Below are 111,532 nucleotides of genomic sequence, written 5' to 3'. Positions count from 1 at the left end.
GCGCAGGACGCGGTCCAGGAACTCGAGCCGGCGCGGCATGTGGTGCTCGCCGCCGCCCTCGTGGCCGTTGAAGGGGTAGACGACGATCTCGCGGTTGTCCCCGCCCCAGGCGTTGTATGCCGCGTAGACCGTCGACGGCGGGCACACCGTGTCGCGCAGCGCGACCGAGAACAGCGTCGGCACCTCCGCGAGGGGAGCGAGGTTCGCCCCGTCGATGTACGACAGCGTGTGCGCGACCTCGTCGATCCGGTCGCGATACCGCGCGAGGTAGGCGACGATCTCGCCGTACGGCTCGCTGTCGGTGATCGCCAGCGCACGCTCGATGTTGCTGAGGAACGGCACGTCCACGATCGCGCCGAGCAGGCCGTCGGCGAGGGCCGCGGTGGCGATCGCGATGCCGCCGCCCTGGCTCGCGCCGCTGATCGCGATGCGCTCAGGGTCGACGGCCGGCAGCGTCCGAGCCGCCTCGACGAGCAGGACCGCGTCGGTGAACACGCGCCGGTAGTAGAAGCTGCGGGGGTCGCGGATGCCGCGCGTCAGGACGCCGGGCATCCCGGCGTCGCCGGTCTCGGCGGCGGGATCGGGCGTGTCGTTGGGGACGCGCCACCCCTGGGCGCGGGCGTCCATCACGATGTGCGCATAGCCCGCCTCGGCGAGGGTGTGGTTCTGCCAGGCGAGGCCACGGCCGCCGGAGTAGCCGTGGAACTCGATCACGGTGGGCAGCGGGCCCGTGGCATCCGCGGGCGCGTGCAGCCACGCGCGGATGCGGTGCCCGCCGAAGCCGCTGAACTCCAGGTCCCACGTGTTCACGAGCCGCAGGCCGGTGTCCACCCGCTCCGTCCTCGCCGGGGAGGAGAGGGCGCGAGCCTCGTTGAGGGTCTCGGTCCAGAACGGGACCAGGTCGTCGGGGCGACGCACGGCGGGCCGGTAGGTCTCGAGGTCGGCGAGCGGCAGATCGAAGAGCGGCATCGGGCTTCTTTCTCGGATGGGAGCGGGCGACGTCGTCGCGACACCCGAGTATGCCAGCAGGCGGGCGCGGCCCCCGCGGCCGTTCCGGCCGACGACGATCGAGGCTGGTCCCGGCGCCGCTTTCCGTCGTAGCATGGGACCATGGGACGGAAAACGCTTTCCCGCGTGACGGATCTGATCGACGGCGATCACCCGGCGCGGTCGATCCTGCGCGTGATCGCGCGACGACGCGGGCGGCTCTCGATCGCCGTGCTCGCCTTCACGCTGAAGGAGATCCCGCTGTGGTTCCTTCCCGTCATCACGGCGGCGATCATCGACATCGTCGCGGCGGACGGCCCGGTCGACGATGTCGTGTGGTGGTTCGCCGTCGCCGCCGGACTGCTGCTGCAGAACTATCCCAACCACATCCTGTACACGCGGAACTTCATGACCGTCGTCCGTGACACCGGTGCCGATCTGCGCAACGCACTCGCCGCACGGCTGCAGAGCCTGTCCATCGGGTACCACTCGCGGATGAGCTCCTCCGTCGTGCAGACGAAGGTCGTGCGCGACGTCGAGAACATCGAGCTCATGCTGCAGCAGGTCACCCACCCGCTGCTGTCGGCCACGATGGTCATGGTCGGCGCGATCTCGATGACGGCCATCGCCGTGCCGCAGTTCCTGCCGGTCTACGCACTCGCGGTCCCCATCGCCATCGGCATCCGCTACGGCATGCGCAAGCGGTCGCGCGAACGCAACGAGCTGTTCCGCCGCGAGGTCGAGGTGCTCTCGGCGCGGGTCGGCGAGATGGCGTCGCTCATGCCCGTCACCCGCGCCCACGGCCTCGAGGAGACCGCGGTCACCCGCGTGGCGGGCGGTGCGGACGGCGTGCGTCGAGCGGGCCTGCACCTGGACATGCTCAACGGCCACGTCGCCTCGGTGTCGTGGGTCGCGATGCAGCTGCTCGGCGTGGGATGCCTCGTCCTGGCGGCCGTCTTCTCGCTCACCGGCATCCTGCCGATCTCGCCGGGCGAGGTCGTGCTGCTGTCCACCTACTTCACCCTCCTCACCCAGGGGCTGACCCAGCTCCTGATGCTGATCCCCGTCGGAGCGCGGGGCCTGGAATCCGTCCGCTCGATCGCCGAGGTCCTGCAGGAGCCGGACCTCGAGCAGAACGAGGGCAAGGCGCCGGTGGACGCCGTCGACGGCACGCTCTCGCTCGAGGCCGCCTCGCACCGCTACGCCGGTTCCGATGAGGACGCGCTGCACCGCATCGACCTCCACATCCCGGCCGGATCGACCTACGCGTTCGTAGGATCGTCGGGATCGGGCAAGTCGACGCTCCTCAACCTGGTGCTGGGTTTCCTCCGCCCGAGCGAGGGCCGCATCCTCCTCGACGGGAAGGACATGCAGCGGCTCGACCTGCGCACCGTGCGACGATTCGTCTCCGTCGTGCCGCAGGAGTCCGTGCTGTTCGAGGGCACGATCCGCGACAACGTCGCCTACGGCCTGCGCGGCGTCGAGGACGCCCGCATCGAGGCGGCGCTCCGCGACGCCAATGCGTGGGAGTTCGTCGCGGCTCAGCCGGACGGCTGGAACACGGTGGTCGGCGAACGCGGCGCCCGCCTGTCCGGCGGTCAGCGCCAGCGGCTCGCGATCGCGCGCGCGCTCGTCCGCGACCCCCGCATCCTGCTCCTCGACGAGGCGACGAGCGCCCTGGACCCCGAGTCCGAAGAGCTCGTGAAGGACGCCCTGAACCGGCTCATGAAGGGACGGACCACGCTCGTCGTCGCGCACCGGCTCTCGACCGTGCGCCAGGCCGACACCATCGTCGTCCTCGAGCGGGGGCAGATCGTCGAGCGCGGGTCGCACGACGAGCTCGTCGCGCTCGGCGGCCGATACGCACAGCTCCATCTCACGCAGGCGGGGCTCGCATGAGCGGCCCGCAGGAAGGCACTCCCATGACCCGCACGCTTCGCTGCGCACTCGTCGGAACGGGCGGCGTCGCGCAGCTGCACGCCCGCGCGGTGGCCGCCCACCCGCACGCCGACCTCGTCGCCGTCACCGACTCCGCCCGCGACAAGGCGGAGGCCTTCGCGGCGCAGTGGGGCGCGGATGCCGTCTACGACGACCTCGACGCGCTGCTCGCGGCCGAGCATCCGGACGTGGTCCTCATCTGCACGCCCCCGGGAGCGCACCCGGCGCAGGCGATCGCGAGCGTCGCCGCCGGCGCGCACGTCGTCGTCGAGAAGCCGCCGGCACCCTCGCTCGCCGAACTCGACGACATGCGGGCCGCCGCAGCCGCGGCCGACCGCCGGCTCGCCGTCGTGTTCCAGCAGCGCACCGGGACGGCTGCCGCGCACGTCCGGGAGCTCCTCCGCTCCGGCGCGCTCGGCCGTCCCCTGGTCGCCTCGTGCCAGACGCTCTGGTTCCGCGGCGAGGACTACTTCGCCGTCGACTGGCGAGGCAAGTGGGAGACCGAGGGCGGCGGGACGACCCTCGGCCACGGCATCCACCAGCTCGACCTGCTCGCCTACCTGCTCGGCGACTGGGCGAGCGTGCAGGGGCGGCTCTGGCGCCTCGATCGGGAGACGGAGACCGAGGATGCGTCGACGGCGACGGTCGTCTTCTCGAACGGCGTCGTCGCTCAGGTGCTGACGAGCGCCGTGTCGCCGCGCGAGACCAGCTCCATCCGGATCGACACCCAGAAGGCGACCATCACCGTCGACCACCTGTACGGGCACGGCCACGACAACTGGTCGATCACCCCCGCGCCCGGCCATGAAGCCGAAGCGGAGGCGTGGCGGTTCCCCGACGAGGAGGAGCGCAGCGACCACGCGCCCCTCCTGCGGGACGTCTTCGACGCGCTGCTGGCCGGCGCGCCGCTGCCCGCCACCGCCGACGCGCCGGCGCGCTCCTTCGAGCTCGTCACCGCCATCTACGCCTCGGCGGCAGCCGACGGCGCCGTCGTCACCCCCGAGATCCTCGCCGCGCATCCCACCCACCGGGCGGGTCTGCGGAGCCCGGTGAGCGACATGCGGACGAGCGGGGCGTGAGCGCCGCCGAGCTCTACCGCGACCCGGTCTACGACGGGGCGACCGACCCGACGGTGGTCATCGCCGCCGGCGGCTGGTGGATGTTCTACACGCAGCGCCGCGCGACCCATCCCGATCCCGGGCCCGGAGTGGCGTGGGTGCACGGCAGTCGCATCGGCGTCGCACGCTCCGCGGACGGCGTCGTCTGGACGTACGCGGGCACGCTCGAGCCCGATGCGGCGGGCGACCTGGTGCTGGCGCCGGGAGGACCGGCATCCGTCGTCGACCGCACGCACTGGGCGCCCGAGGTCGTCTTCGACGGGTCGCGCTGGCGCATGTACCTCACCGAGATCGACGGTGTGCCCGACCGGTGGCCGGGGCACGCGCGCACCATCGTCGAGTACCGCTCCGACGACCTCTCCGCGTGGCGGCGGGTCGGCGCGCTGGCGCTCGACAGCGACCGCGTCATCGACGCGGCGGTCGCCCGCACACCCGACGGCCGGTGGCGGCTCTGGTACAAGGACGAGGCGGCCGACTCGGTCACGAAGGTCGCCGTCTCGTCGGACCTGGCCGCGTGGGAGCCCGGCGGCACCGCCGTCGGGGGCCGCCCGCACGAGGGCCCGTACGCCTTCGAGCGGGGCGGCTGGTGGTGGCTGATCGTCGACGAGTGGCGCGGCATGGCGGTGTACCGGTCGACGGATGCCGTCGACTGGCGCCGCCAGGGCGGGCCCGACGAGGTCATCCTCGGCGCGGGCGAGGTGCCCGGTCCCGGCTTCGGCCACCACGGCGCCGCCGTCGTGGACGGCGACGACCTGTGGTTCTACTTCTTCGGGCATCCGGCCGCCGCGTACGTCCCCGGTGTGGACGCCGAATCGGCGGCCGAGCGACGCTGCGCGATCTACCGCGCGCGGCTCGAGGTCCGTGCGGACCGACTGGTGACGCGGGAACGCTGAGCGGAGCGGACGGTAACATTTCTGTTACCGGTCCCAGTAGCTGCGCGGCGAACCCTGAGGGGTCGGTGAAAACGTGTTGCGAATCGTTTCAACACGTAGTACCGTGACGGGCAAGCGCTTTCCCATCTGCATCAGGCGCCCACAGCAACGGACCATGTCGTCCGCGACACACTCGGAACGCGGACGTTCAAGAGAGGACAAGGATGTTCATCAAGAAGCGGGTCATCGCCGCCGTCGCACTTGCGACAGGGTCGGCCATCGCGCTGGCCGGCTGCGCCGGCAGCCCTGAGCCGGCCGCCTCGTTCGATCCTGAGGAAGAGGTCACCCTCGACCTGGCCTTCTGGGGCAACGACGTCCGTGCCGACCTCTACAACAAGGCCATCGAGGCCTTCAACGAGGAATACCCCAACATCACGGTCAACTCCAGCTTCCTGGCCTTCCCGGAGTTCTGGGAGAAGCGCCAGACCGAGGCGGCGGGCAAGAACCTGCCCGACGTCATGCAGTTCGACTACTCGTACCTCCGTCAGTACTCCGAGAACGGGCTGCTGCTCGACCTCGACCCGTACCTGGGCGGCATCATCGAGACCGACCCGCTGCCCCAGAACATCCTGGACATCGGCGTCGTGAACGACACGACATACGGCATCGCGACCTCGACCAACGCCTGGGGCCTGTTCACGAACCCTGCGCTCCTCGAGGAAGCCGGCGTCGAGGACTTCGCCGGCGGATCGTGGGCGGACTACACCGACTGGATGGCGGAGGTGACCGAGGCGTCCGGCGGCGAGTTCTACGGCGGCAGCGACTACACCGGACGCATCCAGAACCTCGAGCTGCAGCTGCGCGCCGAAGGCGGCGAGCTGTTCACCGAGGAGGGCGAGCCCGGCTTCGACGAGGCGCGCCTGAAGGCCTTCTGGGAAGAGGGCCAGGCGATCCGCGACGGCATCGGCGTGCCGCAGCAGACGGTCGAAGAGGTTCTGCCGCTCGGCCCGTTCGACACCGCCAACACCGCGAGCGAGCTCACCTGGGACAACTTCGGTGCCGGCTACCTCGGCAACCTCGGCGAGTCGTACAGCGAGCTGAGCCTGCTCGCCCCGCCGGTGACCGAGGAAGGCGCGAAGGACCTGTACCTCAAGCCCTCCATGCTGCACTCGATCGCGTCGAACACCGACGCGCCCGAGGCGGCGGCGACCCTCGTCAACTTCCTCGTCAACTCGCCCCAGTCGGGCGAGATCTTCGGCACCAACCGCGGCCTGCCCGCCTCGGAGACCGCCCTCGCGGCGGCCGAGCTCGACCCGCTCAGCGAGCAGGTCAAGGCGCACGAAGAGGCCATCGCCGACCGCCTGGGCGACGCCCCGCCGGTCCCGATCGTCGGCTACGGCACGCTGGAGGAGAAGTTCCGCCAGCTGGGTGGCGAGCTGAACTTCGGCCGCATGAGCGTCGATGACGCCGTCTCGCAGTTCTTCACCGAGATGGACGTCGTCCTCAACAACTGATGACATGGCGGGGTCCGGACCGTTCCGGGCCCCGTCGTCGTCCTCCTCCTTCCCTCACACCCCCAGGAGCACCCCGTGAGCACTACCGCGACGAGAGTCGTCGTCACCGGAGGTCAGCGACGCCGTTCGCTGGTCCGGAACCGGCGCCCCGAGAAGCCGCTCGACCGGCCGGGACAGCGCTCGCGCATGCGTCGTGAGACCCTCGCCGGCTACGGCTTCCTCGTGCCCTGGCTCGTCGGCTTCCTGGGCCTCACCATCGTGCCGATGGCGTACTCGCTCTACCTCTCGTTCACGCGGTACAACATCTTCCAGCCGCCGTCCTGGACCGGGTTCGACAATTACGTGCGGCTGTTCACCGACGACCCGCAGTTCATCCAGTCGGCGCAGATCACCCTGGTGTACGTCCTCGTCGGCACCCCGATCACCCTGGCGGCCGCGCTCCTGGTCGCGATGCTGCTCAACTTCCGCGACAAGGGGTCGGGCTTCTTCCGGTCGGCCTTCTACGCGCCCTCCCTCATCGGCGGCTCGGTGTCGGTCGCGATCGTGTGGCGCGCGATGTTCGCGGGCGACGGACCGGTCGACAACTCGCTCAGCTTCTTCGGACTCGACCTCGGCGGCTGGATCGGCAACCCCGACCTCGTCCTCCCCGCCATGATCGTGCTGTCGATCTGGCAGTTCGGCGCGACGATGGTCATCTTCCTGGCAGGCCTCAAGCAGATCCCGAAGGAGCTGTACGAGGCCGCCGAGATGGACGGCGCCGGGTCGTGGCACCGCTTCCGCGCGGTGACGCTGCCGATGCTCTCTCCGGTCATCTTCTTCAACCTGCTGCTCGGGCTGATCGGCGCGTTCCAGGTCTTCGCCTCGGCGTACATCATCTCCAACGGCTCCGGCGGCCCCGCCGGGATGACCAACTTCATCACGCTCTACCTCTACAAGCGCGGTTTCGCCGACGGTCAGATGGGGTACGCATCCGCCATTGCGTGGGTGCTCCTGGTGGTCGTCGCCATCATCGCCGCCATCCTCTTCCGCACCCAGCGCTCCTGGGTGCACTACGCGGGAGACAACCGATGACCACGTCCACGGCCGGCTTCAGCTCGCCCAACGCCACCGACCTCACGTTCGCCGCACAGCAGGCGACGCCGCAGCCGCCCCGCAGGCGGAAGGTCAGCCGCAAGACGTGGCAGACCGTCATCTGGCTGGTCGCCCTCATCGCGCTGACCGCGCTGGTGCTGTACCCGCTCGTGTGGCTGCTGTTCTCCACGTTCAAGCCCAACGGCGAGTTCGGTCAGAACGCAGGGCTCATCCCGAACGCCCCGACGCTCGACAACTACACCAAAGTGCTCGAGGGCATCGCGGGTGTGCCGCTGTGGAAGTTCTTCGGGAACTCGCTGATCCTCGCCGTCGCCGCGGTCGTGGGCACTGTGATGTCGAGCGCCCTCGCGGCATACGCGTTCTCGCGGATCCAGTTCAAGGGCCTCGGCATCCTGTTCGCCGCGATGATCGGCACGCTGCTGCTGCCGTTCCACGTCGTGATCATCCCGCAGTACATCATGTTCAACAACTTCGGGCTGGTGGACACCTTCTGGCCGCTGATCCTGCCGAAGTTCCTGGCGACCGAGGCGTTCTTCGTCTTCCTGCTGGTGCAGTTCATGCGCCAGATGCCGCGTGACATGGACGAGGCGGCCCGCATCGACGGCGCGGGACACATCCGGATCTTCTGGGCGATCATCCTCCCGCTGATCAAGCCGGCCCTCATCACCTGCGCGATCTTCTCGTTCATCTGGTCGTGGAACGACTTCCTCGGGCCGCTGCTGTACCTGACCAGCCCCGAGAACTACCCGCTGCCGATCGCGCTGCGCCTGTACAACGACCAGTCCTCCACGAGCGACTACGGCGCGACGGTGACGGCATCCTTCCTCGCACTGCTTCCGGTGCTGCTCTTCTTCCTGGTGTTCCAGCGGTTCCTCGTCGACGGCGTCGCCACCCAGGGACTCAAGGGCTGACCATGGGCACCTCCCGCGGCTCCGACCGGCGCGCGCACCGCGCCGCCGCTCGGGCGGACCGCACCGGCAGCGGTCCCACCCTCGAGGAGCGCCCCGCGGTCCGGTTCCCCGGCGCCGGTGCGAAGTTCGCCCTGCTCGGCGAGGTCCTGCTCGTCGGGCTGCTGATCACGCTCGTCGGGGTGGTCGTGGTCACCCTGCCGGTGGCGCTCGCCGCGGGCATCCGCCACCTGCGCCGCTTCGTCGCGGCGGAGGACTCCCGGCTCGCGCTGTTCTGGGCCGACGTCCGCGCGGGCCTCGCCCCGGGTGCCGTCGTCGGGCTCGCGGCCACGGCGATCGCCCTCGTCCTGCTCCTCGACATCGATCTGGCCCGCTCCGGCTTCCTGCCGGGCGGGGCCGTCGTCGAGGTCGTCGGCTGGGCCGGGCTCGCCGCTCTGGGCGTCGCGCTGCTGACCGCCGCAGGGCTCTGGACACCGGCACGCGGCTGGCGTGCCGCGATCAAGGCCACGCCGGCCGCCGTCGCCGGAGACATCCGCGGATCGCTGTTCCTCCTCGCGGCCGCCGGCCTCGTCGTGCTGCTGACCTGGGTGCTCGCTCCGCTGTTCATCGCGGCGGTGGGATGCGCCGCCCTGGCCGTCGTCGCCGTCCCCGAGCGCCGCGCGTCCCGCTGAGCATCCTGCGTCACCCGAACCCGGGCTTCTGACGCCCGGGCTGTCATCGGTAACGTGGCGCGCACCGTCCGCTGTCGTCACCAGGAAGGATCCCCGTGACCGTTCACGGCTCGCTCGACCCCCGTTCCGCCTTCACCGACCTCGATCGCCGCCTGTTCGGCGGCTTCGTCGAGCACCTGGGTCGGCACATCTACGACGGGATCTTCGAGCCCGGTCATCCGACCGCGGGTGCCGACGGCTTCCGTCGCGACGTGATCGACCTGGTCGCCGAGCTCGGCGTGAGCACGATCCGGTACCCGGGCGGCAACTTCGTCTCGGGGTACCGCTGGGAGGACGGCATCGGGCCGCGGGCGGAACGCCCCCGGCGCCTCGACCTCGCCTGGCAGTCGACGGAGACGAACGAGATCGGGCTGCACGAGTTCGCCGACTGGCTGAGACTCGTCGGCAGTGATCTGATGCTCGCCGTCAACCTCGGCACGCGCGGGACGCAGGAGGCGATCGACCTGCTCGAGTACGCCAACGCGGACGCCGACACCCAGTGGACCCGGCAGCGCGTCGCGAACGGCAGGGCCGAGCCGTTCGGCGTCACGATGTGGTGCCTCGGCAATGAGATGGACGGCCCCTGGCAGATCGGCCACCGGAACGCCGACGACTACGGCAAGCTCGCCTCCCGCACCGCGAAGGCCATGCGGATGCTGGACCCGGACATCGAACTCGTCGTGTGCGGGTCGTCGGGCAGCGGGATGCCGACCTTCGGCTCGTGGGAGCGGACGGTCCTCGAGCACACGTTCGACGACGTCGATTTCATCTCGTGCCACTCCTACTATCAGGAGCACGGCGGCGATGCGCAGGAGTTCCTCGCCTCGGGCGTCGACATGGCGCGGTTCATCGAATCCGTCACCTCGATCGCGGACGCGGTCGCGGCGACGAAGAAGAGCGACAAGCGCATCATGATCTCCTTCGACGAGTGGAACGTCTGGTACCTCCACAACGAGGAGGGCGGCCAGAACGACAAGCCCGCCGAATCCGGCTGGCCGGTCGCGCCCCGTCTGCTCGAGGACCAGTACTCGGCGCTGGATGCCGTCGTCTTCGGCGATCTGATGATCACCCTCCTGCAGCACGCCGACCGCGTGCGCTCGGCATCCCTCGCTCAGCTGGTCAACGTCATCGCGCCGATCATGACCGAGCCGGGCGGTCCGGCCTGGCGGCAGACGACCTTCTTCCCGTTCGCGATCACGTCGCGTCTGGCCGGAGAGCGCGTCCTGCGGGTCCCGATCGACGCCGGCACGATTCCGAGCACCCGCTTCGGCTCGGTCCCCGCCGTCAATGCCGTCGCGACCGCGGATGCGGAGGGCATGAGCCTGTTCGTCGTGAACCGCTCCGTGTCGGACGCGGCGTCGGTCCGCATCGACGTCTCGGCGTTCGTCCGCGAACACGGCCGCGACCCTCGCATCGCCGAATCGCACCTGCTGCACGAGGACGACATCTACGCCGCGAACACGCTGGCCGAGCCGGAGCGCGTCGGCGTGCGTCCGCTGTCGGATGCCGTCGTGTCCGGCGGCGTCCTCGAGCTGCCGCTGGCCGCCGTCAGCTGGGCCGCCGTCCGCCTGGTCTGACCCCGCGGCCCGCGCGTTCCGGGATCACTTGCAGAAAGCGCCTTCCGGTGGCATCCTGGGTGCAACGGAAAGCGCTTACCGCATCTCGGTCCGCGCCTGAGAGACCAAAGGACTCCCTGTGTCAGAGACGACCCTCGCCCCCGCCCCCGCCGCGGCTGCTCCGACTCCCGCCGTGCGCGAGATCGGCATCATCATGAACGGCGTGTCCGGCCGGATGGGATACCGGCAGCACCTCGTGCGCTCGATCCTCGCCATCCGCGAGCAGGGCGGCATCGAGCTGCCCGACGGATCCCGCATCACCGTCAAGCCGCTTCTCGTCGGCCGCAGCGAGGCCAAGCTCGCCGAGCTCGCCGCCAAGCACGGCATCGAGGACTACACGACGGATCTGGATGCCGCTCTGGCCGATCCGCGCTGGGAGATCTACGCCGACTTCCTCGTCACGAAGGCGCGGGCGACGGCGCTTCGCAAGGCCATCGCCGCGGGCAAGACCATCTACACCGAGAAGCCCACGGCCGAGTCGGTGGAAGAGGCCCTCGAGCTCGCGAAGCTCGCCGCCGAGGCGGGTGTCAAGACGGGCGTCGTGCACGACAAGCTCTACCTCCCCGGCCTGCAGAAGCTGAAGCGCCTCATCGACTCCGGCTTCTTCGGCCGCATCCTCTCGGTGCGCGGCGAGTTCGGGTACTGGGTCTTCGAGGGCGACTGGCAGCCGGCCCAGCGCCCCAGCTGGAACTACCGCGCCGAGGACGGCGGCGGCATCATCGTCGACATGTTCCCCCACTGGAACTACGTGCTGGAGAACCTGTTCGGCGAGGTCAAGTCGGTTTATGCGAAGGCCGCCATCCACATCGCCGATCGCTGGGACGAGAAGGGCGAGCACTACACCGCGACCGCCGAGGACGCCGCTTACGGCGTGTTCGAGCTCGAGGGCGACATCGTCGCGCAGATCAACTCGTCGTGGACGGTCCGTGTGAACCGCGACGAGCTCGTCGAGTTCCATGTCGACGGCACGCACGGCTCCGCCGTGGTCGGACTGTTCGGCGCGAAGATCCAGCCGCGCAACGCGACGCCGAAGCCCGTCTGGAACCCCGACCTCGAGGACACGCACGACTACGACGCCGACTGGCAGTCCGTGCCCACCAACGACGTCTTCCTCAACGGCTTCCGCCAGCAGTGGGAGGAGTTCCTCGTCTCGTACGTCCAGGACACCCGCTACGAGTTCGACCTGCTGGCCGGCGCCCGCGGCGTGATGCTCGCCGAGGCCGGCCTGCAGTCGAGCCGCGAGGGACGCAAGGTCGAGCTGCCCGCGCTGACGCTGGACTGATCGATGGCGCACCTCACCCTCCTCGCCGGCGACGGCACGTCCCGACGCGCGGACCTCGTCGACACGTCCGGCTTCGAGCGCCCCACCGCGCCCCTCCGCAGTCGCATCGCGTATGCGGCCGCGCACGTCGTGCCGCACACCCATGCCGACAACACGCCGGGGCAGCCCGCGGACATCGACTGGGATGCCACGCTCGCGTTCCGCCGCAACGTGTACTCCTGGGGCCTCGGCGTCGCCGACGCCATGGACACCGCGCAGCGGAACATGGGACTCGACGCCGCGGCGACCCGCGAGCTCATCACGCGGTCGGCGCAGGTCGCCCGCGAGGAGGGCGGCTCGGTCGTCGTCGGCGTGAACACGGATCACATCGCCGACGAGCGCATCTCGATCGACCAGGTCATCGATGCGTACCTCGAGCAGCTGCACTTCACCGAAGAGCAGGGCGCCGGCCCCGTGCTGATGGCGTCCCGGCACCTGGCGCGCGCGGCGGAGTCCGCCGAGGACTACCGCCGCGTCTACCGCGCGGTCCTCTCGCAGGCGACCACGCCCGTCGTGCTGCACTGGCTGGGCACCGCGTTCGACCCGCAGCTGCAGGGCTACTTCGGTGCCGACGACTGGCAGACCGCCTCGGCGGTGCTGCGGGAGATCATCGAGGACAACGTCGACAGGGTCGCGGGCGTCAAGATGAGCCTGCTGGACGCCGCGTCCGAGGTGTCGGTGCGCGAGCGTCTGCCCGAGGGCGTGCGCATGTTCACCGGGGACGACTTCAACTACGTGGGCCTCATCGGCGGAGCCGACGTCCCGGACGCCCCGCAGCCGCCGCGGGACCCGTCGGCGGCGCAGCAGCACTCCGACGCCCTGCTCGGCGCTTTCGCGGCGCTGACGCCGGTGGCATCCGCCGCCATCCAGGCGCTGGACGCCGGTGACGCGGCGCGCTACCTCGACATCCTGGCGCCGACCGAGGAGCTCTCGCGTCAGGTGTTCGCCGCCCCCACCTTCTATTACAAGACGGGTGTCGCCTTCCTCGCCTGGCTCAACGGGCACCAGCCCGCCTTCCAGATGGTCGGCGGCCTGCACTCGGCGCGGAGCCTTCCGCACCTCTCCCGCATCGTCGAGCTCGCGAACGACGCGAAGGCGTTCGAGCGCCCCGAGCTCGCCGCCGAGCGATGGCACGCGATGCTCCGCCTGAACGGACTGGACGCATGACCTCTTCACTCGCCGCCGTCGACGCCCGGCTGTCGATCAACCAGGGCACGCTGAAGCACGCCGACCTCGCCACCGCCCTGCAGGTGACGGCGGATGCCGGCATCCGCTCCATCGGCCTGTGGCGGGAGCCGGTGCAGGAGGTCGGGCTCGCCACCGCCGCGAGCATGCTCGCGGATTCGGGTCTGCGCTTCTCCACGCACTGCCGGTCGGGGTTCTTCACGATGCCCGAGGGCCCGGCCCGCCGCGCGTCGATCGCCGACAACCTGCGCGCCATCGACGAGGCGGCCACGCTCGCCGCGGCGGGGGCGCCCGGCTCGTCGGCGGTCCTCGTGCTCGTCGCGGGCGGGCTGCCCGAGGGGTCTCGCGACCTGGTGGGCGCGCGCGAGCTCGTGCGCGACGCGATCGGGGAGCTGGCTCCGGATGCCGCCGCCGCGGGCGTCACGCTGGCTCTCGAGCCGCTCCACCCCATGTACGCGACCGACCGCTGCGTCGTGTCGACGCTCGGCCAGGCGCTCGACATCGCGGCCGATTTCGACCCGTCGGTCGTCGGCGTGACGGTCGACACGTTCCACGTCTTCTGGGACCCCGACGTGTACGACTCGATCGAGCGGGCGGGCCGCGAGGCGCGCATCGCGACGTACCAGGTGTGCGACTGGAAGACCCCGCTCCCGGCGGATGTGCTGCTCGGCCGCCACTACCCGGGCGACGGCGTCATCGACCTGGCGCGCCTCACCCGGGCCGTCGTCGACACCGGATACACCGGCGACGTCGAGGTCGAGATCTTCAATGCAGACATCTGGAGCGCGGCGCCGGCAGAGGTCGCACGTCGGACGGCGGAGACCTTCGCGGCATCCGTCTCGCCGCACCTCTGAGCCCTCCCGGGAACGCCGACGACCTCGCCATAGACTTCCGACCATGACCGACCCCACGCCGATCCGCCGCACCGTCACGCTCGGCGCCGTCACTCTCGACGATGTCGCGCGCGAAGCGGGGGTCTCGCTGGCGACGGCGTCGCGCGCGCTGAACGGCTCGACCCGCAAGGTCGCGGACTCCTACCGCGAGCGGGTGGAGGCCGCGGCCGCGCGTCTCGGATACACGGCGAACCTGTCCGCGCAGGCCACCGCGCGCGGCACCTCCGCGATCATCGCCCTGCTGGTCGCCGACATCGCCGACCCGTACTTCGGTCTCATTGCCGCCGGCGTGGCCCGCGGTGCTGACGAGGCGGGCCTCGTCGTCACCGTCGCGATCACCGAGCGCGATCCCGCCCGGGAGGTCCGGCTGGTGCGGGCGCTGCGCGGTCAGCGGCCCCGAGGGCTGATCCTCGCCGCCTCCCGCAACACCGCGGGGGAGGACGCCGGACTCGCCCGCGAGCTCGAGCAGCTGTCGGCGACGGGCGGCCGTGTCGTCGCGCTCGGCGCCGGCGTGACGGGCGCTCGGTCGCTCATCCTCGACAACCGTGCCGGTGCCGAGGCTCTCGCGACGGCCCTCGTCGAGCGGGGCTACCGCCGGGCGGTCGTGCTCGCGGCCGCCGAGGGCACGATCACGAGCGACGCCCGTCTCGACGGGTTCGCGAACGGATTCGTGACCGCGGGCGGCGACGAACCGCGGGTGTACCGCGGCCGCTTCACCCGCGAGTCGGGCCACGAGATGATGACGCGGGCGCTCGCGGACGGCATCGAACCGGGCACGGTCGTCTTCGGCATCAGCGATGTCGTCGCGATCGGCGCGATGTCGGCGCTCCGATCCGCCGGCCGCGCGCCCGGCGAGGACATCGCCCTCGCGGGCTTCGACGACATCCCCACCGGGCGTGATGTGACGCCCGCGCTCACGACCGTCCGAGTGCCGCTGGAAGAGGTCGGCTACCAGGCGTTCCGTGCGGCGATCGATCCGGAGTGGACGCCGAACGACGACACGCTGCGGCTCGAGGTGCTGGTGCGGGCCAGCACCCCCGCGCTCACGTCGGCGGAGCCGTCACCGGCCGTCGCCGCGCCGCACGCATGACGGTCGTCATCGCCCTGGACAGCTTCAAGGGGTCGATCCCGGCCGCCTCGGCCGCGACGGAGATCGCAGCCGGCTGGCGCTCCGCCGACCCCGGCGCCCAGGTCGTCCTCCGCCCCATGGCCGACGGCGGGGAGGGGACCCTCGATGCCTTCGCGGCGGCCGTCCCCGGCGCCGAGCGGATGCCGGTGCGGGTGCGAGGCCCGCGAGGGGCCGAGGTGCCGGCTTCCTGGCTCCGCCTGCCGGGCGGGACCGCCGTCGTGGAGCTCGCGTCGACCAGCGGCATCGAGCTGCTGGGCGATGCCCGGCTGCCCTGGGATGCCGACACCACCGGCTTCGGCGAGGCGATCGCCGCCGCCCTCGACGCGGGTGCCACGCGCCTCGTCCTCGGGATCGGCTCGTCGGCCTCGTCGGACGGCGGAACCGGGATGCTGCGTGCGCTCGGAGCCAGGTTCCACGACGCCGACGGCCTTGACGTCCCCCGTGGCGCGCGGGGGCTGGCCGCCATCGCAGCGGCCGACTTCTCCCGGCTCCGGGCGCTGCCGCCCGGAGGCGTCATCGTCCTCAGCGACGTGACGAACCCGCTCACCGGTCCGCGCGGCGCGGCCGCCGTCTTCGGGCCGCAGAAGGGCCTCGCCCCCGCCGACATCCCGGCGGTGGATGCCGCGCTCGTCCGGTTCGCCGCAGTCGTCGGCGCCGGTGCGCAGGCGGCGGCGCGCGGTGTCGTCGGGGGGCGAGGGGACGCCGCCGCACCGCTCGACCCGACGATGCCCGGAGCGGGCGCCGCCGGGGGCACCGGCTTCGCCCTGGCGGCGTGGGGCGCACGACTCGTCCCGGGAGCCGGCGAGGTCGCCGATCTCATCGGGCTGCGGGACGCGATCGCGGCGGCATCCGTCGTCGTGACCGGCGAAGGATCGTTCGACGGGCAGTCGGCGGCCGGCAAGGTCCCCTCGTTCGTGCAGGTGCTCGCCGCCGAGCAGGGCGTTCCGACCGTCCTCGTGGCAGGCCGGATCACGCCGGATGCCGACGTCTCGTCGTTCGCGACCGCGGTCTCGCTGACCGACCTCGCCGGCAGCGCCACCGCCTCGCTGGCCGCGCCCGGCCGATGGCTGCGCGAGGCGGGCCGCCTGCTCGCGGACGGCCGCTCATCCTGAGCAGAACTCCTGGCCGCGGTCTATATCAGGGGCATCGCGAGACGTGCAACCCCTCGTCATCGCACCCCCGTCCGACCGTACCCTCGGGTGAGGCAGCCAGCCCGCACTGACGTCCGCGTCGGTGACGACCCGGAGCGTTCGATCCGTCGATCTCTCCCCGAGCAGCTCGGACCGCGGCGGGAGATTCCCCCCATCCGATCCGGGCATGACACCGAACAACACCTGCACCACAGCACCCGGATGCAGAATCGCGGCATCCGCCGCCCAACGGAGGGACACATCCCATGCGCAATTCACCCAACCGCCTCGTCGCCACGATCTTCGGCGCGGTCTACATCCTCGTCGGCCTGCTCGGCTTCACCGCGACCGCGGGTGTCGACTTCGTCGCCACCGACGGCGGCCTGCTCCTCGGCATCTTCGAGGTCAACCCGCTGCACAACATCGCCCACCTCCTGATCGGTGCGGCGCTGCTCATCGGCGGTCTCTCCAACGTCCGCGCGGCGAAGGCCGTGAACCTCATCGTCGGTGCCGCCTACCTGCTGCTCGGCATCGTCGGCTTCTTCATCGCGGACACCGGCGCGAACGTCCTCGCGCTGAACACGGCTGACCACTTCCTGCACCTCGCCAGCGCGCTGATCCTCCTGGGTGTCGCGCTCGCCGCAGACAAGAACGTCGCGCCGCGCGAAGCCGTCTGATGCCGCTTTCCGCACTGACCCGCTCGTGGCCCACGCTCGCCGCGTGGGGCGCGGGGCTCCTGGAGATGGGCCTCGGTGCGGGGGCACTCACGCAAGGATCGAGTGCCGCCGCGCGCGGCACCGGGATCCTGCTGGTTACCGCGGGAGCCGCGGCACTCCTCTGGGGTGTCGTGGCTCTCGCGAAGGCCCGCGTCGTCGCGCCGCGCAGCGGCGCCCTGTCCGCGATCGCCGGCCTCGTCGGAGCCACCGCGGCTCTTATCGTCGACCCGGGTCGGATCAGCGCCCTCGCGGTCGCGGTGATCGTGCTGCTGTCGCTCGTGTACGGCGTCGCGGCGGCTGCCGTCCTGCGCCGCGCGGCGCGTGGCGGCAGCGCTCCGGCGGCGGCCCCGTCCGACGCCACGGACCAGACGCCCGCCCGCACCGTGCCACGGACCAGCATGCTCGGTCTGGTGGCCGGCTGCGTGGTCGTCGCGGGCCTCGTCACGCCGGCACTCGGGTCGACCGCGGTGGGCAGCGATGCGCCCGACCACTCCGAGCACCGGCTGATCCTGCCCGGCCACGGGCACTGACCCGAGGCGCGCGCCCGACGGCGCTGGCGTGACCGACGCCGCGGCACCGTCCCCGGCATCGGCTGCGAGGCCGTGCACCGGCGTCGGTAGCCGGAAGCCTCCGCACCGGGCGCACGCGAACGCCGCGCGGGCCGACCGGATGCCGGTCGCTCCGCGCGGCGTTCGCGTCGCTGACTACAGCCCCCGGGCGAGGCGGTAGTAGGCCTGGTTCCAGCGCAGCTCCTTCGTGAAGCCGCGGACCGTCGTGTCGTCGTCGATGACGAGCAGCTCGGTGCCCGCGATGTCGGCGAAGTCGCGGAACACGTCGATGCCGACCGCCGTCGTCATCACAGTGTGGTGCGCGGCACCCGCCGCGAGCCAGCACGCCGCCGACGTCGCGAAGTCGGGAGCCGGCTCCCACACGGCGCGGCCGACCGGCAGCTTCGGCAGGTCGGGCGCGTCGACGTTCTGCACCACGTTCGCGACGAGGCGGAACCGGTCGCGCATGTCGCTCATCGCGACGACGAGGGCCGGGCCGGCGTCCGCGGTGAACACCAGGCGCACCGGGTCGGACTTCCCACCGATCCCCAGCTCGTGCACTTCGAGGCGCGGCTTCGCGGTCGTGAGCGACGGCGACACCTCGAGCATGTGCGCGCCGAGGATCCGCTCCTGGCCGGGAACGAGGTCGTACGTGTAGTCCTCCATGAGGCTCGCCCCGCCGGGCAGGCCCGCACCCATGACGTTCGCGACGCGCACGAGGATCGCCGTCTTCCAGTCGCCCTCCGCGCCGAAGCCGTAGCCCTCCGCCATCAGGCGCTGCACGGCCAGGCCGGGGAGCTGCGTGAGAGCGCCGAGGTCCTCGAACGACGTCGTGAAGGCGCCGAACCCGCCGGCTTCGAGGAACGAGCGCAGACCGACCTCGATGGCGGCGCCGTCGCGGAGCGACTGGTGCCGTTCGGCGCCGGGGAGGAGCTCCTCGGCCACGTCGTAGGACACGATGTACTCGGCGACGAGGGCATCGACCTGCTCGTCGGTGGCCTGGGCCACGGCATCCGCCAGCTCGTTCACGCCCCACGTGTTGACCTGAACCCCGAACTGGAGCTCCGCCTCGGTCTTGTCGCCCTCGGTGACGGCGACGTAGCGCATGTTGTCGCCGAAGCGGGCGAGCTTGAGGGTGCGGGCGGCCTGCCAGCCGGCCGCGGCCCGCTGCCAGTCCTCGATCTGGCGGAGGACGGCGGGGTTCGACACGTGGCCGACGACCGTCTTGCGCGCGACGCCCAGTCGGGTCTGGATGTACCCGAACTCCCGGTCGCCGTGGGCGGCCTGGTTGAGGTTCATGAAGTCGAAGTCGATGTCGGCCCACGGCAGCTCGACGTTCGCCTGGGTGTGCAGGTGGAGCAGCGGCTTGCGCAGTGCGTCGAGGCCCGAGATCCACATCTTGGCGGGGCTGAAGGTGTGCATCCACGCCATGACGCCGATGACCGAGTCGTCGGCGTTCGCCTCGAGGGCGAGGCGGCGGATCGAGTCCGCGTCCTTCAGGACGGGCTTCCACTCGACCCGCACCGGCAGGCCGGTGAGTCCTGCGACGACGACCTGGGACTGCTCGGCCACCTGGCGGAGCGTCTCCTCGCCGTACAGGTTCTGGCTGCCGGTGACGAACCAGACGGTGTACTGCTCGAGAGAGGTGGAGAGGGTCATGCGGTTCCTTCGATCGATGAGCGGATGCCGCCGGTCCGCAGCGCCGTCACGGCGGCGGCTTCGACGGCGAGGCCGGCGCGGTAGTGGCTGAGGTAGCGGGCGAACCCGGCGACGTCGGCCGGGTCGGGCGCGACGGTGACGGATGCGGCGCCCGCGAAGACGCGGTCGCGGAGATAGTCGGCGAGGCCGGCACGGTCGGCGGATGCCGCCTGTGCGGCGGCGGCGTAGGCGGCGAGCACCGCCATGCCCCACGCGCCGCCCTCGCCGGCGGTGTCGCCGACCGTCACGGGCGCGTCGAGCGCTCCGGCGAGCAGGCGCTGCGCGACGCCCGCGGTGCGGAAGATGCCGCCGTGGGCGAAGAGCTCGTCGAGCGCCACCCCCTCGTCGGCGAGCGTCTGCATGCCCATCGCGAGCGTCGCGAAGACGCCATGCACGTGGGCGCGCATCGTGTTCGCGAGCGTGAAGTCGGCATCCGGCGTGCGCACGAACAGCGGCCGGCCCTCGTCGAGGCCGGCGATCGGCTCCCCGGAGAGATGGTTGTAGGCGAGCAGGCCACCGGCATCGGGAGCGCCCGACAGGGCGGCGCCGAGCAGCGTCTCGAAGACGGCATCCGTCGGCATCGGCGTGCCGGCCGCCGCCGCGAACGCGCCGAAGAGCGACGCCCACGCCGCGAGCTCGCTCGCGCCGTTGTTGCAGTGGACCATCGCGACCGGGTCGCCGGCGGGCGTCGTGACCAGGTCGATCTCGGTGTGCACGCGCGCGAGCGGCTGCTCGAGCACGACCATCGCGAAGATGCTCGTGCCGGCGCTGACGTTGCCGGTCCGCGGTGCGACGGCGTTAGTGGCGACCATGCCGGTGCCGGCATCGCCCTCGGGGGGCGCGGCGACCGCACCGGGCCGGAGCGCGCCGGTCGGGTCGAGGAGGGCGGCGCCGTCCGCGGTGAGGCGGCCGGCATCCGCCCCCGCGGGGAGCACCGCCGGCAGCAGGTCGGTCACGCTGCGCCCGCCCAGGACGGAGGCGGCGCAGGCGTCGTACGCGGCGACCCGGTCGCGGTCGTAGTCGCCGTGCGCGTCGATCGGGAACATGCCCGACGCGTCGCCGACGCCGAGGACGAAGCGGCCGGTGAGGCGGTGGTGGACCCACCCGGCGAGGGTGTTGATGCTCGAGAGCCGGCCGACGTGCGGCTCGTCGTCGAGGATCGCCTGGTGCAGGTGGGCGATCGACCAGCGCAGCGGGATGTTCACGCCGAGGAGGTCGGTGAGCTCGGCTGCCGCCGGTCCGGTCGACGTGTTGCGCCAGGTCCGGAACGGGACGAGCAGCCCGCCGCTCTCGTCGAACGCGAGATAGCCGTGCATCATCGCGGAGACGCCGACCGCGGCGAGGCCCGTGAGCGCGACGCCGTGGCGACGGTGGACGTCGGCGGCGAGGTCGGCGTAGGCGGCCTGCAGGCCCGACCACACGGCATCCGCCGCGTAGGTCCACACGCCGTCGACGAGCTCGTTCTGCCACTCCGAGCTCCCCACGGCGAGCACGCGGCTCGGATCGGCCGCGTCGACGACGCAGGCCTTGATCCGGGTGGAGCCGAGCTCGATGCCGAGGGCGCCGCCGCCGGCGGCGAGGACGGATGCCGCGTCGCGTGCCTCGGGGCGTTCCGCGGCGGCTGCCGTGTGCGCTCCGGCGCTCATCGGCGGTCGTCCGAGCTCTGGCCGTACACGTTCTGATAGCGGTTGTAGAGCGCGTCGATCCTGTCCTGCGGGATCGGGATGAGTTCGCCGCCCTGCCGGGCGAGGTGGACGGTGCGCGCGGCGTCCTCGCACATCACGGCGGCCTTCACGGCGTCCTTCGCGCTGACGCCGATCGTGAACGGTCCGTGGTTCTGCATCAGGACGGCGCGGGAGCGGTGGCCGCGCAGGGTCTCGACGATGCCGCGACCGATCGAGTCGTCGCCGATGATCGCGAACGGGCCGATCGGGATCGGGCCGCCGAACTCGTCGGCCATCCCGGTGATGACGCACGGGATCTCCTCTCCGCGCGCCGCCCAGGCGACGGCGTACGGGGAGTGGGTGTGCACGACGCCGCCGACGTCCGGCATGTTCCGGTAGACGTACGCGTGCGCCGCGGTGTCGCTCGAGGGCGACCGGTCGCTGCCGGGAGTGCCCGGGACGACCGTCCCGTCCAGGTCGCACAGGATCATGTTCTCGGGGGCGAGGTCGTCGTACGAGACGCCGGAGGGCTTGATCACGAACAGGTCGGCGCCGGGCACCCGCCCCGAGACGTTGCCGCCGGTCCAGACGACGAGGCCGTAGCGGACGAGTTCGGCGTGCAGGGCGGCCACGTCGGTGCGGACGGCGTCGATCGCCTGCTGCAGCGCGGGGGTGATCGCCTCGTTGGGATCGGTCATGGCGTAGATGTTACCGATAACATCGACGAGCCGCCACCCCGAGCCGCCCACCCCGATCCCGACGCGGACGGCGCGTGGCGGACCCTCGCCGCCGCCGCGTCCGCACGGCGGATGGCCCCGAGCCGTCTCGTCGGTCAGGGGAGCGGAGCGGTGGAGGCGCGGGCGACGAGGGCCGGCTCGGCGGGCGCCGCCGGCTCGGGCAGTCCGAGCACCGCGGCCACGACGCGGCGGGCCTCGCCGTCGATGTCGACGTGGACGGTGGTCAGGGCCGGCGCGTAGAACGCGGCGTCGGCGTTGTCGTCGAAGCCGGTGACGCTCACGTCCGCCGGCACGCGGACGCCCGCCCGAGCCAGCCCCGCGATGAGCCCGAGGGCCATCTGGTCGTTCGCGACCGCGACGGCGGTGGGGCCGCCCTCGGCACGGACGGCCGCGGCGACCTCGACGGCGAGCGCCGCCGCGGTGGCCGCGCTCCAGTCGCCGCGCCAGACCAGGTCGGCGGACAGCCCGGCATCCGTCAGCGCCGCCTCGGCGCCCTCGTCCCGGGCCGTCGCCTCGAGCCAGTCGGCGGGGCCGGCCAGCCGTGCGATGCGACGGTGCCCGAGGCTCCGGAGATGGGCGATCGCGAGGGCCGCCGCGTCCCGCTGGCGGTCGGCCCCGGTCCCGGTGTGCAGCGCGGTCAGCGGAGTCGTGCCGACCGCTGCGCGCAGGGCCGGGAGCGTCACGGTGTGCGGCGCGACCACGATCAGCGCGTCGACGCCCTGGGCGAGCAGCCGCGACGCCGCCTCGGTGACCGAATCGGGATCGGCGGCGTCGGCGTAGGCCGTCGCGATCCAGCGGTCGGCGGCACGGGCGGCGGCATCCAGCGCCGCGATCCCCGCCGACGGACCGTACAGCGTGGCATCCGATGCGATGACGCCCACGGTGCGGGTCGTCGAGGTCCCGAGGGCGCGGGCGGCGTTGTTGACGCGATAGCCGAGCTCGGCCATCGCCGCCTCGACCCGGGCCCGCGTCTCCGGCCGCAGCTGCGGGCTGTCGTTGATCACGCGCGACACGGTCTGCGTCGACACCCCGGCGCGAGCGGCCACGTCGCGCACGCTGGCGCGCGTCGTCCCCGTCCGTCCCATGGCGCTCACCCTAGTGCGCCGCCGGGCGGTGCCCGAGCCGAGGGGCCCCGCGGCCGGTCGCGCTCCGCCGCGTCGCGCCGGACCGGCGCGCCGACCGCCGCGCCGCCGTGACCGGCGCAGCGCGGACGGCCGGATGGGCCACCGCGGCACCGGTACCACGCCGCAGCCGACGCGCGGCGCCCGGCCGCACCGCGACTACCGTGGGGAGTCCGCCGATCGCGCCGTGCGATCGCGACCGAGCCCGAGGGGACCGATGGGACTGCTGCAGCGCCTCGCGGTCGGACGTCTCCACGCCCGACTGCCCGAAGGCGTGCGCATCGCGATCGCGGTCGCGGCCCTCGTCCTCGGCGTCGTCATCGTCATCCGGCCGACGACCGCGCTCGCCGTGCTCGCCTGGCTCATCGGCGGCGGCATGGTGCTCACCGGCGTCCTCGAGCTCACCGGCCGCGCTGACGACGAGACAGAGCGCCCGCGCTGGCGCACGGTCACCGGGGTCGCCTGGCTGCTCGGCGGCATCGCCGTCCTCCTCACCCCGGGCCTGACGGTGCGCGTCCTCGCGACTCTGGTCGGCATCCTCCTCCTGGCGGGCGGCGTCCTCGGCCTGGTCGCCGTCTTCCGCCGCGGTCGCACCGTCGACGCGCGGATCGCGGATGCCGCGTTCGGCATCTCCGGCGTCATCTTCGGTGCGCTCGCCCTGTTCTGGCCCGACATCACCCTGCTCGTCGTCGCGGTCGTGTTCGGGGCGCGCCTCATCATGAGCGGCGTGACCGACCTGTGGACGCGGCTGCGCCGACGTGGCGATGACCGCGCGGCCGCACGCGAGGGCACCGACGGGCGCCCGCGACGCCGGTGGGGGCGGACGGTCATGGCCGTGGCATCCGTCGCCCTCGCCGTGACGACCGCGCTCGTCACCGTGCCGCTGCGCGAAGGCTCCACGGTCGTCGACGACTTCTACGCGGCGCCCCGCGACATGCCGGACGAGCCCGGCCGCCTCGTGCGCGCCGAGCCGTTCACGAACGGCATCCCCACGACGGCGAACGCATGGCGGATCCTCTACACGACCACGGGCATCGACGGCGACGTCCGCGTCGCGAGCGGGATCGTCGCCGTCCCCAAGGAGGGCGACGGGCAGTGGCCGGTCATCGACTGGAACCACGGCACGACCGGGTACGCCGAGCACTGCGCGCCGTCGCTGCAGCCGCGCGGCATGTGGTCGGGAGCCATGTACATTCTCCCGACGCTGATCTCCGAAGGGTGGGCGGTCGTCGCGACCGACTACATCGGGCTCGGCACCGAGGGTCCGCACCCGTACCTCATCGGACCGCCCAGCGCGCACGCGTCGCTCGACGCGGTGCGTGCCGCGCGCGAGCTGACGGATGCCGACGTCGGTGCGCGCACGGTCGTGTGGGGGCACTCCCAGGGCGGCGGCGCGGCCCTGTGGACCGGCGGGATCGCGCGGGACTACGCGCCGGACGTCTGGGTGCAGGGCGTCGCCGCCCTCGCGCCGGCGAGCGACCCGGCGACCCTCGTGCGCGAGATCACCGGCGTCACCGGCGGGGCGATCTTCGCCTCGTATGCGTTCGCCTCGTTCTCGGAGATCTACGACGACATCGGCTACGGGGACTACGTCCGGCCGGGAGCCGAAACGATCCTGCGGCAGATGTCGGAGCGGTGCCTGTCCGACCCGGCGATCATCGTGTCGGTCGCGGCGACGCTCGGCATGAGCGGTGATCCGCGCCTGTTCACCGGCTCGCCGGCGGCCGGCGATCTGGGCCGCCACCTGCGCGAGAACACCGCACCGCTCCGTCAGACCGCTCCGCTGCTGCTCGCACAGGGCGGTGCCGACAGCATCATCTCGGTCGGCGCCCAGTCCGACTTCGTCGACCGGATGTGCGCGGCCGGCCAGGACGTCGACTTCCGCATCTACGACGGCTACGAGCACGCCGCGGTCGTCGAGCGGCCCTCACCGCTCCTGACCGAGCTCGTCGAGTGGACCCGTGACCGGTTCGCCGGCGTCCCGGTCGCCGAAGGCTGCGAGACGACGCGGCAGTGACCGGACGGATGCCGCGGGTGCAGCGGCACGGTGCGGCGGCGACCGATGCCACCGCGGGAGCCTCGGCATCCGTCGCATGGCCGGGCCGACGCCACGGTCAGCCGCATATCCTGGGACGCATGACCGAGAACACTTCCCCCTCCGGTATCGAGATCGCCGAGCTGAGCGACGACGTCCGTCCTCAGGACGACCTGTTCCGCCACGTGAACGGCTCCTGGCTCGACCGGACCGAGATCCCCGAGGACAAGGCGCGCTGGGGCTCCTTCCACCTCATCGCCGAGCAGGCCGAGCGCGACGTCCGGGTCATCATCGAGGAGTCCCAGGCCGCCGAGCCCGGCACCGAGACCCGCAAGATCGGCGACCTCTACGCGAGCTTCATGGACACCGACGCCATCGAGGCGCGCGGTGCGGAGGCGCTCGTCCCGCAGCTCGCCCTCGTCGATGCCGTCAGCGACATCCCGAGCCTCCTGCGCACGGTCGGCGAGCTGGAGCGCGAGGGCGTCGGCGGTGTGTTCGCGACCTTCGTCGAGCCCGACCCCGGCAACCCGCAGCGCTATGTGATGTTCCTCGTGCAGGGTGGACTGTCGCTGCCGGACGAGAGCTACTACCGCCTCGACAACTTCGCCGACACCCGGACGGCGTTCCGCTCCTACGCGGCGACGATGCTGCGGCTCGCCGGCATCGAGGGCGCCGACGAGCAGGCCGACCGCGTACTGGCGGTCGAGACCGAGCTCGCCGGTCACCACTGGGACAACGTCCGCAGCCGCGACGCCGTCGCCACCTACAACCTGATGTCGTGGGACGAGACCGTCGCGCTGGCCGGCGTCGACCTGGCGCCGTGGCGGGATGCCGTCGCCCCCGGCCGCGCCGATGCGATCGCCGAGGTCGACGTGAACCAGCCGAGCTTCCTCTCGGGGCTCGGCTCCCTGCTGACCGACGCTCGCCTGGAGGACTGGAAGGCCTGGCTGCGGCTGCACGTCATCCGCGCCGCGGCGCCGTTCCTGTCGCAGGCGTTCGTCGAGGCGAACTTCGCGTTCTACGGCACCGAGCTCACCGGTGTGCCCGTCAACCGGGAGCGCTGGAAGCGCGGCGTCAGCCTCGTCGAGGCCGCGCTCGGCGAAGCGGTCGGCAAGGTGTACGTCGAGCGTCACTTCCCGCCGCAGGCGAAGACCGAGATGGACGAGCTGGTCGCGAACCTCATCGAGGCGTACCGCCAGTCGATCTCCACCCTGGAGTGGATGACGCCCGAGACCCGGGAGCGCGCCCTCGAGAAGCTCGCCGCCTTCACGCCGAAGGTCGGCTACCCGGTGAGCTGGAAGGACTACTCGACGCTCGAGATCGACGCCGCCGACCTCATCGGGAACGTGCGCCGCTCGAACGCGTGGGAGCACGACCGCCAGCTCGCCAAGCTGGGTGCCCCGATCGACCGCGACGAATGGTTCATGACGCCGCAGACCGTCAACGCCTACTACAACCCGCTCATGAACGAGATCGTCTTCCCGGCGGCGATCCTGCAGTTCCCGTTCTTCGACCTCGATCGCGACCCGGCCGCCAACTACGGCGGCATCGGCGCGGTCATCGGGCACGAGATCGGGCACGGCTTCGACGACCAGGGCAGCGCGTTCGACGGCACCGGCGCGCTCAACGACTGGTGGACCGATGAGGACCGTGCGTCGTTCACGGAGCGTACGACCGTGCTCATCGACCAGTACAACGCACTCGTCCCGCAGGGCCTGGCGGAGGGTCACACGGTCAACGGCGCGCTCACGATCGGCGAGAACATCGGCGACCTCGGCGGACTCGGCATCGCGATCAAGGCGTACCGGCTGCACCTGCAGGCGACCGGGTCGACGGATGCCGACGGCCCCGTCATCGACGGGTTCACCGGCATCCAGCGGCTGCTGCTGAGCTGGGCGCAGATCTGGCAGCAGAAGGGCCGGGATGCCGAGACCATCCGGCTGCTGACGATCGACCCCCACTCGCCGAACGAGTTCCGCTGCAACCAGATCGTCCGCAACATCGACGAGTTCTACGCCGCGTTCGGGGTCACGGAGTCCGACGCCCTCTGGCTCGACGAGGACAAGCGCGTCACCATCTGGTGACCGCCATGCGCGGCGCGCCGGTCGTCAGCATCGAGCTGCTGCTCGACGAGGCGACCGAGCGCGCCGTGCGTGCCGAGTGGGCGGCGCTCGCCGCCGCCGGACTGTCGAGCCTCGGCCGGCATCCGTCGCCCAGCAACCGGCCGCACGTCACGCTGCTGGTGCGCGAGCGGGTCCCCGTGGCGGCGCTCGGCGGGAGCGGCTCCGGGGCGGGACCCGAGGGGCGCGCGACGGTGCCCGATGGCAGCGGCTCCCCGGCGGGACCCGAGGGCCGCGCGACGGTGCCCGATGGCAGCGGCTCCCCGGCGGCGCAGGGAACGGATGCCGTCCGGCCGAGCCCGCTGACGGGCCGGATCTCCTTCGCGCTGACGCTCGGCGGGCCGCTGCTGTTCGGCGCCGGCGACCGGCGGGTCCTCGCGCGCTCGGTGGTCCCGTCGGCCGAGCTGCTGGCGCTGCACGCGGACGTCCACGCGGCCGCCGGCTCCGGCGAGGATGCGGCGCACACCGCGCCCGGATCCTGGACCCCGCACGTGACCCTCGCGCGACGCGTGAAGGTCGCCGACCTCGCCGTCGCGCTGCCGCTGATTGGCGGCGAGCTCGCCGGTCGCGCGAGCGCGCTGCGCCGGTGGGATGCGGCATCCGCGACGGTGACGCACCTCGGAGCCTTCTCCGCGTCCGCGTGACCCGCACCGCCGACCCGGACCCGCGCAGGGGTCCCCGGAGCGGATGCCGCGTCGCCTCGAGGGATGCGATGTGCAGCCGCACGTGCGTCGAACCCGCACGAGGTGTCCCCGGAGCGGACGCCGCGTCGCTTCGAGGGAGGCGATGTGCGCGGCGCGGGTCTCGGTTCCGCACGAGGGGTCCCCGGAGCGGATGCCGCCCCGCTTCGAGGGACGCAACATGCGGCCGCACGTGGGTCGGACCCGCACGGAGTGTCCCCGGAGCGGATGCCGCGTCGCTTCGGGGGACGCAACATGCGGCCGTGCCGGTGTCGGATCTGCACGAAGCGTCCCCGGAGCGGATGCGCGTCGCTTCAGGGGACGCGATGTGCGGCCGCACGTGGGTCGGATCTGCACGAGGCGCCCCCGGAGCGGATGCCGCGTCGCTTCGGGGGACGCGACGCGCGGCCGCACGTGGGTCGGATCTGCACGAGGCGTCCCCGGAGCGGATGCCGCCCCGCTTCGAGGGACGCGATGTGCGGCTGCGCCGGGGTCGGGTCTGCACGAAGCGTCCCCGGAGCGGATGCCGCGTCGCTTCGGGGGACGCGAGGTGCGGCCGCACGTGGGTCGGATCTGCACGAAGCGTCCCCGGAACGGATGCCGCCCCGCTTCGAGGGACGCGACGTGCGGCCGCACGGAGGTCGGATCCGCACGAGGCGTCCCCGGAACGGATGCCGCAGGCCCTCGAGGGACGCGAAGTGCGGCGCCGGCGCGAGCCGCGGCATCCGCACCGTCTGTCGGCTCAGAAGATGATGGTGTGGTTCCCGTGCCGGATGATGCGGTCCTCGGCATGCCAGCGGACCGCACGCGCGAGCACCTGCCGCTCGACGTCCGCGCCGCGGCGGACGAGCTCCTCCGTCGTGTCGGCGTGCGTCACGCGGATGGTGTCCTGCTCGATGATGGGGCCCTCGTCGAGGTCGCCGGTCACGTAGTGGCTCGTCGCGCCGATGAGCTTGACGCCGCGCTCCTTCGCCTTCCGGTACGGCTCGGCGCCGATGAAGGCGGGCAGGAAGGAGTGGTGGATGTTGATGACCGGCACGGCGAGCTTCTCGAGGAACTCGGGCGAGAGGATCTGCATGTAGCGGGCCAGGACGACGAAGTCGACGTTCCCCTGCAGCAGCTCGAGGATTCGCGCCTCGGAGGCGGACTTGTCCGGCCCCGGCGTCGACGGCACGTGGAAGAACGGAACGCCGAGCGTCCGGACGTCCTCGGCCGACGTCGTGTGGTTCGAGATCACCATGGGGATCGTGACGGGGAGCTCGCCACGGCGGTTCCGCCACAGCAGGTCGAGCAGGCAGTGGTCCTGCTTCGACGCGAGGATCGCCATGCGCTTGGGCACGGACTGATCGGTCAGCGACCATTCCAGCTCGAACGGTGCGAGGGTCTGCGCGATCTCGGTCTCGATCTGAGGGCGGGCGGCGGCGAAGTCGGGCCGGTGGAACACGACGCGCTGGAAGTACGCCCCACCCCGCGGGTCGTCGGAGTACTGGTCGAACGCCACGATGTTCCCGCCGATGCGCGTGATCATCGCCGAGATGGCCGCGATGATCCCCGGGGTGTCCTTGCCGTGCACGATGAGGCAGGCGTGAGCGGGATGGAGGGGAGGGACGGACGTGGTCATCCCTCGATTCTGCCCTGTTCGGCGGTCCGCACCCGACATGCGGCACACCGTGACGCCATGCTCACCGGGCGCCGCAGCCGACCCCGCGAGGGGCGCCGTGTCAGCCGACCCCGCGAGGGGCGCCGTGTCAGCCGACCGCGCGAGGGCGCAGCGTCAGCCCCCCTGCCGGGCGCCGCGGCCGACCCCGCGTGGGCCGCCGCGTCAGCCGACCGCGTGCAGTGCGCCGAGCCGGGCGCCGAGCGCGCGGGCGATCGAGCCCGGTCCGGATGCCGGGGCCACCGCTTCGACGTCGGGATTGTAGTTCGTGTTCGTGTTGACGTCGTACGTCACGAGACGCCCGTCGACGGTCTCGCTGAACTCGATCCCGGCGATCCCGATCCCGGTGCGGGCGAGGAAGTCCCGGTACGAGACGATGAGCGGATGCCCGGCGTCGATCTCGGGACGCAGCTGGAACAGCGGCGCGGGCTCGACGCCGGCGGCATCCGGGACCGCGCAGGCGTCTGCCGGGCACAGTTCGAAGCTGCCGGCGCTCGTGTCGACGCGCACGGCGTACACGAACTCGCCGTCGACGAACTCCGCGCGAGTGATGAACGGCTCACGCGCCCAGAGGTACTCCTGCAGCAGGGTGATGCCGTCGGGGGACGGCTCGAAGTCGGGACCGGCGACCCACGCATCGAACTCTTCGTGGGAATCGAAGCGCCGGACGCCCAGTCCCTTGCCGCCCTGGTTGTGCTTCGCGATGAACGGCGCCGGGAAGTCCCGTGCCGCCTGCGACAGGCCGTCGCGGCCGAACACGGCGACCGTCGTCGGCACGTCGATCCCGGACGACCGGAGCGCGGCATGCTGGGCGGCCTTGCTGACCTCGATCTCGAGCACGGCGGACCCGTTCACGACCGTGCGTCCCCAGGACTCGAGCCAGCGCAGCACGGCGCGGCCGTACTCCTTCGACGCCGCGTGCCCGCGCGTCGGGGCGGATGCGCTCAGCCGCGACCAGAAGACCCCCTCGGGCGGCTCGGAGCCGAGGTCGATCGCCCCGTCCGTCAGCGACCACTCCGCCAGCGGCACGCCCGCATCCTCGAAAGCCGCGCGGAACGGCGGCAGCCATTCGGGGTTCTCATGCAGGACGTGGACGCGCGGTGAATCGGTCATCCTCCGACGCTAACCGCCCGGGTCGCGCCGGGGGCCGTTCGCGTCACCGGACGACATCGGATGCCGGCCCGTCGCCCGGCCTGAGCGGACCGCCTGAGCGGACCGCCCGCCCGCCCGCACAATCAGCATCCGTCCCCGCGTCAGCGCACGCCGCGCATGAGCGCCAGCACGGGCTTCGCGAACGCGAGCAGCAGCACGCCCATCGCGATCGCGATCGCTCCGAGCACCGCGAAGTACGGCACCTCGTTCGCCGGGTCGTACAGCGTCGCCAGCTGCCCCGAGATGGCGGTGCCGAGCGAGACCGACAGGAAGAACAGCGCGACCATCTGCGTCTGGAAGGCCTCGGGGGCGAGCTTGGTCGTGACGGACAGGCCCACGGGCGAGAGCATCAGCTCGGCGATCGTGAAGGTCAGCAGGATGCCGGCGATCGCGAGAAGCGGCGTCGAGTTCGCGCCGCCGCCCGCGAACGGCAGGAAGAGCAGGAAGGCGACGCCCATGATGATCGCGGCGAGGGCGAACTTCGTCGGCGTCGGCGGCTGCCGGCGGCCGAGCTTCGTCCACAGGGCGGCGAAGACGCCCGCCAGCAGGATGATGAACACGGGGTTGATCGACTGCACCCACGGCACCGGCATCGTCCAGCCGAACAGATTCCGGTCGAGTCGCTGGTCCGCGTAGACCGTGAGGACGGTGAACTGCTGCTGGTACAGCGACCAGAACACCACCGAGGTGAGGAACAGCGGCAGGAAGCCCCAGACGCGCGAGCGCTCCTCTGTCGTGATGCGCCGGCTCAGCAGGATGACCGCGAAGTAGGCGATCGCGGCGGCGATGACCGTCCCGATGACAATGAGCGCGAGGTTGTCCGCGCGGATCGCCCCGGCGACCACCAGCACGACGACCACGGCGACGGCGGCGACGGCGATCCCGGCCACCGGTGCGTACCGCCGGCGCGGCAGCGGATTCGGGATGTGACGCGCCGCGTCCGGCAGACTCTTCCGCCCGAACGCGTACTGGGTGAGTCCGAGCGCCATCCCGAAGGCGGCCAGCCCGAATCCCCAGTGGAAGCCGGCCGTCGTCTGCAGCAGCCCCGTCAGCAGCGGACCGGCGAACGCACCGAGGTTGATCCCGAGGTAGAAGAGGGAGAACCCGCCGTCGCGTCGCGGGTCCTCCGCCGCGTACAGCGTGCCGACGACGCTGGTCGCCGTCGCCTTGAGCCCGCCCGATCCGAGCGCGACGAGGATGAGGCCCACGATCACGCCCGCGAAACCGGGAAGGAGCGCCAGAGCCAGGTGCCCGGCCATGATGACGATGGCGCTGGAGAACAGCACGCGCTCGGCGCCGAGCAGGCGGTCGGCGACCCACGCGCCGAGGATTGTCGCGAGGTAGACCGCGCCGCCGTAGGCGCCGACGATGCCGGCCGCCACCGTCTGGTCCATGCCCAGGCCGCCGTCGGCCGTCGAGTAGTACAGGTACAGCAGCAGGATGCCCTGCATGCCGTAGAAGCTGAACCGCTCCCACATCTCCACGCCGAAGACGTGGGCGAGTGCGAAGGGATGGCCGAAGAACCGGGTGTCATGCGGCTTCGCCTCGTCGGACGTCGGCAGGTCGAGGGGGGACGCGTTCCTCATTCTTTCCAGCGTAGGCCGATCCTCCGCCGCCGGCACCCCCGGCGGGCTCAGTCCTCGGTGTCGGCCTCGGCGGCGCGCGTGGCGCGCCGGTCGCCCATGAGCGTGTCGCGCACCCGTCGGCGGAGCACCTTGCCGATGAGCGACTTGGGGAGCTCCTCCCACACGAGGTAGGTCGTGGGCCGCTTGTACTCGGCGAGGCTCTCGCGCGCCAGTTCGCGGGCGGCCTGCTCGTCGAACGTCGCACCCTCCTCGAGGATCACGACGGCCGTCACGACCTCGGCGCCGCCGCCGCGGGCGAGCCCCACGACGGCGGATTCGGCGACGCCCGGGGTCGTGTTGACGACCTTCTCCACCTCCGTCGGTGCGACGTTGAACCCGCCGGTGATGATGAGCTCCTTCTTCCGGTCCACGACCGTCACGAACCCGTCCTCGTCCTGCTGGACGAGATCGCCGGTGCGCAGCCAGCCGCCCTCCAGCAGCGTCGCGGCGGTCTCCTCGGGGCGGTTCCAGTACCCCTGGAAGACCTGCGGCCCCTTGATCAGCAGTTCGCCGGTCTCGCCCTGCGCGACCTCCCGGTCGGGGGACTCGGGGTCGACGACGCGGATGTCGGTCGTCGGGAACGGGATGCCGATCGCGCCGATCTTGCGGACGTCCGAGAACGGGTTGGCGAGGGCGACCGGGCTCGTCTCGGTCAGGCCGTAGCCCTCGTTGAGCATGCTCCCGGCGAGCGTCTCCCACCGCTTCACGACGGCGGGCGTCAGCGTCATCGCGCCGGAGATCGAGTACACGACCTCGCTGAGGTCCAGGGCGCCGTCGCGCGCGACCCGGGACAGCCGGTCGAACATCGGGGGGACGGCGGGGATGAACGTCGGCGGGAACCGCTTCGCGGCATCCGTCACGAGCTCCGGGTCGAACGTGGGGAACAGCACGGCGCGCGAGCCGGTCTCGACGGCGTAGATGACGCTCAGCAGCAGGCCGAACGAGTGGAACATCGGCAGCAGGCCGTAGATGCTCCCCTGGCCGTGGGTGAAGTTCGGCATCCACGCCGCGCCCTGCCGGGCGTTCGACCACAGGTTGCCGTGCGTGATCATGGCGCCCTTCGGCGTCCCGGTGGTGCCGGACGTGTACTGCAGGCAGGCGAGGTCCCCCACGAGGGGGCGGGGGTGGCTCTCGGGGAGCGGTGCGCTGCGTTCCAGCTGCGAGAACGGGATGGTGCCGGGTGCGGCGGCGTGCAGCTTCGCGCGCGACTGGCGTGCCTTCTCGACCGGCAGGCGCAGCAGCAGCCGCATCCGCAGCGGCATCGCCCGCGTCACGTCGACCGACACGATGCGGGAGATGCCGAGCTCGGCCGGCAGGGCCTGCACGGTCGGTGCGACCTTGTCCCAGGCGATGACGGTCTGCGCACCGTGGTCGCGGAACTGGACCTCGAGCTCGTCCGGGGTGTAGAGCGGGTTGTGCTCGACGACGACCGCTCCCAGGCGCAGGACCGCGTAGAACGCGATGACGTGCTGCGGGGCGTTCGGCATGATGAGGGCGACGCGGTCACCCCGGCGGACGCCCAGCCGGTGCAGGCCGTGGGCGACGCGGGCGACGCTCTCCCCGAGCTCGCGGTAGGTGATCGTCGCACCGAAGAAGGCGATCGCGTCGCTGTCGCGGTACTGCGCGACGCGTTCGTCCAGCAGGTCGTTCAGCGATCCCGTGGCGGTCTCGATGTCGATCGGCGTACCGGGGGCGTAGAAGCGATTCCACGCTCGGGTCTCGTTGAGCTGCACGGCCCCGATTCTAATCGGGGCGTGATCGACCCCTGCGGCAACGGATGCCGGTGGCGCTAGCGTGTGCACATGCACGATGACGATATCCGCATCGAAGAGCTGCTCACGGCGGACGAGACCCGTCGCGCGGCCGAGGTCCTCGACGAGGTCTGGCAGGACGGGTCGGGGGTCTCCGCCGAGCTGCTGCGCGCGCTCGCGGCATCCGGCAACTACGTCGTGGGGCTCTACGACGGCGATCTCATGATCGGCGCGTCCGCCGCCTTCTTCGGCCCACCGGCCACCCGGTCGATGCACTCGCACATCACCGGCATCTCGTCCGACTACCGCGCCGCCGGGCTGGGCCGCCGGCTGAAACAGCACCAGCGGGACTGGGCGTTCGCCCGCGACGTCGGCCACATCACGTGGACCTTCGACCCGCTCATCGCGCGCAACGCGCACTTCAACCTCATGGTGCTGGGCGCCCGCGTCGTGTCGCACTCGCCGCATCACTACGGCCCCGACGCCGATCGGCTGCTCGTCTCGTGGGCGCTCACCGGCGGCCGCCCCGCGAGCCCTTCGCCGCACGACGTCGTCGCGAGCGTGCCGATACCCCGGGACATCGAGAGCATCCGCCGGGACGATCCCGCCGCCGCGCAGGCCGAGCGCGAGCGTGTGCGAGGCCGGTTCGAGCAGCTGTGGGCCGAGGGCCTCATGATCACCGGCTTCCGCGACGAGGCCGGCTACCTGTTCACCCGCGCGGCCTGACCCGCACGGCCCGCCCGCCGCCGCGTACCCTGGCGCCATGCCGATCGCCACGCCCGCCGCATCCGCTTCGCTCGACGAGATCGAACTGCGTGTGCTGCAGATCCCGCTGGTGTCGCCGTTCACGACGTCCTTCGGCACGGAGACGGTGCGCGAGGTGATCGTCGTGCGGGTGCGGACCGCAGACGGCGGCGACGGCTGGGGCGAGATCGTCACGCAGCAGGCGCCGCTGTACTCGAGCGAGTACACGCAGGGCGCCTGGGATGTCGCGACCCGCTGGCTCGGTCCGGCGCTGCTGGAGCGCGGGACGCTGGCGCCCGAGGACGTCGCGCGGGTGCTGGAGCCGTTCGTCGGCCACCGCATGGCCAAGGCCGGCCTCGAGCTCGCCGTGCTCGACGCCGCGCTGCGCTCGGACGGCCGCTCGCTCGCCTCGTATCTCGGTGCGACGGCGAAGACGATCCCGTCGGGTGTGAGCGTCGGCATCCAGGCCGACCCCGCCGCCCTCGTCGAGACGGTGCAGGGCTACCTCGCCGAGGGGTACGTCCGGATCAAGATCAAGATCCGGCCCGGGCGCGACCTGGCGGACACCGCCGCGGTCCGCTCCGCCTTCCCCGGCATCCCGCTGCAGGTCGACGCGAACTCGGCGTACACGCTCGCAGACGCCGACACCCTCGCCCAGCTGGACCGGTTCGACCTGCTCCTGATCGAGCAGCCGCTGCAGGAGGACGACATCGTCGACCACGCGGCGCTGGCGCAGCGGCTGAGGACTCCGATCTGCCTGGACGAGTCGATCACCTCCGCGAAGGCCGCACGCGACGCGCTCGCGCTGGGCGCCACGACGGTCATCAACATCAAGGCGGGCCGGGTCGGCGGGTACCTCGAGGCCGTCCGCATCCACGACCTGTGCCGCGACGCCGGCATCCCGGTGTGGTGCGGCGGCATGCTCGAGACGGGGATCGGGCGGGCGGCCAACGCGGCGCTCGCGGCGATGCCGGGATTCACCCTCCCGGGTGACGTGTCGGCATCCGACCGCTTCTACGCCCGCGACATCGTGGCGTCGCCCGTGGTGCTCGAGGACGGACACGTCCGCGTGCCGACCGGCCCCGGCCTCGGTGTCGAGATCGATGCCGAGGCGCTCGAATCGTTCACGGTCGCCCGCGCGACGCTTCGCCGCTGACCGCGTGCCGCGTCAGGCCTCGGACACCTCGGCGCGGCGGGCTCAGGCGACGGTCACCAGATGACGCCGCCACCGAGGGAGATCCCGCCCCAGGTCAGCAGCACGAAGATCCCGGCCAGGACGACGGGCGCGATGCCCTTGCCGCGGCGGGCGAGCCCCTTGAGCAGGGCGATGACGACGAGCACGGCGGCGATGAGCGAGAGCCCGCCGCCGAGGATCAGTCCGATGAACAGCGGGATGGGCATGAGGATGAGCCCGACGAGCCCGACCCAGAAGGCAGCCCAGGCGGTGGGGTTGGAACGGCGTTCGGTCGCGTACGTCATGCCACCATCATCCCCTGTGCGGCTCGATCGCGTCGAGCGGATGCCGCGGGCGCTGCACCCGTGATAGGCGGGTCGGCTCGGCAGGGGTGGCGTGCGGCATGCGGCCCAGGGAGCCGGCCACGGCCGCGCGGCCCCACCCGGGGCAGGCCGGCCGGTCGTCGAGCGCTCGATGTCCGACCTACGCTCGTCGTATGAGCACGTCCACTGCCCCCGTCCCGACCGCGACCGCCCCGGCGTCGCCGCCGTTCCCGCTCGGGGCGCTCCTGTTGCTGAGCCTCGCCGTCTTCATCACGGTGACGGCCGAGTCGCTGCCCGCAGGGCTCCTCCCCGAGATGGTCGCCGGACTGCAGACCGATCCGCTCGGCGTCGGCATGCTCATCTCGGTGTGGGCGATCACGGTGATCATCACGAGCGTCCCGCTCGCCCGTCTCACCGCGCGGTTCGATCGACGGCTGGTGGCCGCGGGCGCGCTCGCCGTCTTCGCCGTCGCCAACGCCACGACGGCCCTCGCGCCGACGTACGAGGTCGCCGTCGCGACCCGCGTCGCGGCCGGCGTCGCGCACGGCCTGTTCTGGGCGATCGTCATCGTCTACGCGACGTCGTTGCTCGCGCCGACGCACCTCGGTCGCGGTCTTGCGCTGGTGACGGCGGGCGGCACGGTCGCGACGCTCGCCGGTCTTCCCGCGGGAGCGCTCATCGCGCAGCTGCTGTCGTGGCGGTGGTCGTTCGGCGTGCTGGCGGCAGTGGCGCTGATCCTCGCCGTGGTGATCGGTGTCCGGCTGCCACGGCGCGTGCCCGTGCCCACGCCGCCCCGCGAGCGCGGCGCCGCCCGCGCCGACGCGTCGCTCGCGCCGATCCTGCTGTTCGCCGCGGCGGCCCTCGTCTTCGCGCTCGGGCAGTTCGCGACGTTCACCTACGTGCGGCCGCTGCTGGAGGTCGCCGCGGATGCGCCCGAGGCGCAGGTCCCGCTGCTGCTGTTCGGCTACGGCGCCGCCGGGCTCGTGGGCGTCGCGGTGGCCGGTCCGCTCGCGGACCGTTGGCCGCGCGGCTCTCTCGTCGCCGTCCTCGCCGGGCTGGCGGCGGCGTTCGCCATCCTCACCGCGGCCGCCGACACGCCACTGATGTACGTCGCGCTGGCGGCATGGGGATTCGCCATCGGCGCCTACTTCCCGCTGCAGCAGTCGCTGCTCATGCGCATCGCCACCGACCGCACGCGCACCCTCGCGAGCGCCGGCGTCGTCGTCACCTTCAACGTCGGGATCGCCGTCGGCCCGTGGCTCGGCGACCTCGTGGGCGGCGCCGCGCACCCCACCGGCGCCACGGCGCTGTCGGGCGGCGCGACGGTCGGCGCCCTCCTGCTGGTCGCGGCGGCGGTGCTGGCCGCCGCCCGCGCACGGCGCGCGGCCTGACCGGGACGGTCGCGGCCGATTCCGCACGGCGCGTGGCCCGACAGGGGACGGTCGCCGCGCCGCGCCGCGCCGCAGCGGAGCGCCGGTCAGCCGGCGCTGCGCCAGGCGTCGGACTCGAGGTGCGACCCGGCCTGCGGCCCCATCTGCAGCATCCCGCCGTCGACGACCCACGTCGCGGCCGTGACGTACGAGGACGCGGGGGAGGCGAGGAACGCGACCACGTCGGCGATCTCCTCCGGCTTGCCCGGACGGGGGATCGGGATGCCGGGACGGTGCGTCTCGTCGGCGTCGGATGCCTCCATGTCGTTGATCGGCGTCGCGATCTCGCCGGGCGCCACCGCGTTGACCGTGATGCCCCGGTCGCCGAGCTCCTGCGCCATCGTCTTCACGAGGCCCTCGAGCCCGTGCTTCGACGCGACGTAGGCCGCCGAGCCGACGCGGGGCTGCGAGCCGTGCACGCTCGTGACCGCGATGATGCGGCCGCCGTTGCCGCCGTCGGCCATCAGCCGGGCCGCCGTGTGCATCCCGACGAACGCGCCGTCGAGGTTGAGCGCGACGATCGAGCGCCAGCTCTCGATGTCGAGGTCGAGGAACGGACCGCCCGCCCCACCGCCGGCGTTGTTGACGAACACGTCGAGGCCGCCGAGATCGCGGGCGAGGCCCTCGATGATCCCCGGGACGTCCTCGAGCTGGGTCGCGTCGAACTGGGCGACGACGGCCTTCCGGCCGCGCGCCCGCACCTCTTCGGCGGTCGTGTTGGCGCCCTCCTCGTCCGAGTGCCAGGTCACGCCGACGTCCATGCCGGCGTCAGCGAGGGCGAGGGCCGTTGCCCGGCCGATGCCCGAGTCGGAGGCGGTCACGATGGCGAAGCGCGGTGTGAAGGTCATGCCGCGACGGTACGGAGGGCATCCTCACCCGGACACCGGGTTGACAGCCGTGCGCGGCGGTCGTAGCGGGTTCGGGGCGGCGGTCCCGCGACGGCGATGCGCGTCCGCGCGGGAGATGCCGCGTGCCGCGTGCCGCGAGCTCGGCTCGGATGCCGCGTGCGGCGCGGACCGGGCCAGGGCAGTCGCGGCACGCGACGGGCGTCACTCGTCTCGTGGTGCCCCGGTGTCGCCGGCGGGAGCCGGCGAGCCCGCCGCCTCCGCTGCGGCGGCGTCCCGGCGCAGGCGGGGAGCCGGAGCCGGCGCCTCCTCCTGCTGCTGGAAGCCCTGCGCGACGCCGCGGCCGGTGGCCTGGCCCTGGATGATCTGCCGCAGGTCGATGCCGGTCGTCGCCTGGACGGCGTCGAAGGTCGCCCGCATGCTCGATGCGCTCTCCGACGCCATGTGGCTCGATGCGCCGTCGCCGCCGAGCACGGTGATGGAGCCGACCTTGTCGAAGCCGCGTGCGAACTCGGTCATGAGCGGCACGAGCGCCTCGATGGCGCGCTGCGCGAGCAGGGCTTCCTGGTTCTGCGCGATGGCTGCGGCCTCGGCCCTGAGCGCCTCGGCGCGGGCGTCACCGGCCAGGCGCACGGCGTCGGCGTCGGCGATGGCGCGCAGGCGCGTGGCCTCCGCCTCCTGCGCGGCGATCTGCGCGCGGGCCTCGGCGGCTTTGACCTGGGTGTAGGCGTCGGCGTCGGCGGAGCGCTGGCGCTCGTAGAGCGACGCGTCGGCGACCTTCTTGACGTCGGCGTCGAGCTGGGCCTGGCGGTTCTCCGCCTGCTGCAGGAGGACTGCCTGCTCCCGCTCGGCACGCGCGAGGGCCTCGGCCTGCTGGGCCTCGGCGCGGGCGCGCCCGACCTCCGCAGCGGCGGCGGCGGAGTTCTTGTCGTACGCGGTCTGCTCGATGAGGTTCGCCTCGTCCGTCGCGATCTGACGGGCCTTGACCTCGCGGGCCGCGTTGATGCGGGCGACCTCGGCCTCGCGGCGCACGCGCTCGACCTCGGTCGCGCCGAGCGCGTCGATGTAGCCGTTCTTGTCCGTGACGCCCTGGATCTGGAACGAGTCGAGGATCAGCCCCTGCGAGAGCAGGTCGCTCTTGATGCCGTCGGCGATCTGGTCGCTCAGCTTCTGCCGGTCGTTCATGAGCTGTTCGACCGTCAGGGTCGCGACGACGCCGCGGAGCGCGCCCTCGAGCTGCTCGGTCGTGAACTGCTCGATGGCGCCGTCCTGCGACAGGAAGCGCTCCGCGGCACGCCGCACCAGTTCGGGATCGGAGCCGATCTTCACGAGGGCGACACCGCTCACGTTGACCGTGACGCCGGTCGACGACTGCGCCGTCGGCTCCATCTTGATCTGACGCGCCCGCAGCGAGATCATCTCGGCCCGCTGCGTGAGCGGGTTCACGAGGGCGCCGCCGCCGGTGATCACGGAGATGCGCGACGAGTCGCCCGAGGCGTTCTTCTGGCTGCGGCCGACGATCACGAGCGCCTGGTCGGCCTTGGCGACCTTGTACCAGGCGCGCAGGACGATCATCAGGATGATGACGACGATGATGACGGCGACGACGACGATGCCGCCGATCACGAGCGCGCCGCCTGCGATGAGTGCTTCCATGTGGACTTGATCCCCCCGGGTCACGATGACGTCCCTCGAACGTATCGGTTCCGGGCTCACCGTGACGAAGATGACCCGGATGCCGCGGCGGCGACGTTCTACGCTGGGCGCATGACGACGCCCCCGCCGCCCTACGGCACGTACGCCCCTGTGCCGCCCATGAGCCCCGCCGACGAGAAGCTCTGGGCGACGCTCTCCCACGTGAGCGGCATCTTCTTCAGCCTCGTCGGGCCGCTCGTGATCTACCTGGTCGTCAAGGACCGCGGACCCTTCGTCCGCGCGCACGCGGCGAGCGCGCTGAACCTGCAGCTGACGCTGCTCATCGGCTACCTCGTGTGCATCCCGCTGGCGTTCGTCTTCATCGGGCTCCTGCTGCTGCCGGCGGTCGCGATCTTCGGCCTGATCGTCGCGATCCTCGGCGCCGTCAAGGCCAATTCGGGGCAGTGGTACCACCCGCCCCTCACCATCCGCTTCGTCTCCTAGTCCGCGGGCGCTGTCGAGCGGATCCCCGTCCTCCGATGCGCCTTCGCGCGGCGGATAGACTTGACGGATGCCGTCCGCGTGCGGCATCCGCGACCATCCGCACCCGCAAACCGACCATTTGGAGCCACCTGTGGCCGAGCAGTCCCGCCTCGACAAAGTCATCGCCCTCGCCCGCCACCGCGGGTTCGTGTTCCAGGCCGGTGAGATCTACGGCGGATCCCGCTCCGCATGGGATTACGGCCCGCTCGGCACCGAGCTGAAGGAGAACATCCGCCGGCAGTGGTGGCAGACCTTCGTCCGCGGCCGTGGGGACATGGTCGGACTCGATTCGTCGGTCATCCTGCCCAAGCGGGTGTGGGAGGCCTCCGGCCACGTCGCGACGTTCACCGACCCGCTGGTCGAGTGCCTGCAGTGCCACAAGCGCTTCCGCGAGGACACGCTCATCGAGGACTTCGAGGCGCGCAAGGGGCGTCCCGCCGAGAACGGGCTGGCCGACGTCCCGTGCCCGAACTGCGGCACGAAGGGCAACTACACCGAGCCGAAGTCGTTCTCGGGTCTCGTGAAGACCTATCTCGGTGTCGTCGACGACGAGAGCGGACTGCACTTCCTCCGCCCCGAGACCGCGCAGGGCATCTTCGTGAACTTCGCGAACGTGCTCACCGCGTCGCGCAAGAAGCCGCCGTTCGGCATCGGTCAGGTCGGCAAGGCGTTCCGCAACGAGATCACGCCGGGCAACTTCATCTTCCGCACCCGCGAGTTCGAGCAGATGGAGATCGAGTTCTTCACGCCGCCCGCGGAGGCGCCGGAGTGGTTCGACCACTGGGTGCAGGCGTGCTGGGACTGGTTCATCGACCTCGGCATCGACCCTGCGAACATGCGCCAGTTCGATGTCCCCGAGGACGAGCGGGCGCACTACTCCGCCGGCACGATCGACATGGAGTACCGGTTCGGCTTCGCGGGCAAGGAGTGGGGCGAGCTCATGGGCGTCGCCAACCGCACCGACTACGACCTCTCGAGCCACATCGAGGCGTCGGGCCAGAAGCTCTCGTACTTCGACCAGGCTTCGGGTGAGACCTACGTCCCGTACGTCATCGAGCCCTCCTTCGGACTCACCCGCGCCATGATGGCGTTCCTCGTCGACGCGTTCCGCGAGGAGGAGGTGCCGAACGCCAAGGGGGGCACCGACACCCGCACCGTCCTCGGCCTCGACCCGCGCCTCGCGCCGGTGAAGGTCGCGGTCCTGCCGCTGAGCCGCAACGAGCGGCTGTCGCCGCTGGCACGGCAGGTGGCCGACGACCTGCGCGCGAACGGCTGGAACGTCGACTTCGACGACGCCGGCGCCATCGGCCGCCGGTATCGCCGTCAGGACGAGATCGGGACGCCGTTCTGCGTCACGATCGACTTCGACTCCCTCGACGACGACGCCGTCACCATCCGCGACCGCGACTCGATGGCGCAGGAGCGGGTCCCGCTGAGCGCGCTGCAGGACTACCTGGCGCCGCGGCTGCGCGGCGCCTGAGGCCGCCGCCGGCGCGTCGGCGCCCGCTCGTCGGCATCCTCGGCCCGGTGCCCGTCCCGAGCGGCGTCTCCAGGCGAGCGCGCGCACTCCGGTCGGAGGTCAGTCGAGGACGGTGATCGTCGCTCCGGGCAGCTCGTCGCCGGCGGTGCGCCGCTGCGTCTCCTCGAGCACGCGCCGCAGCACGCCGAGGTCGACGGACTCGAGGTCCTTCATGTAGAGGCAGCTCGCGCCGGTCGTGTGCGGGCCGAGGGCCGCCAGCGCATCGGCGTGCGCGTCGGCGCTGTCGAGGTACACCGTCGTCGACGCCTTCCGGGGCGCGAAGGCGAGGATCGGCATGTCGCCCTCGGTGCCGGTGGGGTAGGCGTAGTGGCACGCCCCGAAGCCGATGATCGACCCCGACCACAGGGCGGGCTCGCGGCCCGACACCTCCCGCATCATCGTGATGAGGGTCTCGGCATCCCGTCGCCGCTTCGCCGGGGACACCTGGGCGACGAACTCGTCGACGCTGCGTCCGGTCTTCTCCATGATCCGCTCCACCCTCTCGTCGACGGTCAGGCCCTCGCGGCCTTCGCCTCTTTCGCGGCCGCCTTGGCCGCCCGCTTGAACTCGCGGACCTTCGCGAGCGACTCCGGCGAGACGATGTCGGCGACGGACCGGAACGAGCCGTCGCCGTACGCCCCGGCGGCGTCGCGCCATCCCGCGCCCGTGAAGCCGTACTGCTTGCCGAGCAGCGCGAGGAAGATGCGGGCCTTCTGGTCACCGAAGCCGGGAAGGGCCTTCAGTCGCTTCAGCACCGTCGGGCCGTCCGGATCGTCTCGGGTCCACAGCGCCGAGGCGTCGCCGCCCCATTCGTCCACGAGCGCCCCACACAGCGACTGCACGCGCGCAGCCATCGAGCCCGGGAACCGGTGCACGGCGGGCGTCTGCCCGAACATCGCCGCGAACCGCTCCGGGTCGGCACCGGCGATCTCCGCGGCGTCCAGTCCGCCGGTGCGCTCACGGATCTTGAGCGGTCCGGCGAAGGCCGTCTCCATCGCGATCTGCTGGTCGAGCAGCATCCCGATCAGCAGCGCGAGCGGTTCGTCGGTCAGGAGCTGGTCGGCGTCGGGATCGCCGGTGATGTGCAGGGCCATGACTTCATGATCCCACCCCGGCGGCCCGCGTCTCGCGGACAGAAATCGGCGCCTGAGCCTTTCGACGAGATCAGTCGACGTACTCGATATCGATGTCGGCGACATCCTGGTTCTCCAGGTTGACGACGATGTTGTCGGGCGTGCGGGTGGTCATCCAGATGAGTTCCTCGGTGTGGCTGAGGTTTCCTTCGATGTGCGGCACGAACGGCGGCACGTAGACGAAGTCGCCTGCCGACATGTAGACGATCTGCTCGTAGCGCTCGCCGAAGCGGATGAAGCCGTTGCCCTGGAAGACGTAGCCGCCCGTCTCGGCCTCACCGTGGTGGTGCGGGTCCGAGACCTCGCCCGGTCCGGTGTAGACCTTGCCGAACCAGAGATTCTCGACCTCGGTGTTCTCGACGGCGACGCCGGAGTAACGACGGGCCTTGGCGGTCTGGCCGGGGGCCATGGGCAGCTCGTCCTTGCGCTGCACGGTGAGCTTCTTCAGAACCTGGGGTGCGTCAGTCATCATGGTGCCTTTCTCTTCGGTGGGTGGGTCAGTCTTCTTCGATCACAGGGTTGGTGAGGGTGCCGATGCCATCGACGGTCACGTCCACGGCATCGCCGGGGAAGAGCCAGCGCGCGGGGTCGTGACCGTCGGCGACGCCGCCGGGCGTGCCGGTGGCGATGACGTCGCCGGGGGAGAGCGTCGTCCACTCGGAGCAGTAGGAGATCAGCTCGGCGACACCGAACACGAGCTGATCGAGCCTCGAGTCCTGCACGATCTCGCCGTTGACGGCGGTGGTTATGCGCTGGGCGCCGACGGGGCCGAACTCGTCGGCGGTGACGATCACCGGCCCGAGGCCCCCGCTGCGGGGGAAGTTCTTTCCGGGCGTGAACTGGTGCGTGTGACGCTGGTAGTCGCGGAGGGACCCGTCGTTCATGATCGTGTACCCGAGCACGTGGTCGAGCGCTTCGCCGACCGGGATGTGGCGTCCTCCGCGACCGATGACGACGGCGAATTCGCCTTCGTAGTCGAAGCTCGTGCTGTTGCGGGGCGCGACGAGAGCGTCGCCGTCGCCGACGAGGCTGTCGTTGAAGCGCGTGAACACGACGGGCTTGGCAGGCCAAGGCCGGTTCATCTCCCTGATGTGGTCCGCGTAGTTGAGGCCGATGCAGATGATCTTGCCGGCGTCCGTGACAGGGGGCAGAAGCTGCACGTCTCCGCGGCGGATGGTCGTGCCGGGTGCCGCGAGTACCTGCTCGAGGTCGCCGTCACGGAGCACGGCGCCGAGCGTGCGGCGCTGCGCGGAGTCTCCCAGGTCACGGATCTCTTCGTCGACGAGCACGCCCCACGAGGGGGTTCCTGAGTACGTGAACGACACGAGTCGCATGTCCGGTCTCCTTCGGTCGGCTGTGGGACACTTCACCGCACCGTGGACGAACGGGCAACCGTTCGTTAATCTTGCCTCGCTGTGAGAGACGACAACCCCTATCACGTCGGCGCGCTCGATCTGGGCCTGCGGGTGATCGCCATGCTCTCTTCCCGCGACAGCGTGAGCATCGGCGACGTCGTGCGCGCGGCAGGCGTCAGCCGCGCCACCGCCCACCGATGCCTCCGCACGCTCGAAGCGCGCGGCTTCGTGACCCTCTCGTCGACCGGCCGGGGCTACTTCGTCGGCTCGCAGCTGCTCGGTATCGCCACCGACGCGATTCTCGATCCACTCATGCGGCCCCGTCACCGGGCGGTGCTCGCCGACCTGCGGGAGCGCACGGGGGAGTCGGTGCACACGGCGGTCCTTCTCGGCGCACGGGTGCTCGTCGTCGACGGTCGTCGCTCCATCCACGACGACGACATCGGCGTGCGCGTCGGAATGACGGCGTGGGCGCACGCGCTCGCCGCCGGCAAGCTGCTGCTGGCCGCCTACAACGACGAGCAGGTCGCGGCTCTCCTGCCGCCCGACCCGCTGCCGCAGCCGGGCGCGTCGACGATCCGCACCGCATCCGACCTGCGGACCGCGCTCGAGGAGACGCGGCGGCGGGGGTGGGCCCGCGCCTTGCAGGAGTCGGAGCCGGGGGTGTGCTCGCTCGCCGTGCCGCTCGACGGCAGCCACTGGCGCGACCGCGTGGCGCTCGTGGTGTCGGTGCCGGCGACCCGCGGATCGATGGCCCGGATCGACGAACTCGCCGCCGCAGCGCGGACGGTCGTCGCGGTGCATGCGCGTCGCGGCTCCGTGCGTCCGTGGCGACTGGATCGCGGCCGCCCCCGCGGGCTTGTGCCGGGAGGCATATCTCGGCAAGATTAAAAGCGAACGCACGTTCGTTAATCGCAGTGAGGTCGATGATGCCCAAACACCAGAACCCGCCGCGGCTGTTCGAGTCGATCCGCCTGCGCGGACTGGACATCCCGCACCGCCTCTGGGTCGCAGCCATGTGCCAGTACTCTGCGGTCGACGGGCTGCCACAGGCGTGGCACCTTGCCCACCTGGGCTCGTTCGCCATCGGGCGCGCGGGGCTCATCGTCACCGAGGCGACCGCCGTCTCTCCCGAGGGACGCATCACCCCCGACGACGCCGGCATCTGGACCGACGAACAGGCCGACGGGTGGGCGGAGATCGTCGACTTCGTGCATTCGCAGGGCGTGCCGATCGCGATGCAGATCGCGCACGCGGGTCGCAAGGCGTCGACCAAGCCGCCGTACCTCGGCCGCGGTCACCACGACATCGCCGACGGGGGATGGGAGACCGTCGGTCCCAGTCCTCGCGCCTTCGGCGAGCTGCCGCCGCCTCGCGCGCTCACGGGCAACGAGGTGCGCGGCGTCGTGCAGGACTTCGCGGATGCCGCGCGGCGTGCCGTCGCAGCTGGCTTCGACGCCATCGAGATCCACGGCGCTCACGGCTACCTGCAGCATCAGTTCCTTTCCGCCCTGTCGAACGATCGTGCCGACGAGTACGGCGGCGACGCGGACGGCCGGGCTCGCTTCACGCGCGAGACGGTGGACGCCGTGCGCGGCGTCATTCCCGACGGCATGCCTCTTTTCATCCGCCTCTCGGCGACCGACTGGTTCGAGGGCGGCTGGACGGTGGACGACACGATCGCGCTCGTTCCCCAGCTCGTGGAACTCGGCGTCGACTTCGTCTCGGTGTCGTCGGCGGGCAACGACCATCGGCAGGAGATCCCGGTCGGTCCCGGCTACCAGCTGCCCCTAGCGAGGGCAGTGCGCGAGGCTACCGGGGTGCCGGTCGGTGCAGCAGGGCTCATCACTGAGCCGCGGCAGGCGGAGACGGCGCTCGTCGACGGTGCGGCAGACGTCGTCTTCGTGGCACGACAGTTCCTGCGCGAACCGGGCTTCGCGTTGCGCGCGGCCGCGGACCTCGGGGGCGTGCTGGAGTGGCCGCGTCAGTATCGGATGGCGCGCTTCGAGGGAAGCATCCCCTGATGCGCAGGTGCCTCTATATTCATGAACGTGCGATCGCTCTCGTCTAAGGCGCAGTGCAAGGAGATCACCTGCACGATGGCCGACGACGGTGACCACGGAGGGGGAACGGATCGATGACCGGAGTGACGTTGAGCGGACAGCAGACCGCGGCGGCCATCCGACGGGAGGCGGCGGCGAGCTTCTTCGCCCACGGCTACGAGGCCACGAGCCTTCGCCAGGTTGCGGCCGCGGTGGGGATCAAGGTCGGCAGTCTCTACAACCACATCACGAGCAAGGAGGATCTCCTGCTCTCCGTGATGGGCGGGACGATGGACGACCTGACGGAGCTGATGGAGGCCGCGCTCGCGGAGAAGACCGATCCGATCGACCGGCTCCTCGCATTCGTCGAATGCCACATCCGCTTTCATGCGGAGCGAGCGCAGGAGGTCTTCATCGGCAACAGCGAACTGCGGTCGCTGCCTCCGGAAGCGCGCGCGGAGATCACGGAGAAGCGTCGCAAGTACCGCGCCGTGCTGGAGGACCTCATCATCGAGGTGCAGAAGACGGTCGGCGGTCAGGCGCTCAGCGCCCGCTTGCACGCGTTCAGCATCGTCGCGATCGGCACGCACGTGTCCGGCTGGTACCGAGCCGACGGCGGGTTCTCGCTGGACGTGATCATCGACACGAACACCAAGATCATCCTTCGCGGGCTCGGCGTGACCGACGCCGATGAGCGCGTCGACGCGCACCTCGCCCTCGCGAACTGAGGCGTCCCCGTCGCGTCTTGCGATCCGGCGGGGATGCATTACACTCGCTAATAGACAAACGCTCGTACGTTTGTTTCACGACATGGAGAAGCAAAGATGCGAACCATCGGAGAGTGGACGCGGCTCGGCGCGGCCCGGCATCCCGCTCGTGACGCGTTCGTCGGTGTCGACGGACGCGTGACGTTCGGCGAAGCGGCCGAACGCGCTTGGGCACTCGCCCGGGGGCTCAGAGAAGCAGGCGTCGGCACCGGCGACACGGTCGGCGTGCTCGGTGGCAACACCGTGTTCAACGCCGAAGTGTTCCTAGGCGTCGCGATCTCCGGCGGCGTCTACACCGCTTACAACTGGCGATGGGCGGCCGAAGAGCTCGCCGATGGCATCCGCGAGAGCGGCACCGCGCTCCTCATCGCCGAAGACCGCTTCCGCCCGCTGCTCACCGAGGCGCTGGCGCTGCTCGAGGCCCACCCCGAGACCATCGTCCTCCCCCGGGTCGTGGAGCAGGGCGAGGTGGAGCACCTGCGGACCGTCGTCGGCCACTACGCCGACGACGTCGCACCCCACGACGCCCTGTGCCTGATCTACACCGGCGGCAGCACGGGTACGTCGAAGGCGGTCGTCCTCTCGCACAGCGCGGCGACGGCCAACGCGATCAACGAGTACCTCGACCTCGGCATCGGCGCCCACCCGGAAGAGCGCGGCCTGCTCGTGACGCCGCTGTTCCACTCGGCGGGGCTGCTCACCTGGCTGGTCACGCATTTCATCGCGGGCAAGACCACCGTGCTCGTGGACAAGTTCAGCGAAGACGACTTCGTCGAGTGGGTGGGACGCGAACGCGCGACCAACAGCTTCATGATCCCCAACATGATGCGGCGCCTCATGCAGGCGGGCGCCTTCTCGGTGCCCGAGGTGCAGCGCCACTTCAAGGCCCTCCACACCGGCGCCGGCCTGCTGCGGATGCCGAACAAGCGCGAATTCATCGAGACGATGCCCGAGGCGAAGCTCTACTTCCGCTATGGCCTGAGCGAGGCGGGCCCCATGGTCACGCGTTTGCGCCACGAGGACATGCTCGACTCGGCGGTGGACGGGTCGATCGGCCAGGAGTACACCTTCGTCGAATCGAAGCTCCTGAGCCTCGACGGGGACGGTCGCGAGGTCGGGCCGGGCGAACTGGGCGAGATCTGCGTCGCGGGCCCCAGCATCATGACCGGCTATCACGGTCGGCCGGAAGCGACCGCCGAGACCATCGTCGACGGCTGGCTGCATACGGGCGACCTCGCGACCCGCGACGAACGCGGCTACTACTTCTTCAAAGACCGCCTGAAGGAGATGATCAAGTCCGGCGGAGAGAACGTGTACTGCGTCGAGATCGAGCAGGTGCTCTACCTGCACCCCGCCGTGCTCGAAGCCGCTGTCGTAGGCGTCGACAACGAGGAATGGGGCGAGGAGGTCCGCGCCGTCGTCTCGTTCCGCGACGGCCAGCATGCCGACGCCGCCGCCCTCGCCGACCACGTGCGCGAACATCTCGCCGGCTACAAGGTCCCTAAGCAGTTCGCGTTCCTCGACGCGGCTGACCTGCCCCGTTCCGGGGCCGGAAAGCTCGTCAAAGCGCGCCTGAAGCAGCAGCTCGGCTGGGGCTGACCCACCACCGAATCGAGGAAGTACTCACATGTTCGACAAGATCCTGGTCGCCAACCGCGGTGAGATCGCGGCGCGGGTGATGCGCACAGCACGCGCGCAAGGCATCGCGACCGTCGCGGTGCACTCCGAAGCCGATGCCGGCGCGTTCCACGTCCGCGTCGCCGACGAGGCGGTCGACCTCGGTCCGGGACCCGCGAGCGAGAACTACCTCAACATCGGGAAGATCGTCGAGGCCGCCCGAGCAACGGGTGCGCAGGCGGTCCATCCCGGCTATGGCTTCCTCGCCGAGAACGCCGGCTTCGCACAGGCTGTGACCGATGCGGGCCTCGTCTTCATCGGGCCATCGGCGTCCGCGATCACAGCGATGGGCGAGAAGGTGTCGGCCCGTGCCGTGGCTGTGGCGGCCGACGTGCCGCTGGCGCCCGGATCCGACGGCCCTGTGGAAACGGCCGACGAGGTCATCGCGTTCGGCGACCGCCACGGCTACCCCGTGCTGGTGAAGGCGTCCTACGGCGGCGGCGGTCGCGGCATGCGCGAAATCAAATCGGCCGACCAGGCGCACGAGGGGTTCGCCGCCGCTGTACGCGAGGCGACCGCCGCTTTCGGCAACGGACAGGTGTACTGCGAGCGGTACCTCGTCAACGCTCGCCACGTCGAGGTGCAGGTGTTCGGCGACAGCCACGGCAACGCCGTATACCTCGGCGACCGCGACTGCTCGGTGCAGCGACGCCACCAGAAGCTCATCGAGGAGGCGCCGGCCCCGGGACTCAGCGACGACCTCCGGCGCCGCATGGGGGAATCGGCGGTGCGCCTCGCGCGCAAGGTGGGCTACGTCGGCGCCGGCACGGTTGAGTACCTCGTTGAGGGCGACGACTTCTACTTCCTCGAGATGAATACCCGCATTCAAGTGGAGCACCCCGTCACCGAGCAGGTGACCGGTCTCGACCTCGTGGCGCTCCAGCTCACGGTGGCGGCGGGCGAGCCGCTCGGCATCCGCCAGGACGACGTGATGATCACCGGCGCGGCGATCGAGGCGCGCATCAATGCCGAGGACAGTTCCGGTGGGCGGTTCCTGCCGTCGCCCGGCCCGATCGAGGCCCTCACTGCTCCGGAAGGCGAAGGCTTGCGCTGGGACGCCGGCTACGAGTCGGGCGACGAGGTGCTGCCCCTCTACGACAGCCTCGTAGGAAAGCTCATCGCCACCGCGCCCACCCGCGAAGCGGCGATCGACCGGCTTCGGGCGGGCCTCTCCGCGCTGCGCGTGGACGGCATCTCGACCACCGCCCCCGCCGCGAACCACATCCTCGGCGCCGATGCGTTCCGCGCGATGGAGATCAACACCCTCTGGCTGGAGTCGTCGGTGGAGTTCCCCGAGTTCGATGAGGAGGCCGACAACGAGGGCGGGCGCTACGAGGTCGAGGTCGGCGGCCGCTGGTACCGCATCCCGTTCTTCCCCGAGGGTGTCATCGGCGTTGCGGGCGCTGCAGCGGCGCCGACCGCTCCCGGCGGGCCGAACGGCCGGTCGGCAGGCGCGAAGCGTTCGGGTGGTCGCTCCAAGAAGAAGGTCGGCGACGGCACCGTCAAAGCGCCCATGCAGGGCACCATCGTGAAGGTCAACGTGGCAGCCGGCGACGAGGTCACCTCCGGCACCGTGCTCTTCGTGCTCGAGGCCATGAAGATGGAGAACCCCATCCAGGCCACGCAAGACGGCATCATCGCCGCCGTACACGCCGAGGTCGGCCAATCCACGCCGTCGGGCACGCTCCTCGCGCATTTCGAGAAGGTCGGCGCGTGACATGCGCGCGCTCCGCTCTGTGCTGTTCGTCCCCGGCCACAAGGCTGACTGGATCGGCAAGGCACTGGCATCTTCCGCCGACGCGATCATCATCGACCTCGAAGACGCCGTGCCCGAGGCCGAGAAGGCGGCGGCCCGGCAGAACGCGCGCGACGCGATCCTCGCCTACGAGGGCGACACCCGCATCCTCGTGCGGATCAACGGGCTCGACACGCCCCATTTCGGCGAGGACGCGCTCGCTGTCGCCGTGCCCGGCCTGGCGGGCTTCCTGCTGCCGATGCTCCGCAGCCGTTACGACGTCGTCGCCTACGACTCGGTGATCGCCGCGGGCGAGCTGCGCAACGGCGTTCCACGCGGCACGATCGAGGTCGTCCCGTCGTTCGAGACGGCAGAGTCGATCGCGCGGGTCGACGAGATCGTCGCCGGCCCCCGCGTGGGCGGCGTCATGGCCGCGGCGGCGAAGGATGCCGACGTGGCGCGCTCCGTCGGCTTCCGGTGGACGGCGGAAGGCCTGGAGACCCTGTACCTGCGCAGCCGCATCGTCGTGTCGGCGCGGGCGTCGGGCCTGGAGATGATCGTGCTCGGCCTGTGGCAGGACGTCCGCGACCTCGACGGGCTCCGCGCCTTCGCCCGCGACAACGCGGGTCTCGGCTTCACCGGCCAGGTGCTCATCCACCCCACCCATGCCGCCGTCGTCAACGACGAGTACGGGCTTTCGGACGAGCGCGCCGCGTACTATCAGCGCCTCGTCGCCGCGTTCGAGGAGGGCGTCCGCGCCGGCCATGGCGCTGTCAGCTTCGAGGGCGAGCACATCGACCTCGCCCACGCCAAGAACGCTCGCGCCCTGCTGGAGCGCGCCGGACGTCCGGTCGCTCAGGCCGACTGAATCAGGAGAACCCCCATGTCCATGTACCACGAGGACTTCGTCGTCGGCGAGGTCATCCGTCACGCCGTCACCCGCACGGTCACCGAGACCGACAACCTGCTCTTCACGACGCTCACGATGAACGTGCAGCCCCTGCACCTCGACAGCGAGTTCGCCGCGGCCAGCATGTACGGTCAGCGCATCGTCAACAGCGTGTTCACGCTCGGCGTGACCGTCGGCATCCCGGTGCAGGAGACGACCCTGGGCACGACCCTCGGCAATCTCGGGTTCCGCGAGATCCAGTTCCCGAAGCCCGTCTTCATCGGCGACACCCTGCGCGTGGAGACGGAGGCGCTCGACACCCGTGTGTCGGCATCGCGTCCCACGACCGGCATCGTGGGGATCGAGCACCGCGCCTACAACCAGCGCGACGAGCTCGTGTGCGTCGTTCGGCGCACCGCGCTCATGATGCGCCGCGGCCAGCCGGTGCCCACGGCCTGACGGCCGGCGCGGGCCCCACGAGAACCACGAGCGGGAGAACGACATGCGAGAGTACACGCCCCTTCCCTTCGACCAGAGCGAAGATCAGGCAGACCTCCGATCGATGGTGCGCAGCATCGTCGACCAGATCGCGACGCCCCAGCGGCTGAGCGACTTCGACGAACGCGAGGCCTTCGATGCGGAGCTCTATGCGGGCCTCGCCGAGAGCGGCCTGGTGCAGCTCGAAGCGGACGTCGATGGCACGCCCGCCTCGCACGAAAGCCAGACCATCGTGCTGGAAGAGCTCGGGGCGACCGCCACCTCGATCGGGGTCTCCTTCGTCGTGCAGTACATGGCGGTCACCCTCCTCTGCCAGCACGGCACCCCGGCGCAGCGGGAGCAGTTCCTCGCACCACTGTTCGAGGGTGCCCACCGCGCCGCGTTCGCACTCACAGAGCCGGGCGGCGGCACGGACGTCGCCCGTGCGATGAAGACACGTGCGACGTGTCGTCCCGAGGGCGGCTGGGTGCTCAACGGTGCCAAGGTCTGGATCTCGGGCGCCACAGACTGCGGCTTCTTCGTCGTGCTCGCCCGCACGGCACCGATCGAGAAGTCGGCCGTCGGCGGCATCACAATGTTCCTCGTGCCCGCAGACACGCCCGGCATCACCGTGAACGAGATGGACACAGTCGCCATCCACGGCCTTTCGACGTGTGAGGTGGGCTTCGCCGACGTCGTGCTCGACGATGACGCCGTGCTCGGCGACGTCGACCGCGGCTTCCGTCAGGTGATCGCCACCCTCAACGGCGAGCGTCTCAACGCGGCCGCCGTCGCTCTCGGAATCGCACGCGGCGCGCACCACGCGTCGCTGGACTATGTGCGCAGTCGCGAGGCATTCGGCCGCGCGATCGGCGGCTTCCAGATCCTGCAGCACCGCCTCGTCGACGAGGCCGTCAAGATCGAAGCCGCCCGCGGGCTGCTGCAGCGTGCCGCGCGTGAGGCCGACGGCGGGGCGGCTGCGGAGACCCTCTCGGCGATGGCGAAGCTCGCCGCGTCGGATGCCGCGACCACGGCGACCGAGAACGGGATGCGCGCCATGGGCGGTTCAGGGCTCAGCCGCGAGTACCCGATGCAGCGGTACTGGCGTGACGCGCGTCTGTACACGTTCGCGCCGCTCACCGACGAGATGATGCACAACTTCATCGGGGAGCACCACCTGGCGCTGCCCCGCTCGTACTGACCGACAGCGCCCGCCGGCCCGGAAGCGGATCCGGCACGACCCCCGCGCAGAAGGAGAAGGTTCGATGACGAACGCCCCTACCCCCCGGACCATCCTGATCACGGGAGCGGCCGGCGGCATGTGTCGCGGCGTCAACGCGCGACTCGCCGCTGCCGGTCACACGGTGCTCTGCGCCGACCTTTCCCGCGACGCCGCCGAGCAGGCCGCCGACGCCGTGCGCGCCGACGGCGGGCGGGCCGAGGCGTTCACCGTCGACGTCTCCGACCCGGCGTCCATTGCGGACCTCACTGCCGAGGTGCACGACCGCGCGGGGGAGATCGACGTGCTCGTCAACGCCGCCGGCATCCTCGACCGCAAGTACCTCGCCGACCACGACGAGCACTCCTTCCAGCGCACGCTCGACATCAATCTCACGGGGCCGTTCCGGATGATCCAGGCGTTCTCGCCGGAGCTCATCCGCCGCGGGTGGGGGCGCATCATCAACATCTCGTCGATCGCAGGGGTCACGGGCTACCCGTATCCGAGCTACTCGGCGTCGAAGGCTGGTCTGTCCAACCTCACGCGGTCGCTCGTGATCGACTTCTGGGGCACGGGTGTCACCGTCAACTCGATCTGCCCCGGCGTCGTCGACACTCCGATGGTCATCCAGGAGGTGCGGGACCAGGTGCCGCGCAAGGTTCCCACGGAACAGATCGTCGACCCCGCCGAGATCGGAGGGCTGGCGCTGTTCCTGATGAGCGACGACGCCCGCAACATCAACGGCGCCGACATGCTGATCGATGGTGGCGCGACCCGCTACTTCCAACTGTTCGACCGCCCGTGACGTCGCCGTCCGTGCGGCGCCCTGACGCCGGCACGGTCGTGGCGTTCATCCTCACGGGCATCGTGTGGGGAGCGGGCTTCCTGTTCATCCGCCTGGCAGTGGCCGGCATGAGCCCGGTGCAGTTCGTGCTGCTTCGCACGGCGCTCGCCGCGGTCGTGCTCATGGGCGCGATGGCGGTCATGCGGCGGTCGTGGCCGCGTGGCGTCGTCGCGTGGAGCCGGATCGCGACCCTCGGGACCGTCGGGTGCGCCATCCCGTTCCTCTTCTATGCATCGGCGGGCCAGCGGATCCCGAGCGGCCTGTCGAGCATCTACAACGCCGCCGTGCCGGTCGCGACAGCGCTCGTCACGATCGTCGCGACGCGGCAGGAGCGTCTCGGTGCCCGCAAGCTGCTCGCGATCGGGCTGGGAGCGGTCGGAATCCTCATCGTCATGGCGCCGTGGCAGCTCGACTCGTCGGTGTTCGACCTGTGGGGGCAGCTCGCCTGCGTTGCAGCAGTGCTGGGCCTCGGTTTCGCGTTCTCCTACACGCGCAAGGCGATCACGCCGCTCGGGCTCGACCCGATCGGCATCGCGATGGGCCAGATGCTCGTGTGCGCGATCCTGCTCGTGGTGGTGCTGCCGTTCACGGGGCCGCCCGAGATCCGATGGGACGCCTCGGTGATCACGGCGTTGGTCCTGAGCGGCATCCTCGCGACCGGCATCGCGTACATCTGGAATTTCCGCGTGATCGACCGCTGGGGCGCCGCCTCGGCGTCGATGGTGACGTACCTGACGACCCTCGTCGGCGTCAGCCTCGGCATCCTCGTGCTGCACGAGCCGATCTCGCTCAACCAGGTGCTGGGAGCAGCCGTCGTGCTCGTGGGGGTCGCGGTCGGGGTGAGCTCACCGCGACGACCGCGACTCCCCTAGGGGCCCCTCGGCTCAGCTCTCGAGCCAGCCCGCGTCGGGGGCGACGACGTCGTAGGGGGGCTGCGACGGAGGAGGGCCGACGAGCGGGTCGATGCGCGTGCGCGTGAGGCGCGAGAACACGATGCGCCATTCGCCGTCGCGCATCGCGTACTCCTCCTCGTAGGTTCCCCAGCCGCGGATGCCGTGCATGCCGGGGATCGCGATGCCCTTGTAGACGCGGCTGTCCGGCTCCCATGTGAGGTAGTCGTGCATGCGCCAGACGCCCCGGATGGCGCCGTCGGGAGTGAGGGCGAAGCGCGGCAGGTAGCCGAAATGCTGGCTGCGCACGTCGGCGAGGAACGAGGAGACGGTCGCGATGAAGTCCTCGCGGCCGTCGGCGTCGAATGCGAAGCCCTCGAAGCGGGCGTCGTCGGCGAAGATCCCCGTCATCTCCGGCCAGCGCTTGGCGTCGAGGTACTCGAAGTAGCGGGACTTGAGGTCGCTGACGGCCAGGACGTCGGCAGGGTCGGGCAAGGGGCGGGTCATGTGTCTTTCTCCTTCGCGGGGGTGCGTGGAAAGGGCCGGCGACCTGTCGGCGCCGGCCCTTCCGGGGGGGATCTGAACGGTGGGGCTCAGGTCAGTAGGTCTTCACGACCTCGAACGTGCCGTCGGTGACCTTCAGGACGGCCAGACCGCCCAGCGACGTCGAGCCGTGGAACTCCGGCGTGAAGGTGTAGATCGCGTTGACGCCGACGACCTCTGCGGTGTTGCTCTCGAGCGAGACGCGGATCGCGTCACGGGTGGCCTGCACGTCGCTCGGATCGTGGTCGGCGGCCTTCAGGATCGCGTTCTCGAGAAGGATCGCTCCGTCCCAGCCGTTGCCCGCGTACTGCCCGGCGACCTCCGTGTACTCGGCCTCGAACTCGTCGACCAGACGGTTGGTGGTCGTGTACTGGGCGCTGCTCTCCTCAAGGGAGGACGGCGCGAGGACGACGGAGCCCTGCAGGTAGGTGCCCTCGGCCGATGAGCCCGCGTTCTCGATGTATGCCGCGGAGCCTGCACCGGGTGAGTTGAACAACGCGGGGGCGAAGCTGATCGACTGCGCGCTCTTCGCGACCACGGCGTTCGCGGGGTTCACCGCCCACACGAGCACGGCGTCAGGGCTGCCTTCACCGAGCTTTCCGAGCTGGGCCGTGACATCGGTCGTGGTGGCGTCGAACGCCTCTTTGCCGGTGACCTCGATGCCGTACTCGGCCGCGACGTCATCGATGCGCTTCGCCGGGTCCTGGCCGTAGCCGTCGTTAGTGTGGAGGAGGCCGACCTTGGTCCAGCCTTCCGCCTTGGCGAACTCGAGCTGCGCCTTCAGCGATTCGTTCGTGCCGCTGTACTGCTTGAAGATGTGGGTCGAGTTCTCCGCAGGCTCGACGATGCTGCTCGACGAGGCGAGCGCGATCGTCGGCGTCATGAGGTCCTTCGAGAACGTCTGCAGTGCGATCGACTCGCCGCTCGATGAGGGGCCGAGGATGGCATGGACGTTCTCCTCGATCGCGAGCTTGCGGAACTGGTTCACCGCGGTGCCCTCGTTGCTGCCGCTGTCGAGGACGACGAGCTCCACCGGGTGTCCATCGATGCCGCCGTTGGCGTTGACATCCTTGAAGTAGAGCTCGATCGCCTTCTGCTCCGGGTCACCGAGGGCGGCGTAGCTGCCGGTCAGGCCGACGAGCACACCGACCTTGTAGGGGGTGGCGTCCCCGCCTTCGTTGCCGTTGTCACCGGAAGGCGTGTCGCCGCCTGCGCACGCCGACAGTGTGAGGGCGACAGCGATGGCGCCGGCGGCGAGGGCGGCGCGCCCGGCGCGACGACCGCGGGGGGAGAGATAACGCATGTGAATGCCTTTCCTGGTGGTGAGTTCTTCATTGAACGTCACTGTCGAGGGGTCGCCCGCGAGGAGGGAATCCTGCGTTGACGAAGATCGACGAGGCGTCTAACCTGATTTAAGCGAACGGTCGTTTGTATGTCAATATCGACTTGCGAACGAGAACGACCTCGTGAACAGACACCGAATCAAGGAGGCTTCAGGTGGATGTGCTGATGCAACTGCTCCTCACGGCCCTTGCCACGGGCGCGCTCTACGGCGCCATCGGCATCGGCTACGTGATCGTGCACCGACTGAACGGCATGGTGAACTTCGCCATGGGCGACATCGCCGTCGCCGGCGCGTTCGGAGCCGTCGTGGCCTCCGCGGTACTCCCAGCGCTGCCGGCGATCATCGTCGGCGCGATCGTGGGAGGCCTCGTGAGCGTGATCATGTATCACCTCACGATCCACCCCCTCCGCAACCAGAGCCTCATGGTTCAGACGATCGTGACCCTCGGTGTCGGCATCGCGATCCGCTCGCTGCTGCAGCTGATCTTCGGCACCGGCCCCAAGCAATTCGCCCCGATCACCGACGGCTCCGCCGTCACGATCCTGGGAGGGTCCATCCCGCAGCAGTCGGTGTGGCTCATCGCGATCGCCGTCGTCGGCTACCTCGGCCTCGCCCTCTTCTTCGATCGGACGATCGCCGGGAAGGCGCTGAGCGCCTTCTCGGTCAACTCCTACGCCGCCGGAATCGTCGGCATCAGCCTGACCGGAATGGCGACGATCGCCTTCCTCCTGTCTGGAGCGATCGCCGGCGGCGTGCTCGCCGCCCAGGTGCCCACGTCCTTCATCACCGCCGGCGCCGGCGTCGCGCTGGGGCTCAAGGGCTTCATCGCCGCGATCCTGGGCGGGTTCGACAAGCTCGGGCTGACGCTCGTCGGCGGTTTCCTCGTCGCCTTCGTCGAAGTTGCCTTCGCTCGCTACGTCGATGCCGCACAGGCCTCCACGGTGGTCTTCGCGCTGCTGATCGTCCTCCTCATCGTCCGACCGCAGGGCCTCACCCGAAAGGTGGCTGCCGACCGTGTCTGAATCGACCCCCCGCATCCGGCCCGTGCTCACCTGGAAGCACGCCGCCGCCGCCGTCGTCTGGATCGTGGTCGTCGTGGTGTTCGCCTCGACCACCAACGGCTACTACGCCGGCCTCGGCGCCTCGGTCGGCATCCTCGCCCTCCTCGGTCTCGGCATGGTGCTCGTCACCGGCTATGCCGGACAGTTCTCGCTCGCCGTCGGCGCGTTCTACGGCATCGGCGCCTACGGTTCCACGCTCCTGACCGTCGAGTTCGGCTGGTACGGCCTGCTCGCCCTCGTCGTGGCGGCCCTCGTCGCGGCGACCATCGGCTTCCTTCTGGCCCGGCCGCTCTTCCGGCTCCGGGGGCACTTCCTCGCCATGGCGACCCTCGCGCTCACCGAAGTGTTCTACCTTTTGGTCAACAACTCCGAGGATGTAGGCGGCTCGACGGGCATGGGCGGTATCCGCCCGCTCGACCTGTTCGGCTTCGCCTTCACCACGAGCCAGAGCCACATGATCCTCAACTGGGTGATCGTCGGTGTCGTGCTGTGGGGCGCTCTGATGCTGCGCAACGGCCGCGAAGGCCGTGCGCTCCTCGCCATCCGCGGCCACGAGGCCGCCGCCGCGGCCGCCGGCATTAACATCGCCTCGTCGAAAGCGCGCATCTTCACGGCGTCCGCGGTCATCTCCGCCGTCGGCGGGTCGCTGTACGCCCACCAGGTGATGTACGTGAACCCGCCGCCGTTCGGTCTGGCTACCGCCATCGACGTCCTCATGATCGCTGTGCTCGGCGGCATGCGGAGCCCCTGGGGCGCGATCGTCGGCGCCATCGTGCTCGAGGCGCTGCAGCTGCTCATCGAGGCAGTCCTTCCGGGCATCCTCGGCAGCGCCGCGGTCGGCGCCGGCCAGCAGCTGGTCGTGGGCCTCCTGCTCGTCGTCATCCTCGTCGTCCGCCCGGACGGCGTCGTCGGCGCGATCACGTCGCTGTTCCGCACGATCAGCAGCCGCCGCAGGGGCGACGGCCCGGCGTCGGCGCCCGAGCCCGAGGCGGTGGTCTCGTCGACCGACATGGCCGCACTCCGCCGCGCGGAGGTGAGCGAACCGGCTCGCGTGTTCGGCGACACCGTCCTCACGGCGCGCGACCTCGTCAAGCGCTTCGGGGGCGTCAAGGCCGTCAACAAGGTGACGCTCGACATCCGCGCCGGCGAAGTGCTCGCCGTCATCGGCCCCAACGGCGCCGGCAAGTCGACGCTCGTCAATCTGCTGTCGGGCAACCTGACGCCGACGTCCGGGAGCGTGCGTCTCGGCGAGACGGACACGACGAACCTGCGTGCCTACCAGGTGGCACGGCACGGGCTGGCTCGCACGTTCCAGACGCCGTGTCTGTTCGAGGGCATGGACGTCGAAGCCACGGTCAAGGTGGGGGCGCACCTCCGCGGCTCCGTCGGCATGCTGCGCTCCTCCATTCCCTCGATCGGCTCGGTCGCGGAGGAGCGGCGTCTTGCTGAGGAGACCACGGCGGTGCTCGAGCGCCTCGGGCTCGCGCACCTCGCGCATCGCGACGCGAAGGCGCTCTCGCTCGGGCAGCAGAAGCAGGTCGAGATCGCCCGCGCCCTGGTCTCGCGGCCGCGCGTCCTGCTGCTCGACGAGCCTTGTGCTGGTCTCAACAAGCAGGAGAAGGCGTCGCTCATGCGTCTGCTGCGCGACCTCGGCCGAGAAGGACTCGCGGTGCTCGTCATCGAACACGACATGGAGTTCGTCATGGCCAGCGCCGACCGCGTGCACGTGCTCAACTTCGGCGCCACGCTCCGCGTCGGTTCGCCCGAGCAGGTGCAGGGTGACCAAGCCGTCATCGACGCCTACCTCGGCGTCTCGCACGAGAACGAGCCCACCACGACGACCAATGTGACGGTCGCCCCGAACAAGCGGAGGAAGCGATGACCGACGCACTCACCGTCTCGAATGTGAGCTTCGCCTACGGGCGGGCCCAAGTGCTCCGCGACGTGTCGTTCCGCGTCGGCGAGGGCGAGATCGCGACGATCATCGGACCGAACGGTGCCGGAAAGTCGACACTGCTCAACGTGATCGCTCGCAGCCACAAGCTCCGCAAGGGCACGGTATCGGTTAGCGGAGTCGACACGAGCGGCATGCGCCAGGCCTCCGTCGTGAAGGCGGGCTGTGTGCTCGTGCCCGAGGGTCGTCAGGTCTTCTCGACGCTGTCGGTGGCCGACAACCTGCAGCTGGGTGGCTACACCCACCGCAAGGAGCACAAGCGCCTCGTCGAAGAGGTCTACGGGTATTTCCCGCGCCTTTTCGAGCGCCGGGATCAGCTGGCAGGCACGCTGTCGGGCGGTGAGCAGCAGATGCTCGCGGTCGGTCGCGCGTACATGAGCGAGCCGAGCGTCATGCTCCTCGACGAGCCGAGTCTCGGCCTGTCGCCGCAGATGACGGCGCAGGTCATGGCGGTGCTCGGCAAGCTCCGCCGAGACCGGGGGCTGACGATCGTGCTCGTCGAGCAGAATGCGCGCGCGGCCCTGGAGCTCGCCGATCGCGGCTATCTGCTGAACGGCGGCGAGTTCCTGCTCGAAGGCGCGGCGGATGAACTGCGCGACGACCCGATGATCCGTCACATCTATCTCGGCGGCGCCGCATCAAGCGAGCCCATCGCCCCCTCGGTCGATGCTGCGCTCGAGAGGGAGCTCTCGGACGAGACATGACGCTCTCAGCGCAATTCGTCGCCACAAATGGGGTGCAGGCTGAGGCGTGGTCGCGGCGGGCGCTCCCGCCCGTCGACCGCGTGCGCGACGGTGTCTGGGCCGTTCCCGTGCCGCTCGACCTCCCCATTCGCTTCACCTACGCGTACCTGATCGATTCCCCCGGCGGGCCTTTGCTGATCGATCCCGGTGTCGCGGGGCCGACGGCGCAGGCGGCGTTGGAGAAGGGCTTCGCCGAGGCGGGACTGGACCTGCGCGGATTGCAGGGCATCGTCGTCACGCACTACCACTTCGACCATTGGGAGGGCGCCGACGAGCTCGCGGCCCGCACGGGCGCGTGGATCGCGATCGGCGAGCACGAACAGGGCTGGGTCGACGGGCTGCGCGACGAGGAGCTGACTCCGGAGGCCGCGGCCGCACGGTTCCGGGCGCACGGCGCCCCCGAGGCGCATGCCGTCGCCTTCGCGGGCGTGGAGGACTACCGCTTCACACGCGACCGCGCCGCGCCGGCACATCGCCTGCGCGATGGGGAGATACTGCCCGTCTCGGGGGAGCGGCTGCGGGTGCTGTGGACGCCCGGACACAGCCCGGGGCACATCTGCCTGTACGACGAACGCCGCGAGCTGCTGTTCAGCGGAGACCACGTGCTTCCGCGCATCACCCCGCACGTCGCGCTCAACCCGTTCGGTGGAGACGACCCGCTCGGCCAGTACCTCGATTCGCTCGAGGCGCTGCTCCCGTACGCCCACGCGGAGGTGCTCCCCGCGCACGAGTACCGGTTCCGGGGCCTGCGAGCTCGGATCGGCCAGCTGAAGGCGGGCATCGCCGACCGGCTCGACGAAGTTGCGGCCGCCACCGCCGCCGACCCCGATGCCTCGGCGTGGGACGTCGCACGTCGGCTGACGTGGTCGCGCCCGTTCGAGTCGTTCGAGACGCCGTCGCAGCGGATGGCGCTCGTAGAGTCGGCCGCGCACCTCGCTCACCTGCGCGCGCGCGCCTGACGTCACCGCACGAAAGAGGCCGACGACCGTGGTCGCCGGCCCCAGTCGCGGTCGTGGTCAGTCGCGTATGCGTGATTCCCAGGTGCGGACGCCGCGCCAGGCGAGCGGCAGCAGCGACGCGGCGATGAGCCATTTGACGGCGCCGCCTACGAGGAACGGTGCGACGCCGACGGTCCACAGCGTGACGGGGTCGTGAGCGAGGCCGAGACGGGCGAGCATGAAGCCGAGGTAGGGCACGCCGATGAGGAACGGGATGACACTCGCGCCCAGGAATCCCGCGAGCGCGAGCAGCGGACGGCGGTCCCAGGTGCGCTCGGCGAGCCACCCGATGAAGGCGACCGCCGGGATGAATCCGAGGATGAAGCCGAACGACGGGGCCAGGAGGTACGCGGGTCCGCTCGCCCCGCCCGCGAACACGGGCGCGCCCGCGAGGCCGACGAGCATGTAGGCGGTCATGCTGACCACGGCGCGGCGGGCTCCGAGGGTCGCGCCGACCAGCAGCACCGCAAGGGTCTGCCCGGAGATCGGCACGGGCCACATCGGTATCTCGACGCGGGCGAGCAGCGCAACCAGCGCAACACCGGCGGTGACGAGAGCGATGTCGCTCACGAGGCTGCGGGTGACGATCCGGTCGGCGAGCGTCGTGGCGGTCGGGTTCAGGGCGATCATGCGTCGACCCGATCAGGACGACGGCGGACGAGGAACGACGAGCGGAAGGTCATCACCGTCTCGCCGCGCTGATTGAGGGTCGTGTAGGCCAGGGTCCACACGCCGTTGCCGGGCTTCGACGTGGGGCGGGCTTCGACGACGTTCGCGCGCACCGTGATGGAGTCGCCGATGAGCACGGGCTTGGTGGCGCGCACCTCGTCGAGGCCGAGCCAGGCGACGACGTTGCGCGTGTAGCCGGTTTGCGTGAGAAGGCCGAGCGAAAGCGAGAGGGTGAGCGGGCCGTGACCGATGCGCGCACCGAACGGCGTGTTCTCGGCGTAGTCGGCGTTGATGTGAAACTCGACGATGTCGCCCGTGAGCCCCGCCCAGTTGACGAGGTGAGCCTCGGTGACGGTGATCCCGGTCGTATGGATCTCGTCGCCTGCGGCCAGGTCCTCCCAGTGGTGGTCCGGCGCGCCCTTGATCGAGGCGGCGTCCTCCGCAGCGACAGGGACGGATGGATGCGGCTCTGTCATGAGGTCATTCTCCTTCTTGGCCGGTCATGGGTCTCGTCGAGAAGCCCACTTTCTTCTTCGATCAAACTAGCGTACGCTCGTTCGTAGAACAACCCTCGATCATGGAGGTCAAAGATGACGAACCTCGCAACTGCGGGTACCGAGGAGACCACGCCCGTCGCCGACAAGACGGTGCACGACACGCTTGCTGAGGTCACCGCGGCCGCGCGGCTGGGCGGTTCGCAGAAGAACCGCGACAAGATCACCGCATCCGGCAAGATGCTCGTGCGCGACCGCCTGGCGTATCTGTTCGACGACGGCACGTACGTCGAAGATGGCCTTCTCGCCCGGTTCTCGGAAGGCATGCCCGGCGACGCCGTGGTCTGCGCCTACGGCGACATCGACGGGCGTCAGGTGTGCGTCATCGCCAACGACTACAGCGTCAAGGCTGGCACGTGGGGCTACCGCACATTTGAGAAGATCACCTTCGCGCAGGACACCGCGACGGCGGCTGGCATCCCGATCGTCTACCTCTTCGACTCAGCCGGGGCCCGCATCGACGAGCAGCTCGACAGCTTCGCTGGGCGTCACGCCTGGGGCAACATCTTCTACAACCAGGTCCAGATATCGGGTCGCGTGCCTCAGGTGTGCGCTCTGTTCGGGCCTTCGCCCGCCGGCTCCGCGTACGTTCCCGCCCTGTGCGACCTGACGATCATGGTTCGTGGGCACGCCACCGCCTACCTCGGTTCGCCCCGCCTGGCCGAGATGGTCACCGGCGAACAGGTCACGCTCGAGGAGATGGGTGGAGCGGAGATGCACTGCACCGTCTCGGGCCTCGGCGACGTGCTCGTCGAAGACGACATCGAAGCGCTCAACGCCATCCGCGTGTGGCTCAGCTTCCTCCCCGCCAACTGGGAGACCGCCGCCCCCGTCGCCCCCGCCGTCGAGCCGCGCGAAGGCCGTCGGCTCAGCGAGATCGTGCCGCTGCGCGAGGCGGAGGTGTTCGACATGGAGGAGTTCGTCGAGTCGCTCGTCGACGAGGGCAGCTGGTTCCCCTACAAGGAGCTGTTCGCGCCCGAGATGCTCACCGGGTTCGCCCGCATCAACGGGCAGCCTGTCGGCCTCGTCGCGAACCAGCCCAAGCACATGGGCGGCACGATCTTCCCCGACTCCTCCGATAAGGCCGCGCGCTTCATCTGGATCTGCAACGCTTACAACATCCCGATCCTGTTCCTGGTCGACATCGCGGGCTACATGATCGGCTCGGCCGTGGAGCGCCAGGGCATCATCCGCCACGGCGCCAAGATGATCTTCGCCGTCTCGGAGTGCCGCGTGCCGCGCATCACGGTGCTCGTCCGCAAAGCCTACGGCGGCGGCTACCTCGCGATGTCGGGGGCCCCCATGCACCCCGACGCGATCATCGCGCTGCCGACGGCGCGTCCTGCGCTGATGGGACCGGATGCGGCGGTCAATGGCGTCTACTACAACCAGATCCATGCGATCGAAGATCCGGACGAGCGCGCCGCGTTCGTCGCGCAGAAGCAGGCAGAGTACGCAGAGGGCATCGACGTGTTCAAGATCGCCGATGCCAACGCGGTGGAGGCTGTGGTGGCCACCGACGACCTTCGTGACGAGCTGACCGGTCGCCTGCGTCTGTACAAGAAGCGCGACGCGGTGCCGGTCAGCCGGCGTCAGGCGGTGACCCCGGTATGACCGTGAAGGTCGTGGTCGTCGTGCGCCGTGCGGAGGGTCTCTCCCGGGACGAGTTCATCCAGCGGTGGATCGATGAGCACCCCGCGTTCGTCCGGCGTCTGCCCGGGGTGCGAGGGTACCGGCAGAGCCTGGCCATCCAACATCGCAGGGCCTGGCCGTTCGACGGCATGGCGGAGATCGAGTTCGACTCCGTCGGTTCGGTCGCCCGCGCGTTCGATTCGGATGAGGCGAAGGCGCTCTTCGCTCACGAGAACCACTTCATCGGCAGTCTGGACTGGTTCATCTCGCACGAGGCCATCGTCGTCCCGCTCGAGGAAGCCGAAGGGGATCCCGCATGGCGGTCAAGCGCATCACCTATCTGACCCGTCGCGCGGACCTCGACGCCGTCGGGTTCGCGCGCCACTGGTCGACAACCCACGCCGATATCGCTCGACGTCTCCCTCGGGTGGTGGCGTACCGTCAGAACCACATCATCTGGGCGCCGACCGCCCCACGCCTGCTCGACGTCGACGGGATCGTCGAGTTGTGGTTCGAGGACGAGCAGGCTGCCGATGCGGGCTTCGGCTCGGACATCGCGGATCTGCTGATCGCGGATGAGACGCGCTTTCTCGATGGGCTCGTCGGCTCGGCCGTCGATGCGGAAGGGCCCGAGCCCGCGCACGAGGGCAAGCTCTGGATCCTGCTGCCCGAGACCGATCGCCAGAGCATCGTGGACCTCACCGAGGCGCTGGGCCGTCGGCACTGTGCAGCGGTGGCGTACGCAAACATCCATGCTCCGGCGGCGCGGGTGCTCTCGCGGTTAGGGCTGACCAGACAAGCGCTCCCCGCGGCGGCGATCGCGTTGGGCTTCCTTTCTCGGGAGGCGGCGCGAAGCGCGGTGGAGGCTGAGACGCGAGCGCCCTCGGCGGGACTCGAGAGCGCCCAGTTCCTCGTCGCCGACGTGGTGTCGGTCATCTGAAGCGGTCGCGGTGTCATCCAGAAGGGAAGTTCAGATGTCCTCAGAGGGTGAGCAGAAGGACGACATCTTCACCGCGCTCAGCCACCCGGTGCGCCGGGAGATCCTCGTTCTGCTCCGCGAGCGTGGGGCGCTTCCCGTCTGTGTGATCGCGGCCGAGGTGCAGCGCGATCGCTATGCGACGGCGCGACACCTCGGGACCCTCGAATCGGCCGGGCTGATCGTTTCGCAACGTCGAGGGCGGAGCCGGATCCTCGCTCTGCAGCCGCGGCCGTTCCTGGCCGTCGAGGACTGGGTGATCGGGTTCACCGATCTCCTCTTTCCCGCCGCCGACTCCGCCTGAGTCTTCTTCTCGGAACTGGGCTGCGGGTCGGGCCCGGCACAGCACGGCGGAGGGTCCGCCCGGCCGGCGTGGGGGAGGATGGATGCCATGCCCTCCGATGCCGCCGCAGACCTCGTCTCGCACGCCCGCAGCACACGTGTCGTCGTCATCGGCGGCGGCATCGCCGGCCTGGTCGCGGCGCTCGAATGCGCCAAGGTCGGGATGCCGGTGACCCTTCTCGAGGCGAGCGGCCGACTCGGCGGGCTCGCCTCGTCGGCCGAGCTCGACGGCCGCATCGTCGACACCGTCGCCGACGGGTTCCGCGCGGCACCCGGAGCGCTCGCCGACCTGGTCGACGAGCTCGGGCTGGCCGGCGACGTCGTGGCGGCCCGCCCCGCGGACACCTGGGTGGCGGGGCCGCACGGGGTCGCGCCGCTGCCGCGGGACTCGATCTTCGGCATCCCGGCCAACCCGTTCGACGACCGCACGCGGCGGATCATCGGATGGCCCGGCGCATGGCGGGCCTATCTCGACCGGCTGCGGCCGCCGCTGACGATCGGCAAGACGCAGAGCCTCGCCGCGCTGGTCGGCGCCCGCCTGGGCGCCCGCGTCGTCGATCGGATGGTCGCGCCGCTCACGTACGGGATCCACGGGGTCGCCCCGGAGGTCGTGGATGTCGACAGCGCCGTGCGGGGCCTCAACACCGCCCTCACCCGCACCGGGTCGCTCACGGGTGCGGTCGCGCAGCAGCTCCCGGATGCCGAGGCTCCGCCGTCCCGGGCGACCCTCCGCGGCGGGATGTCGACGCTCGTCACCGCGCTGGTCGCCAAGCTCGCAGATCTCGACGTCGACGTGCGCACGAACGCGCCGGCGCGCGCACTGACCCGGGTCGGCGACGGGTGGTCGGTCTCGGTCGACGTGGACGACGTCGCGCCGGCGGACGGGACGGGCGGCGCGGAGCCGCAACCGGGCGAGATCGCGGCGCGCGCCGTCATCGTCGCCACCCCCGAGGTGCCGGCGCGTCGGCTGCTCGCCCCCCATCTCGGCGGTCTGGACGGCGCGCCGTTCTCGCCTCCCGACGTGGACGTCGTGACGCTGGTGCTCGACACGCCCGCCCTCGACGCCCATCCCCGCGGCCACGCGGTCTACGCCGCACCCGGCGAGGCGCCCGCGCTCGCCGTGGTCCACGCCACCGCGACCTGGCCGCACGATCCGGCGGAGCCGCACATCGTCCGCGTGACGCTGCCCGCCTCACGAGAGGCGGATGCCGCCGTCACCGCGAGCGCGATCGCCGCGGCATCCACGCTGCTGGGCGTGGACCTGGGGACCCCGCTCGCCGCCTACCGCTGCCGGGTGCCGCGCGCCCTGCCCGCATCCGCCCTGATGCCCGCTCGCGACGACGCCAGGACCGCGGTCCGCCGCACGTCGTCCCTGGGTGTCGTCGGCGCCTGGATCGGCGGCAACGGGCTGGTCCGGGTCGTGTCCGATGCGGCCGCCGAGTCCGAACGCGTCCGATCAGCCCTGCTGTGGGGACGAGGCGCCGAGGATGCCCTCGACTGAGGCCGCTGTCAAGGGCGGATGCCGCAAACGGCATGTAGCGATACCCTGAGTGCTCGGCACCACATCGCTTTCAACGTGAGGAAACGCCATGAAGGGCAAGATCGGAATCGTCGTCGGGCTCACCGCAGGCTACGTGCTCGGAGCACGCGCCGGCCGGCAGCGCTACGAGCAGATCAAGGACGCGTACCTCAAGGTCTACAACACCCCCACCGTGCAGAAGCAGGTCGGGAAGGTCAGCGACCTCGGGAAGTCCGCCGCGTTCTCGGTCCCCGGCGTGCTGTGGGACAGCGCCGTGAAGGTGACGCGCGCAGCCACCACCAAGGGCACACCCGGTGAGAAGCTCGACGCAGCGCTCGACGCGTCGAAGGACGCGGCTGACGACGTGAAGGACGCCGCCGAGTCGACCGCCGACGCCGTCAAGGGCAAGAACTCGGGTGGCACCAACGGTGGCTCCAACGGCGGCACCAGCGGTGGCTCCAACGGCGGCACCAAGAAGCCTGCGGCACCCGCCTCATGAGCACGCCGCGCGGCTTCCGCGATCGGCGTGACGACAGCCTCTTCTCGCTGATCGGCGACCTGCCGGAGCTGGTCCGCAACCTCATCACCGCGGAGATCAACGCGGCGAAGAAGTGGGCGGCCCGCACCGGCAAGGACGCGGGCATGGTCGGACTGTGGTTCGTGCTCGCGCTGTTCGTCCTGTTCTGGACGATCCCCGCGATCGGGGCGTTCACCATCATCGGGCTGTCGTCGTGGATCGCGCCCTGGCTGGCGGCGCTCATCCTCGTGGTCCTCGGACTCGTGATCGTCGCGGTCCTCGCCCTCCTGGGCCTGGCGCGCGTCAAGAAGATGAGCAGCCGCGAGACCCCCGCGTCGGCGCTGTCGACCGACGCCCGCATCGTCAAGGAAGTCGCTGATGAGTTCTGAGCTGTTGCCCCGCACCGCCGTTCCGCTCGGGATCACCGATCCCGTCGAGCGCGCCCGCGCCGAGCTCAAGGCGGCGCTGAACGCCATCGAGGAGAAGGCGAACGTCCCCAAGCGTGCGGCGAAGGCCACCGAGCGTGCGAAGGTGTCGGCGCGTCGTTTCGCGGACCGCAACCCCACCGGTGCGGCCCTCGCCGCCGTCGGTGTCGCGGTAACCGTCGGAGCCGTCGTCTGGGGCGTCGTCCGGCTGTACACGCGCTGACCGGGGTCCGCAGGGCGGGTCCGCGCGGACGCCGACCGCGGCTGCCGGGCGGCGGAATCCGCTCTCGCCGACCTGGCGGGGTATGCTCGTCCTCAACACAGGCAGCGGCAATGATGCGTATGCTGCCGGCGGTGCGGACCCGAACGCGCGACGGCGCGCCCGGGGCCCGCGAGTGCCGGTCGTCTCGCACTGGGGTGGCCGGCCGCCTAACGAGAGTCGAACCATGAACACATCAGCTGCGGGTTCCGCGCCCAAACCTCTCCGGGGGTGGCGTGTGCTGGTTCCGCGTGGTGGCCCATGGGGCGACAGCGTGGCAGCCGCGCTGCGGACGCAGGGTGCCACGCCCGTCATCGCCCCGCTCATCAACTTCGCCCCCTCGGAGGACGCTGCCACGCTGGAGTCGGCGCTGCGCGACCTCGCGGACGGCGCTTTCGACTGGGTCACGCTGACCAGCTCCACCACCGTGGACGTGCTGCACGCCTACCGGGCCGTGATCCCAGCCTCGACGCGCATCGCCGCCGTCGGCGAGACGACCGCCGCGGCCATGGCCGCGGTGGGCTACCGCGTCGACCTCGTCCCCGATGAAGACAACTCCGCCGCCGGCATGGCGGCCCAGCTGATCGCGCTCGAGCCCGAGCCGATCCGCGTCCTCACGCTGCGGAGCGCACTCGCCAAGCCGGTCCTCACCCGCCTGCTGACCGAGGCGGGGCACGACGTCCGCAGCGTCGTCGCCTACCGCACGGTCGGCGTGCCGGTCACCGACAAGGTGGCCGCCGACGTCCGCTCCGGCCGCATCAACGCGATCCTCGTCACGAGTGGCTCGGTCGCCGAGCAGGTGCACGAGCAGCTTCCGGACATCCCCGACGACACCGTCATCGCCGCGATCGGCCCCCGCACCGCGAAGGATGCCCGCCGGGCCGGCCTCGGGGTCAGCGTCGTCGCGAAGGAGCAGACGGTGACCGGACTGATCGCGGCCGTGTCGAACTTCCCACTGCCGCACGCCGCCGACGAGTTCGCCCCCTCGACCGGGGCCATCCAGCGGCTGCAGGGCTGACCGATGCGTCGAGATCGGATCGTTGTGGCGGCGGCATCCGATCGCGGCCGGGCATTTGGCAGACTGATCTCATGGTGACGCTGCTCCTGGATTCGACGCGGCTGGAAGTCGCGCTCTCGGTCACCGAGCGGGCGCTGTCGTTCCGGAAGGCGCCGGTGCGCGTGGAGCGCGCGGACATCCGCAAGGTGCAGCTCGTCGACGATCCGTGGTCGTGGCTGCGCGGCGTCCCGAACCCCGGGACCGTCGTGCCCCGCACCGTCGCGATGGGCCTTTGGCGCTCCGCGAACGGCGACGACTTCGTCCTGGTGCGCCGGCGGCGCCCGTCCGTCGTCATCGACCTGGACGGCGACGAGGAGTTCGCCCGGCTGATCATCACGACGCGGCACGGTCTCGCGCTCGTCCAGGCGCTCCGCCTGGAGGGCGAGGACGAGCCGATCGACGTCGTCGAACTGGCCACCAGTGAGATCCCGGTGATCGAGCGAGAGCCTCGGCCCGAGCGCGCGACGCGCACGCCGCGCGTCGGCGCGACGAAACCCGCGCAGGCCTGAGCCCGCTCGCCGCCCGATGAGCGGCATCCGCGCCGACGCCGCGCCGGGAACTCAGGCGACGTCGCGACGCCAGCTGGCGACGTATCCGACGACCATGAGGACGACGGCGTAGCCGAGCAGGACGAGCCCGTTGCCCCACCAGGCGAGGTCCACGCCCCCGGCGGCAGGCGGCGCGAACGTCGAGTAGATGCTCGCGCCGACGAGTCCGTCCGATGCGGCGCCGGGAAGGAAGGCGGTCGCGTCCCGCACGCCGTCGAGGAAGGCGCCGACCGTGCGGACGACCGGCTCGACGAGCTGCGTGAAGCCGACCACCACCACGATCGCGGCGACCTGGTTGCGCAGCAGCGTGCCGGCGCCGATCCCGACCAGCACCCACAGCACGTAGGCGATGACGACGCGGCCCAGCAGCGCCCACGTGTCGCTGTCGTCCAGCGCCGTCGGCACATCCTGGGTGACGAAGATCGCCGCGCCGGGAGCGACCGTCGCGGCCAGTCCGACGACGGCGTAGACGATGCCGATGCCGGCGCCCGCGATCACCTTCCCTCCCAGGGCACGGGCGCGGCGGGGCGTCGCGAGGAAGGTGGGCGTCAGGGTCTGGTGCCGGAAGTCGCTGGTCACCATGAGCGCGCCGATGAGCAGCGGGAAGACGTATCCGACCGCCGAGGCCGTGCTGTAGATCACCGGCGGGATGGTCTCGGCCGGGATGTCGGGGGCGCTGCCGCCGGGGAGCGATCCCGCCGAGCTCGCACCGAAGACCCAGGCGAGGATCGCGGCGTTGCCCCCGGCGTAGACGACGAGGACGAGCGCGAGGATCCACCAGATCGACGTGCTGAAGAGCTTCGTGAGCTCCGACTGTGTGACCCGCACGAGGCTCATCGCTGCTCACCTCCCGTCTCGATCTCGGCTCTGGCGGGCGGCTCCGCCACCGGCACGGCGACCGCGGCGGCGGGCTCCGGCGCTGCGCCGGACGCCGAGGGGTGCACGAGCTCGCCGCCGACGAGGTCGAGGAAGACGTCCTCCAGGCCGCGGCCGCGGCGCTGCAGGTTCGACAGCGCGATGCCGGCGGATGCCGCGATCGCCCCGACCGTGCGGGTGTCGGCACCGCGGACGGCGAAGCCGGTGCGCAGCTGATCGACGTCGTGTCCTGCCGCCGTGAGGGCGGCGAGCAGAGCGTCGCGGTCGGGCGCATCGACGATCGTCGCGGAGTCGTCCGCCTCGGTCAGCTCCCGCACCGAGCCCTGGTAGACGAGTCGGCCGCGCGCGATGACGAGCAGCGCCTCGGTGCTCTGCTGGATCTCGGCCAGCAGGTGCGAGGACACGAGGACCGTCCGTCCTTCGGCCGCGAGGGCCTGCAGGAACCCGCGGATCCACTTGATGCCCTCGGGGTCCAGGCCGTTCGTGGGCTCGTCGAGGACGAGGACGCCGGGGTCGCCGAGCAGGGTCGCGGCGAGGCCGAGGCGCTGCCGCATGCCGAGCGAGTAGCCGCCGACCTTCCGGCCCGCGGCATCCGTCAGGCCGACCTGTCCCAGCACGGCGTCGACGCGCGAACGGGCGATGCCGGATGCCTGCGCGAAGATCCGCAGGTGGTCGACGGCGGTGCGGCCGGGGTGGAAGCTCGAGGCCTCGAGGGCGGCGCCGACGGTGTGGAGCGGGTGCTTCAGGTCGCGATAGCGGGTGCCGCCGATGACCGCGGACCCGCTCGTCGCGCCGATGAGGCCGAGGAGGATGCGCAGACTCGTCGTCTTGCCGGCCCCGTTGGGGCCGAGGAAGCCGGTGACGACGCCGGGTTCGACGCGGGCGGTGAGTCCGTCGACCGCGGTCACGGAGCCGAAGCGCTTGGTGACACCGGTGAACTCGAGGACATGTCCTTCGGGCATGCGGGTCCTCTCGGGTGGGGATCTGCTCCCATCCTGGCGGAATCGGGGGCGGGCCGCCGACCGACGCCCCGTGCCGGGCCGGTAACGTTGCCGGAATGAGCGACTCGGCGGCCCCGTCACTGCTGGTGCGCGCGGACAGCAGCCTCGGGCATGTGACCCTCGACCGACCGCGCGCGATCAACGCGGTCGACTCCGGCATGATCCTCGGCATCGCGGCGGCGCTCGACCGCTGGGAGCGCGACGCCGACATCGCGATCGTGCTGCTCGACGGCGCCGGCGACCGCGGGTTCTGCGCGGGTGGCGACGTGCGAGGCCTTCGCGAGCAGATCGTCGCGGGGGAGGCGGTGGCGGCGATGGAGTTCTTCCGCGCGGAGTACGCGCTCAACGCCCGCATCGCGGAGTACCCGAAGCCCGTCGTCGTCTTCGCGGACGGGATCACCATGGGCGGCGGGATCGGTCTGGCCGGGCATGCGGCGGTGCGCATCGTCACCGAGCGCTCGCGCCTGGCGATGCCCGAGACCCGCATCGGGTTCACGCCGGACGTCGGCGGCTCGTGGCTCCTCGGCCGCGCACCGGGGCGACTGGGGGAGTACCTCGCGCTGACGGGGGCGTCGATGGATGCCGCGGACGCGATCCACGCCGGCTTCGCCGACCTCCTGGTGCCGTCGGAGCGGCTCGGCGACCTGCACCACGCGCTCATCACGCGGGCCGACCCGCAGACGCCGACCGAGATCGCGCTGCTGTTCGACGAGACGGCAGGGCCGTCCTCGCTGGCCGACGCCCGGGAGTGGATCGACGACGCGTTCGCGGCGGACAGCGTGACCGAGATCATCGAGCGGCTGCGGGCGCGGCCCGAGCCGCCGGCATCCGTCACGGCGGACACGCTCGAGACGCTGTCGCCGACGGCGCTGACGGTCGCGCTCGCCGCGGTGCGCGCCGCGCGCGGCCTGCCCGACCTGCGGTCGGCGCTCGCGCAGGAGTACGGCCTCGTGGAGTGGTTCGCGACGACGCAGCCCGATCTCGTCGAGGGCATCCGTGCGCAGCTCGTCGACAAGGACAGGTCACCGCGCTGGCAGCCGGCGACACTGGCCGCGCTGCCCCGCGACCTCGCATCGACCGCGCTGGCGCACCGGCCGGCGACCCCGCTCTGGAGCTGATGTGTTCGACAGTCCCCTCTCGGCTTCGGCCTACGACGTGCTCGCGGTGACGCCGGATGCCACGGACGAGGACCTGCGCAAGGCGTACCGCCTGCGCCTGCGTCAGACGCACCCCGACACCGGCGGCGACGCGGCGCTGTTCGTGCAGGTCCAGCGGGCGTGGGAGCTCGTCGGGACGCCCGATGCGCGGGCCACCTACGACCGCGGGCACGGCTTCGGCGAGGGTGCGACGTCATTCGCTCCGGATGCCCCGCAGTGGCGGCCGCCGAGCCGCGCGGCCGACACGCGGCCGCGGGCGCGATCGTTCGGTCAACCCGGCGGGTGGCGCCGGGAGCGCTACCTGACGCTCATCCGGGAGTGGGCGGGCCGGGGGATCGAGCTCCCGGACCCGTACGATCCGGCGCTCGTGCGCGGGGCGCCCCGCGAGGTGCGACGCCTCCTCGCCGATGCGCTCGCGGAGGAGGCGACGGCACGCATCGTCGCCGACCTCGGCATGGGGTACACGGTGTGGCACGACGTCGCACCGGACCCGCGGGATCCCGACGTGAAGCTCGACCACATCGTGCTGGGACCGAGCGGCCTCTACGCGGTGCTGTCCGAGGACTTCGGGGCGCCGGTGCGGACGCGGCGGGGCGAGCTGATCGGCGACGCCGTCGTCGGGTCGCCGGTCGCCCGGCTGGTGCTGGCGGCCCGCGGCCTGGGCCGGTCGGCGAAGGTGAAGTTCAGCGGCGCGATCGTCGTCCTGCCCGACGACGACGTGACGACGGCGATCGACGAGATCGGTCGCGTGAAGGGCCTGCCTGTCGCGGTGGTCGGTCGCAGCGCGCTGACGACCGTGCTTCGCCGGGGTGTCTCGGGCGCCCGTGAGATCGGCGGGAACGAGCTGTTCGACGTGCGGACGCGACTGCAGCAGACGGTTCGCTTCGCCTGACGGCCTGTCGGCGACGGGGCGCGGCGCGCGTCCTGCCGGGGGTGGGCTCTTCGGGCGAGGCGACCATCGCCCCGCTGCGGCTCAGTCGACGAGGCCGAGCAGCTCGAGAGGATGGCTCAGGCGCCACCAGGCGTCGGGGCCGGGGACGGCGGAGGCCAGCTCCAGCCCGACCTCGGCCGTGTCGATGGGACCCGACAGGGTGAGCGTCCCGGCATCCTCCCCGGCGGTGCGCTCGTCACCGAGCCGCATCTCCGCATCCGTCGTCGCGGTCGCGCCGTTCCACAGCAGAACGGATGCCTCGGCGTCCGTGACCACCTGGCTCGACGCCCCCCACGCCGTCGCGACGTTGCCGACGACGGTGCCGGCGGCGAGGTTCGACGGGCCGGAGAGCTCCCCGGCGACCTCGTCGAGCAGGCGTTCCGCCTCGCTGACCCGCAGATCGCCGTTCGGCTGCCCGGTGACCGAGGCGATGAGGGTGACCTCGTCGTCCCCGACGGTCGCGGTGCGCGCCGCGAGCAGGTTGTAGGAACCGGTGTAGCTGCCGGTCTTCAGCCCGATGACGTCCGGATCGGCGAGCAGCGCGTTCGTGTTCTCGAACTCGCCGGCGCCGGGCAGCTCCGCCTCGGGGGTGGCGACGATCTCGGCGATCACCGGGTCGGCGAGCGCCTTCTCGGCCAGCGCGATCATGGCGGCCGGGGTCGCGGCGTTGCCGCGGTCGAAGCCCGAGGCATCCGTCACCGTGATGCCGTCGAGGTCGTTCTCCGCGAGCCAGGCGTTCGCTGCGGTCGTGTACTCCTCGACGGAGCCGAAGACCTCGGTCACCAGGCGGTCGGCGTAGTTGCTCGCCGACGCGATCAGCATGCCCTGCAGCAGCTGGTACTCGCTCAGCGAGCCGCCGTCGGGGACGTTCAGGGCCGACTGGTTCTGGCTGATGTACGTCCAGTACTCGCTGCGGTCGGCGAAGGTGAAGTCGTATCCGGGCCCCTGCTCGCCGACGTCGAGCGGTGCGGCGTCGAGGACGACGAGGGCGGTGACGACCTTCGTGATGCTCGCGAGCTGCTCGGGATCGTCCGTCGAGGCGGCGGGGTCGAAGCCGGCGACCGCGACGGCCCCCGCGCCGTCGTCGGGCCAGTCGATGGCCGACTCCGCGCCGGTGAGAGGACTCACCTCGGATGCCGTCACGTCCGGAGCGACCGCTGCCAGCGGCCAGAGCAGCATCGCCGCGGTGTAGACGACGGCGAGGAGGACGACCGCGATCGCGGGGAGGGCCACCATGCGGGCGTCGACGCGCCGTCGCGGCCGGCGCAGCGGCGGCAGCAGATCGTCGCCCGCCGGCCGCGTGCGGACCCGTTCCGGTTGCAGGGTTGCGGGGTCCACCCACGCGAGAGCCGCCGTCGTGGTGACCGCCGGCGCATCCGCGTCCGCGAAAGTGGCGACGGGCAGCGGGGACGGCTCGTTCAGCCGGGAGGGCCCGGGCGACGTCGACCGCTCCGCCTCGTCGCTCGGCGCGCCACGGACGCCGGATTCCGCGGGTTCGTCGCCCGACGCGTCGACCGGCGTCGACGCGGCATCCTGCTCGCGGGTGTCGTCCGGTGACCCGTCGCCGGCCCGGGCGCGCATCTCGCGGCGGCTGAGGGGGGCGGCGTCTTCCATGGTCACCGACCCACGGTAGCGCCCCGGCAGCCGCCTTCCGCTGCGAGGTCGCCCTGCGCAGGTCGGCGACCGCCGTCCGGGGTGGCTATACTCGTCGCACAACCACGGGAGTCCGGTGAGCCGGGCTGAGAGGAAGCGATCCACGCTTCGACCGTCGAACCTGATCCGGATCATGCCGGCGCAGGGAGGAGAAAGAACATGCACGCGTCCACGTACGCACCCGCCCCCACATCCACGCCCACGGGCTCCCGCTACCGGTGGCGCGTCGTCGACATCGTCGTCGCCAGCGTCCTCGGAGTCGCCGTCGGGCTGCTCTTCTGGGTGTGGAACACGGTCGGCTACGGCTGGTTCACGGTGATGGATGCCGTCACGCCCGGTCTCGGCGGTGTCGCGGTCGGCATCTGGCTGATCGGCGGCGTCATCGGCGGCCTCGTCATCCGCAAGCCGGGCGCCGCACTCCTGGTCGAGGTCGTCGCGGCCATCGTGTCGATGCTGATCGGGAACGTCTGGGGTGTGTCGACCCTGCTGTCGGGCCTTGTTCAGGGCTTCGGGGCCGAGCTGATCTTCGCCCTCTTCCTCTACCGTCGCTTCAGCCTTCCGGTCGCGGCGCTCGCGGGCATCGGCGCCGCCGTCGGCGCGTGGATCTTCGAGCTGTTCTACGGGTCGTCGCCCAACATCCTGAAGACCGTGGAGTTCAACCTCATCTACCTGGGCTCGGTCGCCGTCTCGGGGCTGCTCCTCGCCGGCGTGCTCGGCTGGGTGCTGGTCCGCGCGCTCGCCGCGACCGGGGCGCTGAGCCGCTTCGCGTCGGGTCGCGAGCGGCGGGAAGAGGTCTGACCTCGGCCGGCGACGGGCGCCCCGCGGCGGTCCGGGCGCGCGGATGGGGCTGGCGGTACGCCGGTCGCCGCGCTCCCGCCGTGCGGGACGTGTCCTTCGACATCGCCGCGGGTGACCGCGTCCTGCTCCTGGGAGCCTCGGGGGCGGGCAAGTCCACCCTCCTCGCGGGGATGGCGGGTCTGCTCGGCGGCGACGATGAGGGCGAGGGGTCCGGGTCGATCGAGGTCGACGGCGAGGACCCCGCCGCCGGCCGCGGCCGGGTCGGCCTCGTCCTGCAGGATCCGGATGCCGGTGTCGTCCTATCGAGGGTCGGCGACGACGTGGCCTTCGGCTGCGAGAACCTCGGCGTCCCGCCGGAGGAGATCCCCGGTCGTGTCGCCGAAGCCCTCTACGCCGTCGGCCTCGACGTGGCACTCGACCGTCCCACCGCGCGGCTCTCGGGAGGGCAGAAGCAGCGGCTCGCCATCGCCGGGGTGCTCGCCATGCGACCGGGTCTGCTGCTGCTCGACGAGCCCACCGCGAACCTCGATCCGGGCGGCGTCCGTGAGGTGCGGGATGCCGTGGGCCGAGCGGTCACCGGATCCGGCGCGACCCTCGTCGTCATCGAGCATCGCACCGAGGTCTGGCTGCCGCTCATGACCCGGGTGATCGTGCTGGACGCCGACGGCGGAGTCCTCGCCGACGGCTCGCCCGACGAGGTGTTCACCGGTCACGCCGACACGCTCGCGGCCGCGGGCGTGTGGGTGCCCGGGCGTCCCGTCGATCTGCCGGTCCTCGAAGGCGCGGCGCCGGACGCCGCCGTCGCGCTGTCCGCCCGGGGCCTCGCGGTCTCGCGCGACGGCAGGACTCCGGTGCGCCGGGGACTGGACCTCGACATCCCCGTCGGCGCGGCATCCGTCATCACCGGCCCCAACGGGGCGGGCAAGTCGACGCTCGCGCTGACCCTCGCCGGGCTGCTGCCCGAGCACGCCGGGTCGGTCGATGCCGTCACGGTGGCGCCGGGCAGGCGCGGTCCCCGCCCGTCGCGGTGGACCTCGAGGGAGCTGCTCACCCGCATCGGCACGGTCTTCCAGGATCCCGAGCATCAGTTCCTCGCCGCCACCGTCCGCGAGGAGCTCGCCGTCGGCCCCGCCGCGCTGAAGCGGTCCGCGGCCGACATCGAGGTCCTCGTGGACGACCTGCTCGAGCGGCTCGATCTCGCGCCGCTCGCGCGTGCGAACCCCTTCACGCTGTCGGGCGGACAGAAGCGACGTCTCTCGGTCGCGACCGTGCTGGCGACCTCCCCCGACGTCATCGTCCTCGACGAGCCCACGTTCGGCCAGGACCGGCGCGGCTGGAGCAGCCTCGTCGCCCTGCTGCAGGCCCAGATCGCCCAGGGCCGTGTCGTGGTCGCGGTGACCCACGACGCCGAGGTGGCCCGCCATCTCGGCGGCCGTCGGATCGAGCTCGCGGAGGCCGACGCATGACCGCGCCCGCCCGTGCCGGCACCGGGACCGCGCCCCGGGGCGGAGCGTGGCTCGACCGGGTGAACCCTGCGACGCGCATCCTGCTCGCGGTCATCCTGTCGATCCCGCTGCTCGCCACGATCGACCCGGTCAGCGGGCTGGTGGCCGTCACCCTGCAGCTGCTGTGCGTTCGGCTCACCGGGCTGTCGCTGCGGACCGTCCTCGCGCGGCTCCTGCCCGTGCTGCTGCTCATCCCCGTCGCCGGCCTCAGCATGCTGCTCTACGGCGAACCCGGCGGACGCGTGTACTGGACGTTCTGGTACGCGACCGTCAGCGAGGATTCGATCGCTCTGGCGCTCGCGGTCGGCGTGCGGATCCTCGCCCTCGCGCTGCCGACGATCCTCCTGTTCGGCCGTGTCGACCCCATCGAGCTGGCCGGCGCCCTGGCGCAGGTCTGGCACCTGCCGGCCCGCTTCGTGCTCGGGGTGCTGGCCGGCACGCGGACCCTCGGACTCTTCATCGACGACTGGCGCACCATGGCGCTCGCGCGCCGGGCGCGCGGAGTCGGCGACCGCGGCGTCCTGCGGCGGTACGCGTCGATGGCCTTCGTGCTGCTCGTGTTCGCGGTGCGACGCGGCTCGCGGCTCGCGACGGCGATGGAGGCGCGCGGTTTCGGGGCCCCGGTGGAGCGGACCTGGGCGCGGCCGTCGACGCTGACCCGCCGGGATGCCGCCGCCGTGGCCGGAGCCATCGCGCTCGTCGCCCTCGCGCTCGCCGCCGCCGTCGCCGCAGGGACGTTCCGGTTCGTCTGGTCCTGAGCCCTCAGAGCCCCAGCTCGAGGCAGATCGATCGGGGCATCGTCTCGACATAGGGCTCGTAGACCGGGATGCCGGTGAACCCCATCGACTCGTAGAGGCGGATCGACTCCGGCTGCTGCAGGCCGGTCTGCAGGATCACGCGGGCCGCTCCGCCCGCCCGCGCCCGGTCGACGACCGCGGCGACGAGGCCCCGCGCGATGCCGCGGCCGCGGGCCGCCGGGGCGACGATCAGGCGCTTGAGCTCCCACTCCGCGCCGAGGCGGCGAAGCATGACGTGCCCCGCGGGCTCGCCGTCGGCGTCGACGGCGACGAGTGTCGCGACCACCTCGTCCGGCCGGGTCGCCAGGGCGCGCTGCCGGGCGAGCCGGCGCTCCTCGGGCTCGTCGCCGTGGAAGCCGTCGTAGCGGGCCCCCAGATCCTCGTCCAGGAGGCGGCGGAGGGCGACGGCGCGGGGATCGTCGTACGCGACCTCGAGGATCTGCCACGACGGCGTGCGGGAAGCGGTCCGTTCGATCACCGCACGAGCCTATCCGCGGTCGGCGACGGCCGGGCTCACGTGGCGTTCCACAGGTCGCGGTAGTACGACTGCCGTCCCGGGTCCGGGTCCACCCCGTACGCGTCGAGCAGCGCGCCCTCCCACCCGGGCCCGTAGTTCCACTCCGTGCTCATGGCGGCGACCGCGATGTCGGCCCAGCGGTCCGCGACGCCGAGCGCGCCCAGGTCGACGTGGGCGCGCCAGCTCCCGTCGTCGGCGAGGAGGGTGTTGGGGCAGCAGGCATCGCCGTGGCAGACGACCGCCACGTCGACGTCGGGCGGTTCGCGCAGCCGATCGGGCAGGCGGATGCCGCGCCGGGACGCCGCCGCGAGGCGTGCCGGGACGGACCAGTCGAACGGGCATCCCCCCACGGGAAGGGCGTCGTGGAGGGCCCGCAGGCCCGTCCCCACCGCGCGGACGGCGACCGCCGGCTCGGCGAGCCATCGCGGGTCGACGGCGGACAGGCCCGGCAGCGCACGCGTCACGAGCCACTCGGTCGTGGTGTCGCTGCCCGACTCGACCACTTCGGGCACGGGCGTGTGCCGCACAGCCCAGGCGAGCCGGTCCGCCTCGCCCGACATCGTCGTCTCCAGGTTCCTGAGCCCGTACTTGATGAACCGGCCGTCGTCGGTCCGGAACGTCGTGCCGCCGCGCTGGTTGCGCCATACCGGTCGCGTGGCGGCACCCCGGGCGAGGGAGCGGACCCGGTGCGGCACGACGAGGTCGGCGGCGGGGATCGACATCGCCCCATCATCGCGCGTGCGTGCGGCGCCCGCCACGGTCCGGGTAACCTGGTCGGCAGGTCCGCGTCGTGACACGCAGTCGCGACAGGGCTGGAACTCGATGCCGTTCGAAGGAGAGCGTATGGACATCACGGGCGCATCCGCCCTCGTCACCGGGGGTGCCAGCGGCCTCGGCCTCGCCACCGCGCGTCGCCTCGCCGACGCGGGCGCGCACGTCGTGATCCTCGACCTCCCGTCCTCCGCCGGCGCCGACGTCGCCGCCGCGCTGAACGGCCGCTTCGCTGCGGCCGACGTGACCGATGCCGCGCAGGTCGAGGCCGCCGTCGCCGCGGCATCCGCCCTCGGGCCGCTCCGGGTCGCCGTCAACTGCGCCGGGATCGCGCCGCCGGCCAAGGTGCTGACCCGCGACGGGGCGCCGAGCCCGATCGCGGATTTCGAGCGCATCGTGCGCATCAACCTCATCGGCACCTACACCGTCGTGGCGCACGCCGCGGCGGCGATGGCCGTGACCGAGCCCACCGGGTCCGGCGACCGCGGCGTCATCGTCAACACCGCTTCGGTGGCCGCGTTCGACGGGCAGATCGGCCAGCCGGCGTACGCCGCGAGCAAGGGCGGCGTCCACGCCATGACGCTGCCGATCGCGCGCGAGCTCGCGCGCTCCGGCATCCGCGTCTGCACCATCGCGCCGGGGATCATGGAGACGCCGATGCTCGCCGGTCTGCCGCAGAACGCCCAGGATTCACTCGGCGAGCAGGTCCCGTACCCCGCCCGGCTCGGGCGCCCCGACGAGTACGCGGCGCTCGTCCAGCACATCGTCGAGAACGGCTACCTGAACGGCGAGACCATCCGTCTCGACGGCTCGATCCGGATGGCGCCGCGATGAGCCGGACGCAACCGCGGGAGGAGACCCCATGAGCGACACGATCCTGCTGCAGCGCGACGGCGCCCTGGCGCGGATGACCCTCAACCGGCCCGCCTCGCTGAACGCGATGGACTTCGAGATGGGCTCGCGGTGGCGGGATCTCGCGCACGCGTTGACGACGGACGAGACGGTCGGGGCGATCATCCTGGATGCCGCCGGTCCCGCCTTCTGCGCGGGCGGCGACGTCGTCGCGATGGCGGCGTCCGGCTCGGGCGGCGCCGCGATCACGGAGATGGCGCACCTGATCCACGACGGCACCCGCACGTTCGTGGAGTCGGACAAGCCCATCGTCGCGGCCGTGCACGGCGCCGTCGCCGGCGGTGGGCTGGGACTCATGCTGACCGCCGATTACATCGTCGCGTCGCCGGATGCGAAGTTCGTCAGCAAGTATGCGAACATCGGGCTCACGCCCGACCTGGGGGTCTCGACGCTGCTGCCCGCGGCGATCGGACAGCGCCGTGCGCTGCAGCTCCTCCTCACCGACACGACGATCAGCGCCCGGATCGCGCGGGAGTGGGGTCTCGTCACGGAGGTGGACGACGACCCGCGGTCCGCTGCCGAGGACGTCGCCCGGTCGTGGCTGCACGGGGCGACCGGTGCCTTCGGCCAGGCGAAGCGGCTCATCCGCGGTGGCGTCGGACGCGCCTTCGCGGACAATCTGGCGGACGAGGCGCGCACCATCGGGGCGGCGTTCGACACCGAGGAGTCGCGCACGCGCGTCACGGCCTTCGCCGCCGCCTCCCGCAAGTCCCGCCCCGCCTGACCCGGGCGTCCGCTCCCGACCCCGGGCATCCGCCCGTACACGACATCTCCCGAGGAGACCCCATGACCGAGACGACACTCGCCGGCAAGACGATCCTGATGTCGGGTGGCAGCCGCGGGATCGGCCTCGCCATCGCCCTGCGCGCAGCCCGCGACGGCGCCAACATCGCCCTCCTCGCCAAGACCGACACGCCCCACCCGAAGCTGGAAGGGACCATCCACACCGCCGCCGAGCAGATCCGTGCCGCGGGCGGTCAGGCGCTGCCGGTCGTCGGCGACGTCCGCGAGGACGACGACATCGCCGCGGCGGTCATGAAGACGCGCGGCGAGTTCGGCGGCATCGACATCGTCATCAACAACGCCTCCGTCATCGACCTCTCCGGATCCGCGGAGCTGACGGCGAAGAAGTACGACCTGATGCAGGACGTCAACGTCCGCGGCACCTTCATGCTGTCGCGCGCTGCCCTGCCCATGCTGGCGGATGCCGCGAACCCGCACATCCTGTCGCTGTCGCCCCCGCTGAACGCGAGCGCCCGATGGCTCGGCGCACACACCGCCTACACGATGGCGAAGTACGGCATGACGATGGCGACCCTCGGCATGGCGGCCGAGTTCGCCTCCGCGGGCATCGCGGCGAACACGCTGTGGCCGGAGACGACCATCGCGACCGCCGCGGTGCAGTACTCGCTCGGGGGCGAGCGGATGATGCGCGCCAGCCGCACCCCGGAGGTCTACGCCGACGCCGCCTACGAGGTCCTCCGCAAGCCGGCGCGCGAGTACACCGGGCGGACGCTGATCGTCGAGCAGGTGCTGCGGGATGCCGGTGTCACCGACTTCTCGCGCTACGCCGCGGTTCCCGGGACTCCGGACGCCGAGCTGTTCCCCGACATCTTCCTCGACTGACTGCCAGGCGAGGTGTTCGCGGATGCAAGGGATCCGCGCCGACACGCCGGGTGCCACGAGCGGATGCCGGCGCGTCCCGCAGGATCCCTTGCATCGGCGGACCGGGGATCAGACCAGGCCGAGCTCCGCGAAGGCGTTCCACACGCCGTCCTCCAGCACCGAGGTCGTCACGCGTCCCGCGAGCTCCTTGAGATGCGGATCGGCGTTGCCCATCGCGACCGGCGTCCCCACGACCTCGAACATCTCGATGTCGTTCCAGCTGTCGCCGATCCCGATGGCGTCGCGGGCGTCGAGCCCGAGCCGGTCGAGGACGCGCGCGATGGCGGACCCCTTGTTCGTGCCGCGCAGGCCGATCTCGCCGTTCGAGCCGCCGGGAAGGGGGATGCTGCCGCGGACGACGTGGAAGCGCTCGCCGAGGGCCGCGGCGGCGCGCTCGACGCCGTCGGGCCGCAGGCTGATGAAGGTCGACTTCGCGATGGCGTCGAGGTCGGCGCCGTCCATCGGCTGGTAGGCGATCACCTGCGGCGGCTCCGCGCCGCCCTCCTCGTCCTCGGCGGCGCCGAGTCGGTGCAGCTCCTCGCGGGCCTTCTCACGGCGCTCCCGGAAGAACTCGTCCACGAAGGGCCCCACGCCGTCGCTCGCGAAGACCGCGTCGTTCGACTGCAGGAAGTAGTGCATCCCCTCGGACTGGTAGAACGCGATGACTCGCTCGGTGTCCTCGCGGGCCATCGGGTCGGCGAACAGCAGCTCGTCGCCGCGGGTCCCGAAGGCGCCGCCGTTGGTGATCTCGCCGTCGACGCCGATCTCCCGCACCTTCGGGTGCAGATCTCCGGCGGAGCGGCCCGTGCACAGGAAGACCAGGTGACCGTTGGCGCGCGCCGTCCGGATGGCGCGCACGGTCGAGGGGGCGATGGCATCGCCGTGCTCCTGGATCGTGCCGTCGACGTCGAGGAAGGCGATGCGGGTCATAGGTCCATTGTCTCGGGTCACGGGTGAACGGTTGATGTGTGGGGCCTGCGGGCGCATGCCGTCAGCCGAGCGGCTTGCGCAGGAAGACCTGCTCGGTGCCGCCGTCCTGCGGTACGCGCTCGGATTCGGCGTACCCCTCGCGCTGGTACAGGCGCAGGTTCGCCTCGCTGAGCGAGCCGGTGAACAGCTCGGCCTCGCGGGCCCCGGCCTCCGCCCCCGCCTGCTCGGCGGCTGCCAGCAGCTGCGAGCCGATGCCCCGGCCCTGCTGGTCGGGGGCGATGGCGATGCGGCCGATCAGCAGCAGCTCCCCGTCCAGCTGCGCCCGCAGCGCGCCGACGATCCGCGAGCCGTCGACCGCCACGCGACCGAGATTCGTCTCGAGCTCCGCGCGCAGCTCCTCGAGGGTCTGCGTGAGCGGCGGCATGTCCGGGCTGCCGTAGATGAGGGCCTCCTGCACGAAGGCCGCCCGCTGCAGCGTCAGCACCTCGCCGGCGTCGTCGGGAGTGATGGGCCGGATCTCGATGTCGCTCACGCCGTCACTGTATCCGCGGCGACGGAACTCCCGCGGAGGGTTGACGAGCGCGCGGGCAGGCCCGCTCCGCGCGGATGCGGCCGTGCGCCGCGGCCGCATCCGGCGGGGGTCATGCGGACAGGCTCGCGCCGTTGGTCCGGATGACCTCGGCGTACCAGTCGAACGACTTCTTCCGGTACCGCTCCAGCGAACCCGAGCCGTCGTCGTCGCGGTCCACGTAGATGAAGCCGTAGCGCTTGCTCAGCTGCGCGGTCGACGCCGACACCAGGTCGATGCAGCCCCAGGTCGTGTACCCCAAGAGGTCCACGCCGTCGGCGATGGCCTCGCCGACGGCCTCGAGGTGCGCCTGCAGGTACGCGATGCGGTAGTCGTCGACGACCGTCTTCGTCCCGTCGATCTCCACGAGCTGATCCTTCGCGCCGAGACCGTTCTCGACGATGAAGAGCGGCTTCTGCCAGCGGTCCCAGAACTGGTTGAGCACGAGGCGCAGACCGACGGGATCGATCTGCCAGCCCCACTCCGATTCCTTCAGCGTCGGATTCTTCACACCGCCGAACAGGTTCCCCTCGCCCATGACGCGCTTGCTCTCGTCCGCCGTCTCGCAGATGGAGGAGTAGTAGCTGAAGGACACGAAGTCGACGGTGTTCTCCTTCAGCAGCGCGGTGTCCTCGTCGCTGATCTGCAGCTCGACGCCCTGCTCGCGCAGGCTTCGCAGGTAGTAGCCGGGGTACTCGCCGCGCACGTGGATGTCGCCGAACGCCAGGTTCACGCGCTCTGTCATGAGCGCGGCGAACACGTCGTCGGGATTCGGGGTGAGCGGGTAGACGGGCATCGACAGCACCATGCAGCCGATCCGAGCGTTCGGGGCGAGCTCTCGGGCGACCTTGGTCGCCAGAGCGGATGCCACGAGCTCGTGGTGCACGGCCTGGTACAGATCGGTCTTCGAGAGCTGCTCCTTGGGCGTGTTGATGCCCCCCGACATGAAAGGGGCGTGGATGACCGAGTTGATCTCGTTGAACGTCAGCCAGTACGTCACGCGGTCGCCGTAGCGCGAGAAGAGGGTGCGGACGTACCGCTCGTAGAAGCCGATCAGGTCGCGGTTGACCCAGCCGTCGTACTGCTCGGCGAGGTGCAGCGGCGTCTCGTAGTGCGAGATGGTGACGAGGGGCTCGATGCCGTGCTTCTCGAGCTCATCGAGCACGCGGTCGTAGAACGCGAGGCCCGCCTCGTTCGGCTCGGTCTCATCGCCCTTCGGGAAGATGCGGCTCCAGGCGATCGAGAATCGGAATGTGGTGAATCCCATCTCGGCGAAGAGGGCGATGTCCTCCGCATAGCGGTGGTAGAAGTCGATGCCGACCTGCTTGAGGTTGTCGTCGGTGGGGCCGTCGGTGCGCGGCGTCATGATGCCCTTCGGCATCACGTCCTGGATCGAGAGGCCCTTGCCGTCGTCGAGATAGGCACCCTCGATCTGGTTGGCGGCGGTCGCGCCGCCCCAGAGGAAGCCGGCGGGGAACGAAGTGGTGCTCATGAGTCGCTTTCGTGTCGTGTGTCGTTCGTGGGGAGGGGCAGGATGCCGGGTGCCGCCGTCGCGTGGCGGAGGACACCCGGCATCCGATCGCTCAGACGGCGGTCGCCGTCGACTCGACCGTGACGGCGGTGAACAGCGGCTCGCCATGGCCGAGGGGGCCCGAGGCGCGGTCGGTGATCGTCGGGTACAGGTCGCCGTTGGTCACGACGATCGGCGTGGTCAGGTCGTACCCGGCCCGCTCGATCGCATCGCCGTCGAACTCGACGAGCAGGTCGCCCGCCTTGACCTCCTGGCCGGTGGTGACCTTGACGTCGAAGTGCTTCCCGCCGAGCTTGACCGTGTCGATGCCGATGTGGATGAGCACTTCGGCGCCGTCGGCGTGCCGCAGGCCCAGCGCATGGCCGGTCGGGAACGCCGCGGCGACGGTGGCGTCGAACGGCGCGTACAGGGCCCCGCTGCGGGGCATGATCGCCACGCCGTCGCCGAGCGCGCCGTCGGCGAACGCGGCGTCGGGAGTCTCCGACAGGGGCAGGACGGTGCCGTCGAGCGGGCTCAGCACGACGAGGTCGTTCTCCGAGGCCGTGGGGGCCGGTGCCGCGTCCTCGGCCGGCTCGACGAAGCCGATGATGACGGTGAGGAGGAACGGCACGACGATCGCGACCAGAAGACCGAGGCCCAGCATCAGCATGTTGCCGTTGCCGAGGAGCGCGGGCAGCGCGAGGCCCGAGGGGACGACGAAGGCGGTCGAGAAGACCCCGCCGATGGCGATGATGGCTCCACCGATCGCACCGCCCACGATGCCGAAGGCGAACGGTCGCTTGAGCGGCAGGTTGATGCCGTAGATGGCGGGCTCGGTGATGCCGGCGAGGAAGCCCGACAGCGTGGCGGGCGCGGCGAGCGACTTCAGGTTGCGGTTGCGGGCACGCACCCAGACGCCGGCGACGGCGGCCGCCTGCGCCAGGACGGCGGCGAAGACGGGTCCGATCAGCGCGATCTGCCCGGTGGTCTGGAACTCGAGGGTGAACAGGGGGACCAGGCCCCAGTGCAGGCCGAAGATGACGAAGACCTGCCAGAGGCCGCCCATGATGGCGCCACCGGCCCACGGGGCGTTGTCGAAGACCCAGCCGATGCCGCGTCCGAGCGCCCCGCCCAGCAGGTCGGAGATGGGCCCGATGACGACGAACACGAGGGGGACGGCGATGAGGACGACGATCATCGGGGTGATGAAGCGGCGGACGGCGCCGGGAAGCTTGGCGTAGAGGAACTTCTCGGCGTGGCTCTGCAGCCACACGATCGCGATGATCGGGATGACGCTCGAGACGTAGCTGACCATCGTGAAGGGGATGCCGAAGAACGTCAGGTCGGGCTGGCCGACGAGCCCCGTCATGGTGGGGTACACGAGCGCGCCGGCGACGGCGAGGGATGTCCACTCGTTCGCCTTTAAGTAGCGCGCCGCGGTGATCGACAGCGCGATCGGCAGGAAGTTGATGAACGCGTCGGAAAGGGCGTTGAGGACCGCATACGTCGAGGTGTCCGTCGAGATCCATCCGAACGTGACCGCGGCCGCGAGGAAGGCCTTCAGCAGGCCGGTCCCGGCGAGCGCCCAGAGCACCGGAGTGAAGATCGAGGAGATCATGCTGATGAAGCGGTTGAACAGGTTGCCCTTGGGGGCGTCGCCGGCCGCGACGTCGGCCGCCGAGCCGCCGATGTTCGAGATCTTCCCGATCTCGGCGTAGACGTCGGGGACGTCGTTGCCGATCACGACCTGGTACTGGCCGCCGGCCTGTGCGACGGTGACGACGCCGGGAACGGCCTTGACGGCCGTGGCATCCGCCTTCGCTTCGTCCTTCAGGACGAAGCGGAGTCGGGTCGCGCAGTGCACGAGTGAGCTGACGTTGTCTTCGCCGCCGACGCCCTTCAGGACGCCGGCCGCAGTTGTGGAGTAGTCCATCGGGACACGCTCTCTCTCGCCGCATCGGTGCGGCATATCGGGGGCTCCGGACGCTTCCGGGCTGAATCCGGGCAACAAAAAAACCTGAACTCGTTCACCGCCGAAAAAGCGATGTGAGTTCAGGTTTTGCCTGCTGCCGCAGTAACAATCCGTCGCGTCCGCAGAGCTGCTTCGCCCTGCAGTCGGTCACGTTAGCACGCGCTCGGCGTCCGGCGCCACCGTCAGCCGCCCGACGGCTCCGCACCGATCTGCGAGGCGAGGCGCTCGACGTGGACGATGACGTACAGCAGCTCTTCGTCGGTGAGCTCCGACTCGGTCGCGGCGCGCACGTACGCCTTCACCTGCTGGGCGATCCCGAACGAGCGGGGATAGCTGTGCTTGGCGAACTCGAAGAACGAGCTGTCGGCGTTGCGCAGCATGGTGCGCGAGACGAGCCGCTGCAGCAGGAACTGGATGTGCAGGATGAACCGCGCGTAGTCCGGGCTCTCGACGTCGAGCGTCACTCCCAGCCCGTTCTCGACGGTGTGGACGACGTGCTGCACCCGTCGGAACAGGAGCGCGGCGGTCCCGTTCGGCTCGTCGCGCGTGGCATTCAGCAGGTGCATCGTGAGGAACACCGCCTCCTCGGGAGGCAGCTCGCGTTCGAGGGCCGTCGCGATGGCCGCCGCCATCGCCGTCGCCGCCGCGAACTCCCGCGGATGCAGGACGCGCAGCTCGGGCATGCTCGCGGTCGGGATCCGGATGCCCTTGTCCAGGCGCTCGAGGACGAACTGGATGTGATCGATCACGGCCAGGGTGAGGCGTCGCCCCAGGTGGTGGCCGAGCGTGCGCTCGGCCTGGTCCACGGCCCGGGAGACGGCCTCGATGACCGGGTACGGGACATCGGTGAGCATCCGGCGCGTGCGATCGCCGTCCTCGCCGCCCTCGAGGATGAACGTCTTCTCGACCTTCCCCGGGTCGATCGTGTCCGACGCCTTCAGGCCGAACCCGAGCCCGCGGCCCATGAGGACGCGCTCGCGGCCCTGCTCGTCGAGGGAGATGACGACGTTGTTGTTGAGCACCTTGTGCGCGAGCGTTCCGCTGCGCTGCGGGCCCTTCTGCGTCATGGCCAGAAGTCTAGGCGCGCCCGGCCACCGCCCAGGCGGCTCCTCTACCCTTGACACCATGACTGAGTCCACTCCCGAGCGCCCCGTGGGCATGACCGCTGTGCGTACGACGACGCCGGGGGCAGCCGCCGCGAGAGCCCGCCAGGTGCGCCCCGCGACCGAGGGCTGGACCCAGCAGAAGGATGCGGAAGGTCGTCCCCTCCTGCAGTTCGCGAGCCCGAAGCGCGGCAAGCCGCCGGTGCACCTCGCCGACCTGACGCACGACCAGCGCGTCGAGAAGATGAAAGAGCTCGGCCTGCCCGGCTTCCGCGCCGGTCAGCTCGAGAAGCACTACTTCCAGCACTACACCTCCGACCCGGCGCAGATGACGGACCTCCCGGCATCCGATCGCGAACAGCTCGTCACCGGGATGCTCCCGGACCTCCTCACCGAGGTGCGTCGGCTCGAGACCGACGGCGGCGACACCATCAAGTTCCTGTGGAAGCTCCACGACGGCGCGCTCGTCGAGTCGGTGCTGATGCGCTACACGGGGCGGATCACGCTGTGCGTGTCGAGCCAGGCCGGCTGCGGGATGAACTGCCCGTTCTGCGCGACCGGCCAGGCGGGGCTGACCCGCAACATGTCGGCCGCCGAGATCATCGAGCAGGTCGTCCGCGCCAACCGCCTCATCGCGGACGGCGGCCTCGGCGACCCGCGGAAGGTCGGCCACAAGGACGAGCGGGTCACCAACATCGTCTTCATGGGCATGGGGGAGCCGCTGGCCAACTACGCCCGCGTCATGCAGGCGGTGCGGACGATGGTCGACAAGAAGCACGGCCTCGGCATGAGCGCGCGCGGCATCACGGTCTCGACCGTCGGGCTCGTCCCCGCGATCCGCAAGCTGGCGGCCGAGGACATCCCCGTCACCTTCGCGCTGTCGCTTCACGCCCCCGACGACCTGCTGCGGGACGAGCTCATCCCGGTGAACTCCCGCTGGAAGGTCGATGAGGCCCTCGACGCCGCCCGCGAGTACTTCGAGAAGACCGGCCGACGGGTGTCCATCGAATACGCGCTCATCAAGGACATGAACGACCACGCCTGGCGTGCCGACCTCCTCGCCAGCAAGCTCAACGAGCGCGGCTCGGGCTGGGTGCACGTCAACCCGATCCCGCTGAACCCGACGCCCGGTTCGATCTGGACCTCGTCCGACGTGGACGTGCAGAACGAGTTCGTCCGCCGCCTGAACGAGGCCGGCATCCCGACGACCCTCCGCGACACCCGCGGCAAGGAGATCGACGGCGCGTGCGGCCAGCTGGTGGCGACGGAAGAGGACCAGGCGGCCGCGGCGAGCGCCTGATCCGCGACGCGCCGGATTCCGCCGGCCGCGGACCCGTGTCAAGCCCCGGCCCGGCCGCGCCGCGCTGGCGGTAACGTTTTCTCATGGTCAACTATCGCTTCCTCGGAAACAGCGGACTCAAGGTCTCAGAGCTCACCTACGGCAACTGGCTGACGCACGCGTCGCAGGTCGAGAACGACGCCGCCATCGCCACCGTCCACAAGGCGCTGGACCTCGGCATCACGTCGTTCGACACCGCCGACACCTACGCGAACACGGCGGCCGAGGTCGTCCTCGGCGAGGCGCTCAAGGGGCAGCCCCGCGAATCGCTCGAGGTGTTCACGAAGGTCTACTGGCCGATCGGCCGCAAGGGACCGAACGACCACGGACTGTCGCGCAAGCACATCTTCGAAGGCATCGACGGATCGCTGAAGCGCCTCGGCATGGACTACGTCGACCTGTATCAGGCGCACCGGTACGACTACGAGACCCCGCTCGAAGAGACGATGCAGGCGTTCGCCGACGTCGTCCGGCAGGGCAAGGCGCTGTACATCGGCGTCAGCGAGTGGACCGCCGAGCAGCTGCGCGCCGGCCACGCCCTCTCGAAGGAGCTCGGCTTCCAGCTCGTCTCGAACCAGCCGCAGTACTCCGCGCTGTGGCGCGTCATCGAGGGCAAGGTGATCCCCACCTCGGAGGAGCTGGGCATCTCGCAGATCGTCTGGTCGCCGCTCGCGCAGGGCGTGCTCACCGGCAAGTACGTGCCCGGTCAGCCGCTGCCCGAAGGCTCGCGCGCCACCGACGACAAGGGCGGCTCGCAGATGATCTCGCGCTTCATGCACGACGGGGTCCTCACCGCCGTCCAGAAGCTCGCGCCCATCGCCGAGGAAGCGGGCATCACCATGCCCCAGCTCGCCCTCGCCTGGGTCCTGCACAACCCCAACATCGCGGCGGCGCTGGTGGGTGCGTCGCGCCCCGAGCAGCTTGAGGACACCGTCAAGGCCTCGGGCATCGAGCTCGACGACGCCACCTACGCCGCGATCAACGACGCGCTGGCCCCCGCCGCCGTCACCGATCCCGAGGAGACGTACTCGGTGTCTCCCAAAGCCCGTCTGATCTGAGTCGCGGCCGCCCGTCATGGCGACGATGAGCGCCGGCATCCTCCTCTATCGCCTCGACGGCGAGGGGCGGGTGTCGGCGCTCATCGCGCACATGGGCGGCCCGTACTGGCAGAACAAGGACGAAGCCGCCTGGTCGATCCCGAAGGGCGAGTTCGATGAGGGCGAGCAGCCGCTGGATGCCGCCAAGCGCGAGTTCCGGGAGGAGCTGGGCGTGGACCCGCCCGACGTCGCGTACGCCGAGCTCGGCACGTTCCCCTACGCGTCGGGAAAACGCGTGACGGTGTTCGTCGCCGACGGCGCCGACTTCGCCGCATCCGACTCCGACTTCGTCTTCGGCGAATTCGAGATGGAGTGGCCGCCGCGCTCGGGCCGCACGGCCTCGTTCCCCGAGGTCGACCGGGCGGAATGGGTGCCGGTGGATCGCGCCGCCGACCTCCTCGTGAAGGGCCAGCGACCCGCGCTGGAGCGCCTCGCCGAGCTGCTCGGAACCCTCGACTGAGGGTCTTGCGGCCGCCGTCGCGGAGGTCGACACTGGCCGAGGAGAAAGGGGCCGCAATGGCACACGGCGACATCACCCACACCGAGATCCCCGTCTCGGACTTCGCGAAGGCGACCGAGTTCTACGGAGCGCTGTTCGGCTGGTCGATCAGCGAGAGCCCGGGGTACGAGGATTATCCGATGTGGCGGGCCCCGAACGGCATCAGCGGCGGAGCGCTGACGGAGCGCACCCCAGATCTGACACAGCCGCGTTCGATCGTCGAGGTCGACTCGATCGACGCCGCGATCGAGACGGCGAGGGCGCACGGCGGGAGCGTCCTGATGCCCAAAGGCCCCATCGACGAGACGAGCTCATGGGCTGTCATCGTCGATCCCGACGGCAATCAGATCGGCCTGTTCGAGGGAACCGGCTGAGCTCAGCGCTTCTTCTTCGGCGCATCCGACACGTCGAGCCGGTCGTGCCGCCCGCCGAGGGACGACCACGCGCTCGCCGTGCCGGATGCCGCGTGCTCGGCGCCCCGCACCGCGCGCTCATCGGCCCACTCGTTCAGCACGTGGCCCCGGTGACCGCGAACGTGCTCGAGGATCACGTCGGGGAGCCCGGCCGCGCGCCGCGCGTCGCGCGCGACGATGAGCTGCTCGAGCAGGTCGACGTTCTTCGTCGGTGCGCCCGTCGACGTCTTCCAGCCGCGACGACGGTGACCGTCCATCCACTTCTCGTACGTGTCGATGGCGTACTTCGAGTCGGCTTGGACGACGAGTTCGGCGACGTCCGCGTGGTCCTCGATCGCGCGCAGCAGACCCAGCAGCTCGCCGATGTTGTTCGTCCCCACGGGAACCGAGCCGGCGGCCCAGTGCCCATCCTCGCCGACCCAGGCCCAGCCGGTGGGTCCGGGATTGCCCTTGCAGGCGCCGTCCGTGGCCACGACATAGCGAGAGGTTTCGGTCACCCGTCCACGCTACCCGGGCGCGGCGATGGCACCGCGCGGCGGCTCGGGCGTCACGGCCGCAGGAGCACCTTTCCGACCCGGCCGGCCGTCAGGCTGGCCCGGACGGCGTCGCCGGCCGGTCGAGCGGGAATGTCGCCGACACCGGCAGTGTCAGCACGCCCGAGGAGAGATGCCGGGCGAGCTCTGCGAACAGCTCGCCGCGCGTGGCGGCATCCATGCCGGCGCTGACCTTGCTGCCCCAGAAGCCCGTCACCGTCAGCTGACGGAAGATGACGTCACCCGAATCGATCTCCATCACGGATGCCGCCATGGCGCCGAACACCACGAGGGTGCCGCCCTCGCCGATCAGGGAGAGGATCTGCCGGCTCGACGCGCCGCCCACCGAGTCGACGCCCGCGACGATGGCCGCACCGCCGGTGATCGCCGCGACCCGCTCGCGCCAGTCGTCGGCGTCGACGGCGACGACGCGTTCGATCCCCTGCTCCGCCAGCTCGTCGACCGCGCCGCTGCGCCGAACGAGGCCCAGGACGTTGATGCCGCGTGCCCGGCCGATCTGGGCGACCATGCGACCGACGGCGCCGTTCGCGGCGTTCTGCACGATCCAGTCTCCCGGGTTCAGGTCGAGGGAGTGGATCAGGCTGAGGGCGCTGAACGGCATCGACACCAGCTGCGCCGCCTGCTCGTCGGGAAGGTCCTCGGGGACGGGGATGAGGCCCGCGGCATCCGCGATGAACTGCTCCGCCCAGACGCCGAACGTCCCGCCCGTCGCCACCCGCTGACCGATCTCAAGGCCCTCGACCTCGGCGCCGAGCGCGTCGATGACGCCGACCGCCTCGGTGCCCGAACGGGCGGGCAGGTCGGGCCGGAAGCCGTACGTGCCTCGGATGGTCCAGAGGTCGTGGTTGTGGATCGGGGAGAAGAGCATCCGCACCCGGGCTTCGCGCGGTCCCGGCTCGAGGGTCCCGACATCCTCGACCTCGAGGACGTCAGCCGGGTCTCCGAATTCGGCGTGGACGAGTGCGCGCATGAAACCTCCGATGTCGACGTGGAATCCCATTCTCGTCGCCATCCGGGCGGGGGAGGGCCGGACGGGCGCAGGTGCGTCGGCGGGACGATGTATACCTATCGAGGCGAACTGCGGGCTATCGGCCGTCTGCCGCCGCCTTATGTATACACTGAGGGTCGATGCTGACGAGGGGGAACGCCGTGCGAGCCAGCGACCGTGCCTACGCGACGCTGCTGGACGAGATCCAGTCCGGCGCCCTCGCGCCCGGCGCCGTGCTCGGTGAGGTGGAGCAGGCGACGCGTCTCGGCGTGAGTCGCACGCCCCTCCGCGAGGCCCTCAGCCGTCTCGCCGCCGACGGCCTGGTCGCACAGGCATCCGCCCGCGTCACCGTCGTCACGGCGATCGACGCCGATGACATCCGCGACCTGTTCCAGGTGCGGCGCGCGCTCGAGGAGACGGCGGCCCGGCTCGCCGCTCGTGACGGCCGGCCGGCGACCTTCGCGGGCCTCGCCGGGGAGTTCGCCGACATCGAGCGTCGAGGCGTCGGATCCAGCGGGGACGCCGACGGCTACTTCGCGCTCATCGCCCGCTTCGACGGAGCGCTGGATGCGGCCGTCGACAACGACTATCTGACCGCGGCGCTCCGCACCGTGCGGACCCACCTCGTCCGGGTGCGCCGGCTCGCCCGGGACAAGCCGGCACGGCTCGCCGCCTCCGTCGCCGAGCACCGCCTCATCGCCACGGCCATCGCGGAGCGCGACCCCGAGCTCGCCGCCTCCGCCACCCACGTCCATCTGCACAACGCCCTGACCTCGATCCTCGACTCCCTGGAGGCCCAGACATGACCGTCACCCAGCACGTCCGTGTGTACCGAAGCGACGAGCCCCTGCCGCGCGAGGAGCAGCTGGCCTACCGGATCGCGCAGGTCGCGGTCGATCCCGTCGACGTCGAGCCCGACGTCGTCGACATGATCGTCAACCGCATCATCGACAACGCGTCCGTCGCGGCCGCCTCGCTCACCCGCGGGCCGATCTGCTCGGCGCGTGCGCAGGCGCTCGCGCACCCCATCTCGACCGGCGGCGCCGGCGCGACCCTGTTCGGCGCGCCGAACGACGTGCGCACCAGCCCGGAGTGGGCGGCGTGGGCGAACGGCGTCGCCGTTCGCGAGCTGGACTATCACGACACCTTCCTCGCGGCGGAGTACTCGCACCCGGGCGACAACATCCCGCCGATCCTCGCGGTGGCGCAGCACGTCGGCGCCGACGGTGCGGCGCTGGTCCGCGCGCTGGCGACGGGCTACGAGATCCAGATCGACCTCGTCCGCGCGATCAGCCTGCACAAGCACAAGATCGACCACGTCGCCCACCTGGGCCCGTCGGCGGCGGCCGGCATCGGGACCCTGCTCGGCCTCGACGCCGACACCATCTCTCAGGCGGTCGCGCAGGCGCTGCACACCACCACCGCGACGCGGCAGTCGCGAAAGGGCGAGATCTCCACGTGGAAGGCGCACGCGCCCGCCTTCGCGGGCAAGATGGCCGTCGAGGCGGTCGACCGGGCGATGCGCGGACAGACCTCGCCGAGCCCGATCTACGAGGGCGAGGACGGCGTCATCGCGTGGCTCCTCGACGGCAAGGACGCCCGGTACGAGGTGCCGCTCCCCGCCGCCGGCGAGCCGAAGCGCGGCATCCTCGACTCGTACACGAAGGAGCACTCGGCCGAGTACCAGGCCCAGGCGTGGATCGATCTGGCGCGGAAGCTGGGCACCGCCCGTCCCGAGCTGCGCGACCCCGCGAACATCGCCTCGGTCGTCCTGCACACGAGCCACCACACGCACACCGTGATCGGGTCGGGCGCCGGCGATCCGCAGAAGTACGACCCGACGGCATCCCGCGAGACGCTCGACCACTCCATCCCGTACATCTTCGCGGTCGCGCTGCAGGACGGCGGCTGGCACCACATCGACTCCTACACGCCCGAGCGCGCCGCCCGGCCCGACACCGTCGAGCTGTGGCACAAGGTCACGACGGCGGAGGATGCCGAGTGGACGCGCCGGTACCACTCCGAGGACCCGGCCGAGAAGGCGTTCGGCGGTCGCGTCGAGATCACGCTGGCCGACGGCTCCACGGTGGTCGACGAGATCGCCGTCGCCGACGCGCACCCGCTCGGCGCCCGGCCGTTCGCCCGGGCGGACTACATCCGCAAGTTCACCCTGCTCGCCCAGCCCGTCCTCGAGTCGGACGAGATCGACCGGTTCCTCGAGCTCGTGCAGCGACTTCCGGAGCTCACCGCCGACGAGGTCCGCGAGCTCGACATCGTGGCGAGGACCGGTCTTCTCGAGGCGGCTCCCGCGCCGAAAGGCCTGTTCTGATGCTGTACTCCCAGACCCCGGCCATCGAGAAGCGGCGGCTGTTCCGCGAGCGGCTCGCGAGCGGCGAGCTGCTGCGGTTCCCGGGTGCGTTCAACCCGCTGTCCGCGCGCCTGATCGAGCGGAAGGGCTTCGAGGGCGTGTACATCTCGGGCGCCGTGCTGTCGGCCGACCTCGGCCTGCCCGACATCGGCCTCACGACGCTGACCGAGGTGGCCTCGCGAGGACAGCAGATCGCGCGGATGACCGAGCTGCCGGCCATCATCGACGCCGACACCGGCTTCGGCGAGCCGATGAACGTCGCCCGCACCGTGCAGACCCTCGAGGACGCCGGCATCGCCGGCACCCACATCGAGGACCAGGTCAATCCGAAGCGCTGCGGCCACCTCGACGGCAAAGCCGTCGTCGACGACGACACCGCCCTCAAACGCATCCGCGCCGCCGTCGATGCCCGCCGCGACCCGAACTTCCTCATCATGGCGCGCACCGACATCCGCGCCGTCGCGGGGCTGGATGCCGCCACCGAACGGGCACGCCGGCTCGTCGACGCCGGCGCCGACGCGATCTTCCCCGAGGCGATGCGCACGCTCGCGGAGTTCGACGCGATGCGGTCCGCCGTGGACGTGCCGATCCTCGCCAACATGACCGAGTTCGGCAAGAGCGACCTGTTCACGGTCGACCAGCTGCGCGATGTCGGCGTGAACATCGTCATCTGGCCGGTGTCGCTGCTGCGGATGGCGATGGGCGCGGCGGGTCGCGCGCTGGATACGCTGATCGATGAGGGGCACCTGACCTCGAGGCTCGGCGAGATGCAGCACCGCGCGGACCTGTACGACCTGATCGACTATGAGTCGTACAACCACTTCGACACGAACGTCTTCAACTTCGAGATCCCGAAGGAGTGACCATGAGCGAACCGGACATCAAGAAGGGCCTCGCCGGCGTCTACGCCGACGTCACGGCTGTCAGCAAGGTCGACCCCGAGACGAACTCCCTGGTGTACCGCGGCTACCCCGTGCAGGAGCTCGCCGCGACGCAGTCCTTTGAGGCGGTCGCCTTCCTCCTCTGGCGCGGCGAGCTGCCGACCGAGGAGCAGCTCGGCGAGCTCCGCGCCGTCGAGCGGGCGAACCGCGCGCTGCCGGATGACGTGCGCGCCTTCATCGACGCGATGCCGGTCGCGGCGCATCCGATGGACGAGGTGCGCACCGTCGTGAGTCTCCTCGGTGCGTTCGAGACGGCGGGGATCGACAACGTGCTCGACGCCGCCGGCACTCCGGCGGAGAACCTGGACCGCAGCATCCGCCTGTTCGCGGCGCTCCCCGCGGTCATCGCCTACGGGCAGCGGCGCCGGCACGGACTCGAGCCGATCGAGCCGCGCGAGGACCTCGACTACGCGGCGAACTTCCTCTGGATGACGTTCGGCGAGGAGCCGGATGCCGTCGTCGTCGACGCCTTCAACCGGTCGATGATCCTGTACGCCGAGCACTCCTTCAACGCGTCCACCTTCACCGCCCGTGTCATCACCTCGACGCTGAGCGACCTGTACTCGGCCGTCGTCGGGGCGATCGGAGCGCTCAAGGGCCCGCTGCACGGCGGCGCGAACGAGGCCGTCCTGCACATCTTCACCGAGATCGGGTCGGCCGAGAACGTGGTCCCGTGGCTCGACGACGCGCTCGCCGCGAAGCGGAAGATCATGGGCTTCGGCCATCGCGTGTACAAGCGCGGCGATTCACGCGTGCCGACGATGAGACAGGCACTCGACACGCTCGTGGAGCACTACGGCCGCCCCGACGTGGCCGAGCTGTACGACGCGCTCGAGTCCGAGTTCGTCGCGCGCAAGGGCATCTACCCGAACCTGGACTATCCCTCCGGTCCGGCGTACAGCCTCATGGGCTTCGACACGCTGACGTTCACGCCGCTGTTCATCGCGGCGCGCATCACCGGCTGGACGGCGCACATTATGGAGCAGCAGGCGTCCAACGCGCTGATCCGACCGCTCGCGGCCTACGACGGTCCCGACGAGCGGCACATCGAGGGCTATGTCCCGGATGCCGCCGAGGTCGACGCCATCGAGCGCCCCGAGGAGGCGGCGGGCTGACGCGGCTCCGCCCGCCCGGACGAGCACGGCCCGCCACCCGAGGGTGGCGGGCCGTGCTCGTGAGCGGTGGGGCTCAGGCCGCCTGACGGCGACGACGCATCAGGATCGCACCGAGCGCCACGAGCAGACCGGCGCCCGCCAGCAGTGCGCCGAGCGGTCCCGCGTCGCCTCCCGAGCTCGCGAGCTCGCCGTCCGGCGTGACCGTGACGGCGACGCGGATGTCGTCCTCGCCCGGTGTCTCGAGGACGAGCGTGTGCTCCCCGGGCTCGAGGTCGCGGGGAATCGAGACCGTGAAGACGATCCGACCGGCGGCATCCGCCGCCGGGATGCCTGCCACGACGATCGGCTCGCTGTGCAGCGTCGCGCCGACGCGCTGGCCCGGCACGAGGTCCGACAGCGTCACCCGCAGCGCGCCGCCCTGCCGGACGCTGTCGGCGCTCAGCTCGACGGTCGCCCAGCTGTCACCCGCGTCGTCCCCGCCGGTCTGCGGCGGGTCGGTCGGCTCGGGCTCACCCGGCGTCCCAGGCTCACCGGGCTCACCCGGGGTCCCGGGCTCACCGGGCTCACCCGGCGTCCCAGGCTCACCGGGTTCGGCGACGACGGCCCGGCCCAGCGGTGCCGGGTCGACCACGTCGCGCGCGGCGAAGTACGCGACGGACGCCGCCAGGTCGACCTGACCGGTGTCGGTGCGGTCGGTGCCCTCGGCGAAGGACGCGAAGTTGTCGCCACCCCCCGCCAGGAACGAGTTGGTGACCACCGTCACCGGGTCGTCGGCCGTGAGCGCGGCTCCGTCGAGGGTCATGACGCCGATCCGTTCGCCGCGGGCGGCGTCGGGGTCGTACTCGTACGCGAAGCCCTCGGACACGCCCAGGTGCAGCTTGGGCCGTGACGAGCCGGCGGGCTGCCACTGCTCCTCGAGCACCGCCTTCAGCTGCGCGCCGGTGAGGGTGACGGTGACGAGCGTGTTGGCGAACGGCTGCACGTTCGCCACGTCCCGGTAGCTCTGCGTGCCGTCGTCGCCGAACAGCAGGTCGGCGCGGAGCCCGCCGGGGTTCATGATCCCGATCTGCGCCGGCGTGCCCGCATAGTCCTCGTTCGACGCCGCCCACAGGTACATGTCGGCGACCAGGTTGCCGAGCGATGACTCGACCCCGCGGTCCGAGCCTGCGGTGCCGCCGCGGAGGATGTCCGCGCTGATCTCGCCGACGGGCACGGCACCGGCCTCGGCGGCGACCGCGACGGCCTCGGCGACGAGAGCCGCGACCTGCGGGTCGGCGTCGAACGCGGCCGCGCCGTCCTCGACGAGCGGGACGACCGAGCCCGCGATGGAGACGAGCGATCCGCTCGCGCGGTCGACGGAGATGTCGAGCTTGCCGAGCGTGGTCCCGTACTGATGCGCCTGGACGACCGGGCGCCCGGCGACCTCGCACGCGTACTCCTGATGGGTGTGCCCCGACACGATCGCGTCGACCTCGTCGGATGCCTCCCGCACGAGCCGGCCGAACTCCGTCGCCTCGGTGGCGATGGCCTCGCACGAGTCCACGGCGGAACCCTCGTGCGTCAGCAGGACGATGACGTCCGTCTCGTCCGCGATCTGCGCCGCGACGCGATCCACGGCCTCCCGCTGATCGCCGAAGTCGAGACCGGCGATCCCGTCGGGACTCACCATCGCGGCGGTCTGCTCGGTGACCGTGCCGATGAACCCGACGCGCACGCCGTCGACCTCTTGGATCGCGTACTCGCGCAGCGCCGGGGTCGTGGTGCCCTTCCGGTACACGTTCGCGCCGAGACCGAACCGGTCGCCGCCGAATCGGGGGAGCACCCGGTCGGTCAGGTCGGCGAAGCCGCCGTCGAACTCGTGGTTCCCGACGGCGCCGAGGTCGAGTCCGGCCGCCGTCAGCGCGTCGATGGTCGGCTCGTCCTGCTGGATGAAGGACGTGAACGTCGAGGCGCCGATGTTGTCGCCCCCCGACACGAACAGCGTGTTCGGATTCGCGGCCTCGAACGCGTCGACGGCGCCGGCGATGACGGCGGCCCCCGCTTCGCCGTTCGCGAGATTCTGCTCGAGACGGCCGTGGAAGTCGTTGATCGTCAGGACGTCGATCTCGATCGGGGCGAGTGCGTCCTCGATCCGGAACAGGGTCGTCGTCCCGGACACCTCGTTGCCGACGGCGAGCAGGGGGACGCCGGTCGGGGACTCCGCCGCGGGGATGAAGGCGACGCTCTCGGGTCCCAGGTCGCCGGCACGCGACAGGTCGCCGCCGTCCTCGACCGACTCGGCGAAGTCCCGGTTGTTGACGTACGTGACGAACGAGGCGGATGCCGGGTCGGTGATGTCGTAGGCGGCGATGCCGCCCACGCGCTCGAGCCCGACGAACGCGTACGTCCGCCCGCTCAGCGTGCCGATCGTGACGGCTTCCGGCTCGGGGCCCTTGTCGTCGCTGCGCCCCTCGGCGCCGGATTCGGAGTGGTTCGAGTTGAAGAAGTCCGGGGCGGCGTCCGCGGTGACCTTCTCGAGGCTCGAGCCGGAGTCCCAGACGAGGTCGCCGGTGGTCGTCCAGATGGAGATCGACCGGCCGCCGAAGGCGTACAGCTCCTCGTAGCAGGTGCCCGCCTCGTCGAGCCCGTCGGCGGTGGTGACCGTGAGGCGGCCGAGGTCGGCGTCGCCCGTCAGCCCGGCCAGCGGGCTGTCGGCGCAGACGGGGGCCAGGCCCTTCTTGCCGAGATCCTTCACGCGTGCCGGCTCGACGTAATCGCCCCATTCGCGGGCGTCGCCCTCGTTCGCGGTGACGAGGTACGTCGTGCCGTCCACGGTGTAGGAGTCGATCGCATCCGGCATGTAGATGCCGTTGAGGCCGTCGTAGCTGCGCAGCCGGTACCCGCCGTCACGGTCGCTCGCGTCGAGGGCGTTGCCCGCGAGACCCAGATCCTTGAACCCCAGCGCGTGGATGTCGGTGACGGTCGCGCGGGCGAGGTCGACGACGGCGATGGCGTTCGCCTCCTGGAGCGTCGCATAGGCCGTGCCGCCGACGACGGTGATGTACTCCGGCTCGAGGTTGCGGCTCACCGGTGCGTCGTCGCCGTGCGGGGTGGGGCCGAAGATGCGGACGTCGTCCTCGAGGGCGCCGGGCGCCTCGAACGCGCCGAAGCCGGCGGTGCGCACGTCGCCGTCGCCGGGTGCCGCTCGGCCGGAGGGCAGGGTGATCACCGAGATCGACCCCTCCGGGTCGACGCTGAAGTCGTCTGCCGGCTCGCCCTCGTTCGCCACGACCGCGTAGCGCCCGTCGTCGGTGATCGTGACCATGTCGGGGAGGGACCCGACGCTCACGGCGCCGAGGACGGCGGCGTCGGCGCTGCCGGCATCCGCGTCGAAGAACACGAGCCGGCCGGCCGCCGTCTTGTCGTCGGCCTCGAGCGCGATGGCGCCGAGGCCGTCCTCGCGGATGGCGACGGAGTTCGCGACACCGCGTGCGGCGATCGAGAACAGCTTGGCGGGGGCGGCCGGGTCGCTGGTGTCGAGGACGTCCACGACGCCGGCCTTCGCGTTGACGACGAACAGGCGGTCCCCGTGCGCCTGGACGATCTCGGCGGCGGACTCGTCGAACACGCCCGTCTCGTACGAGCCGATCGGCGTCAGCTCGAGGGCCGCGGACGGCGCGGACACCGTGACCGGGTCGGCCGTCACGGCCGCCGTCGCGGCGGGGGCGACGGCGACGGCCAGGGTGCAGGTGAGAGCGGTCGCCGCGCCGAGCGCGACGACCCTGCGGAAGGCATGCGGAAGCATCGGATTCCTCTGGTCGGGATGAGTGCGCGATGTGCGCTCACCCGTCCTATCCAGGCCGGATGACGCGCGCGTGACCGTCGGTGGCCGACCGGTGAACGGCACGTGACGGATCGATGCCGGCCTGCCGACGCGCTCCCGGGGGATCCGGGATGCCACCGGGCAGCACGTCTGCGAGCATGAGGGCATGACGGACTACGCGACCATCCTGACCGAGACGCGCGGGCGCGTCGGCTGGATCACCCTCAACCGCCCCGAGGCGCTCAACGCGCTGAACGCCCAGGTCATGCACGACGTCGTCGCGGCAGCGGAGGCCTTCGACGCCGACCAGGGCATCGGCGCCATCGTCCTCACCGGCGGCGAGCGGGCGTTCGCCGCCGGAGCCGACATCAAGGAGATGGCGGACCTCACCGGACCCGAGATGGTCATGAGCGACCACTTCGGCCAGTGGCACCGGTTCGCCGCTGTGCGCACTCCGGTGATCGCGGCCGTCGCCGGCTACGCCCTGGGCGGCGGCTGCGAGCTGGCGATGATGTGCGACATCATCCTCGCGGCCGAGACGGCGGCTTTCGGGCAGCCCGAGATCACCCTCGGCGTCATCCCCGGCATGGGCGGCACGCAGCGTCTCGTCCGGGCGATCGGGCCGTACAAGGCGGCCGATCTCATCCTCACGGGTCGCCGGATGGATGCCGCCGAGGCGGAACGCGCCGGTCTCGTGTCACGGGTGGTCCCCGCCGACCAGCTCCTCGCCGAGGCCCAGCAGACGGCGGACGCGATCGCCTCGAAGTCGCTGCCGTCGCTGTACGCCGCGACCGCGGCGCTCGACGCCGCGCAGGAGTCGAGCCTCGCCGAAGGCCTCCGATTCGAGCGCGCCGTGTTCGCGGGACTGTTCGACACGGCCGACCAGAAGGAGGGCATGGCCGCCTTCCGCGAGAAGCGGACCGCGAGGTTCACACACCGCTGAGCCCCAGCCGGCCGGCCGGCGGCGGCCCCCGCCGCGGATAGGCTTCTCGGGAAGGGCGGTGTCATGACGGCGGACGCGACGACGTCGGCATCCCCGGCGGAGGAATCACCGCACCGGGAGCCGGGGAGACCAGGCGACGCGGTGATCCCCGCGCGCGATCCGCTCTCGGTCGGCGCCGTCCACGCCCGCTTCGCCGACGCGATCGCCGCATCCGGGATGGATCTGGACGACGCGCAGCGGGCCGCCGTCGAGGCGATCCTCGCCGCTGACCGCGTCGACCTCTACCTGCACGGACCCGTCGGCCGCGGCAAGTCCCTGCTCGCCGAGCTGTACCTTGCCGCCCTGGACGTCGAGGGGGCGACGAGGCTGCACCTGAACGAGCTGTTCCGTCTGCTGCAGGCCGAGATCGCGCGGGACTGGAAGACACCCGCCGTCGTCCTCCGTCGCCTGCTCGAGGGCACCGGCGCGCTGCTCATCGACGAGTTCCACGTTCACGACGTCGCAGACGCCGTCTACCTCTCCGCGCTCCTGCAGGTCGCCACGGAGGACGACATCGTGCTCGTCACGACGTCGAACTACTCCCCGGCCGACCTGCTGCCCGACCCGCAGCACCACCACCGCTTCGCCCCGGCCATCGCGCAGATCCAGGCACGCGCCACGATCGTGGCGGTGGGTGAAGGTCCCGATCACCGCGCGCAGGGGCACGAGACGCGACGGCGCTTCGCGTCGGGATCCTGGCGGGCTGCCCCGGAGGCGCTGCCGGTCACGGGCGAAGTCGTCGGCGGCGACCGGTCGGCGCCGGCCCGGCTCGACGCGAGCGGCATCCCGCTGCACGCCCGCCGCGTCGACGGCCGACGCGTCGTGTTCACGTTCGCGCAGCTCTGCGAGTCCGAGGTCGGGGTGCGGGAGTACCAGTGGCTGGCTGACCGCTTCGACGCCCTGGAGCTGCACGAGGTCCCCGATCTCGGCGGCGTGCGCACCGAGCCGCTGATGCGCCTCACGACCCTCGTCGACGTGCTGTACGACCGGGACGTGCGATTGGACGTCATCGCGGCGGGGCCCTTCGCGCGGCTGGCCGAGGCCGCCCGGGTCCCGGTGGACGCAGCCCGAACCCTCAGCCGGCTCGGCGCACTGCGCGGCTGACTGCTCCCACCGTTCGGACCTGTCCGTCCCGTGGCCGACGGTCACTGGCGAGCTCGCCCCGTCCGGGTGCGCGAGGGAGCGGGCGACGCCCCCCGCACGAACGCTCACCCGGTCGCGGCCCTCGTGAGAACGGATGCCGGCGGCCCGAAGCGCTCGCCGTACGCGTCGGCCAGCTCACGCGCCCGGGCGGCGAAGCCGGCGACCCCGCCGGCGTACTGGTCGACGTAGCGCACGGCCCCTCCCGTCCACGCGGGGAAGCGCGCGCCCTGCAGCGATCCGACGTTCGCCTCTGCCGCGGAGGCGACCCGGCCCGCGTCGACGTCGGCGATCGCCGCGAAAGCCGCGGCGAACAGCATCCGGTCCTGCAGGTCCGCCAGCGGGATCCGGTGAGGCGCCGAGCCGTAGCGCTCGCGGAGGCCGGGCCATATCCGTGCGGGTTCCCCGGAGTCGTCGCGGTCGTAGAAGCCGGCCCCGCCGGCGTGCCCATCGCGCCCGGCATCGTCCCGCATCCAGGTGATGACGGCGTCGGCCGGATGCTCTCGCGACGAGCGGCGGAGCTCATCGAGTCCGAGATCGTCCGCCAGCCGCAGCGGGCCGCTCCGGAATCCGGCCTGCCGGGCGGCCTGCTCCACGGATGCCGGTTCGGCGCCGTCGGCGACAGCCGCGATGCCTTCACGGACGAACGCCCGGACGATGCGGTCGGCCAGCTCCGCGGGGACGGGGTGGCCGCTGCGTGCGACGGCCTGCGCGTCGAAGAAGGCGTCGATCATGTTCTTCGCGGCGGGGGTGTGCGACAGCTGCACGAAGTATCGCGTCTCGATCAGCGACGCCGTCGCGAAATCCACGTACGCCCCCTCGACGGCTGCCGCCATCGCTGCGCGGGGAGCCGGCGACGGGGCCCCGCCCAGGTGGGCGCGAAGGAGGGCCGGCAGCACCGGCAGCATCCCGGCCACCGGAGGTGAGGAGATCGCCCCGCCGGGCAGCGAGAACCCCGGCTCGTCCCACGGTTTCACCGGGGCGGGATGGGAGGCGATCCAGGCGCGTGCCCGCGCCGGGAGCTCCTCCGCCGGTGCGATCTCGTCGACGATCCCGACGGCCAGCGCCTCCGCGGCACTGAACGCGCGGGCGGGCAGGATGACATCCTGCAGCGCCCGCTGCAGCCCCCGCATCCGGACGAGTCGCGTGATGCCGCCGCCGCCGGGGAGCAGTCCGAGAGAGACCTCCGGCAGCCCGAAGCGGGCTCCGTCGACGTCCGAGGCGGCGATGCGGTGGTGAGTGGCCAAGGCGAGCTCGAGGCCGCCGCCGAGGGCGGTGCCGGCGAGGGTCGCGACGACCGGCTTCCCGAGTCGCTCGAGACGGCGCAGGAGCGATTTCATCCCCTCGAGCTCGGCGGTCTCGGCCGCGGCCCGGGACGGGTCGGCCGCACGCAGCCGGGTGAGGTCGCCGCCGGCGAACCAGGTCTTCTTCGCCGATGCGAGGATCACGCCGGCGAGGCGGGTCCTCTCCGCCTCGAGGCGGTCGACCGTCGCGGCGAACGAGGTCGCGAAGTGATCGTTCATCGTGTTGACCGCGCTGCCGGGGTCGTCGAGGGTGATGGTGACGATCCCGTCCGCGTCCTGCTCCCAGGCGTACCCGGCGACGCCCCGCTCGCTCACGACTGTCCTCCGTCGCGTTCGATGATGGTCGCGATGCCCATCCCGCCGCCCACGCACAGCGTCGCGAGGCCGCGCCGCAGATCGCGGCGCTCGAGCTCGTCGAGAAGCGTCCCCAGGATCATGGCGCCCGTCGCTCCCAGCGGATGCCCCATCGCGATCGCCCCGCCGTTGACGTTCACCCTGTCGTCGGGGATCCCGAGGTCCCGCTGCCACTTCAGGACGACGGCCGCGAACGCCTCGTTGAGCTCGAACAGATCGATGTCGTCGACGGTCAGGCCCGCCCGATCCAGCACTTTGCGGGTGGCGGGCGTCGGCCCGGTGAGCATGATCGTGGGTTCCGACCCGGTGACGGCGGTCGCGACGATGCGCGCCCGCGGGACGAGCCCGGCCTTCTCGCCCGCGGCCGCCGACCCGACGACGACGAGGGCGGCGCCGTCGACGATCCCCGACGAGTTGCCCGGGCCGTGGACGTGGTCGATGCGCTCCACCCAGTGGTACTTCTGCAGCGCGACGGCGTCGTACCCCGCCTCGGCGCCGAGCGTGCGGAAGCTCGCGGGGAGCTCGCCCAGCGACGCGACGGTGGAGCCCGGTCGCCGGTGCTCGTCGGTGTCGAGGATGACCACCCCGTTCGGATCGGTGACGGGCACGATCGAGCGATCGAAGCGGCCCTCTCGCCACGCGGCATCCGCCCGCTCCTGCGAGCGGGCCGCGTAGGCGTCGACGTCGGCGCGGCTGAAGCCCTCCGTCGTCGCGATCAGGTCGGCGCCGATCCCCTGCGGCACGAAGTAGGTGTCGTAGTTGGTGGTGGGGTCCTGGGCGTGGGCGCCGCCGTCCGATCCGAGCGGCACCCGCGACATCGACTCGACACCGCCCGCGAGGACGAGGTCCTCGAAGCCGGACGCCACCTTCTGGGCAGCGAGGTTCACCGCCTCGAGCCCGGACGCGCAGAAGCGGTTCACCTGAACGCCCGGGACCGTCTCGGGCAGGCCCGCGACGAGCGCCGCCGTGCGGGCGATGTCACCGCCCTGCTCGCCCACCGGGGACACGACGCCCAGCACGACGTCGTCGACGTCCGCGGCATCCAGTCCCGGGTTGCGCCGGAGCACGGCATCGATGAGGGTCACCACGAGATCGACGGGCTTCGTGCCGTGCAGGGCGCCGCCCCTGTTCCTGCCTCGCGGCGTGCGTACGGCGTCGTAGATGTATGCGTCGGTCATTCGCGGTCTCCCTCGTCCTCCTGCACCGTCGCAAACGTCGCGGCCGTCGTCAACCGCCGGAGCGGAACCCGGTCCCGTTCGCTCTCGGACCCCGTCGCATCGGGCCCCCGCCGTGCGCAGGGCCGTCCCCCGGCCTGGCGCCGCACGCGCAGGTGCGCAGGTGCGCACATCCGCCGACCTAGACTCGGGGGGAATGTCGAGGAGGAGTCAATGAAGATCGTCGTCCTGGTGAAGGAAGTCCCGGACACGTACGGTGACCGCCGGCTGGACCTGGAAACGGGTCTGGCGGACCGCGGAGCATCCGAGCGTGTGCTGGATGAGATCGGCGAGCGGGCGCTCGAGGTCGCGCTGTCGTACGCCGACACGCACGACGGCACCGAGGTCGTCGTCATGTCGATGGCGCCCGAGGCCGCCGCGGCATCCGTGCGCAAGGGGCTCGCGATGGGTGCCGGATCCGCCGTCCAGATCGTCGATGACGCGCTCGCGGGGGCCGACCTGGGCGTGACCGCCCGGGTGCTGTGCGCGGCGCTGCAGCGCACCGGCTTCGACCTCGTGATCGCCGGCAACCTGTCCACCGACGGCTCCGGCGGTGTGCTGCCGGCGATGCTCGCCGAGCACCTCCGGGTGCCGCATGCGACGGCGCTCGCCGAGATCGGGATCTCCGAGGGCACCGTCACCGGGACGCGTGCGACGGATGCCGGAACCGCCGTCGTCTCCGCCCCGCTGCCCGCCGTCGTGTCGATCACCGAGGCGCTGCCCGATGCGCGGTTCCCGAACTTCAAGGGGATCATGGCGGCCAAGAAGAAGCCGTTCGAGATCCTGTCGCTGGCCGACCTCGGCGTCGAGATCGACCCGGCCACCGCGCCGCAGTCGATCCTCACCGCCGTGAACGAGAAGCCGGCACGGGCTGCCGGCGTGAAGATCGTCGACGAGGGGGATGCCGGCGAGAAGCTCGCGGCCTTTCTGCTCGAGAACCGACTGGCCTGAGGAGCGCACCATGACTGATTTCGCTGCAGATTCGATCCTCGTCCACCTCGACGTGATGCCGTCGGGTGAGCTCGCCAAGTCGGCTGCGGGCCTGCTCGGCGCCGCGGCGCAGGTGGGCACGCCGGTCGCGCTCATCGTCGTCGGCGAGGAGCGTCGCGACGCCGTCGTCGCCGCCGCGGGGGAGCTGGGTGCGGCCGTCGTCCTGACGACCGGACTGAACGGCGCCGACACCGCGCTGACCGTCCCGGTCGTGGACGCGCTGGCTGCGGCATCCGCCCTCGTCACGCCCGATGCGGTGCTGATCTCGAACTCCATCGAGGGACGGGACGTCGCCGGCCGCTTCGCGGTGCGCTCGTCGTCGGCGCTCTGCGTCGACGCGGTGGGCGTGGCCCGCGACGCCGAGGGCGTGCTCGCCGAGCATTCCGTCTACGGCGGCGCGTACACCTCGATCAGTGCGCCGACGTTCGGCGCCGCCGTCATCACGATCCGGCAGGGCGCGATCGATGCCCGCGCCGAGGCGGTCGCGTCGCCCGTCGTTGTGCCGCTCGATGTCGCGGCGTCCGGGCTTCCGGCCGCGACCATCGAATCGTTCGACGAGGCCGTGGCGACGTCGTCCCGGCCCGAGCTCCGGGGTGCCGGCAAGGTCGTCTCGGGCGGCCGCGGGCTCGGATCGAAGGAGAAGTTCGCCCTCGTCGAGGACCTCGCGGACACGCTCGGCGCGGCCGTCGGTGCCTCCCGCGCCGCCGTGGACGCCGGCTACGTGCCGTACTCGTATCAGGTCGGCCAGACCGGCGTCTCCGTCGCCCCTCAGCTGTACATCGCCCTCGGCATCTCCGGGGCGATCCAGCACCGGGCCGGCATGCAGACGGCGAAGACGATCGTCGCGGTGAACAAGGATGGAGATGCGCCGATCTTCGACATCGCCGACTTCGGCGTCGTCGGTGACGTCTTCACGGTCGTCCCGCAGCTGATCGCGGCGCTCGAAGCCGGAAAGAAGTAGGGAACATATGGCGACGTACGCACGCACGGTGCGCCGCGGTCTACCGCGCACGGCTGGCGGCGACCCCTGGCCTGCCGCGGGAGACGCTCCGGCCGACGCGGATGCCGCGGCGTCGCGCGGTGCGGATGCGGTGGCTGCCGCCGGTGCGGATGCCGTGGCAGACGCCGGTGCGGCTGCGGCAGCCGAGGACGCCGCTGCGGCCGCGCCGGGCGCCGGGGCAGTGGATGCCGGTGCGGCGGCGTCGGCTGCGGGTACGGACGTCGGAGCGCCTTCGGCTGGGCCGGACGTCGGAGCGCCCTCGCCGGCGTCGGATGCCGATGCTCCTTCGGACGTCGGCCTTCAGGACACCGACGGCGAACCGGTCCCCGGTGTCCCCGCTCCTGTGGGGGCGACCGTGCGACGCGGCCTGCCGCGGGTCGCAGGCGGGGAGCCGTGGCCGCCGGCATCCGTCGCTCCTGCCGCCCCGGGCGTCGACGCGCCTCGCGCGGATGCTCCCTCCCTCACCCCGCACGCCGCCGCCGAGACGGTCGTGTCCGCTCCGCCGCACCAGGATGCGGAGGCGGCATCTCCGGGCCCTCAGGCCGGCGCCGACGTCGATGCCGAGCGGCCTGCGCCCGTCGCCAAGGCCGTTCGCGGCGGCGATGCCTCCGGTGGAACGCTCCGTCGCGGCCTGCCGCGCGAGTCCGGTGGAGCGCCCTGGCCCCCCGCCGGTGTTGGGGCGGCGTCGGCCGAGCCGGTGTCGGCGACGCCGAGTGCGGAGGTCGTCCCGGCAGCCGTCCCGGCGCCGTCCGTCGCCGCCGGCGTCGCCGAACCCGTCGCGGCCGAGCCCGCCGCGCGGGACGCCGACCCCGCGCACGGCGCCGCTGCTGCGGCAGCCGAGACCGCCCGCGACTCCGGCGCGGTCGCCGAGCCCCCTGCCCCGGCGTCTCCCATCACCGGGATCGGCCCGTCGAGCGGGATCGCAGCCGCGGTGCCCGCCGTCCCCGCGCCGTCCGGCACCGATGCCGCCGCTGCGGCGACGGCATCCGCTCCTCCGCTCGCACCGCTGCGGGAGCGTGCGCTCGCGCACGCCGGTGTCGCGCGCACGCCCGTCGCGCGGCCCGAACCCGACCGGATCGGACCGTTCACCAAGGCGCAGTGGGCGGGCGTCGTGGTCATCGGCGGCGGCGCGATCCTGTTCGGCGCCGCGATGGCCGTCCTGGCCGTCCGCTGGCTGCTGAGTCTCGAGCCGCTGCAGGACTTCGTCACCACCTACCCCGGCGAGTACCACCTGCCCGAGACCGCACCGGTGGGCTTCCCCGCGTGGGTCGGCTGGCAGCACTTCTTCAACGCGTTCCTGATGGTCCTCGTCATCCGCACCGGTCTGCAGGTGCGGCACGAGAAGCGGCCGAGCGCGTTCTGGACGTCGAAGAAGCACCGCAAGCGCAAGATGAGCCTCACCCTGTGGCTGCACCAGGCGCTCGACGTGCTGTGGCTCGCGAACGGCGTCGTCTTCGTGGTCCTGCTGTTCGTCACGGGACAGTGGATGCGGATCATCCCGACGTCGTGGGAGGTGTTCCCCAACGTCGTGTCGGCGGCGCTGCAGTACGTCTCGCTCGACTGGCCGACGGAGAACGGCTGGGTGAACTACAACGCGCTGCAGCAGATCACGTACTTCACGACGGTGTTCATCGCGGCACCGGTCGCCGCGATCACCGGGTACCGGATGAGCGCCGTGTGGCCGAAGAACGCCGCGAAGCTGAACCAGCTGTTCCCCGTCGAGTGGGCGCGCAGGCTGCACTTCCCGACGATGCTCTACTTCGTCGTGTTCATCGTGATCCACGTCGCCCTGGTGCTGTCGACGGGAGCGCTGCGGAACCTCAACCACATGTACGCCGCGCAGGGCTCGGTCGACCCGGATGCCTACGCCGACAACTGGACCGGGTTCTGGATGTTCGCGCTCTCGCTCGCCGTCACCGTGGGCGCGTATGTCGCGGCGAGGCCGATCGTCGTCGCCCCGATCGCGCGCCTGTTCGGCAACGTCAGCGGCCGCTGACCCAGGCCCGTCGGTCCGGGCCCCGTCGGCGCGGACCGACTCTCGGGTCTCGGATCTCGGCCCCGGACGGGACGGTCGGCCGCCGGAATCCGGATGCGGCTGCACGACCGGTGGTGCCGGCGTGGCCTCAGCCGGCGCCAGAGGCGTCACCCGCACCGCCGGTCGTGCGTCCGTATCGCCGCTCAGTGGCCGTGCCGGGCGGGAGCGGCGGGGCCGGACCGGGTGTCGGGTGCCGGCCGGACGGATGCCAGTGCCGACCGGCGGGCGGCCCCGGCCGCGGCAACCGGGTACGGCTGCACGACCGGTGGTGCCGGCGTGGCCTCAGCCGGCGCCGCAGGCCTCACCCGCACCGCCGGTCGTGCGGCCGTATCGGCCCGGCCTCGGCGCACCTGTCCGCCGGCATCCATCGTCATCGCGGCCCTCGCCATCCGGCTCTCGCGCTGCGGGCCGGCGTCTCCGCCGACGAGCAG

At 71.3% G+C, this 111,532-nt stretch carries 102 protein-coding genes, 2 pseudogenes and 1 riboswitch (1 of these 105 cut by a window edge); of the genes and pseudogenes, 68 read left to right on the top strand and 36 right to left on the bottom strand.

Annotated elements, in window-relative coordinates:
• On the bottom strand, positions 1-969 hold the 5' portion of the coding sequence (locus tag AB3M83_RS00520; protein ID WP_412944389.1) for an acetylxylan esterase. 6 nt of this gene lie to the left of the window's left edge; only the first 969 of its 975 coding nucleotides appear in the window; its start codon is at positions 967-969; its stop codon lies off the left edge, out of view.
• A gap of 141 nt (positions 970-1,110) precedes the next feature.
• Here AB3M83_RS00520 and AB3M83_RS00515 point away from each other — a divergent pair, with 141 nt between their 5' ends.
• The 15 genes from AB3M83_RS00515 to AB3M83_RS00445 all read left to right on the top strand — a co-directional run bounded on the left by AB3M83_RS00515 (position 1,111) and on the right by AB3M83_RS00445 (position 17,659).
• Positions 1,111-2,886, top strand: coding sequence for an ABC transporter ATP-binding protein (locus AB3M83_RS00515; RefSeq protein WP_412944388.1), 1,776 nt, complete (start codon positions 1,111-1,113; stop codon positions 2,884-2,886).
• A 23-nt stretch (positions 2,887-2,909) separates the two neighbouring features.
• Positions 2,910-4,004 (top strand): Gfo/Idh/MocA family protein, encoded by a 1,095-nt coding sequence (locus AB3M83_RS00510; RefSeq protein WP_412944387.1) that lies wholly within the window; start codon positions 2,910-2,912, stop codon positions 4,002-4,004.
• On the top strand, positions 4,001-4,936 hold the full coding sequence (locus AB3M83_RS00505; protein ID WP_412944386.1) for a glycoside hydrolase family protein: 936 nt from the start codon (positions 4,001-4,003) through the stop codon (positions 4,934-4,936). The genes AB3M83_RS00510 and AB3M83_RS00505 overlap by 4 nt, the downstream gene beginning before the upstream one ends.
• 203 nt (positions 4,937-5,139) lie before the next feature.
• Positions 5,140-6,429, top strand: coding sequence for an ABC transporter substrate-binding protein (locus AB3M83_RS00500; RefSeq protein ID WP_412944385.1), 1,290 nt, complete (start codon positions 5,140-5,142; stop codon positions 6,427-6,429).
• 75 nt (positions 6,430-6,504) lie between these two features.
• Positions 6,505-7,500, top strand: coding sequence for a carbohydrate ABC transporter permease (locus AB3M83_RS00495; RefSeq protein WP_412944384.1), 996 nt, complete (start codon positions 6,505-6,507; stop codon positions 7,498-7,500).
• Entirely contained in the window at positions 7,497-8,432 is a 936-nt protein-coding gene (locus AB3M83_RS00490; protein ID WP_412944383.1) for a carbohydrate ABC transporter permease, read from the top strand. Before AB3M83_RS00495 ends, AB3M83_RS00490 begins: the two co-directional genes overlap by 4 nt.
• A 2-nt stretch (positions 8,433-8,434) precedes the next feature.
• Positions 8,435-9,100 carry a hypothetical protein gene (locus AB3M83_RS00485; protein ID WP_412944382.1) on the top strand — a complete coding sequence of 222 codons (666 nt, stop codon included), beginning with the start codon at positions 8,435-8,437 and terminating at the stop codon, positions 9,098-9,100.
• A gap of 95 nt (positions 9,101-9,195) precedes the next feature.
• Complete coding sequence (arfA, locus tag AB3M83_RS00480; protein WP_412944381.1) at positions 9,196-10,716, top strand: arabinosylfuranosidase ArfA; 1,521 nt, start codon at positions 9,196-9,198, stop codon at positions 10,714-10,716.
• 118 nt (positions 10,717-10,834) lie between these two features.
• A complete protein-coding gene (locus AB3M83_RS00475; RefSeq protein WP_412944380.1) occupies positions 10,835-12,037 on the top strand; it encodes a Gfo/Idh/MocA family protein in 1,203 nt (400 codons plus the stop codon).
• 3 nt (positions 12,038-12,040) lie between these two features.
• The gene (locus AB3M83_RS00470; protein ID WP_412944379.1) at positions 12,041-13,243 is read left to right on the top strand and encodes a dihydrodipicolinate synthase family protein; all 1,203 of its coding nucleotides are present in this window, start codon (positions 12,041-12,043) and stop codon (positions 13,241-13,243) included.
• Positions 13,240-14,115 carry a sugar phosphate isomerase/epimerase family protein gene (locus tag AB3M83_RS00465; RefSeq protein WP_412944378.1) on the top strand — a complete coding sequence of 292 codons (876 nt, stop codon included), beginning with the start codon at positions 13,240-13,242 and terminating at the stop codon, positions 14,113-14,115. Before AB3M83_RS00470 ends, AB3M83_RS00465 begins: the two co-directional genes overlap by 4 nt.
• 43 nt (positions 14,116-14,158) lie before the next feature.
• Complete coding sequence (locus AB3M83_RS00460; protein ID WP_412944377.1) at positions 14,159-15,244, top strand: LacI family DNA-binding transcriptional regulator; 1,086 nt, start codon at positions 14,159-14,161, stop codon at positions 15,242-15,244.
• Positions 15,241-16,395, top strand: coding sequence for a glycerate kinase (locus tag AB3M83_RS00455; RefSeq protein WP_412944376.1), 1,155 nt, complete (start codon positions 15,241-15,243; stop codon positions 16,393-16,395). Before AB3M83_RS00460 ends, AB3M83_RS00455 begins: the two co-directional genes overlap by 4 nt.
• A gap of 284 nt (positions 16,396-16,679) precedes the next feature.
• The gene (locus AB3M83_RS00450) at positions 16,680-17,090 is read left to right on the top strand and encodes a DUF4383 domain-containing protein (RefSeq protein ID WP_412944375.1); all 411 of its coding nucleotides are present in this window, start codon (positions 16,680-16,682) and stop codon (positions 17,088-17,090) included.
• Positions 17,090-17,659: a hypothetical protein gene (locus AB3M83_RS00445; protein WP_412944374.1), complete on the top strand. Its 570-nt coding sequence runs from the start codon at positions 17,090-17,092 to the stop codon at positions 17,657-17,659. The genes AB3M83_RS00450 and AB3M83_RS00445 overlap by 1 nt, the downstream gene beginning before the upstream one ends.
• Positions 17,660-17,833: 174 nt before the next feature.
• On the opposite strand, the gene araA is transcribed toward AB3M83_RS00445, so the two are convergent.
• The 4 genes from araA to AB3M83_RS00425 form a co-directional block, all read right to left on the bottom strand.
• The gene (araA, locus tag AB3M83_RS00440; protein ID WP_412944373.1) at positions 17,834-19,336 is read right to left on the bottom strand and encodes an L-arabinose isomerase; all 1,503 of its coding nucleotides are present in this window, start codon (positions 19,334-19,336) and stop codon (positions 17,834-17,836) included.
• Complete coding sequence (locus AB3M83_RS00435) at positions 19,333-21,021, bottom strand: xylulokinase (RefSeq protein ID WP_412944372.1); 1,689 nt, start codon at positions 21,019-21,021, stop codon at positions 19,333-19,335. Before AB3M83_RS00435 ends, araA begins: the two co-directional genes overlap by 4 nt.
• A complete protein-coding gene (locus AB3M83_RS00430) occupies positions 21,018-21,737 on the bottom strand; it encodes an L-ribulose-5-phosphate 4-epimerase (RefSeq protein ID WP_412944371.1) in 720 nt (239 codons plus the stop codon). The genes AB3M83_RS00435 and AB3M83_RS00430 overlap by 4 nt, the downstream gene beginning before the upstream one ends.
• Before the next feature lie 134 nt (positions 21,738-21,871).
• Complete coding sequence (locus tag AB3M83_RS00425; RefSeq protein WP_412944370.1) at positions 21,872-22,861, bottom strand: LacI family DNA-binding transcriptional regulator; 990 nt, start codon at positions 22,859-22,861, stop codon at positions 21,872-21,874.
• Positions 22,862-23,114: 253 nt separating this feature from the next.
• Between AB3M83_RS00425 and AB3M83_RS00420 the strand changes: the two genes are divergently transcribed.
• The 3 genes from AB3M83_RS00420 to AB3M83_RS00410 all read left to right on the top strand — a co-directional run bounded on the left by AB3M83_RS00420 (position 23,115) and on the right by AB3M83_RS00410 (position 27,696).
• Positions 23,115-24,914, top strand: a complete 1,800-nt coding sequence (locus tag AB3M83_RS00420; protein ID WP_412944369.1) for a lipase family protein — start codon at positions 23,115-23,117, stop codon at positions 24,912-24,914.
• A 119-nt stretch (positions 24,915-25,033) separates the two neighbouring features.
• Positions 25,034-27,016, top strand: coding sequence for a M13 family metallopeptidase (locus AB3M83_RS00415; RefSeq protein ID WP_412944368.1), 1,983 nt, complete (start codon positions 25,034-25,036; stop codon positions 27,014-27,016).
• Between the two features lie 5 nt (positions 27,017-27,021).
• Positions 27,022-27,696, top strand: coding sequence for a 2'-5' RNA ligase family protein (locus AB3M83_RS00410; protein WP_412945949.1), 675 nt, complete (start codon positions 27,022-27,024; stop codon positions 27,694-27,696).
• A gap of 778 nt (positions 27,697-28,474) precedes the next feature.
• Here AB3M83_RS00410 and purU read toward each other — a convergent pair.
• The 4 genes from purU to AB3M83_RS00390 all read right to left on the bottom strand — a co-directional run bounded on the left by purU (position 28,475) and on the right by AB3M83_RS00390 (position 33,899).
• Positions 28,475-29,353 (bottom strand): formyltetrahydrofolate deformylase, encoded by an 879-nt coding sequence (gene purU / locus AB3M83_RS00405; protein WP_412944367.1) that lies wholly within the window; start codon positions 29,351-29,353, stop codon positions 28,475-28,477.
• Between the two features lie 201 nt (positions 29,354-29,554).
• Positions 29,555-30,502: an ATP-grasp domain-containing protein gene (locus AB3M83_RS00400; protein ID WP_412944366.1), complete on the bottom strand. Its 948-nt coding sequence runs from the start codon at positions 30,500-30,502 to the stop codon at positions 29,555-29,557.
• Positions 30,503-30,642: 140 nt separating this feature from the next.
• Positions 30,643-32,127: a peptide MFS transporter gene (locus AB3M83_RS00395; RefSeq protein WP_412944365.1), complete on the bottom strand. Its 1,485-nt coding sequence runs from the start codon at positions 32,125-32,127 to the stop codon at positions 30,643-30,645.
• Between the two features lie 47 nt (positions 32,128-32,174).
• Complete coding sequence (locus tag AB3M83_RS00390; protein WP_412944364.1) at positions 32,175-33,899, bottom strand: long-chain-fatty-acid--CoA ligase; 1,725 nt, start codon at positions 33,897-33,899, stop codon at positions 32,175-32,177.
• 69 nt (positions 33,900-33,968) lie between these two features.
• Here AB3M83_RS00390 and AB3M83_RS00385 point away from each other — a divergent pair, with 69 nt between their 5' ends.
• Both AB3M83_RS00385 and menC read left to right on the top strand, forming a co-directional pair.
• Positions 33,969-34,643 carry a GNAT family N-acetyltransferase gene (locus tag AB3M83_RS00385; protein ID WP_412944363.1) on the top strand — a complete coding sequence of 225 codons (675 nt, stop codon included), beginning with the start codon at positions 33,969-33,971 and terminating at the stop codon, positions 34,641-34,643.
• A gap of 37 nt (positions 34,644-34,680) precedes the next feature.
• Positions 34,681-35,817, top strand: coding sequence for an o-succinylbenzoate synthase (gene menC / locus AB3M83_RS00380; protein WP_412944362.1), 1,137 nt, complete (start codon positions 34,681-34,683; stop codon positions 35,815-35,817).
• 53 nt (positions 35,818-35,870) lie between these two features.
• Here menC and AB3M83_RS00375 read toward each other — a convergent pair whose 3' ends face one another.
• Positions 35,871-36,140 carry a hypothetical protein gene (locus AB3M83_RS00375; protein ID WP_412944361.1) on the bottom strand — a complete coding sequence of 90 codons (270 nt, stop codon included), beginning with the start codon at positions 36,138-36,140 and terminating at the stop codon, positions 35,871-35,873.
• A gap of 191 nt (positions 36,141-36,331) precedes the next feature.
• On the opposite strand from AB3M83_RS00375, the gene AB3M83_RS00370 reads away from it, so the two are divergent.
• Positions 36,332-37,549 (top strand): MFS transporter, encoded by a 1,218-nt coding sequence (locus AB3M83_RS00370; RefSeq protein WP_412944360.1) that lies wholly within the window; start codon positions 36,332-36,334, stop codon positions 37,547-37,549.
• An 86-nt stretch (positions 37,550-37,635) separates the two neighbouring features.
• Here AB3M83_RS00370 and AB3M83_RS00365 read toward each other — a convergent pair whose 3' ends face one another.
• Entirely contained in the window at positions 37,636-38,436 is an 801-nt protein-coding gene (locus AB3M83_RS00365; protein WP_412944359.1) for an SDR family oxidoreductase, read from the bottom strand.
• Positions 38,437-38,637: 201 nt separating this feature from the next.
• Positions 38,638-40,089 carry an SPFH domain-containing protein gene (locus AB3M83_RS00360; protein ID WP_412944358.1) on the bottom strand — a complete coding sequence of 484 codons (1,452 nt, stop codon included), beginning with the start codon at positions 40,087-40,089 and terminating at the stop codon, positions 38,638-38,640.
• Positions 40,090-40,200: 111 nt separating this feature from the next.
• Between AB3M83_RS00360 and AB3M83_RS00355 the strand changes: the two genes are divergently transcribed.
• Together AB3M83_RS00355 and AB3M83_RS00350 are read left to right on the top strand one after the other, a co-directional pair.
• Positions 40,201-40,572 (top strand): DUF4870 domain-containing protein, encoded by a 372-nt coding sequence (locus AB3M83_RS00355; RefSeq protein ID WP_412944357.1) that lies wholly within the window; start codon positions 40,201-40,203, stop codon positions 40,570-40,572.
• A gap of 130 nt (positions 40,573-40,702) precedes the next feature.
• Positions 40,703-42,091 (top strand): glycine--tRNA ligase, encoded by a 1,389-nt coding sequence (locus AB3M83_RS00350; RefSeq protein ID WP_412944356.1) that lies wholly within the window; start codon positions 40,703-40,705, stop codon positions 42,089-42,091.
• Positions 42,092-42,190: 99 nt separating this feature from the next.
• Here the strand turns inward: AB3M83_RS00350 and AB3M83_RS00345 are convergent, their stop codons facing one another.
• The 4 genes from AB3M83_RS00345 to AB3M83_RS00330 form a co-directional block, all read right to left on the bottom strand.
• Positions 42,191-42,616, bottom strand: coding sequence for a DUF1801 domain-containing protein (locus AB3M83_RS00345; protein WP_412944355.1), 426 nt, complete (start codon positions 42,614-42,616; stop codon positions 42,191-42,193).
• A gap of 26 nt (positions 42,617-42,642) precedes the next feature.
• A complete protein-coding gene (locus AB3M83_RS00340; RefSeq protein ID WP_412944354.1) occupies positions 42,643-43,224 on the bottom strand; it encodes an HhH-GPD-type base excision DNA repair protein in 582 nt (193 codons plus the stop codon).
• A gap of 70 nt (positions 43,225-43,294) precedes the next feature.
• The gene (locus tag AB3M83_RS00335; RefSeq protein WP_412944353.1) at positions 43,295-43,735 is read right to left on the bottom strand and encodes a cupin domain-containing protein; all 441 of its coding nucleotides are present in this window, start codon (positions 43,733-43,735) and stop codon (positions 43,295-43,297) included.
• A gap of 25 nt (positions 43,736-43,760) precedes the next feature.
• On the bottom strand, positions 43,761-44,597 hold the full coding sequence (locus tag AB3M83_RS00330; RefSeq protein WP_412944352.1) for a fumarylacetoacetate hydrolase family protein: 837 nt from the start codon (positions 44,595-44,597) through the stop codon (positions 43,761-43,763).
• 81 nt (positions 44,598-44,678) lie between these two features.
• Here AB3M83_RS00330 and AB3M83_RS00325 point away from each other — a divergent pair, with 81 nt between their 5' ends.
• The 10 genes from AB3M83_RS00325 to AB3M83_RS00280 all read left to right on the top strand — a co-directional run bounded on the left by AB3M83_RS00325 (position 44,679) and on the right by AB3M83_RS00280 (position 55,140).
• Positions 44,679-45,509 carry an IclR family transcriptional regulator gene (locus AB3M83_RS00325; RefSeq protein WP_412944351.1) on the top strand — a complete coding sequence of 277 codons (831 nt, stop codon included), beginning with the start codon at positions 44,679-44,681 and terminating at the stop codon, positions 45,507-45,509.
• Positions 45,510-45,547: 38 nt separating this feature from the next.
• A complete protein-coding gene (locus AB3M83_RS00320; protein ID WP_412944350.1) occupies positions 45,548-46,642 on the top strand; it encodes an NADH:flavin oxidoreductase/NADH oxidase in 1,095 nt (364 codons plus the stop codon).
• A gap of 113 nt (positions 46,643-46,755) precedes the next feature.
• Positions 46,756-47,388: a TetR/AcrR family transcriptional regulator gene (locus tag AB3M83_RS00315; protein WP_412944349.1), complete on the top strand. Its 633-nt coding sequence runs from the start codon at positions 46,756-46,758 to the stop codon at positions 47,386-47,388.
• Positions 47,389-47,484: 96 nt separating this feature from the next.
• A complete protein-coding gene (locus tag AB3M83_RS00310; protein WP_412944348.1) occupies positions 47,485-49,026 on the top strand; it encodes a class I adenylate-forming enzyme family protein in 1,542 nt (513 codons plus the stop codon).
• A gap of 28 nt (positions 49,027-49,054) precedes the next feature.
• Positions 49,055-50,821, top strand: coding sequence for an acetyl/propionyl/methylcrotonyl-CoA carboxylase subunit alpha (locus AB3M83_RS00305; protein ID WP_412944347.1), 1,767 nt, complete (start codon positions 49,055-49,057; stop codon positions 50,819-50,821).
• Position 50,822: 1 nt separating this feature from the next.
• Positions 50,823-51,707: an HpcH/HpaI aldolase/citrate lyase family protein gene (locus AB3M83_RS00300; protein WP_412944346.1), complete on the top strand. Its 885-nt coding sequence runs from the start codon at positions 50,823-50,825 to the stop codon at positions 51,705-51,707.
• 15 nt (positions 51,708-51,722) lie between these two features.
• Positions 51,723-52,187 carry a MaoC family dehydratase gene (locus AB3M83_RS00295; RefSeq protein ID WP_412944345.1) on the top strand — a complete coding sequence of 155 codons (465 nt, stop codon included), beginning with the start codon at positions 51,723-51,725 and terminating at the stop codon, positions 52,185-52,187.
• 43 nt (positions 52,188-52,230) lie between these two features.
• A complete protein-coding gene (locus tag AB3M83_RS00290; RefSeq protein ID WP_412944344.1) occupies positions 52,231-53,406 on the top strand; it encodes an acyl-CoA dehydrogenase family protein in 1,176 nt (391 codons plus the stop codon).
• Between the two features lie 64 nt (positions 53,407-53,470).
• A complete protein-coding gene (locus AB3M83_RS00285; RefSeq protein WP_412944343.1) occupies positions 53,471-54,229 on the top strand; it encodes an SDR family NAD(P)-dependent oxidoreductase in 759 nt (252 codons plus the stop codon).
• A gap of 11 nt (positions 54,230-54,240) precedes the next feature.
• Positions 54,241-55,140, top strand: a complete 900-nt coding sequence (locus tag AB3M83_RS00280) for a DMT family transporter (RefSeq protein WP_412944342.1) — start codon at positions 54,241-54,243, stop codon at positions 55,138-55,140.
• A gap of 12 nt (positions 55,141-55,152) precedes the next feature.
• Here the strand turns inward: AB3M83_RS00280 and AB3M83_RS00275 are convergent, their stop codons facing one another.
• Together AB3M83_RS00275 and AB3M83_RS00270 are read right to left on the bottom strand one after the other, a co-directional pair.
• A complete protein-coding gene (locus AB3M83_RS00275; protein WP_412944341.1) occupies positions 55,153-55,665 on the bottom strand; it encodes a nuclear transport factor 2 family protein in 513 nt (170 codons plus the stop codon).
• A gap of 91 nt (positions 55,666-55,756) precedes the next feature.
• Positions 55,757-57,004 (bottom strand): ABC transporter substrate-binding protein, encoded by a 1,248-nt coding sequence (locus AB3M83_RS00270; protein WP_412944340.1) that lies wholly within the window; start codon positions 57,002-57,004, stop codon positions 55,757-55,759.
• 206 nt (positions 57,005-57,210) lie between these two features.
• Here AB3M83_RS00270 and AB3M83_RS00265 point away from each other — a divergent pair, with 206 nt between their 5' ends.
• Genes AB3M83_RS00265 through AB3M83_RS00250 form a run of 4 tightly spaced genes read left to right on the top strand, consistent with a single transcriptional unit; the run spans position 57,211 to position 61,763 of the window.
• The gene (locus AB3M83_RS00265; protein WP_412944339.1) at positions 57,211-58,068 is read left to right on the top strand and encodes a branched-chain amino acid ABC transporter permease; all 858 of its coding nucleotides are present in this window, start codon (positions 57,211-57,213) and stop codon (positions 58,066-58,068) included.
• Positions 58,061-59,989, top strand: a complete 1,929-nt coding sequence (locus AB3M83_RS00260; RefSeq protein WP_412944338.1) for a branched-chain amino acid ABC transporter ATP-binding protein/permease — start codon at positions 58,061-58,063, stop codon at positions 59,987-59,989. The genes AB3M83_RS00265 and AB3M83_RS00260 overlap by 8 nt, the downstream gene beginning before the upstream one ends.
• Positions 59,986-60,765: an ABC transporter ATP-binding protein gene (locus tag AB3M83_RS00255; RefSeq protein WP_412944337.1), complete on the top strand. Its 780-nt coding sequence runs from the start codon at positions 59,986-59,988 to the stop codon at positions 60,763-60,765. The genes AB3M83_RS00260 and AB3M83_RS00255 overlap by 4 nt, the downstream gene beginning before the upstream one ends.
• Positions 60,762-61,763 (top strand): MBL fold metallo-hydrolase, encoded by a 1,002-nt coding sequence (locus AB3M83_RS00250; protein ID WP_412944336.1) that lies wholly within the window; start codon positions 60,762-60,764, stop codon positions 61,761-61,763. The genes AB3M83_RS00255 and AB3M83_RS00250 overlap by 4 nt, the downstream gene beginning before the upstream one ends.
• 57 nt (positions 61,764-61,820) lie before the next feature.
• On the opposite strand, the gene AB3M83_RS00245 is transcribed toward AB3M83_RS00250, so the two are convergent.
• On the bottom strand, positions 61,821-62,432 hold the full coding sequence (locus AB3M83_RS00245) for a biotin transporter BioY (RefSeq protein ID WP_412944335.1): 612 nt from the start codon (positions 62,430-62,432) through the stop codon (positions 61,821-61,823).
• Complete coding sequence (locus AB3M83_RS00240; RefSeq protein ID WP_412944334.1) at positions 62,429-62,947, bottom strand: MaoC/PaaZ C-terminal domain-containing protein; 519 nt, start codon at positions 62,945-62,947, stop codon at positions 62,429-62,431. The genes AB3M83_RS00245 and AB3M83_RS00240 overlap by 4 nt, the downstream gene beginning before the upstream one ends.
• 114 nt (positions 62,948-63,061) lie before the next feature.
• Between AB3M83_RS00240 and AB3M83_RS00235 the strand changes: the two genes are divergently transcribed.
• The 10 genes from AB3M83_RS00235 (at position 63,062) to AB3M83_RS00190 (ending at position 70,261) form a co-directional block, all read left to right on the top strand.
• Positions 63,062-64,639 (top strand): acyl-CoA carboxylase subunit beta, encoded by a 1,578-nt coding sequence (locus AB3M83_RS00235; protein WP_412944333.1) that lies wholly within the window; start codon positions 63,062-63,064, stop codon positions 64,637-64,639.
• Positions 64,636-65,001, top strand: coding sequence for an EthD family reductase (locus tag AB3M83_RS00230; RefSeq protein ID WP_412944332.1), 366 nt, complete (start codon positions 64,636-64,638; stop codon positions 64,999-65,001). The genes AB3M83_RS00235 and AB3M83_RS00230 overlap by 4 nt, the downstream gene beginning before the upstream one ends.
• Complete coding sequence (locus tag AB3M83_RS00225) at positions 64,974-65,597, top strand: EthD family reductase (protein WP_412944331.1); 624 nt, start codon at positions 64,974-64,976, stop codon at positions 65,595-65,597. Before AB3M83_RS00230 ends, AB3M83_RS00225 begins: the two co-directional genes overlap by 28 nt.
• A 34-nt stretch (positions 65,598-65,631) precedes the next feature.
• Positions 65,632-65,937, top strand: a complete 306-nt coding sequence (locus AB3M83_RS00220) for an ArsR/SmtB family transcription factor (RefSeq protein WP_412944330.1) — start codon at positions 65,632-65,634, stop codon at positions 65,935-65,937.
• 87 nt (positions 65,938-66,024) lie between these two features.
• The gene (locus AB3M83_RS00215; protein WP_412944329.1) at positions 66,025-67,476 is read left to right on the top strand and encodes a protoporphyrinogen/coproporphyrinogen oxidase; all 1,452 of its coding nucleotides are present in this window, start codon (positions 66,025-66,027) and stop codon (positions 67,474-67,476) included.
• A gap of 88 nt (positions 67,477-67,564) precedes the next feature.
• Entirely contained in the window at positions 67,565-67,993 is a 429-nt protein-coding gene (locus tag AB3M83_RS00210) for a hypothetical protein (protein ID WP_412944328.1), read from the top strand.
• Positions 67,990-68,400, top strand: a complete 411-nt coding sequence (locus AB3M83_RS00205) for a phage holin family protein (protein WP_412944327.1) — start codon at positions 67,990-67,992, stop codon at positions 68,398-68,400. Before AB3M83_RS00210 ends, AB3M83_RS00205 begins: the two co-directional genes overlap by 4 nt.
• Positions 68,390-68,659 (top strand): hypothetical protein, encoded by a 270-nt coding sequence (locus AB3M83_RS00200; RefSeq protein WP_412944326.1) that lies wholly within the window; start codon positions 68,390-68,392, stop codon positions 68,657-68,659. Before AB3M83_RS00205 ends, AB3M83_RS00200 begins: the two co-directional genes overlap by 11 nt.
• 223 nt (positions 68,660-68,882) lie before the next feature.
• Complete coding sequence (locus tag AB3M83_RS00195; protein WP_412944325.1) at positions 68,883-69,713, top strand: uroporphyrinogen-III synthase; 831 nt, start codon at positions 68,883-68,885, stop codon at positions 69,711-69,713.
• Positions 69,714-69,784: 71 nt separating this feature from the next.
• Positions 69,785-70,261 carry a hypothetical protein gene (locus AB3M83_RS00190; RefSeq protein ID WP_412944324.1) on the top strand — a complete coding sequence of 159 codons (477 nt, stop codon included), beginning with the start codon at positions 69,785-69,787 and terminating at the stop codon, positions 70,259-70,261.
• 51 nt (positions 70,262-70,312) lie between these two features.
• Here AB3M83_RS00190 and AB3M83_RS00185 read toward each other — a convergent pair whose 3' ends face one another.
• Complete coding sequence (locus AB3M83_RS00185; RefSeq protein WP_412944323.1) at positions 70,313-71,137, bottom strand: ABC transporter permease; 825 nt, start codon at positions 71,135-71,137, stop codon at positions 70,313-70,315.
• A complete protein-coding gene (locus tag AB3M83_RS00180) occupies positions 71,134-72,138 on the bottom strand; it encodes an ABC transporter ATP-binding protein (RefSeq protein ID WP_412944322.1) in 1,005 nt (334 codons plus the stop codon). The genes AB3M83_RS00185 and AB3M83_RS00180 overlap by 4 nt, the downstream gene beginning before the upstream one ends.
• Positions 72,139-72,233: 95 nt before the next feature.
• Here AB3M83_RS00180 and AB3M83_RS00175 point away from each other — a divergent pair, with 95 nt between their 5' ends.
• Together AB3M83_RS00175 and AB3M83_RS00170 are read left to right on the top strand one after the other, a co-directional pair.
• Positions 72,234-73,295: an enoyl-CoA hydratase/isomerase family protein gene (locus tag AB3M83_RS00175; RefSeq protein WP_412944321.1), complete on the top strand. Its 1,062-nt coding sequence runs from the start codon at positions 72,234-72,236 to the stop codon at positions 73,293-73,295.
• 1 nt (position 73,296) lies between these two features.
• Positions 73,297-74,226 carry a DnaJ domain-containing protein gene (locus tag AB3M83_RS00170; RefSeq protein ID WP_412944320.1) on the top strand — a complete coding sequence of 310 codons (930 nt, stop codon included), beginning with the start codon at positions 73,297-73,299 and terminating at the stop codon, positions 74,224-74,226.
• 81 nt (positions 74,227-74,307) lie between these two features.
• Here AB3M83_RS00170 and AB3M83_RS00165 read toward each other — a convergent pair whose 3' ends face one another.
• Positions 74,308-75,879 (bottom strand): D-alanyl-D-alanine carboxypeptidase family protein, encoded by a 1,572-nt coding sequence (locus AB3M83_RS00165; protein ID WP_412945947.1) that lies wholly within the window; start codon positions 75,877-75,879, stop codon positions 74,308-74,310.
• Positions 75,880-75,973: 94 nt separating this feature from the next.
• Positions 75,974-76,083, top strand: a riboswitch (TPP riboswitch).
• Between AB3M83_RS00165 and AB3M83_RS00160 the strand changes: the two genes are divergently transcribed.
• The 3 genes from AB3M83_RS00160 to AB3M83_RS00150 all read left to right on the top strand — a co-directional run bounded on the left by AB3M83_RS00160 (position 76,078) and on the right by AB3M83_RS00150 (position 78,979).
• Complete coding sequence (locus AB3M83_RS00160; RefSeq protein WP_412944319.1) at positions 76,078-76,716, top strand: ECF transporter S component; 639 nt, start codon at positions 76,078-76,080, stop codon at positions 76,714-76,716. Its footprint overlaps the riboswitch before it by 6 nt.
• 80 nt (positions 76,717-76,796) lie before the next feature.
• Entirely contained in the window at positions 76,797-78,182 is a 1,386-nt protein-coding gene (locus AB3M83_RS00155; protein WP_412944318.1) for an ABC transporter ATP-binding protein, read from the top strand.
• Complete coding sequence (locus tag AB3M83_RS00150; protein WP_412944317.1) at positions 78,179-78,979, top strand: energy-coupling factor transporter transmembrane component T family protein; 801 nt, start codon at positions 78,179-78,181, stop codon at positions 78,977-78,979. The genes AB3M83_RS00155 and AB3M83_RS00150 overlap by 4 nt, the downstream gene beginning before the upstream one ends.
• Before the next feature lie 4 nt (positions 78,980-78,983).
• Here AB3M83_RS00150 and AB3M83_RS00145 read toward each other — a convergent pair whose 3' ends face one another.
• Both AB3M83_RS00145 and AB3M83_RS00140 read right to left on the bottom strand, forming a co-directional pair.
• On the bottom strand, positions 78,984-79,496 hold the full coding sequence (locus AB3M83_RS00145; protein ID WP_412944316.1) for a GNAT family N-acetyltransferase: 513 nt from the start codon (positions 79,494-79,496) through the stop codon (positions 78,984-78,986).
• A gap of 35 nt (positions 79,497-79,531) precedes the next feature.
• Positions 79,532-80,257, bottom strand: a complete 726-nt coding sequence (locus AB3M83_RS00140; protein ID WP_412944315.1) for a phosphotransferase — start codon at positions 80,255-80,257, stop codon at positions 79,532-79,534.
• Between the two features lie 121 nt (positions 80,258-80,378).
• Here AB3M83_RS00140 and AB3M83_RS00135 point away from each other — a divergent pair, with 121 nt between their 5' ends.
• The 3 genes from AB3M83_RS00135 to AB3M83_RS00125 all read left to right on the top strand — a co-directional run bounded on the left by AB3M83_RS00135 (position 80,379) and on the right by AB3M83_RS00125 (position 82,844).
• On the top strand, positions 80,379-81,140 hold the full coding sequence (locus tag AB3M83_RS00135) for an SDR family NAD(P)-dependent oxidoreductase (protein ID WP_412944314.1): 762 nt from the start codon (positions 80,379-80,381) through the stop codon (positions 81,138-81,140).
• Between the two features lie 28 nt (positions 81,141-81,168).
• Positions 81,169-81,942: an enoyl-CoA hydratase/isomerase family protein gene (locus AB3M83_RS00130; protein WP_412944313.1), complete on the top strand. Its 774-nt coding sequence runs from the start codon at positions 81,169-81,171 to the stop codon at positions 81,940-81,942.
• Positions 81,943-82,004: 62 nt separating this feature from the next.
• Positions 82,005-82,844: an SDR family oxidoreductase gene (locus tag AB3M83_RS00125; protein WP_412944312.1), complete on the top strand. Its 840-nt coding sequence runs from the start codon at positions 82,005-82,007 to the stop codon at positions 82,842-82,844.
• A gap of 108 nt (positions 82,845-82,952) precedes the next feature.
• Here the strand turns inward: AB3M83_RS00125 and AB3M83_RS00120 are convergent, their stop codons facing one another.
• The 5 genes from AB3M83_RS00120 to AB3M83_RS00100 form a co-directional block, all read right to left on the bottom strand.
• Positions 82,953-83,813: a Cof-type HAD-IIB family hydrolase gene (locus AB3M83_RS00120; RefSeq protein ID WP_412944311.1), complete on the bottom strand. Its 861-nt coding sequence runs from the start codon at positions 83,811-83,813 to the stop codon at positions 82,953-82,955.
• A gap of 61 nt (positions 83,814-83,874) precedes the next feature.
• Positions 83,875-84,345 (bottom strand): GNAT family N-acetyltransferase, encoded by a 471-nt coding sequence (locus tag AB3M83_RS00115; RefSeq protein WP_412944310.1) that lies wholly within the window; start codon positions 84,343-84,345, stop codon positions 83,875-83,877.
• Positions 84,346-84,454: 109 nt separating this feature from the next.
• Positions 84,455-85,873, bottom strand: a complete 1,419-nt coding sequence (locus AB3M83_RS00110) for a glycoside hydrolase family 1 protein (protein WP_412944309.1) — start codon at positions 85,871-85,873, stop codon at positions 84,455-84,457.
• A gap of 91 nt (positions 85,874-85,964) precedes the next feature.
• Positions 85,965-87,824 (bottom strand): beta-glucoside-specific PTS transporter subunit IIABC, encoded by a 1,860-nt coding sequence (locus AB3M83_RS00105; RefSeq protein WP_412944308.1) that lies wholly within the window; start codon positions 87,822-87,824, stop codon positions 85,965-85,967.
• Between the two features lie 221 nt (positions 87,825-88,045).
• The gene (locus AB3M83_RS00100; protein WP_412944307.1) at positions 88,046-88,930 is read right to left on the bottom strand and encodes a PRD domain-containing protein; all 885 of its coding nucleotides are present in this window, start codon (positions 88,928-88,930) and stop codon (positions 88,046-88,048) included.
• A gap of 58 nt (positions 88,931-88,988) precedes the next feature.
• Here AB3M83_RS00100 and rlmN point away from each other — a divergent pair, with 58 nt between their 5' ends.
• From rlmN to AB3M83_RS00080, 4 genes are all read left to right on the top strand, one after another.
• Positions 88,989-90,266, top strand: a complete 1,278-nt coding sequence (gene rlmN / locus AB3M83_RS00095; RefSeq protein WP_412944306.1) for a dual-specificity RNA methyltransferase RlmN — start codon at positions 88,989-88,991, stop codon at positions 90,264-90,266.
• Positions 90,267-90,349: 83 nt separating this feature from the next.
• Positions 90,350-91,363, top strand: a complete 1,014-nt coding sequence (locus tag AB3M83_RS00090; RefSeq protein WP_412944305.1) for an aldo/keto reductase family protein — start codon at positions 90,350-90,352, stop codon at positions 91,361-91,363.
• A 16-nt stretch (positions 91,364-91,379) separates the two neighbouring features.
• The gene (locus AB3M83_RS00085) at positions 91,380-91,862 is read left to right on the top strand and encodes an NUDIX hydrolase (protein WP_412944304.1); all 483 of its coding nucleotides are present in this window, start codon (positions 91,380-91,382) and stop codon (positions 91,860-91,862) included.
• 56 nt (positions 91,863-91,918) lie between these two features.
• Complete coding sequence (locus AB3M83_RS00080; protein WP_412944303.1) at positions 91,919-92,275, top strand: VOC family protein; 357 nt, start codon at positions 91,919-91,921, stop codon at positions 92,273-92,275.
• 2 nt (positions 92,276-92,277) lie between these two features.
• Here AB3M83_RS00080 and AB3M83_RS00075 read toward each other — a convergent pair whose 3' ends face one another.
• Positions 92,278-92,811, bottom strand: coding sequence for a ribonuclease H family protein (locus AB3M83_RS00075; protein WP_412944302.1), 534 nt, complete (start codon positions 92,809-92,811; stop codon positions 92,278-92,280).
• A 50-nt stretch (positions 92,812-92,861) separates the two neighbouring features.
• Positions 92,862-93,838, bottom strand: a pseudogene (locus AB3M83_RS00070) (zinc-binding dehydrogenase).
• A gap of 179 nt (positions 93,839-94,017) precedes the next feature.
• Between AB3M83_RS00070 and AB3M83_RS00065 the strand changes: the two are divergent.
• Genes AB3M83_RS00065 through AB3M83_RS00050 form a run of 4 tightly spaced genes read left to right on the top strand, consistent with a single transcriptional unit; the run spans position 94,018 to position 98,280 of the window.
• The gene (locus AB3M83_RS00065; protein ID WP_412945946.1) at positions 94,018-94,662 is read left to right on the top strand and encodes a GntR family transcriptional regulator; all 645 of its coding nucleotides are present in this window, start codon (positions 94,018-94,020) and stop codon (positions 94,660-94,662) included.
• Entirely contained in the window at positions 94,659-96,185 is a 1,527-nt protein-coding gene (locus tag AB3M83_RS00060; RefSeq protein ID WP_412944301.1) for an MmgE/PrpD family protein, read from the top strand. Before AB3M83_RS00065 ends, AB3M83_RS00060 begins: the two co-directional genes overlap by 4 nt.
• Positions 96,185-97,087 carry a methylisocitrate lyase gene (prpB, locus tag AB3M83_RS00055; protein ID WP_412944300.1) on the top strand — a complete coding sequence of 301 codons (903 nt, stop codon included), beginning with the start codon at positions 96,185-96,187 and terminating at the stop codon, positions 97,085-97,087. Before AB3M83_RS00060 ends, prpB begins: the two co-directional genes overlap by 1 nt.
• A gap of 2 nt (positions 97,088-97,089) precedes the next feature.
• Positions 97,090-98,280, top strand: coding sequence for a bifunctional 2-methylcitrate synthase/citrate synthase (locus AB3M83_RS00050; protein ID WP_412944299.1), 1,191 nt, complete (start codon positions 97,090-97,092; stop codon positions 98,278-98,280).
• A 73-nt stretch (positions 98,281-98,353) separates the two neighbouring features.
• On the opposite strand, the gene AB3M83_RS00045 is transcribed toward AB3M83_RS00050, so the two are convergent.
• Positions 98,354-102,064, bottom strand: coding sequence for a choice-of-anchor I family protein (locus AB3M83_RS00045; RefSeq protein WP_412944298.1), 3,711 nt, complete (start codon positions 102,062-102,064; stop codon positions 98,354-98,356).
• A 184-nt stretch (positions 102,065-102,248) separates the two neighbouring features.
• Between AB3M83_RS00045 and AB3M83_RS00040 the strand changes: the two genes are divergently transcribed.
• Positions 102,249-103,025 (top strand): enoyl-CoA hydratase-related protein, encoded by a 777-nt coding sequence (locus AB3M83_RS00040; RefSeq protein WP_412944297.1) that lies wholly within the window; start codon positions 102,249-102,251, stop codon positions 103,023-103,025.
• Between the two features lie 141 nt (positions 103,026-103,166).
• A complete protein-coding gene (gene zapE / locus AB3M83_RS00035; protein ID WP_412944296.1) occupies positions 103,167-104,168 on the top strand; it encodes a cell division protein ZapE in 1,002 nt (333 codons plus the stop codon).
• Between the two features lie 104 nt (positions 104,169-104,272).
• On the opposite strand, the gene AB3M83_RS00030 is transcribed toward zapE, so the two are convergent.
• Positions 104,273-105,823, bottom strand: a complete 1,551-nt coding sequence (locus AB3M83_RS00030; protein WP_412944295.1) for an enoyl-CoA hydratase-related protein — start codon at positions 105,821-105,823, stop codon at positions 104,273-104,275.
• Positions 105,820-107,040: an acetyl-CoA C-acetyltransferase gene (locus AB3M83_RS00025; RefSeq protein ID WP_412944294.1), complete on the bottom strand. Its 1,221-nt coding sequence runs from the start codon at positions 107,038-107,040 to the stop codon at positions 105,820-105,822. Before AB3M83_RS00025 ends, AB3M83_RS00030 begins: the two co-directional genes overlap by 4 nt.
• 210 nt (positions 107,041-107,250) lie before the next feature.
• On the opposite strand from AB3M83_RS00025, the gene AB3M83_RS00020 reads away from it, so the two are divergent.
• The 3 genes from AB3M83_RS00020 to AB3M83_RS00010 are packed head-to-tail and all read left to right on the top strand — an operon-like array spanning position 107,251 to position 111,062.
• Positions 107,251-108,027 carry an electron transfer flavoprotein subunit beta/FixA family protein gene (locus AB3M83_RS00020; RefSeq protein ID WP_412944293.1) on the top strand — a complete coding sequence of 259 codons (777 nt, stop codon included), beginning with the start codon at positions 107,251-107,253 and terminating at the stop codon, positions 108,025-108,027.
• 10 nt (positions 108,028-108,037) lie between these two features.
• Positions 108,038-109,027 carry an electron transfer flavoprotein subunit alpha/FixB family protein gene (locus AB3M83_RS00015; RefSeq protein WP_412944292.1) on the top strand — a complete coding sequence of 330 codons (990 nt, stop codon included), beginning with the start codon at positions 108,038-108,040 and terminating at the stop codon, positions 109,025-109,027.
• Between the two features lie 7 nt (positions 109,028-109,034).
• Entirely contained in the window at positions 109,035-111,062 is a 2,028-nt protein-coding gene (locus AB3M83_RS00010) for a cytochrome b/b6 domain-containing protein (protein WP_412944291.1), read from the top strand.
• Positions 111,063-111,244: 182 nt separating this feature from the next.
• Here the strand turns inward: AB3M83_RS00010 and AB3M83_RS00005 are convergent.
• Positions 111,245-111,532 (bottom strand): annotated as a pseudogene (locus AB3M83_RS00005) (hypothetical protein); the annotation flags it as partial.

This window comes from Microbacterium pasadenense, assembly GCF_047246565.1.
Lineage (GTDB): Bacteria > Actinomycetota > Actinomycetes > Actinomycetales > Microbacteriaceae > Microbacterium.
This window is presented reverse-complemented; position numbering and strand designations above follow the sequence as displayed.

What these genes read in the sequence shown, in the direction of transcription:
- AB3M83_RS00515 (WP_412944388.1), top strand. Translation starts at nt 1,111, where the DNA reads ATGGGACGGAAAACGCTTTCCCGCGTGACGGATCTGATCGACGGCGAT.
- AB3M83_RS00510 (WP_412944387.1), top strand. Translation starts at nt 2,910, where the DNA reads ATGACCCGCACGCTTCGCTGCGCACTCGTCGGAACGGGCGGCGTCGCG.
- AB3M83_RS00500 (WP_412944385.1), top strand. Translation starts at nt 5,140, where the DNA reads ATGTTCATCAAGAAGCGGGTCATCGCCGCCGTCGCACTTGCGACAGGG.
- AB3M83_RS00490 (WP_412944383.1), top strand. Translation starts at nt 7,497, where the DNA reads ATGACCACGTCCACGGCCGGCTTCAGCTCGCCCAACGCCACCGACCTC.
- AB3M83_RS00485 (WP_412944382.1), top strand. Translation starts at nt 8,435, where the DNA reads ATGGGCACCTCCCGCGGCTCCGACCGGCGCGCGCACCGCGCCGCCGCT.
- AB3M83_RS00470 (WP_412944379.1), top strand. Translation starts at nt 12,041, where the DNA reads ATGGCGCACCTCACCCTCCTCGCCGGCGACGGCACGTCCCGACGCGCG.
- AB3M83_RS00465 (WP_412944378.1), top strand. Translation starts at nt 13,240, where the DNA reads ATGACCTCTTCACTCGCCGCCGTCGACGCCCGGCTGTCGATCAACCAG.
- AB3M83_RS00460 (WP_412944377.1), top strand. Translation starts at nt 14,159, where the DNA reads ATGACCGACCCCACGCCGATCCGCCGCACCGTCACGCTCGGCGCCGTC.
- AB3M83_RS00455 (WP_412944376.1), top strand. Translation starts at nt 15,241, where the DNA reads ATGACGGTCGTCATCGCCCTGGACAGCTTCAAGGGGTCGATCCCGGCC.
- AB3M83_RS00450 (WP_412944375.1), top strand. Translation starts at nt 16,680, where the DNA reads ATGCGCAATTCACCCAACCGCCTCGTCGCCACGATCTTCGGCGCGGTC.
- AB3M83_RS00445 (WP_412944374.1), top strand. Translation starts at nt 17,090, where the DNA reads ATGCCGCTTTCCGCACTGACCCGCTCGTGGCCCACGCTCGCCGCGTGG.
- araA (WP_412944373.1), bottom strand. Translation starts at nt 19,336, where the DNA reads ATGACCCTCTCCACCTCTCTCGAGCAGTACACCGTCTGGTTCGTCACC.
- AB3M83_RS00435 (WP_412944372.1), bottom strand. Translation starts at nt 21,021, where the DNA reads ATGAGCGCCGGAGCGCACACGGCAGCCGCCGCGGAACGCCCCGAGGCA.
- AB3M83_RS00430 (WP_412944371.1), bottom strand. Translation starts at nt 21,737, where the DNA reads ATGACCGATCCCAACGAGGCGATCACCCCCGCGCTGCAGCAGGCGATC.
- AB3M83_RS00425 (WP_412944370.1), bottom strand. Translation starts at nt 22,861, where the DNA reads ATGGGACGGACGGGGACGACGCGCGCCAGCGTGCGCGACGTGGCCGCT.
- AB3M83_RS00420 (WP_412944369.1), top strand. Translation starts at nt 23,115, where the DNA reads ATGGGACTGCTGCAGCGCCTCGCGGTCGGACGTCTCCACGCCCGACTG.
- AB3M83_RS00415 (WP_412944368.1), top strand. Translation starts at nt 25,034, where the DNA reads ATGACCGAGAACACTTCCCCCTCCGGTATCGAGATCGCCGAGCTGAGC.
- AB3M83_RS00410 (WP_412945949.1), top strand. Translation starts at nt 27,022, where the DNA reads ATGCGCGGCGCGCCGGTCGTCAGCATCGAGCTGCTGCTCGACGAGGCG.
- purU (WP_412944367.1), bottom strand. Translation starts at nt 29,353, where the DNA reads ATGACCACGTCCGTCCCTCCCCTCCATCCCGCTCACGCCTGCCTCATC.
- AB3M83_RS00400 (WP_412944366.1), bottom strand. Translation starts at nt 30,502, where the DNA reads ATGACCGATTCACCGCGCGTCCACGTCCTGCATGAGAACCCCGAATGG.
- AB3M83_RS00395 (WP_412944365.1), bottom strand. Translation starts at nt 32,127, where the DNA reads ATGAGGAACGCGTCCCCCCTCGACCTGCCGACGTCCGACGAGGCGAAG.
- AB3M83_RS00385 (WP_412944363.1), top strand. Translation starts at nt 33,969, where the DNA reads ATGCACGATGACGATATCCGCATCGAAGAGCTGCTCACGGCGGACGAG.
- menC (WP_412944362.1), top strand. Translation starts at nt 34,681, where the DNA reads ATGCCGATCGCCACGCCCGCCGCATCCGCTTCGCTCGACGAGATCGAA.
- AB3M83_RS00375 (WP_412944361.1), bottom strand. Translation starts at nt 36,140, where the DNA reads ATGACGTACGCGACCGAACGCCGTTCCAACCCCACCGCCTGGGCTGCC.
- AB3M83_RS00370 (WP_412944360.1), top strand. Translation starts at nt 36,332, where the DNA reads ATGAGCACGTCCACTGCCCCCGTCCCGACCGCGACCGCCCCGGCGTCG.
- AB3M83_RS00365 (WP_412944359.1), bottom strand. Translation starts at nt 38,436, where the DNA reads ATGACCTTCACACCGCGCTTCGCCATCGTGACCGCCTCCGACTCGGGC.
- AB3M83_RS00360 (WP_412944358.1), bottom strand. Translation starts at nt 40,089, where the DNA reads ATGGAAGCACTCATCGCAGGCGGCGCGCTCGTGATCGGCGGCATCGTC.
- AB3M83_RS00355 (WP_412944357.1), top strand. Translation starts at nt 40,201, where the DNA reads ATGACGACGCCCCCGCCGCCCTACGGCACGTACGCCCCTGTGCCGCCC.
- AB3M83_RS00345 (WP_412944355.1), bottom strand. Translation starts at nt 42,616, where the DNA reads ATGGAGAAGACCGGACGCAGCGTCGACGAGTTCGTCGCCCAGGTGTCC.
- AB3M83_RS00340 (WP_412944354.1), bottom strand. Translation starts at nt 43,224, where the DNA reads ATGGCCCTGCACATCACCGGCGATCCCGACGCCGACCAGCTCCTGACC.
- AB3M83_RS00335 (WP_412944353.1), bottom strand. Translation starts at nt 43,735, where the DNA reads ATGATGACTGACGCACCCCAGGTTCTGAAGAAGCTCACCGTGCAGCGC.
- AB3M83_RS00330 (WP_412944352.1), bottom strand. Translation starts at nt 44,597, where the DNA reads ATGCGACTCGTGTCGTTCACGTACTCAGGAACCCCCTCGTGGGGCGTG.
- AB3M83_RS00320 (WP_412944350.1), top strand. Translation starts at nt 45,548, where the DNA reads ATGCCCAAACACCAGAACCCGCCGCGGCTGTTCGAGTCGATCCGCCTG.
- AB3M83_RS00315 (WP_412944349.1), top strand. Translation starts at nt 46,756, where the DNA reads ATGACCGGAGTGACGTTGAGCGGACAGCAGACCGCGGCGGCCATCCGA.
- AB3M83_RS00310 (WP_412944348.1), top strand. Translation starts at nt 47,485, where the DNA reads ATGCGAACCATCGGAGAGTGGACGCGGCTCGGCGCGGCCCGGCATCCC.
- AB3M83_RS00305 (WP_412944347.1), top strand. Translation starts at nt 49,055, where the DNA reads ATGTTCGACAAGATCCTGGTCGCCAACCGCGGTGAGATCGCGGCGCGG.
- AB3M83_RS00300 (WP_412944346.1), top strand. Translation starts at nt 50,823, where the DNA reads ATGCGCGCGCTCCGCTCTGTGCTGTTCGTCCCCGGCCACAAGGCTGAC.
- AB3M83_RS00295 (WP_412944345.1), top strand. Translation starts at nt 51,723, where the DNA reads ATGTCCATGTACCACGAGGACTTCGTCGTCGGCGAGGTCATCCGTCAC.
- AB3M83_RS00290 (WP_412944344.1), top strand. Translation starts at nt 52,231, where the DNA reads ATGCGAGAGTACACGCCCCTTCCCTTCGACCAGAGCGAAGATCAGGCA.
- AB3M83_RS00285 (WP_412944343.1), top strand. Translation starts at nt 53,471, where the DNA reads ATGACGAACGCCCCTACCCCCCGGACCATCCTGATCACGGGAGCGGCC.
- AB3M83_RS00275 (WP_412944341.1), bottom strand. Translation starts at nt 55,665, where the DNA reads ATGACCCGCCCCTTGCCCGACCCTGCCGACGTCCTGGCCGTCAGCGAC.
- AB3M83_RS00270 (WP_412944340.1), bottom strand. Translation starts at nt 57,004, where the DNA reads ATGCGTTATCTCTCCCCCCGCGGTCGTCGCGCCGGGCGCGCCGCCCTC.
- AB3M83_RS00265 (WP_412944339.1), top strand. Translation starts at nt 57,211, where the DNA reads ATGCAACTGCTCCTCACGGCCCTTGCCACGGGCGCGCTCTACGGCGCC.
- AB3M83_RS00255 (WP_412944337.1), top strand. Translation starts at nt 59,986, where the DNA reads ATGACCGACGCACTCACCGTCTCGAATGTGAGCTTCGCCTACGGGCGG.
- AB3M83_RS00250 (WP_412944336.1), top strand. Translation starts at nt 60,762, where the DNA reads ATGACGCTCTCAGCGCAATTCGTCGCCACAAATGGGGTGCAGGCTGAG.
- AB3M83_RS00245 (WP_412944335.1), bottom strand. Translation starts at nt 62,432, where the DNA reads ATGATCGCCCTGAACCCGACCGCCACGACGCTCGCCGACCGGATCGTC.
- AB3M83_RS00240 (WP_412944334.1), bottom strand. Translation starts at nt 62,947, where the DNA reads ATGACAGAGCCGCATCCATCCGTCCCTGTCGCTGCGGAGGACGCCGCC.
- AB3M83_RS00235 (WP_412944333.1), top strand. Translation starts at nt 63,062, where the DNA reads ATGACGAACCTCGCAACTGCGGGTACCGAGGAGACCACGCCCGTCGCC.
- AB3M83_RS00230 (WP_412944332.1), top strand. Translation starts at nt 64,636, where the DNA reads ATGACCGTGAAGGTCGTGGTCGTCGTGCGCCGTGCGGAGGGTCTCTCC.
- AB3M83_RS00225 (WP_412944331.1), top strand. Translation starts at nt 64,974, where the DNA reads ATGGCGGTCAAGCGCATCACCTATCTGACCCGTCGCGCGGACCTCGAC.
- AB3M83_RS00220 (WP_412944330.1), top strand. Translation starts at nt 65,632, where the DNA reads ATGTCCTCAGAGGGTGAGCAGAAGGACGACATCTTCACCGCGCTCAGC.
- AB3M83_RS00215 (WP_412944329.1), top strand. Translation starts at nt 66,025, where the DNA reads ATGCCCTCCGATGCCGCCGCAGACCTCGTCTCGCACGCCCGCAGCACA.
- AB3M83_RS00210 (WP_412944328.1), top strand. Translation starts at nt 67,565, where the DNA reads ATGAAGGGCAAGATCGGAATCGTCGTCGGGCTCACCGCAGGCTACGTG.
- AB3M83_RS00205 (WP_412944327.1), top strand. Translation starts at nt 67,990, where the DNA reads ATGAGCACGCCGCGCGGCTTCCGCGATCGGCGTGACGACAGCCTCTTC.
- AB3M83_RS00200 (WP_412944326.1), top strand. Translation starts at nt 68,390, where the DNA reads ATGAGTTCTGAGCTGTTGCCCCGCACCGCCGTTCCGCTCGGGATCACC.
- AB3M83_RS00195 (WP_412944325.1), top strand. Translation starts at nt 68,883, where the DNA reads ATGAACACATCAGCTGCGGGTTCCGCGCCCAAACCTCTCCGGGGGTGG.
- AB3M83_RS00190 (WP_412944324.1), top strand. Translation starts at nt 69,785, where the DNA reads ATGGTGACGCTGCTCCTGGATTCGACGCGGCTGGAAGTCGCGCTCTCG.
- AB3M83_RS00185 (WP_412944323.1), bottom strand. Translation starts at nt 71,137, where the DNA reads ATGAGCCTCGTGCGGGTCACACAGTCGGAGCTCACGAAGCTCTTCAGC.
- AB3M83_RS00180 (WP_412944322.1), bottom strand. Translation starts at nt 72,138, where the DNA reads ATGCCCGAAGGACATGTCCTCGAGTTCACCGGTGTCACCAAGCGCTTC.
- AB3M83_RS00175 (WP_412944321.1), top strand. Translation starts at nt 72,234, where the DNA reads ATGAGCGACTCGGCGGCCCCGTCACTGCTGGTGCGCGCGGACAGCAGC.
- AB3M83_RS00165 (WP_412945947.1), bottom strand. Translation starts at nt 75,879, where the DNA reads ATGGAAGACGCCGCCCCCCTCAGCCGCCGCGAGATGCGCGCCCGGGCC.
- AB3M83_RS00160 (WP_412944319.1), top strand. Translation starts at nt 76,078, where the DNA reads ATGCACGCGTCCACGTACGCACCCGCCCCCACATCCACGCCCACGGGC.
- AB3M83_RS00150 (WP_412944317.1), top strand. Translation starts at nt 78,179, where the DNA reads ATGACCGCGCCCGCCCGTGCCGGCACCGGGACCGCGCCCCGGGGCGGA.
- AB3M83_RS00140 (WP_412944315.1), bottom strand. Translation starts at nt 80,257, where the DNA reads ATGTCGATCCCCGCCGCCGACCTCGTCGTGCCGCACCGGGTCCGCTCC.
- AB3M83_RS00135 (WP_412944314.1), top strand. Translation starts at nt 80,379, where the DNA reads ATGGACATCACGGGCGCATCCGCCCTCGTCACCGGGGGTGCCAGCGGC.
- AB3M83_RS00130 (WP_412944313.1), top strand. Translation starts at nt 81,169, where the DNA reads ATGAGCGACACGATCCTGCTGCAGCGCGACGGCGCCCTGGCGCGGATG.
- AB3M83_RS00125 (WP_412944312.1), top strand. Translation starts at nt 82,005, where the DNA reads ATGACCGAGACGACACTCGCCGGCAAGACGATCCTGATGTCGGGTGGC.
- AB3M83_RS00120 (WP_412944311.1), bottom strand. Translation starts at nt 83,813, where the DNA reads ATGACCCGCATCGCCTTCCTCGACGTCGACGGCACGATCCAGGAGCAC.
- AB3M83_RS00110 (WP_412944309.1), bottom strand. Translation starts at nt 85,873, where the DNA reads ATGAGCACCACTTCGTTCCCCGCCGGCTTCCTCTGGGGCGGCGCGACC.
- AB3M83_RS00105 (WP_412944308.1), bottom strand. Translation starts at nt 87,824, where the DNA reads ATGGACTACTCCACAACTGCGGCCGGCGTCCTGAAGGGCGTCGGCGGC.
- AB3M83_RS00100 (WP_412944307.1), bottom strand. Translation starts at nt 88,930, where the DNA reads ATGACGCAGAAGGGCCCGCAGCGCAGCGGAACGCTCGCGCACAAGGTG.
- rlmN (WP_412944306.1), top strand. Translation starts at nt 88,989, where the DNA reads ATGACTGAGTCCACTCCCGAGCGCCCCGTGGGCATGACCGCTGTGCGT.
- AB3M83_RS00090 (WP_412944305.1), top strand. Translation starts at nt 90,350, where the DNA reads ATGGTCAACTATCGCTTCCTCGGAAACAGCGGACTCAAGGTCTCAGAG.
- AB3M83_RS00085 (WP_412944304.1), top strand. Translation starts at nt 91,380, where the DNA reads ATGGCGACGATGAGCGCCGGCATCCTCCTCTATCGCCTCGACGGCGAG.
- AB3M83_RS00080 (WP_412944303.1), top strand. Translation starts at nt 91,919, where the DNA reads ATGGCACACGGCGACATCACCCACACCGAGATCCCCGTCTCGGACTTC.
- AB3M83_RS00060 (WP_412944301.1), top strand. Translation starts at nt 94,659, where the DNA reads ATGACCGTCACCCAGCACGTCCGTGTGTACCGAAGCGACGAGCCCCTG.
- prpB (WP_412944300.1), top strand. Translation starts at nt 96,185, where the DNA reads ATGCTGTACTCCCAGACCCCGGCCATCGAGAAGCGGCGGCTGTTCCGC.
- AB3M83_RS00050 (WP_412944299.1), top strand. Translation starts at nt 97,090, where the DNA reads ATGAGCGAACCGGACATCAAGAAGGGCCTCGCCGGCGTCTACGCCGAC.
- AB3M83_RS00045 (WP_412944298.1), bottom strand. Translation starts at nt 102,064, where the DNA reads ATGCTTCCGCATGCCTTCCGCAGGGTCGTCGCGCTCGGCGCGGCGACC.
- AB3M83_RS00040 (WP_412944297.1), top strand. Translation starts at nt 102,249, where the DNA reads ATGACGGACTACGCGACCATCCTGACCGAGACGCGCGGGCGCGTCGGC.
- AB3M83_RS00025 (WP_412944294.1), bottom strand. Translation starts at nt 107,040, where the DNA reads ATGACCGACGCATACATCTACGACGCCGTACGCACGCCGCGAGGCAGG.
- AB3M83_RS00020 (WP_412944293.1), top strand. Translation starts at nt 107,251, where the DNA reads ATGAAGATCGTCGTCCTGGTGAAGGAAGTCCCGGACACGTACGGTGAC.
- AB3M83_RS00015 (WP_412944292.1), top strand. Translation starts at nt 108,038, where the DNA reads ATGACTGATTTCGCTGCAGATTCGATCCTCGTCCACCTCGACGTGATG.
- AB3M83_RS00010 (WP_412944291.1), top strand. Translation starts at nt 109,035, where the DNA reads ATGGCGACGTACGCACGCACGGTGCGCCGCGGTCTACCGCGCACGGCT.